The following is a 112456-nucleotide window of genomic DNA, read 5'->3' on the forward strand; positions in this document are numbered from 1 at the left end:
CCGGGGTGAGCGCTCGCTCACCTGTGAACATCTCACCTTGAACTGTGGAGCGGCTGCGTGTCGTGGTCACGAGCATGTCGACCTTGGTGGATTTCGGCGAGCTATCTGCGACCGGGATAAGCACGTTCTTGAGATGGCCACCGCACCCGGCCGAAGTAAAAAGCAGGATGACGACAGTGATCCCCCTCAGGCATCGCGGGACGAGCGGATGAGCGCGGCCATCAAGGTGGTTTGCTGTGGTCACTACCGTTCCTCGTTGTCCCGTGGCGCTGGTGCACATTTCGGCCACGCACGTCTCAGCGCGGGCGGCGGGTCTGAGGAAAATCTATGCGAAGACGTAATCGCTTACCCGTATCATCGGGTATGTTACGGTCGGGGAAGTGGCATCAGCGCGGCGGTCGCTCCGAGGTGGCGGTCAACGCCAATTCATCTGGCACTGTCATTCCCGCCTTGCGAAGACCTTCAATTAAGCGGTTACGATCGGCGGGCTGTATATTGCGCATCTTCAGTTCCGCCACGACGTTCGGCAGGAATTCACGATGCATCTTGATGAAGGCCTGTCCTTCACGATGAGCATCGTCCATCATGCCTGACTCGGCATAGATGATGGCGGCGACAGCATGGAAAAGCGGGAATTTCTGCAAGTCCGCCCGTCTGATTTCCAGCACCGCGGTCGCATTGTCGCGAAGCATGAAGGCTGCGAGGGCTCGGCTGCCGTGGTAGAAACCGCTGCCACCCGGATTGAGGGCGATGGCCTGATCCAGAAGTGCCGCCCCACGCTGCCATTGGCCACCGAGCGCAAGCCGCGTTCCGAACTCGCCCATCAACTCGGTATCGTTCGGGTTGGTGGCAAGCGCCTGTTCTCCCACACGGAGTGATTCAGCAAGTTCTCTGTTGAAGAAGAGCGCCGTCATCAGTGCTTGCAGTGCCCGCGTATTGCTTGGATCAAGCTGCACTGCGCGCCTGGCAGCCTGCAGCGCGCGCTGGATGGGCGTAGCCGGGCTCTGTCTCAGATTGAAATTGTATCGGCTCTCGTCAAGGTAGATGATCGACAGCATCGCCCAAGCAGTCGCGTAGGTCGGGTAACGCGCAACGGCACTCTCAAGACAATCCCGGACGCCTGCATGAGCCTCGGGACTCAGCTCCGAGCGATAGGCATAGAAGCGCAGAGTGCATTTATACGCGCCCATGTCATTCGGATGTGGACTGGCAGCGTCGACCTGCGCCATGATTCCGTAGGGCTGAGCGATCGCGGTGGCGACCTTTTTTGCGACGTCCGACTGGATTGCGAACAGATCGCTCGACCCAAGATCGTTGTCGTAGTCTTCCGACCACAGGATCTCGCCGTCAGACGTATCAAGTAGTCTGGCGGTCACTCGCAGCCGCTTGCCCGAAGTGCGGACGCCGCCAGCAAGCAGGTACCGTGCGCCAAGCCCATTCCTGATTTCTGCCGCTCCTACGTCGGTAGCTAAGGACTTGGATGTCTCACGGCCGAAGACCTTGATTTCCTTGAAGCGAGGCAGGACGGTCAGCAGTTCTTCGGTTAGCCCTGCCGTGTAGAGCTGTGCCTCCGGACCTTCGCCAAGGTTAGCGAAGGGTGCCACAACAAGGGCGGGGCGGTCTGGGAGCAGGCTTCCCCCAGTTCGTTGCGATGTCGGTGAGGGAGGCCGTCCGGCAATCAAAAAAGCCGATATCACTATCGCCGAGACTGCAATGATGGTCACTATCATCGCCGGTTTTGCCCGCCACAACGGCTTGGGCGGAACGGGATGAGGTCCTGAAAATGCGCTGGGTTCTGTTTCGGTCGCTTCGAGATGAGCCAGGTTGTTCCAGGTGAAGGTTGGAACATACCCGCCCTTCGGGATGTCTATCCTGACCGGATCACCCTGCCCGGCGACGAGATAGTAGCGTTCGAGCGCGCGCCGCAGCCGTCCGGCTTCGATCCTGACGACGGGATCGTCCTGGGTGAAGTCCGTGTCCCGGCCGAACACTTCGATCGCGATCGAATAGCCTTTGATCCGGTTGCCGCGCCCCTCGACGGTTTCCTTAACAACATAACGGAGAAACGTTGCGGCTCTACCCACACCAGGAAACTCGGAGCTCGAGACAATGCGTTCGAGCTGAGCGCAGACATCCCCCGATTCCGGCGGATGTCGAGCTGAAATGGACACGACAGACCCCTCCCTAGTATCGTCGTCCGCATGGCTGTCCCCCGGTCCCCGTGGAGTCACATCCCTGCCAAGCCGTATATTACTGTAACATACTCCACTAATTAATCGCGGTCCACGAAGATTGAGGTCCAGCACACGTTGTAGCGGCGCCGTTTCAAGTGCCGTGAAATGGGGTGAACCATGGATGAAGGCGTGGCCGCAGTCAGGCGGCAGTTTCCAGCCAAAGCCCGAGCGATCGACGATCTCGCCACCCGCGATGACGAGTTCCGTGAGATATGCAGGGACTTCGCCGAGGCCCAATCCGAGTTGGCGAAGTGGGAAGGTTCGACGGGGCCGAAGCGTGAAGAGCGTCGTCGCGAATACGGCGAACTGGTCGCCGGTCTATTGAACGAAATCGAAGCCGCTCTCGAACAGGCGGCGGCGCTTCCTCGCAATCCTCACCGTCCACCGCCTCTCCGATAAAGTCGGCGGCTACCTGTATGTTACGGTTGCGTACTTGCGCTCGTGCTCTTCACGATCACCATCGCCGGCGAAAGTGCCGTTGACGAGATGAAGCACGTTTGAAGGATGACAATGTGGCTTCCGAGACCTTAAACGAGCCTGCGATTTCCCCGGCGGCGCGGAACCCTTTGCGCAGGATTGCGCTCATCGTCGTTCTTTTGGCGCTGGTCCTCTTTATACTCTCCATCTTCATGGAGCGGCGTACGCCGTCGACATCGCAGGCCCAGGTTCAGGCCTATATCGTCGGCATCGCGCCCGAAGTGACAGGCCGGGTCGTGGAGGTGGGTGTTGCCGATAACTCGCGCGTTGACGCAGATCAGGTTCTCTTCCGTATCGATCCTGAGCGTTATGAACTCGCAGTCGCCGAAGCCGAGGCAAGCCTTGCCAGTGTGGGCCAGTCGATCGGCGCGTCGACGGCGACGGTCGACGCCGCCCAAGCCAAGCTCGTGCAGATCCAGGCCGACCGGGATAATCTCCGCGACCAGTATGCGCGCGCCTCCGAACTGGTGAAGCGTGGCGTCTTTTCCAAGGCTCGGTTCGATACGGCTAAATCCGCCTATGACCAGGCGGAAGCTTCCGTTTCGGGGGCTCAGGCGGACCTTGCTAAGGCGAAAGAGCAGCTCGGGCCGTCCGGAAATGACAATCCGCAGCTCCGGGCGGCTCTTGCCGGGCTGGAGAAAGCTCGGCTCGATCTCGTGCGAACGACCGTCCGGGCGCCTTCGTCCGGAGTTGTCACCAATCTTCAGCTCACCATCGGTAAGGTCGTGTCGGCCGGCCAGCCTGCCATGACTTTCATCGATGTCGGCACCATCTGGATCAACGCGGCGTTCAAGGAGAACAGCCTGGAGAAGGTCGCCGTCGGTAACAAAGCCGACATCCTCTTTGATGCGCTCCCCGGAAAACTCTTTCCAGCCAAAGTCGAAAGCGTAGGGTTCGGCGTCTCCCAGGGTAGCACGGACCCGAGCACCGGATTGCCGACGATCAGAAACGACAGTGGTTGGGTCAAGGAAGCGCAGCGGTTCCCCGTCCGTCTCATCATGGAGGAGGCGGACCGCCCCAAGGGTGGAGTGCGCTATGGCTCGCAGGCCACGGTCGTCATCTACACGGGTGACAATCCGGTCACCAATGCGTGGGGATCGCTTTGGATACGCATCATGTCGGTGCTGACCTATGTCAATTGATAGGAACCCCGCAATCGAGCAACAGAAACGCAAGGGGCTGCGTGTCGCACTTGCAGTCTCCGTCGGCTTTACGCTCGCGGTTTATGCGGGGGCCGTCGTGCCCTTCCTGGGCCCGCTCTTTGCAGCCCAATTCCTATTGGGGAGTTCGCGACCCATGCCGTTTGGAAAGACCGTCGGCGCGGCGATCGTGATCCTGATCACCGGGATCGCGATGATGGTGTTGACCAGCCTCCTCGGCGACCGGCCTGTGCCGTTCCTCATGATTTTGGGACTGACCTATTTTGCGTGCTTCGTCGCGCAGTCGGCCGGGAAGGGAGGGCCAGCCGTCTTTCTCGTACTCGTCGTCACAATCATCGTGCCGCTGCTCGGCATTCTAAACAAGGAGCTAGCCAATTCCATCCTGTCCATCTTGGTCAGCGGAGTGTTGTCCGGCACGGTTCTGATGTGGCTAGCCTATGCGGTCTTTCCCGAACCGTTCTCCCTGAATGCCGAAGCCATCTCGTCCAATGAGCGGCCCCCGGCCTTACTTCGTGCGCTGGCCAATACCGGGATTCTTCTTGCATCTATCGTGATCTGCCTGACGAGCGAAAATTTGACCGCTGCCGCTGTTATTCCCATCACCGTGGCCTCGCTCCTCGGGCAGCTCGACGCGGTGGCGAGCGCGCGGGCGGCAATCGGGCTTGTGCTCGTCAATCTCTTCGGCGGAGTACTTGCATCCGTCGCTTATGCAGCCTTGACCCTGCGGCCCAGTCTTCTCTCGATCTTTATCATCGTCCTCGTGATCGCCCTTGTCCTGGGAGGGCGCGCAGCCGCTCGATCGACAGACGCCCCGGTATTTGCCGGCGCTCTGACAATTTTCCTCATTCTGTTCGGCCTTGGGGTGTCGCCTTTGCCGGGAAGCGCCGCCGAGTCCTTTGCCACCCGCATCGTCTATGTCGGGGCCGCTTTGATCTACACCCTACTGCTATCCACACTTCTCTGGCCGCGGATCACGAGCACGAAAAGGCTATCCGCATGACAAACCGATCGCTTACTCATGGCGCTTTGCTCAATAAGCATAACACCTAGCAAATGTTCTTCCTACGAATGGTACTCGCGAATTTTTTGGCTTAGCTTGTCGGACTCCGCTCATCCGGTTCGTCATTCATAGAGGATCATTCATTGGGAGCGAAATCCATGGACGAATTACCGGTGATCAAAATCCGCCGCAAGGGCAATGCTCTCACGCAGCGCATGCTGATTCCAAGTGAGACCATGGTTGCTCGCCAACTCCGTGCCGCACCGCCTGGTCGTTTGTCCGATCTTGCGGCACTTCGGCGGAGGCTCGCCGCCAAATGCGGTGCAGATGCTTGTTGTCCAGTCACCGTGCAACGACATTTGGTACACATCAGTCGCAACGGCAATGCACCCTTTTGGCGGGTTGTAGATCCGGATCGGCCATTCGCCCGACGCCTTGCCGGCGGGCCGGAATACATCCGGGAAAAAATGGCGGCGGAACGCGTTGAGAGCACCTAGGCGCGCGAAATCGAGATTCTGGCCTCGCTGAAATGCAAGCGCGAGTCCGCAGTTCGATTTCCTTCAAGGCGGCCGTTCCTCATTCTGACCATTGGCGGTCTACGCGAACGGCCTCCTGAATGCCGCTATCCCCGTCACGCCCCGCGCCAGGGGCCAGTCGACTGGCGCGCGATGAGAGCCGCCTGCAGAATGGTCTCCTTCGGAACCGCGTCGCCGTTGATCGCCTGCCTGAGATACTCGACGCCCAGTGCGCCCATCTCGGTCGCCGGCATGCTCATCGATGTGAGGGAGGGTCTCAGAAAGCCGCTGGTGATGTAGTTGTCAAAGCCCATCACCGCCTTGTCCTCCGGGACGAGGATGCGGGCGTCTGCCAGCGCGGCGAGCGCGCCCAACGCGTGCCGGTCGGTGGAAGCGAGAATCGCCGTGGCATCGAATCCATTCCGGCAAGCGTCCGCAATGCGGCGGTACGAGTCCGTCTCACCGCGAACCCCGTCAAACAGTTCAACAGAGAAAGGCTCGCCGGCGGATTCCAGGAAGCCCATCATGCCGACGCGGCGGTCCCGGAAATCATACCAGGCGTCGTCTGGCGTGAGGTACGCGAACCGGCGGTGCCCCAGCGACCAGAGGTGACGCGCGGCGGTGTGGCCGGCCGCCACGTTGTCCGTCCGGATGATCGGATGGCCGGCGTCCGGCTGCCGTCCGATTAGCACCGCAGGCACAGGCATTTCCTCCGGCCCCCGGCCAAGCCGCTGATCGTGGGCCGCCGCGCAGATAAGGATGCCGTCCACGCGCCGCTCGAGGAACGCGGCGACGAGGGCCTCGCGGCGGCCCTCGTCGCCATTGGTCAATCCCAGCAGCATGGTGAGGCCATGCGCGCGGGCGGCAGCTTCGATCCCCGACATCATGGCGGCGTAGTAGGCGTTGGTCCAGGGCATGACGACGCCGACGCTGTCCGATCGGGACCGGGCTAGACCTCGCGCCATCGCATTGGGGACGAAGCCGAGGGTGGCCGCGGCATCGAGCACCCGCTGGCGCGTGTCCGCGGCCACCGGGTATTCGGCTTTGGACAGAACGCGCGACGCAGTCGCCACGGAGACCCCCGCCGTGCGGGCTACGTCGCGGATACTGATCTCTTTGGTGCTGCGTGGCGGCATGATTCGTGAGTAAACTATCGTAACGCCGTTGACGAGGGCGAGGCGGCGGGATATTCGAAGCATAGTAACCGGTTACTATGCGCCATGCGCCGAGGATTCAGGTGCACTCGCATCCAGCCTAAGGAGACGCCGATGCGTAAAGCCCCATTCCAGCCCGAGGGACCGAGCACCTCGCCGCGCGGCCGGACACGAGCCGTGCGATCCCGAACGCCCCGCAGCCCACTCGACCACAGCCAAGATTGGGTGGAAGCAAGCACTTAATCGCGGTTGCCAATCCAGCCGTCGCCTTCGAAGTGTGATAACGCGCCGACAACCCGTCTTCACCGCCCAGGAGAGTAGTATCGTGGATGCCAGTGCAATCGCCCGGTCGGGGCACACTCACGCGCTCAGCCGCGTCCTTGCTTCGCCGCTGTACCGCGGCGCCACCATCGCCATGTTCTTGTCGGGAGTGGGGACCTCGGCGGCCGCGCCGCAGATCGTTTTGTTCCTTGTGCGGGAGCTGGGCGCGCCGCTGCCGCTCGCAGGCCTCTTTTACCTGACGAGCTTGGCGGCTCCCGTGGCAGGGTATCTCGTCGGCAGCTTCTCTGACCGCAGTGGCATCCGTCTCGGCTTGTTCCGCCTCTGCGCAGTCGCCGGATTTCTCGGCTGGGCCGGCATCGCCCTTTCAACCCGGGTCTGGATGCCGTTCGCAGTCAGCGCGATGGTGCTGGCTTTCTCCGGAGCCGCGGCCTCGCAGATTTTCGCAGCGGTTCACGACGACCTCAGCAGGGCGCCCGCACGAACGAACGAGAGCGTCGTCGCCATCGTCCGAATGGCACTGACTGCGGGGTGGGTGGTAGGCCCCGTGGCTGGGGCCTGGCTGGCGGCGGGGGTGGGCCTCCGCACCATGTTTTGGGGGACTGCGCTCTGCTTCCTCCTGCAAATCGTGCCCCTGGGGACGTTGAGCGTGGCTGCGCCGATAACAAAGACCGACGCCGAAGAACCAAACGGCAAAGCCAATCCCACGCGTTTGCGGGCGATGCTCCCGCTTCTGGCGTTTACGGGCCTGTTCATTCTCGTCTACGCGGGCGAATCGGTAAAGTACGGCTTTCTCCCGCTCTACATGGATGAGTACCTCAGGCTCGATGCCACGGTCCGCGGGGCCGTCATCGGCATCCAACCGCTCGTGGAGTTGATGATCATGCCGTTCAGCGTCATTCTCGGTCGGAGAATCGGGATGCTGCGGCTCATGTGCGTCGCGGCGGGGCTCGGCGTCGCTGCCAACGTATGCTTCGCGGCCTGGCCGAGCGCTGCCGGCATGTTCGCCGGCCAGATATTGATGGGCGGGGTATGGGGCGTGTTCGCCGCCCTCGGCATCATCGTCGCGCAGCGGCTCCTGCCCACCGCCGTGGCGACAGCCTCTGCCGTATTCATGAGTTCGTCAGCAGTCAGCTCCGCACTCGGCGGCGTGACGGGCGGGTTGGGTGTTGCCGTGGCCGGCCTGCCGCACGTCTTCTGGTTCCCGGCGGTGTTCTCGGCGCTGGCGGTGCTGGGTCTTGCTGCTATGGCGCGGTCTGGCCGCGTCCTGTCGTAGGCTGAAATTCGTCGCCACGTCGTAAATCCCGCACCCCGTCCGCCTGAACTACCGATTCCGGCGACAGCTAACCACGCCCCTCAGTTATGAAGCCGCCTGTTTAGACCGGCCGGCTCCCCGCGTAGTTCGTTGAGTTTCACAACACCAGCCTTCTTCGGACGGAGGCTCCGAAATCTCAGCCCCTCCTTGTCTCAGCGAGTAATCGATTGCGCGAACATATGAACGCCTCAGCGTTGTGATCGCAACGCGGCCGATCAGAACCAATCGGTTAAGGCGATGCTACCCGCCAGATTGCTGCGCGAATCTCCGCTTCCAGATGGCGTGTCGACATCAAAATAGCGCTTTACAACTATATAACATAGTTGCTACGTTACTATCAATGCACGGGGAGCGAGGCCGCTGACTGGTTGTTTGGGCTGCCCTTGAGGAAGAAAGCTGCGAAAATGTCTGGGACTTATGCTACTTTTTCCGATGATAGTTTTGCCGGCCGAACCGTCCTTATCACGGGCGCAGCGAGCGGAATGGGTCTTGAAACTGCAAGGGCCTTCGCCAGCAAGGGCGCGGAAGTTGTCATGGCCGATCGTGATGAGGCGAGGCTGAAGCGCTACGGTGCGGAGTTGCGCAATGACGGCGCGGCAATCCACACGGTTACGGTGGATGTCAGCGACCAGGAAAGCATCGACAAGGCCTTCGATTATTGTGACGCCAATCTCGCGCGTCTTGATATCGTCGTGACCTGTGCGGCGATCATCACAGCCAAGCGTATATTCGAGCAGGATCGGGCGCATTGGCACCGCGTGCTGGATGTCAATCTGCTTGGCACCTTTTTCACGGTGCAGGCGGCAGTCAAACGCATGCTCGACAACCCTGATGGCGGCAATATTGTCTGTACCGCTTCCGATGCTGGTGTGCACGGCGGCGGCGGGCTGATTGCGGATACGGCCTATGCGGCATCGAAGGCCGGGACCCTGTCGCTGGTCAAGTCGGTGGCGCGGGAGCTTGCGGGCAAGAAGATCCGCATCAACGCGCTGAACCCCGGGCCGACGGATTCCCCGATGCACTCCCATATCGATCAGTCGATGAAAGACCGCATCGCCGGCAATCTGCCGATGCGGCGGATGGGGCGGCCGGAGGACATGGCGGCGGCAATCATGTTCCTGTGCTCGGATGCAGCCAGCTTCATCTACGGCGCCGCCCTTGATGTCGATGGCGGATCGATGTTCCGCTAGATCAGGGAGGGGATATGGGTATGCAGCAGACAGTGCGCCGTTATGCCTATTCGGCGGATATTCCCGAACTCGACGATGTCGATGTGCTCGTCATCGGGGGCGGACCATCGGGATTGTCGGCCGCGGTCGCTGCGGCACGTCTTGGCGTGCGGGTGCGCCTTGTGGAACGCTACGGCTTCCTCGGTGGCAACCTCACGGCGGGCCTCGTCGGCCCCTGCATGACATCCTATTCGCTCGATGGCAGCGAGCAGCTGATCCGCGGCATCTACGAAGAATTCGTTCAGCGGATGATGGCCCTGGGTGGCGCGCTGCATCCGAGTACGATCTCGGCGGGCTCGGCCTATTGCGGCTTTATCGTCTACGGCCACGATAAGGTGACCCCTTTCGAGCCTGAGGTGGCGAAGGTCGTAGCCCAGCGCATGTGTGTCGAGGCGGGGGTAGAATTGTTGCTGCATACCATGGTTGTCGATGCAATCGTCGATGATCGTGATGCGGACAATCCCCGGGTGCTCGGGGTTGTTTGCGCCGGTAAGGGCGGGCTGAGGAGCGTTCGTGCCAAGGTGGTCGTCGATTGCTCGGCCGACGGCGATGTCGCCCATTATGCCGGAGTCCATACCCGCCAGGGGCGGGAAAGCGACGGCCTTTCCCAGCCACAAACGCTGTTTTTCCGCGTGCAGCACGTCGATGACCAGGTGGTGGAGGATTACGGCCGCGCTCATCCGCAGGATTTTCGGCCTTTCGCCTCGATCGTCGCCAAGGCGACGGCAGAGGGTCGTTTTCCCGCGCCTCGCCGCGGCATTGGCCTGTACAAGACCATGGAACCCGGCGTCTGGCGCATCAATACCGGCCGCGTGTTGCGCCGCAATGGGGCTGACGCCCTTGAGCTCTCGCTTGCAGAGGTCGAAGGCCGGGAGCAGACCGTGGCGCTGCTCGATTTCTTCCGTAACAATCTGCCCGGCTTCGAACAGGTGGAACTACGGGACACAGCGACCCAGATCGGCGTGCGGGAAACCCGACGGATCGATGGCGCCTACGAACTGACGCTGCAAGATTTACATTCCGGCCGCGCCTTCGAAGATGTCGTGGCGCTGTGCGGCTATCCGCTCGATATTCACGATCCCACGGGCTCGGGCGGCGGTACCGGCGGGGAAGGGCCTGATGCAGCTAATATCTACCAAATACCATACCGCGTCATGCTGCCGCGCGTTCATGAGGGCCTATTGGTATCGGGCCGCGCAGTCTCGGCGACGCATGAGGCGCTCAGCGCCATTCGGGTCATGCCGCCCTGTTTTGCGCTCGGCCAGGCGGCCGGTGTTGCCGCAGCACTTTCGGTCGGCAACAGGGCCAGTCCCCGGCATATCGACTACGCGGATTTGCGCAGGGAACTTCTGGCCCAGGGCGCCTATCTCGGTTGACGGAAAGAAAAAGCGCGGAAGCCATGCCCGCGTTTTCTCAAGTCAAGCCTTCAGATGAAGGGTCACCAGCACGGTGCATTCGGCGCCATCGGCAAAGCGAGTTGCAACGCGCAGCCAGTTGCCGAAAGAGTTGAGCCGAGCCACGGCAATGTCGTCCTGTTCGGCCGGCATGGCGAACTCCGCCCCTTCCCGAACCCAGTGCATGCCGTCTGGCGAGATTTCCACCCAGCCCCTGGGTACTGTGCCGACGGGGGGCTTCAACGCCCGAATGAAGAAGACGGCTTCATGCGCCCAGCCGGCCTCATAGGGCTCGCTCGCCGCGTCACCGCTCCAGCGCTCATTGCGTGTTATCACCGCCGTGATGTTTTCTGGAAGCATCAAAAATCCCCTGAAATGCAGATGGAATCGACGTAGAGAAAGGCGCGCTTGGCTACATCCGTCTCGGCAAACAGGCAGAAGTTCAGCATGCACCAGAGGTTTTTCATCGCCGGAATCCGGATCGACTCGAAGCCGGAGACATCGAAATTCCGGTCATTGCACTGCAAGCCGGTCGCCTTCATGGAGGCGAGGTCGAAATCGAAGCGCATATAGCTCCAGTTCACCTTCGTCGGGATCTCGTTGTAGCAGAGCCGTTGTCCACCGTCCGGCAGATCTAGCCAGCCTTCGGGCGCCAGGTGATAGTGGCTTACGGTCTTGTCTTCCTTGCCGATGGCCGTGAAGGAGGTGGTCTCACGTTTGTACTGCCATTTCTGGAGGTGCTTGCCGTCGAGTGCATTGAGAAAGCGCAGATGTGGCATGACCCGCTCGCCGTCGCCGTCCCGATCGCCGCATTGCAGGTCGAACAGGAAGCCGATCGAGCGCACATCGGTTTCCGATAGTTTCAGCTCTGTTGCCTCCGGCTTGAATGTGAAGAAAATCTCGAAGCGGATCGGCCCGCGCTTGCGGAAGGTATGGCGCTTGATGGCAACGTTCTGCGCACCGGGTTTCGCCTTTGTCGCGATCTTGAGCGCATAGGACGAATCCATACCGCCATGGGAACCGGCATCCCAATGCCCGAGCGTGGAGAGCATGGCACTCGAGTGCTGTGCATAGCCGGGCAGCATGACGTCGAGCGTGTCCTCGTAATTGCCGACCAATTGTGACCAGCCGCAATGCCCGCGAGAAAAATCATCGAAGGACAGGATGCGCGGCAGAGGATCGAAACGGCTGAGCGCCGGATCCGCGCGGAGCATGGCGAGCCTCATAGCTTCCGTCATATCCGCTATGGGAGAAGGGGCTGATGTCGTCATTAGGGCGTTGACCTCACTGTATGCGGAGCCGGCTGACGGCGTCCCAATCGATTTCGATGCCAAGACCTGGCCGTGTCGGCACGTCGAGCTTGCCATTCTTCTGGCGCAAGCAGCCGGGCGCCAGATCGGCCAGTTCGCGCTTGAAGGGGCTAAGATCGCATTCGCATTCCATCACCCGGAAATTGGGAAGGGCGGCTGCCAGATGCGTGCTGGCCGTCTCGCAGATGATGCCGGACATGCCGATATGCGGGGCGTAACCCACATCGTGCAGGGCGGCATAGTCGGCCATGCGCCGGGTTTCGGATATTCCGCCGGCGCGCGCGACGTCTGGCTGCAGGATTGAGAGGGTGCGGTTGGCGACGAGACGCTGTGCCTGATCGGCGGTGAAATTGCTCTCTCCGGCAGCGAGCGGCACGTCGCAGCGCTTGCGCAGTTCCTCGTAGCCTTGCTCGTTCTCCGGCGCCAGCGGCTCCTCGAACCAGAAATAGCCGTTGGCCGAAAGTGCCCTGCCTACCTCGACCGCTTGGTCGAGATCATACGCCCAGTTGGCGTCGACGCAGAGTTCGATATCATCGCCTGCGCGCTTGCGCAGGCGTTCGATGCGACGGCAGGCTTCCTTGACGGGATTGGCCATCTTTACTTTGATGCGCGGGAATCCCTCGCCGATATAACGCTCCAGTTCCCGATCCGCCTCGGCATCGTCGACCCAATTTACGGCTGCGGCATAGACGTCGATCGTCTCGCGGCCGATGCCGCCGAGCAGCTTGGCGATCGGCATGCCCGCGGCCTTGCCCATGATGTCCCATAGCGCAATGTCGATGCCAGCGATCGCCTCGATCAACATGCCGCCGGCGCGGCCCGACAGCGAGCGCCGCATGGATTGCCAGAGCGCGCCGATGTTGCGTGCATCCTGTCCGATCAACCGTGGTTTTAACGAGGTTTCGATCAACTCCGAATAGGCCCTGGGCGAAAACCGGGCCAGCACCTCGCCAATGCCGACGATCCCGGCATCGGTGCGCACCTCGACGAGAACCATTGAGACCTGGCGATAGGTGCCCCATGACGTGACCGTCGGTTTGGGCAGCGTCTGGCTGAGCGGATGGGCGATGACATCCGAAATGAGGATCGGCTGTCCGGTCGAATGTTGCACGGAATCCATCGGCTCTCTCGTTCCCAATGTTTTGCTCGCTGCTCCGGGGCGTGTCTGTTATTCCTAGCTAGATGTTGGCGACTTGGCAACTGATAAACCTAGTTGCTAAGTTAGAAACTGCGTGTTAGCTTTGTGGATATGAGGACCGAGATGAGCGAAACTCCCGAAAGGAAACCCGTTTTCACCGCCAAGCCGCCCAACCCTTCGCGGTTGGCGGACGGGGTTTCCGATGCGATTGCCGCGGCCCTCTTTGATGGGCGCATCTCGCCCGGCGAACCCTTGCCGCCGGAAGGGGAGATCGCCAGGGAGTTCGGCGTTTCGAAACCGATCGCCCGTGAGGCGCTGCGCCAGCTGACTGCAGCCGGTCTGATCTTCACCCAACAAGGCAAGGTTGCCCGTGCCAAGGCACTGAGCGGCGAATCGATGGACAAAATCTACGGCTACGCGGTGCGCTCCAGTCTCAAGCGGCTGCGCGAAGCCAATGAAATGCGGCGCGTCATCGAGACGGGAATTGCCCGGCTCGCTGCCGAACGTCGCGATCCGGAAGGTCTGGATGTCATGCGGCGGGGCTTGGCGGACATGCGGGCTTCCATGCAGGAGCCCTCCGACTTTACCGCGGCTGACATCCTGTTTCACCTTGGCCTTGCCATAGCAACGGGCAATTACATGATCCGCGTGCACATGGAGAGCATGCGTTCCGTGCAGCGCCAGGTGTCGGAATTGTTTTCACGTCGTGCCAATCGCAGCGACGCTGACTGGCGGGCAACGATTGAACGCCATCAGGCAATCTACGACGCAATTTTAGCCGGGGATGCCGATCTCGCCGAGCAAAAAATCCGGATGCATTTCGAAGCTGCCGACATTGCCTCGCTCGAAGTGGTCGACAAGCTGGGAGAAGCCGAGTGATGAGTGCCGCGCGCTTCTCACTGAAAGGCCGCCGTGCGCTGGTAACCGGTGCCAGTTCCGGCATTGGCCGGGCTGTCGCGCTTGGCCTTGCGGAGCACGGAGCGGAACTGATCCTGCATCATTTCGGTAATGAGAAAGGCGCGAGCGAGGTGGCCCGGGCGACCGGCGGCACAACGCCGGTGCTGGAGGCAGACTTCACCAACGGGCGTGCGACGCAGGCTTTTGCCGATGAAGTGCTGGGAACATACGGCCCGATCGATATCCTCATTGCCAACGCCGCCATCGAACATCGGCGGCCTTGGCAGGAGTTGGATGAGGCCCATGTCAGCGCCCATGTGGCATCGAATTTCTCGGCGCTGCTGACGCTGACGGCAAAGCTCGTTCCTCCGATGGCCGAGCGTGGGTGGGGCAGGGTAGTCGCCACAGGTAGTATCATGGCGGTACGCCCGCGCGCGGAAACGCTTGTTTATGCGTCGCTGAAGGCGGCGCAGTTGACTGCGATCAGGTCGATCGCGCGCGAGACCGGCCATTGCGGCGTCACGCTGAATGTGGTTTCGCCGGGTGCGATCGAGATCGAAGCCAATGCCGCGCGCTACGGCGACACGGCGTTCCGCAAAGCAGTCGCTGCCAAGATCCCTGTAGGTAGGCCGGGCCAGCCGCAGGATTTGGTTGGGGCGTTTGTTTTTCTGTGCAGCGATGCTGCCGGCTACATTACGGGTGCAAATATCCCGGTCGACGGAGGATGGTCGATCGGAGACGCGCCCGGGGGCCTTCCGCACACTGCCGAGTGAGCGTGTCTGCGGCAAGGTATTCAAGATCATGTGGCGGAACCATCCGCCGCAGCTTACCGCCAAACTCCGGACGAATGCCGCTTGCATTCGTTCGGCAAAGGCTGATTGCCCGTGACCAAAAAGGGAGGAAACCATGAAGGCCGCGCTAGCCGGTATCGCAATATCCGCGTTGACATTGTGCATGTCGACATCAGCCGTCTTTGCGACGGATCTCCGCGTGACGGTGTGGACCGGGAGCGAGGCTCATCTGAAGATGCTGAATGGTATCGCGGAGAGCTTCAAGGCCACGCATCCCGACGTGAACGTGAAGTTCGAAACCGTGCCGGTCAACGACTACACGCAGAAGCTGACCTTCCAGATCGCCGGCGGCAATCCTCCCGACATAGCCTGGATGATGGAGGATGCCGCTCCGGCTTTCGAAAACGCCAATCTTCTGATGGATCTCGGCCCGACGCTCAAGGCGACGGAAGGCTATGATTTCGATGATTTCTCGAAGCCGGCCATGGGCCTCTGGCAGAAGGGCGAAACGGTCTACGGCATTCCGTTCTCCACCTCGCCGTTCATGATCTACTACAACAAGGACATGTTCGACAAAGCCGGACTTGAAGACCCGCTGGCGCTTGCCGCCAAGGGCGAATGGAATATGGACAAATTCCAGGAAGTCTCCAAGCAGCTCGCTAAAGCCAATCCCGGCAAATGGGGCTTCGAGTTCAAGGATGGCGAAGGCTATGCCTCTCGCATGACCCATGCCCTTCTGCCGCCAATCCGCGCCTATGGCGGCGACATCTGGTCGAACAAGGAATGCGGCTTCGACAAGCCCGAGGCGATCAAGGCTATCAAGCAACTGCATGATATGGTTTTCAAGGACAAGTCCATCGTTCCGCCGGGCGAACAGGGTGATTACTTCTCCGGCAATTCGGCGATGACGATCAACCAGATTTCCCGTGCCTCGAAGATGGCGGAAACCGGCTTCAAGTGGGGCATTGCCCCGTTGCCCTCCGGCCCGGGCGGTGAGTCACCCGTTATCGGCCAAGCCGGCCTTGTCGTCTTTGCCCAGGGCAAGAACAAGGAGATCGCCGCCGAGTTCGTTGCTCACATGACGAATAAGGAAAACGTCGCCATCATGGCGCAATTCTTCCCGCCGGCCCGCAAGAGCGTTCTTGCATCCGATGTTTTCATCAACGGCAACAAGCTTGTTCCACCCGAGATGATGAAGAATGTCGCGGCCGCGATCGCCAACGGCCGGGTCATCCCGGGTAACGAAAAAGCGCCCCAGCTCCTTGCCGCCATGGCCCCCCGCGTCGATGCCCTGTGGAAGCCGAATGCCGATGTCGATGCCGCCATCAAGGGCATCTGCGCGGCAATCCAGCCGCTGCTTTGAGCAGAGAGAAGATGGCCGATACCGTTCATAACGCTGCTCGAACCGGCCAAAAGACCTGGCTGACGTTGAAGGTGAGAGAGATGATGGAGGCGTGGCTGTTCGTCAGCCCCACCTTCATCGGTTTCCTCATCTTCTTCCTCGGCCCGCTCTGCGCCGTGGCCTATTATTCAATGACAGAGTGGAACCTGCTCAGCCAGCAGGCCACCTTCGTTGGCGTTGCCAATTTTCAAAATGCGCTCTTCGAAAACCCTGACTTTTGGCTTGTGGTACGCAATTCGATCATCTTTGCGATCGGTCTCGTGCCGCTCAACATGGCGCTCGCGCTCGCCTTGGCGCTTGCCCTTTCCCGGCCGTTCTTCGGGGTTGTGTTCTTTCGCACGGTGTTCTTCGCCCCCGTGATCACCTCGGCCATCGCCTGGGCCATCGTCTGGAAATTTCTGCTGCAGGGAGAAGGCGGTTTCATCAACCAGGTCCTGGCGCTGGTCGGGATCACCGGCCCAAACTGGCTGCGTGAACCGAACTGGGCCATGGCGGCGGTCATCGTCACCCGCGTCATCAAGATGGTCGGCCTCAACATGATCCTCTACATTGCGGCACTGCAGGCGATCCCGCGGGACTATGAGGAGGCAGCGCGCCTGGAAGGCGCCTCGCGCCGGCAGATCTTCAGCATGATCACCTGGCCGTTGCTGGCGCCGACCACGCTCGTCATCATGGTCATCACGACGATCGGCTCCTTCAAGGTCTTCGATCACATATACCAGATGACCGGTGGCGGACCGGAAAACGGCACATTGGTGCTTGCCTTCTACATCTACCAGCAGGGGTTCAAATTCTTCAATGTCGGCTATGCCTCGGCGCTCGCCATGATCATGTTCGTGATGATCATGGCGCTGACGCTGGCGCAGGTGATGCTGCGGAGAAAGGGTTCGGAATGACCCAGCGGCAAATCCAGATTCTCTACCGTACGTGCTGGACGATCGCACTCCTGATCGCCGCCATACCTTTTGTTTTTCCATTCATTTGGATGGTGTCGGCCGGCTTCAAGAGCGTCACCGAGATATTCGGTGCACCGACGCTTATTCCGCGCGTCTGGCGCTGGCAGAATTTCGTCGAAGTATTCACGTACCAGCCTTTCGCTCGGCAGTATTTCAATTCGCTTTACATCGCGATCGTGGTGACGGTGCTCACCCTCGTCATATCGTCCTTGGCCGGCTATGCGCTGGCGCGCATGCGGTTCGCCGGTTCCGGGCTGCTGATGCTTTTTCTGATCTCAGCGCTCATGGTCCCGGAAGAGGTAACGATCATTCCGAACTTCTTCCTGATGCGTTGGCTTGGTTTGGTGGATACTCACTGGCCGCTGATCCTGCTGCCCACCTTCGGCCCTCATGGGGTGATGGCGACGTTCCTGATGCGCCAGTATTTTCTGGCCCTGCCCAAGGAACTGGAAGAAGCCGGCAAGATGGACGGCCTCTCACGCTTCGGCGTTTGGTGGAAGATAGCGCTGCCGATGGCGCGTCCGGCCCTGGCCGCGGTTTCCATCATCACTTTTCTGTTCTCGTGGAACCTGTTCCTGGAGCCGCTGATCTTTCTGAGTTCGCTCGACATGTTCACGCTGCCTTTGGCCTTGTCCAACTTCAACGACAGCTACGGCTTACCGCTGTGGAACCTGCAGCTTGCCGCTACCAGCCTTGCCGTGGTGCCGATCCTGATCGTCTATCTGATCGCCCAGCGGCAGATCATCGAAAGTTTCGCGCTATCGGGCGTGAAAGGATGAGGAATTTACATTCATGAGCAATGTATCACTTAAAGGCATCGAAAAACGCTTTGGCGCTGTCGAGGTCATCCGCGGCATCGATCTCACGATCGATCCCGGTGAATTCGTCGTATTCGTCGGCCCCTCGGGTTGCGGCAAGTCCACGTTACTGCGTCTCATTTCCGGATTGGACTATCTTAGCGGTGGTGAACTTGCGATTGGCGGCCGGGTGGTCAATGAAGTGCCGGCTTCGAAGCGCGGCGTAGCCATGGTCTTCCAATCCTATGCCCTCTATCCGCATCTGACCGTCCGGGAGAACATGGGCTTCGGGCTGAAAGTCCGCAAAGTTCCTGCACAGGAACGTCAGAAGCGTGTCGATGAAGCAAGTGCCACACTGAAACTGGAAGCATTGCTCGATCGCTACCCCCGAGAGCTCTCTGGGGGGCAGCGGCAACGCGTTGCGATCGGCCGGGCCATCGTGGGAAATCCCGATGTCTTCCTGTTCGACGAACCGCTGTCCAACCTCGATGCAGAGTTGCGGGTGCATATGCGCACCGAAATCGCCGCGCTCCACAAGCGGCTCTCCACGACGATGATCTACGTGACCCATGACCAGATCGAGGCTATGACGCTTGCCGACAAGATCGTGGTTCTGCGCGATGGCCGTATCGAGCAAGTCGGCTCCCCCCGGGAACTATACGAGCGACCGGCAAATACCTTCGTAGCGCAGTTCATCGGAAGCCCAAAAATGAATCTGCTCCCAGCCGCCATCTCGCCTTTGCTGATAGGTGCAACGGCAACGGATGCAGCTGCCGAGACCATCGGTATAAGGCCGGAGCATCTGACGGCTGTGGAACCTCGAGACGGGACGCTGCGCGGAACCATCGGCCTTTGTGAATATACCGGGGCGGTAACACTGCTTCACGTCAAGCTGCCGGGCGGGCACGATTGCCTCGTTCTGCACGACGGCCGCGATATGAAGGCGGGAATCCAAATAGGACTCGCCGCCGATGTTTCGAACGTGCACTTTTTTGATGGCAAAGGGCAGACAACAAAGCAGAGTGAATGTTGAGCGTCTGACGGAGGCGCTGCGTTCGCTTATCGACGAAACCGTCCTCGCTCTCGCTGAGAAGCGTGGCGAAGTTCACGCCGCCCTATGCGGCGAGTTGTTCGGCATTCTCGACAACATCCCCACACCGATATTGATAGGCTTCGCCCAAGATAGCTTCTCGTTCCCAGCGCCACCACCAGACCATCACCCTCCCGCCGAACGGAAAGGCCGTCGGCCTGCGCGCGAGTGAGCTACGGACGCTTTGTCGACGGAACCCGGCCGCTCCCGCATCCCGGCAACGCAGGCAAAGGTCGCGCGAACGGCCTGATGTGAGCCACGCGGGAATCGGGTGGCCGACGATCGGATTCGGGAGCAAGGATCGGGGTGCGTCCGGCGAATTTCGGCGGCACGGTCGGACAGGAGCAATTCGAGATGACGATCATGACTATATCCGCACGTATGACTCAACCCACCTCGACGCTATCGGTAGCCGAGGATCCTCGCTGGGCGTGCATCGTTGCCCGCGACAAGGCGGCGGACGGTCATCTTTGGTATTCGGTCACGACGACAAGGGTCTATTGCCGCCCATCGTGCCCGTCGCGCATTGCCAATCCCCAGAATGTCGCCTTCCACGACACGCTGGAGAGTGCGCGGGCGACCGGTTTCCGGCCCTGCAAGCGCTGCAATCCGGAGGGTCTCTCACTTGAATGCGAGAATGCGGCCCTTGTCGCCAAGGCATGCCGGATCATCGAGGAAAGCGAGGAGGAGCCCTCGCTGGAAGAGCTGGCAGACGCCGTCGGCCGGAGCTCCAGCTATTTCCATCGTGTGTTCAAGGCCACGACCGGATTGACCCCGAAGAACTATGCCGCCGCCGACCGCTCGAAGAAGGTGCGCAAGGGCCTGGCAACCGGCAACAGCGTCACAGAGGCCATTTATGACGCAGGGTTCAACTCCAGCGGCCGCTTCTACGAAAAATCGACCGGCATGCTCGGGATGACGCCTTCGCAATATCGTGCCGGCGGCGCCAACGAGGAGATCAAGTTCGCGGTCGGACAGACATCGCTCGGCGCGATCCTCGTCGCATCAAGCGCGAAGGGCGTTGCTTCGATCCTGCTCGGAGACGACCCTGACGAGTTGGTCCGCAATCTTCAGGATCGTTTCCCGAGAGCCCGTCTCATCGGCGCCGATCGCGACTATGAGGCCCTGATCGCGGGGGTTGTCGGCTTCGTCGAAGCGCCGGGCATCGGTCTGGGCCTGCCGCTCGATGTCCGCGGCACGGCGTTCCAGCGCCGCGTTTGGCAGGTACTTCAGGAGGTTCCTGTCGGCGAAACGGTGTCCTATGCCGAAATTGCCCGCCGCATCGGATCACCGAAATCGGTGCGGGCAGTCGCAGGCGCCTGTGCGGCGAACAATCTCGCTGTCGCCATTCCCTGCCACCGCGTGGTTCGCAATGACGGTGCGATCTCGGGCTATGCCTGGGGTATCGAGCGCAAGCGTGCCCTGCTCGATCGGGAGGTGTCCCGGTCTGCCTGACAGGCACGCAACGCTTGAAACAAGGAGTGTTTCACTGATGTTTTCGCGCGGCGGATTCGATGCAAAGACGGGTCGACGCCGGCCGCCCAAAATTGATGCGGTCTTCGTGGCCCTCGCTCAGGACAATCCCGACAAGATGCTCGTGATGGCCCATATCGGCCAGCTTGTTGCCGATGGCTTTGCGGTCTGGGATATGCTCGACAGTGGAGAGATCGAGGTCCGCTTCAACTCGGGCGAGATATTTTTGCTCGCTGAAACCACCATCCTGCGTCTGGTCTGATCGATCGCCAGGAAGAAGGTCCATGCCGGGTGCACGCGCCCGGCTTCTTTCTTTGCGCCATGTGCCAGGCAGATAGTTTCTTGATTTGAAAGCAAGGACCGGAGTTTGGGCGGCCCAAGTCCGGAGTAACTTTGATGCTGATAACAGAGCAAGGAGTTACGACGATGAACCTCATGATCTCCAAACATGCGTTGCGGACCACGCCCCCGACGAAAGCCACGGCTATATCAGCCGATATCCTTTTCTACGCCGTCGCCGGATGCGCGCTGGGCAAGGTCCTGGTCGCACGCAGCGCCAGGGGTGTCTGCGCGATCCTGCTCGGCGACAGCGCCGAAGAACTGACTGCGGATCTCGTCAATCGCTTCCCGCAGGCCACGTTTGTTTCGAATGAAGCCGCGGTCAAGGACGATCTGGCGCAGGTGTTCCGCTACCTCGATACTCCGGCCGAGGGCCTTCATCTCACCCTCGACATGCGCGGGACATCGTTTCAGCGCCGCGTGTGGGAAAAGCTGAAGGCGATCCCCGTCGGCAGGACGGTGAGCTACATGGAGCTGGCCCGCTGGGTCAGCCCTCTGGCCAACCCCCGCGCCGTTGCCAGCGCCTGCGCGGCCAACCCGATTGCACTGGCCATTCCCTGCCACCGCGTCGTCCGTGGCAATGGCGACCTGGCCGGCTATCGCTGGGGCATCGAACGCAAGCGCGAGCTCATCCAGAAGGAAGCCAAGGCATGAACTCTCATGTATCTACCGTCTCTCCGGCCTCTGCGGTTGCGTCCGCAGAGGCCTGGGTTGCCGCCTACGACTGGAAGGCGCTTGCCGGAGAGCTCGACAGCTTCGGCTGCGCCGTGCTGACGAAGCTGCTTGCGCCGGAGGAGTGCCGCGCGATCGCGGGATTGTATCCCGACGAAAGCCACTTTCGCAGTCATGTCATCATGGCGCGGCATGGTTTCGGCAAAGGGGAGTATCGTTACTTCAAGTATCCGCTTCCCGATCTGCTCGGCGGCTTGCGTACCGCTCTCTATCCGCGCCTTGCTGATGTCGCCAATGAATGGAATGCGCGCATGGGGATCGATGAGCGCTATCCCGACGAGCATGCTTCGTTCCTGAAGCAGTGCCACGCCGCCGGCCAGGTGCGCCCGACGCCGCTGTTGCTGCAATATGTCCCGGGCGACTTCAATTGCCTGCATCAGGATCTCTATGGCGATCTCGCTTTTCCGATCCAGGTGGCGATCCTGCTTTCGGAACCTGGCCGGGACTTCACGGGCGGCGAATTCGCCCTGACCGAGCAGCGGCCACGCATGCAGAGCCGCGTCGAGGTCGTACCGCTTCGCCAGGGCGATGCCGTTGCCTTCGCGGTTCACAATCGCCCTGTGCGGGGTTCGAAGGGGAACTATCGCGTGAACCTGCGCCATGGCGTGAGCCGTGTCCGTTCCGGCATGCGGCACACGGTCGGGATCATCTTCCACGACGCCAGATGACAGCATCGCGAAGGCCGGCGTCGCGTTTTTGCGGCGTCGCCCTGCGATCACGCCGTCAGCCTTGAGCCCGCCTTGAAACGTCTGCCCAAGCTTCCCAGGTCGCAAGCCGCTCGGCATACTGCTTCTGAGCGACGCCGAGAGGGATCTCGCCAAGGAACAGCCTGAGCGGGGGCGCCGGCGAGTCGACGACTTGCAGGATGGCCTCGGCGGTTGCCGCCGGGTTGCCTAGTTTGCGTGATGCGCCCGCGGCCTTCAGGCGATCGCGAAGCCCTGCATATTCCGCCATCGTCGGCACGTGGGTCGAAGAACTTCCACGCCAATCGGTGTCGTAGCCGCCGGGTTCTATCAGCGTGACCTTGATGCCGAATTCCGCAACCTCCGACGCCAAGGTTTCTCCAAGACCTTCCACCGCCCACTTTGTTGCGTTGTAGATGCCGGCGGTCGGGAAGGTGATGATACCAGCGATACTGGAGGTTATCAGGATATTCCCTCCGCCCTGTTTGCGAAGGTAAGGCAGCGCGGCCTGGACAACCCATAGGGTGCCGAAGAAGTTCGTTTCGAACTGCGCCCGGGGTATTCTCCTCGTCGGTTTCCTCAATCGCGCCGAAGACGGCGTAGCCGGCATTGCTGACAACAATGTCGAGCCGTCCGAACGTGGCGACGGCAGCGCTCACGGCTTCCCTGACCTTCTCCTCGCTGCGTACGTCGAGGTCGATTACTAGCAGGGCGGAACCGTAGATCTCAGCGAGATCCGCGAGCGTTTTCGGGTTTCTGACGCAGGCCGCGACCTTGTCTCCGCGGGCGAGAACAGCTTCTGTCCAGACGCGTCCGAGCCCTCGCGAGGCTCCGGTAATGAACCAGATCTTTTCGTTCATGGCCAAATCATCCTTATTTTTGAGTGAGCGTTCCCACTCGCCAAATTCGGCGGGTGAGAAGGCAACACGAACTCCACTCGGTTGTCCCATGAGAAGCTAATGGTGGATGATGCCCGGTCGCTAACCGGCATAAGCCAGATAATGCGGCGATCCGGCCAAAGACCGAGACGCCACCTTTTGGATTTGAAGGAGGCGCGCCAATGTCAGGCCATCCGGCCCGGCGCCGATTATTCCGATCTTAGCTTTTACGATTGTGGTCTTGTGTGCCGCTGGGCGGCCGTTTCGAAATCGACGATTTCCGCCTTGGAGCGGCTTTCGACATCCGGCGAGCTGCCGGGTTGCGGCTGTTTCCGGCTTCCTCGTTCAAGGTCACTTGCCGCAGCCTCGGTGAAGTACCGAGCCGGTGTCGTTCCCAGCATGCGCCTGAACATGGCTATGAAAGCGCTCGGGCTTTCATAGCCGAGGTCGAATGCGACGTTCGTAACGGAGTGTCCGGTTGCGAGACGCTGCAATGCCAGGCCGATGTGCAGCTGCTGCCGCCACCGAACGAACGACATGCCCGTCTCGCGCTGGAATAGCCGCGTCAGTGTGCGGTTGCTTGCGCCGACCCGCGCGCCCCATTCCTCGATCGTGAAACGCAGCGAGGGGTCATCGATCAGCGTCTCGATAAGACGCCGAAGGCGGCGATCCGTCGGCATCGGCAAATGCAGGGGTTCGAGCGGGGCTGCCTGCAGTTCATCCAGCAACACGGAGACAAGCCGCTCCTCGCGCGTATCGCCTTCCGGATAGAGCGACGGGCCGGAAGCAAAGCGAAGCAGGAGTTCGCGAAGCAGCGGTTGGACGAACAAAATTCCGCACCCGTCGCGCAAAGAGCTCGCAAGCGTCGGCTCTATATAGAGATTGCCGACCGTGACCCGGCCAACCGAGCGGGCAACATGAGCGACGCCGCTCGGTATCCAGATCGCGCAATGGGGCGGCACAGTCCAAATGCCGCCGGAGGCTTCCACGGTGATGACGCCGCTGACGACATAAAGCAGCTGTGCCTTACGGTGGCGGTGGGGGTCGGTCTCATGGAGGGATGCGAGCTCGATCGTAAGCCCGACGACAGAGCGTGGGACTTCGTCGGGATCCTCCAGGTCCGGGGTACTCGTAATGCTCATCGAGCCGCCTCCTGCTTACGCGGAATACAAAATACGCTTGAAATCGGCGCTCGAACGGCAGACCTGAATAAATCGAAGGTCCGATGAAGCGAGCTGTTGCGGACGGCTTCAGCGTTCATTTGCCGGTGCCCTGAGAGTGACCCCGGACCCATCGCAAGCAACGAAGAACCGATGCCGAATTTGGGGATGAGCCTAGCACAGTAGCCGAAGGTCGGCTCGTGCTGACGTGCCACAAAGTATCGCGACCCGGCCATTTCCCATGCATGGGTGGATCAGGACGGAGTTGCCGCGCGGGCGAGCGGAAGAGCGTGGCAAAAGAAAACCGCCTGCCTGGATGCCAGGCGGGCGGTTGTTCAATCCAGCTTCTCCGCAGCGACGTGGTGATCAGCTGCGCGGCTTAAGGTTCTCTGCATCGTAGAGCGGCTTATAGCCGACGCTGGCGACTTCCACCGGGTAGGTCTCGCCGAAATATTCGACCTTCAGCTTGCGGCCTTCCTGGGCGTAGGACCAAGGCAGGTAGGCGAGCGCGATGTTCTTGCCGATGGTCGGGCCATAGGCGATCGACGTCGTGAAGGAACGGCGGCCGAGTTCGTCGACAAGCGTTTCGCCGGTTTCGGGGTCCATGACCGGCAGGATGCCGACCGGATAGCGCGCCACACGCTTTGAGTCGGTATTGTCGGTCACGACGAGCGTGCAGAGCATGGCCGGCTGATGATCGCGGGCGCGATATTCGAGATGCTTGGCCTTGCCGCGGAAATCGGCGTCCTTGACCTTCGGGCGGGCGAGGTCGGCTTCGAGAAGATTATACTCCGTCAGCAGGTCGGCATTCTGCAGGCGCAAGCTCTTTTCCATGCGGCGGCTGTTGGCATAGGTTTCGACGCCGACGGCGATGGCGCCCGTCGAGCGCAGCGCGTCCCATACAGCCAAGGCGTCGTCATAGGCCATGTGCAATTCCCAGCCCTGTTCGCCGACATAGGAAATGCGGAACGCGGTGACGTTCTTGCCGGCGATGCGGATCTGCTTGATCGCGGCGAAGGGGAAATTTTCCTGCGACAGGATTTCCGGCTCCTCGACGACCTTCTGCAGGTTCGTGCGGGCGTTCGGTCCCCAGATGCCGATCGTGACATAGCGTTCGGTGACATCGGTGATGGTGAGGTCGAAACCCTTGTCTTCAGCGACACGGCGCATGTAGTGGAAATCACGCGGGCCGGCATCGGCGCCGTCGATGAGGCGGCAGCGGTCGGCCATGCGGATCACGGTGAAGTCGGCCCGCACCATGCCCTCGTCGTCGAGGAAGTGGGTGTAGATGCCCTTGCCGATATTGGCATCGCCGCCGATTCGGGCGGCGCAGAGCCATTCCAGCAGCTCGACATGATCGGGGCCTTCGATATCGTACATGGCGAAGTGCGAGAGGTTGATGATGCCGCAGTCTTCGCTCAGCGCCAGGTGCTCGGCGTTTGAGACGCGCCAGAAATGGCGGTTGTCCCATTCGTTTGCACGCACAGGGATACGATCGCCGTATTTTTCGAGCAGGTGCTCGTTGGCGGCATAGCCATGGGCGCGCTCCCAGCCGCCAAGCTCCATGAAATAGCCGCCGAGTTCCTTCTCGCGCTCCCAGAAGGGCGAGCGGCGGACACTTCGGCCAGTCGCATAGGGCTCGCGGGGATGGACGGCCGGATTGTAGATCTTCTGTGCCGCCTCGGTGCAGCGGCCTTCGATGAATTTTTCTTCCAGCATGTGCGGGTAGAAGCGGGAATAGTCGATCTTGTTATGGTCGATCGGCGTGCGGCCGTCGGTCATCCAGTCGGCGACGAGCTTGCCGAAGCCGGGACCGTCCTTCACCCAGATGGCGACGCAATACCACAAGCCTCTGACCTTCTGGCTTTCGCCCACGGAAGGGCCGCCATCGGTCGTCACCTGCAGCAGGCCGTTGAAGGAATGACCTTCGTTGTAGCCAAGCTCGCCGAGGATCGGCGTCAGCTCCATGGCGCGTTCCAGCGGCTCGATGATCTGTTCCATGTCGAGATCGCGCTGCGAGGGCGAAAGACGGGCTTCATGCTTCTCGAGGAGATCGCGCGGATGGCAGAGGCGCGGGTTCTTCTCTTCGTAATAGCCCCATTCGATCTGGCCGCCTTCGGCAGTCTTCGGGTCGCCGGTGTCGCGCATATAGGCGGAGTTGCCCTGGTCGCGCATCAGCGGAAAGCCGATTTCCTTGCCCGTGTTGGCAAATTCATTGTACGGGCCGAAGAAGGTCAGCGGATGGTCGACGGGCATGACCGGCAGGTCCTCGCCGACCATTTCGGCGATCAGTCGGCCCCAGAGGCCGGCGCAGACGATCACGTATTCCGCCTCGATCGTGCCGCGATGGGTGACGACGCCGGTGATGCGGCCGTCCTTGACGATGAGCGACTGGGCAGGCGTATTGGCGAAGGAGAGGAGCTTGCCGCTCTTTTCGCCCTGATCGATCAGCTTGCCGGCAACCGTCTGCGAGCGCGGGATGACGAGGCCGGCATCCGGATCCCACAGGCCGCCCTGCACCATGCTTTCCTCGATCAGCGGGAACTTCTCCTTGATCTCGGCGGGCTCGATCAGACGGGCGCGTGTGCCGAAGGCCTTGCCCGAGGTGACCTTGCGCTCGATTTCCGCCATGCGGTCGTCATCGCCGACGCGTGCGACTTCCAAGCCGCCGACGCGCGCATAATGGCCGAGCTTATCGTAGAAATCGATGGAATAGAGGGTCGTCCAGCAGGAGAGGAAGTCGTGGCTGGTCGTGTAGCAGAAGTCGGAGGCGTGTGCCGTCGAGCCGATATCTGTGGGTATACCTGATTTGTCGATGCCGACAATATCGTCCCAGCCGCGCTCGATCAGATGATGAGCGATCGATGCGCCGACGATACCGCCGAGCCCGATGATGACGACCTTCGCCTTTTGAGGAAATACTGCCATTGCGTGCGACCCTGATTGATACTGAAAACGGATTTTATGATGTGCGCGGCGGCGACCAGAGCCTGTCTACGACATATTCAAGATGCTTGCACGACGACCACGATGCCGTTCGGCTTGGGAAGCGGGGGATTTCGTTGTCATGACCATGGCCGATCATGTCGCAAAGGCGACGGCATGCTTCCACTGCACTATTGCGGGATGGATTGCATCATGATCTCACGGCGCAAAATCGGGCCTTCGTCGCCGAAATAGGTCGTCAGCAGCTTTGGGAAATCATCCGATTGGTAGACGTCCGTCAGGGTCTGATCCACGAGCAGGCGAAAGGCTGAGTCATCCTGCTTGAGTGCGATTCCGTAGGGTTCGTGCGTGAACAGGCGATTGCCGATTGCGAGCGCCGAAGGATTGCGGGCATGCGATGCAAGATCGAAGAGCAGCGCGCGATCGGCGAAATAGGCATCGATCTTGTGGCCTTCGAGAGCGGCGAGGCCATCCTGATGCGTGGCAAAATCGGCAATCCGCGTTTTTGGCACGTCGGAGCCCAGCGCTTCGCGCAGCGTCGCGCCCGTCGTCGTGTCGGAACGGACGCCGATCGTGCTTGTCGCCGGCGCTTGCTTGCTGGAGGCGAGCGTCGGACGCTTGTCGAGGAAGAGCATCATCAGATAGTCGGGCGAATCCTTGCGCAATAGGGCGCTCGCCCCCGTCAGGAAGATCGGCTGCGAGAAATCGACATTTTGACGCCTGCCGAGATTGATGGTGAGGGCGCCGCAGAGAAGGTCGACCCGGCCGTCCTTCACCGCATTGAAGCCATCGGCCAGGGTGGTTTCGACGTAATCGCGCTTCAGGTTGGCGACCTTGCGCCCGACCGCGTCGGCGATTTTGCCGCAGAGGTCAACGGCGTATCCCGTGGGACTGCCATCCTTTTTCTTGGAGGAAAAAGGCGCCTCGTCATTGATGTAGCCGATGCGAAGCGTGCCTTTTTGCGCGACAAGATCGAGTGTTTGCGCGGCTGCTGCCGCATAGGCAGAGATGCCGAGGGCAACGCCTGCGACAATCCATCGTCTCATGCAATTCGCCGGCATGGTCCTGATCTCCGAAAGAATGGTGGCGATCGCAAAGGCTTACCTCAGATTATGGTCTGACGGACGTTTGTCAACGATGGATTGTCTCCGGCACTTTTCCGGTCGAATAAGGGTGGTGGACGCACCCTTGTTTGCAAAGCCCGGCCTCTATCGAGACAAGTCGTGACGGTCGGCCCAACCGGAAATGGCAGCGGCAATCGCCTCTGGCTGGTCTTCGGGTGCGATGTGCCTGGCCGGACCGCAATTTTCGACCTCCAGATTGGCCACATTCGCACGACACCAGGCTGTCATTGCCTCGCCGATCAGCAGGGTTTCCGCCGGGCCGTCGAAGGTCAGCAGCAGCTTCGGGATATCTGTGCTTTCCGCTAGCCAGACATCATAGGCTTCGATCCGTGCGACGACATCGGCCGGCTTGCCTTCGATCGGCATCGCGCGCGGCCAGGCAAGCAAAGGCCGTCGGCTTTCGCGCGTCGGGTAGGGTGCACGGTAGACGGCGTGGTCTTCCGCGCTCAGACCGTTGAGAACGGTGGCCTTCAGCGCCTGCTCGATGAAGAAATTCTCGTCCAGAACCTTCGTTTCGCCCGTACCCGGCGAGCGCAGCGCTTCATAGCGGGGGCGTGCGTTCGGGAGATCGTCCCAGGTCATTGGCCTCATGATTGTTTCCATGAAGGCGATGCCGCGCACGCGTTCCGAATGGCGGGCAGCCCAATCGAAGGCGAGGGCGCCGCCCCAGTCATGGCCGACCAGCACGACGCCGTCGAGCGCCAGCGCCTCGAACCAGGCGTCGAGATAGCGGGCATGATCGTCAAAACTGTAAGCAATGTCAGGCTTGCCGGAGCGGCCCATGCCGATGAGATCGGGCGCAAGGCGGCGGGTGGGTGTGGCAACGCGGGGTGAGATATGCCGCCAGAGATGGGATGAGGTGGGATTGCCATGCAGAAATACGAAAGGCGTTCCCGTTGCTGCATCCTCGTAGAAGATCGTCGAGTCCAGCACGTTGAGCACGGGCATGTGGGGTATCCTCTCTCGAAAGGAAATGGTAAGGTACCTGTCTATCTATCATAATAGTCAGGTACCTGTCTATATCCATGGAAAATCGTGTTCCTACCCGTCTGTCCTTGGGTCTGCTGCTGCGGCTCGTGCACCAGCATTGGACACAGGATGTCGAAGCCGCACTTGAAGAAGCCGGCTTCGGCGATATCCGCCCGCCGCATGCCAATGTCTTCACTTTCGCCCGTCCGGAGGGAATTCAGGTGAGCGAACTCACAAGGCTCGCCCATGTCCGCAAGCAGACGATGACGCAGGCGGTGGAAGAGCTCGAGCGACTGGGTTATGTCGAGCGCCGGCCGGACCCCAACGACCGGCGTGCGCGGCTGGTTTTCCTCACCGAGCGCGGCAAGGGCGTACGGCCGGTCGCGATGGCAACCGGCCGGCTGGTGGACCAGCGTTGGTCAGATATGGCCGGTTCGCAAGAGATCGAGGGGATCAAGCAAGCTTTGCAGGCCTTGCTTGAAAAGCTGCGCAGCGGCGACGGAAATGCCGCCGAGCCGATCGACGGGGCCGGCACCTAAGCCGCTGCTGCCATCGTGCATGGTCGATTCGATATCACGAAGAGTTTCGTTACCCCGCTGCGAATTCTGGCCTATCTGTTTTGCACGGTCGTCAACCCATAGGAACGCTGATGCAGGAGAGAAATTTGATACGACAGGCAAGTGGCGCGATGCGCAAAGCGGGCTTTGCTTTCGGCGCCGGTTTTGCAGTGCTTTGCGCGGTCGTCAGCCCCGTGATTACCTCGCCGGCGGCGGCGCAGACGATCATCGACGACTGGAACAAGGTGAAGGTGCCGGCACCGCCGCAATTGAAGCCGGTCACGGTCGATCTGAAGACGACCGCATTGCTGATCCTCGATTTCAACGGCGCGCAGGACCCGACCAAGGGGCCGTGCAACAAGAACACCAAGCCGCGCTGCCTGGCCTCCGTGCCGAAAGTCAAAACCCTGCTTGACCAGGCACGCGCGAAGGAGATGCTTGTCGTCTTCAGCCTGGCTGGCGCCGGCGAGCCGCAGGATATCGCCACGGCTCTGGCGCCGCTGGCAAGCGAGCCGATCGTCAAGTCCGGTGCCGACAAGTTCATCGGTACCAATCTCCGCAGCATCCTGGCCGACAAGGGCATCAAGACCGTCATCGTGACCGGCACGGCCTCGGAAGGCGCGGTGCTCGATACCGCGACGGATGCCGCGCTGAACGGCATGAACATCATCCTGCCCGTCGACGGCATGTCGTCCACCGAGCTCTATGGCGAGCAGTATGTGGCCTGGCATATGGTCAACGCACCGGGTGTCTCCCAGAAGACGACGCTGACCCGCATTGACATGATCAAGTTCTGATCCGGTAGCGGCTCGATGGAAACATCCCGCTTCCATTGCGATAGCGGGATGTCAGTGCGGCTTTAGCTAAGCCAGCGCTTCGTCGAACAGGTTCAGAAGGCGCTTCCAGTGCCTTTTGGCGCCGGTCTCGTCGTAAACGCCATGGTGGTCGGGCACGGTCCATCCATGCGCCATGCCGACATAGTTTTCGATGATGTGGTCGACGCCGCCGGTGCGCAGCGCCTCGGCAAGGCGGGCGGATTGCTCGGGCGGAAAGCTGTTGTCGACGCCGGCAACGCCGACATAGACTCGCGCCTTGATATCGGCTGCAAGGCGGTGCGGGCTGTCTTCCGCGTCGCTGGCGAGATTGCCGCCGTGGAAGCTGGCTGCCGCCGCGATGCGGTCGGGATAGGTCGCAGCAGCGGTCAGCGCGCGGCCCCCGCCCATGCAGTATCCGACCGTGCCGACCGGGCCGACGGCTCCGGCAGCTGACAGGGCATCGAGGAAGGCGGCGCTGTCGTGCTTGGTCATTTCCTGCGTCGTTCCGCGCAGCATGGTCATAATCGTTTCACGAGATGCCGGGTTGCCGAAGGCACTGCCGTCGAAGGGGCCATAAGCGCCGAAGCGGTAGAAGAGATCGGGAAGCAGCACCATGTGGCCAGCATCGGCGAGCCGCTGTGCCATGCCGTCAAGGGAATCGCGCGGACCCATGGCATCCATGTAGAAGATCACGCCGTGTTCGGCCGGAGCGCCATTGTCGGGGCGGAAGAGAGCGGCTTTGGCGACCCCGTCGGCCGTCTTGATGTCGATGTCTTGTTTCATCGTCGTATCCCTTGCGATCCTTGTTGTCTGTTTATCTTCCCCGCGCGGCGGGCACTTTGGCAAATGGCCGACAGGTGCTCAATAGCATCCCTTGCCGAAAGTGATGCGACTGGCCGATCGCCGATCAACATCTCTTGAGTTTCCGTGTTCGGCCGCCGTGACATAGTATCGCCGGCAACCGCGGCTATATGCCGGACCTTTGGAGGATAAGTTTTGATGTCTTTTCGCCAGATGGTTCCGGGCCTGATACTGGCCTTCTCGTTGATATCAACGCCTGCCTTTGCCGCGCCGCCGGAGCAGGCTCGCGCTGAACCGGGCGGAGGCGGCGTCCTTTCGCTCCTGCCGCCCGATGCGGTGAGCGACCACGTGTTGAATGCCGACGGCAAGAGCATGGCCTATACGGCGACGGCCGGAACGCTCGATCTCTTCAGTCAGGACGGCCAGCGCAGTGCGGCGATTTTCTACACCGCCTATGTCGCGAAAAACCGTGATGCCGGCCGGCCTGTCACCTTCGTGTTCAACGGCGGGCCGGGTGCTGCGTCGGCATTCCTCAATCTCGGTCTGGTAGGCCCACGCATTCTCGATTTCGGCCCCGATGGCCGCGATGGCGCCAATGCCAAGCTGGTCGACAATCCGCAGAGCTGGCTCAATTTCACCGATCTTGTGCTGATCGATCCGATCGGCACTGGCTGGAGCCGAACGGTGAAGCCGGATGACCAGAACGAGTTCTACGGCGTGGAGAGCGATGCCGAAAGCCTTGCCAAGGCGATCGCCCTTTACGTCGCCCATAACGGTCGCGCCGCGTCGCCGAAGTATATTCTCGGGGAAAGCTATGGCGGGTTTCGTTCCGTCAAGGTCGCCAACAGCCTGCGCGAGGATCAGGGCATCCTGATCTCCGGCATCGTCATGCTTTCGCCCTTGCTCGAGGGCCGGCTGGTCTTTGGCGGTAGCGACGATGCGCTCGGTGCTGCCCTGGAGCTGCCCTCGCTGGCAGCCGCCCAGCTCGAGCGGCAAAATGCTTTCAGCGACAAGGCGGTTCAAGATGCCCAGGCTTTCGCTCTGAACGAATATCTGCCAGCTCTTGCCGGGCCGCCGCCCTCCGGCGATGCCGGCCGCGCCTTCTACGGCCGGGTGGCAAAACTAACCGGCATTCCCGAGGATATCGTTGCCAAGAACCAAGGTTTTCTCGGTAGCGTCTATCGGAAACATTCCGATGGTAGTGGCGGCGAGGTGGCGAGTGCCTACGATGCATCCTTCCTGGCGCCCGATCCTTATCCCCAATCGGAATCCGAACATGGCGGCGACCCGATCCTCGACGGTTTCGTGCGAGCCTATGGCGGCGCGTTTTCCAGCTATGCGCGCGATGAGTTGGGCTTCCATACCGATATGACCTACACGCTGCTGTCGACATCGGTGAACAGGCAGTGGAAATGGGGCGGGCGAAACGACGGCGGCTCGCGCCTCAGCGCCGGCGTCACCGACGATCTCACGGAACTGCTGTCGCTGTCACCGTCCTTCCGCCTCATGGTGGGACAGGGCTACAGCGACCTCGTCATTCCCTTCGGCGTCAACAAATATGTGCTCGATCACATGCCACCGGCCTTTGCCGATCGCGTGGCGCTGAAACTCTACCGCGGCGGCCACATGTTCTACACCCGGCCGACATCGCGCGAGCAGTTCACCACGGATGCCAAGGCGTTCTTTACTACGCAGCCTCCGGCCGCGCCGGCGGTGAAGTCGAACTAAAACAATTCCAGGAAAAGTGTGCAGTGGTTCCGTGAACGCGTCACCAGTCTAGTCGTGTTGCTGCAGCTGAAAGAGATGCTTGATGCGTGAGCTCAGCGAACTGACGGGAGTGCCGTGGACCAGCATATCGGCGTTGGCGAACAGATGGTGTTCGGCGTCGATGCGCTTCGCCATGATGGCACCCAACTCCTCGGCGAGGGCAGGTCTGTCATGCAAGAGCGGCGCCAGGCATTCCTCGCCGATTTCATAGGTGACGACAAAGGTCAGGGCGCGGACCGTCCCGACTTCGCCTGTTCCCATCAACAGGCCGTTTTCGCCGAAATAATCGCCAGGCGCGAGCCGTGTCAGTTCGATCTGCCGATGCCCCTCGCGGCGGGTGATGCTGACGACGCCCGAGCGCACGATCGTCAGCGCGCGAAGCTGTGCGTCCTGTTCGGCGATGACCGCGTCCTTGCGATAGGTGCGGCGCTGCATGCGCGACGCCAGATGCTCCTTTTCGTCTTCGGTCAGCGAGGAGAATAGCGGGATGTTGCTGACCAGCCGCCATGGCGTTCCGGGAGCGTGCTGTTGCTCCCCGGGGCTTTCCGCCTTGTGTTCCATCGGAAACGCGATCGTACCGGGAGGGCCGGCGAGTTTCAGGCCTGCGGCTTTCGAATGGCGATAGAGGAGATCATAGATCTCATTCTTTGCGCCCATCGTCTGCGAGATGTCGCGCACACGGAATGTGAGTTGTAGCTCTATCGCCTGGCCGTCGATCGAATTGATGGCAACGCTGGGTTCGGGTGTCTTCTGGATCGAGTTGCAACTGATCAACACGCTTTGCATCACATCGGCGACGATGCTTGGCAGGGTGGTCGGCTGAACGCGTACGGTGACGGTGGCGCCGTGGCTCTCGTCGGGCGAGGAGAGGTTGGTCAGCCGTGTCTTGGCAAGGACGCTGTTCGGGATGACCACCAGATCGTTGGTGCCGTTCAGCAGCTGCGTAGCCCGCCAGTTGGTTTCCACGACACGGCCTTGAATATCGTTTTCGAGGACGATCCAGTCGCCGACGGAATAGGGCCGCCCGAGATTGAGGGCGATGCCGGAGAAGACATCGCTCAACGTGCTCTGCAATGCCAGGCCGAGAATGATGGCGAAGACGCCGGAGGTGGCGATCAGCGTGCCCACCGGAACGCTGAAGACGTCGGCGACAATGGAGAGAATGGCGCCGAGATAGATGACGCCAACGATCAGATCCTGCAGCAGCCGGCCCTCGCGCGGCTTGCGCTCGAAGATGAGGAACAGGCGCACGCAGGCGATCAGCACCCAGGCCCCGTTGATCCACCAGATTATCTTGGCGAAGCCGGTGAAGGTGCGCAGCGTCACCGACACCTGCGGCGGGCTTGGCTCATAGGGTATTATGCCGTGATAGAGCAGAAGCAGGGTCAGGCAGACGAAAAAGATAGCCTGCCCTATCAGCCGCCCGGCGCGCTGATGCCGTAGCATGACACGGCTGACGAATGTGCCGATGACCACCAGGATGCAGAACTGGACGATCGGATCATCGAGAAGTGCAAGGGACATGGGGATTCGGCCGCACTCAATCTATCGGATGGGCGCTAAATTGGCATGAAAGGGTTAGCAATGCCATATGGTGATGAACAGGAACGTCTTCGTCCTCGACCGAAGCCTTGATAATTAGATGACGATTATCATCTTACATCTGTCATCCCGTCCTGCTATCAGCCTTCGACGGCGCACCTCCCGGCGCTTCGACATCATCAAGGAATACCCATGACACAGTCATTTGTGATTAGCGGCGATTTGCTGATCGGCGCAGAGTCGACCGGCGACAACAGAACCGCGCGCGCCATCAACCCGGCGACCGGCGCGAAGCTGGAGCCGGCTTTCGCGATCGCGAGCGAGGCTGATGTGGCAAGGGCCTGCGAACTGGCCTCTCAGGCTTTCGACGTCTACCGCGCGACCAGCCCCGAGGAGCGGGCGGCATTTCTCGAAAAGATCGCTGACAATATCATTGATATCGGCGACGCGCTGATCGAGCGGGCGGCGGAGGAGACCGGTCTGCCGCTGGCACGTCTGCAGGGCGAGCGCGGCCGCACCGTCGGCCAGCTTCGGCTGTTCGCGCAGGTGGTTCGCTCCGGCGAATGGCTCGATCTCCGCGTCGACCCGGCATTGCCGGAGCGCAAGCCGCTGCCGCGGCCCGATCTTCGCCTGCGTCAGATTCCGCTCGGCCCGGTCGCCGTCTTCGGCGCCAGCAATTTCCCGCTCGCCTTCTCGGTCGCCGGCGGTGATACCGCGTCCGCGCTTGCCGCTGGGTGCCCGGTTGTCGTCAAGGGACATCTCGCCCATCCGGGCACGGGCGAGCTGGTGGGACGCGCCATCCGCACCGCTGTGGCGGCCTGCGGCTTGCCCGAAGGCACGTTTTCGCTGCTGACCGGCGCCAATGAGACCGGCGCGGCGCTGGTGCGCGATCCGCGCATCAAGGCTGTCGGCTTCACCGGCTCGCGTGGCGGCGGCCTGGCGCTTGGCGCTATCGCCGCGGCGCGGCCGGAGCCGATCCCCGTTTATGCCGAGATGAGCAGCGTCAATCCCGTTTTCCTGTTTCCGGCCGCACTTGCGGCACGGGCCGAGGCGATCGGCACGGGCTTCATCGAATCCCTGACGCTCGGTGCCGGCCAGTTCTGCACCAATCCCGGCCTGCTCTTCGCCATCGATGGTCCGGATCTCGATCGTTTCGTCGCAGCTGCCAGCGCGGCGCTCACCGGCCGCGCGCCGGCGCCGATGCTGACGCCAGGCATCCATGCTGCCTTCGACAAGGGCGTGGCTGCCCTGGCGGATCACGAGGCGGTCAAGACCGTCGCTCATGGCGCGCCGGCCGAGGGCGTTAACCGCAGCCCCGGCATCTTCTTCGAAACCGATGTCGAGCCCTTCCTTGCCGACGAGCGGCTCGGGCATGAGGTCTTCGGCGCGGCGGGCCTGCTGGTGCGCTGCAAGGACATCGACCAGATGATTGCGGTTGCCGAAAAGCTTGAGGGCCAGTTGACCGCCACGTTGCAGATCGAGGCTGGCGATCACGCCGTTGCCGCAAAGCTGCTGCCGGTGCTGGAGCGCAAGGCCGGGCGCATTCTCGCCAATGGCTGGCCGACCGGCGTGGAAGTCTCCCACGCCATGGTGCATGGCGGGCCGTTCCCGGCGACATCGGACAGCCGCACGACGTCGGTCGGCACGCTCGCCATCCGTCGCTTCCTGCGCCCGGTATCCTATCAGGACCTGCCGGAAGGGCTGCTGCCGGTGGAGCTGCGGGATGAAGGCATCAAGGGCCTGCCGCATCTGCTGGATGGCGTTCGCAAGGCACATTGAACGCTGGAGAGCCCCTCATCCGGCCTGTCGGCCACCTTCTCCCCGCTCGCGGGGAGAAGGGGATAGTCGCCCCCGCAGCCTTCCATTCAGCTACCTGTTGGACGAGGGTACAGAGGTCGTTCCCTCTCCCGTCAGAACGGGGGGAGGGCTAGGGTGAGGGGCAACCCCGCGACCTGAAGCCGGTTGGAGACCTCAAACCACCGCGTAGACAATCCCGGTGAACGAACCCGCATGGTGAAGCAGCTCGCGTTCGCCCGAGCCGTCAAGGCTCGCTGAATAGAGATTGCCGCCGATATCGGTGAAGAACATGCGGTTACCAGGCAGGTCGAGCGACAGGCCGATACCTTCGTCGAGGCCCTCCAGGACGACTTCGGATGTTGCCGCGACATCGTCCATGCTGGCGCGGTTGACGGTATTCCCACGCGGAAGATTGCCGCGGTCGGTCCAGTAGATGGTGCGGGTGGCGAGATCGAGCTCGAGGTCGATCGGTTCCGGCAGCTTGTCGAGCAGGGTCTCAATATCGCTGCGTCTCGTTGCCGTCTCGTCTTCGGGAATGTCGATGCTGGCGCGGAGGATGCGTCCGAGACCGGCGTCCGGCGGTCCCTTCTGCGTCCAGTAGATCTGCCCGAGCGGCAGGTCGAGGGCGATGCCCACGCACCAGCGCTCGATATCGGCACTGTCCTGCGGACTGTCGCCGTTCTGCACCAGGGTTTCGATGTCGGAGCCGTCGATGTTGGCGCGCATGACACGCATGCCCTCGCGGTCGCACCAGTATAGCGTGCCGTTGTCGCGGTCGATCTGGATCTGCTTCGGCGTGACCAGCGTGCTGCCCGGCGGGATCAGCGTGACATGGTTGCTGCCGTCGAGATTAATGCGCTCGATCGAGCCGTCATGGGCATTGTAGTCGGTGCCCATTTCCGTCCAGTAGAGCCAGCCGTTCTCGCTGTCGACGAGAATGCCGTCCGGGCTGCGGCCCGGGCGCTGGATGATCAGCTTGAGGTCGGTTCCGTCGATGGCGGAGGACAGAATTCGTCCGTCGTTGATATCGAGGAAGAACAGTCGTTCGGTCTTTTCTCTGGGGGCGGCAGGCGTCCGTGCTTCTGCTTCAGACATGAGAGCATCCTTTCAAAGGGTCGGATCTGCGGATCACAGCGGCAATCATGGCATCGGTTGATGACAGCATCATTCGCGCTGTGATCCGTTGAAGATCTGTTGCGTCGCAGCAAAGATCAAGGGCGCAGATGTCACGGCTGGATCGGACTAGCGTCAAATAACTGTAATCGATTTGATATAAATCCCCGCCATTCCCCATGGGCGATGTCAGCCTTGATGCTGAAATCCGAAGCCGGAGGTGCTTGATATCTTGTCGACGCTCCAGCAGGTCGCTTTTCGTGCAGGTTGTTCGGTTGCGACCGCCAGCCGGGTGCTGAACCGCAACGGTCCCGTCAGCGATGAGATGGTGCGCCGGGTGCGTCGGGCGGCGGCGGAGCTCGGCTATCGCGCCGGCGGCCGCGCCGGCAATCGACGGCCGGCGATCGGCGTGCTCATTCCCAGCATCACCAATCCGGTGTTTGCGGCGTCGTTGTCCAGCATTCAGAACAGGGCTCTTCACGCGGGTCACAGCGTGCTGATCGCGCAATCGAATTACGATCCGGCCCAGGAGGCGGATGCTGTCGCGTCATTGCTCCAGCAGCAGCCGACCGGCCTCATCCTCACCGTCTGCGATCCCGAACGCAGCCCGGCTCTGTCTTCCGCCCTGCCGCCGACCGTGCTGCTCGGCAACCTGCCGACCGCCCGCTTCACCGCAGCCGTCGCGACCGACAACTTCGGCGCCGGCCGGGATCTGACCGATCATCTCCTGCACAAGGGACATCGTCGTATCCTGTTCATCGCCGGTCATTTCTCCGCCTCGGATCGGGCCAGGCAGCGCTATCTCGGCTACATCAAGGCGATGCAGGAGGCAGATCAACCGCCGCTCGACGCCCTGGAGATTTCCTTCATCCATAATGTAGAGCAGCTCGATCTCTCGGATGTTGTATCGCGCCTGAAGCCGACTGCGATCATAGCCTCGAATGATCTGCTGGCCTTCGGTGTCATGGGCGCGCTACGGCGTCAGGGACTGTCGATCCCGCGCGATATCTCAGTGGCCGGTTTCGACGGAATCTCTCTCGGCCTGCTGATGGAGGTGTCGCTGACGACGGTGGAGATACCGGATGGGACCATGGGGGCGGCGGCGGCCTCGCTGCTGCTCGATATGGCAGAGAATGCCGCGCCGCCGCGCCATCTGACGGTGCCCTATCGGTTGCGGCCGGGCGGAACCGTGCGCGATCTCACCATTCAATCCTAACCGATTTGCGCGCACGAAAACGCCGCCTCCCGAAGAGAGGCGGCGCCAAGGCTTGAGATCCGATCCGAAGATCAGCTGCGCGGCAGCATGCCTTCGACGTCGGAAGCGGCGTCGTCAAGCGCTTCCTTCGGCGTGGCCGAGCCGTCGACGATGCGCGACAGGTTGTCGACGATGGTCTGCGTGACCTTGACACCATTGGCACCGGGGAAGGCGTACCAGGGGATCATGACCGACATCTGGCTGAGGCTGGCCTGGAACAGCGGGTTCTTCTTGTAGAAATCGCCGAGATAGTCGGCCGACTTGGCGGCAAGTTCGTTGTTCGGAACGTAGCCGGTACCGGGAACGACGACGGATGCGCCATAGGGGCCGGCGGCGAACTTGGCGAACTTCCAGGCGGCGTCTTCCTTGACCGGATCATGGGTCAGGATGACGACAGCGTTGCCGCCTGTGGGAAGGCGGCCGTTGACCGGATCGATCAGCGGAATCTTGGCGGTGCGCAGGTCGAACTTGGTGCCGACATTCTTGATCGTATTGACCAGCGCACCGGTGGTCTGGAATTCGAAGCCGACCTTGCCGGCAGCGAAGGCCTGTTCGCCGGCAGCCTTGGTGAAGACCGGCATGCCGCCTTCCTTGACGAAGCGCTCGATCATCTCGACGGCCTTCTGTCCCTCAGGACCGTTGAAGGCGACCTTGCTTTCGTCGTCGCTGAGCATCTTGCCGCCGGCGCCGAAGAGCAGGGCGGAGAACATCCAGTCGTCGCCCTGCCAACGGAAGTCCATGCCGTCGACGCCGTTGCCGAGCGCCTTGATCTTGGCCGACAGAGCAATGACTTCGTCCCAGGTCTTCGGCGGGTTGTCCGGGTTGCCGCCAGCGGCTTTCACCAGGTCGGCATTGTAGTACATGATCGGGTTGGACGTCGCGAAGGCGAGGCCGACCTGCTTGCCCTTGACCTGGGCGAGCTTCAGGATCGTGTCGGAGAAGCCCTGCTCGGCCATGTTGCCGTCTTTCTTGACGAGCGGTCCGAGATCGACGGCGACATTGCGCTCGTCCATCATGCGCAGGCGGTTAAGGCCGATGAAAGTGACATCGGGCATCTCGCTCGTGCCGGCCTGGCGCAGAATGGTCTGGATGCCTTCCTCATAGGTCGCCGAGGGAGCGGCAAACTGGATCTTGATGTCGGGATTTTCTTCCATGAACTTCTTGGAGATCGTGTCCATCACGTTCTTGAAGAAGCCGGGCATGGGATAGTGAACCGTCAAGGTCGTCTCGGCGTAGGCCGGGACCGACACGACCATCGAAATGGCCGCGGCGGCGAGAATCTGGGTGATATGCTTCATCGCTCGTTCTCCTGTTTCGAACCGGTCAGCCTTTGAGACCGGTCATGGTGATGCCCTCGACGAAACGCTTCTGTGCAAGCAGGAATGCGACGACGAGAGGAAGGGTGATGATCAGGGTTGCCGCCATGAGTGCGCCGTAGTCGTCGCCGGCTTCGGCGGCGCGGAAATACATGAGGCCCAGCGGCGGCGTGGCGTAGTCCGGCTTGCTGATGACGATCAGCGGCCAGTAGAGGTCGTTCCAGTGCGCGACGACCGAGAAGATCGCAAAGGCTGTCACCGCCGGCCAGGCATTCGGCACGATGACGCGGGCGACGATGCCAAGCTCGGACATGCCGTCGAGGCGGGCGGCGTGGATGAGATCATCAGGCATGGCGCGGAAGAACTGCAGGAACATGAAGATCGCAAAGACCGAGATCGAGAAGGGCGCGACCAGGGCTGTATAGCTGTTCAGCAGCGACAGGCTGTTGAAGCCGACATAGAGCGGCAGCGCGGTGGCGTGGATCGGGATCAGCAGGCCGAGCATGACCAGCACCATCATCGTGCGTGCCGCCGGGAATTTCAGCTTGGCCATCGCATAGGCGCAGGGAATGGCGATCAGCACCTGGAAGAAGAAGATCAGGCCGCAGACGAGGACGCCGTTGAACAGCAGCCTGCCCATATCAACCTTGCTCAGCGCCTTGGTGATGTTCTCGACATAGAAGAAATGCGTCGGGATCAGCCTCAGTGCCGAGGTGAAGATGTCGTCCTGCGCCTTGCCCGCGGTCGAGATCATGAAGATATAGGGCGCGAGGAAGACGAGGGAGCCGAGGATCAGCACCGAGAGGCGCAGGATGCGGCCGGGAGTGAAGCCTGTGGAGGTCATGTGTAATGCACCTGCCGGTCCTGGACGCGATATTGCAGGAAGGTCAGCACGACGAGAATGGCGAGAAAGACCGTCGTCATCGCCGAGGCATAGCCGACCCTGAGGTAGACGAAGCCTTCCTGGTAGATGGTGAAGAGCAGCACCTCCGAGGCATGGTTCGGGCCGCCCTCGGTCAGCGCCTTGACGGTATCGAAAACCTTGACCGCGTTGATGATGCTGATGGTCGTGACGAACAGCGTCGTCGGTCCGAGCATCGGCCATGTGACGAGCCAGAAACGGTCGAACCCGGATTTCGCGCCGTCAACCTCGGCTGCGGCATAGAGCTCGCGCGGGATGGCGGTGAGGCCGGCGAGAAACAGCACCATGTTGAAGCCGACCGATTGCCAGACGCCGATGATCGACAGGCTGTAGAGCGCCGTCGCCGAGGAGCCGAGCCAGTTTGGCCCCGGCAGGCCGATTTCGGCGAGCATGGCATTGATCGGGCCGATTGTGGGATGGAAGAGGTACTGCCATACGGTCGCCATCGCGACGATCAGCGAGGCCACGGGCAGGAAATAGGCCGTGCGGAAGAAGCTGCGGCCGATGCCTTCGCTCTCGATCAGCAGCGCAACACCGAGGCCGAGCACGATCGAGACAGGTGCGACGATCGCCGTATAGACCGTCGTGTTCCAGAGCGATTTCATAAAGGCGCGATCTTTCAGCAGATGCGCATAGTTCTCGAAGGCGGCGAAGCGCAAGCTCTTGTCGCCGAGCTGGAAATCCGTGAAGCCGAGAACGACGACGGCGACGATCGGCACCAGGATGAACAGCACGATCAGGATGATGGCGGGCAGCGCGAAGAGGAGTGCGGTGCGGGCTTCGCTGCGTTCGCGCGCCGCTGCCGTCCGCATCGGCAAGGAGGTAGCGGCAATGCTAGCCATGCGCCTTCTCCCTGGCGGCATCGACGGTCGCCGGGACGGTGCGCAGGCGGCGGCCGTCCTCGGCGAAGACCATGGCCTGCTCTGGGGCGAGCGTTAGCGCGACAGGCATGCCGGCGGAGAGACCGGTGGCCTCGGCGGGTGTAAGCTTGACGATCATGGTTTCGCCGATGGCGTCGAGCTTGGCATAGAGAATGACTTCGGATCCGAGGAATTCCATCCGCTCGATATGGGCGGCCAGCGCATCCTGCCGGCTCTGCGTGAGCCGCACGAATTCCGGCCGGATGCCGAGCGTGACGTTGTTGCCGGCACAGGCGCTGTCTTCCAAAGCAAGCCTGATGCCGCCGAAGGCGACGAAGCCGTTTTCGGCGAGCGCCGGCAGCAGGTTGATACGCGGCTGGCCGACGAAGCGGGCGACCTCGACATGGGTCGGATCGTCATAGATCACCTGCGGCGAGGCCAGCTGCAGCAACTGCCCGCCGATCATCACGGCGACGCGGTCGGCCATGGAAAGCGCTTCGGCCTGATCATGCGTGACATAGACTGTGGGAACGCCGGCGCGGCGATGCAGATCGACGATCTCGCCGCGGGCGTGGACGCGCAGGTTGGCATCGAGATTGGAGAGCGGCTCGTCCATCAGGAAGACGCTGGGGCGGCGCACCATGGCGCGGGCGAGCGCCACGCGTTGACGCTGGCCGCCGGACATCTGGCCGGGCTTCCGGTCAAGCAGATGGTCGATCTTCAGTGAGGTCGCCATTTCGCGGACATCGCGGATGATGCCGCTGCGGGTGCTGCGCTGGCCCGGGATCAGCGAGCCGATGAACGGCAGGCGCTGGATGCGCGTCAGGCGGCGCATGGCGAGCGGCACGGCGATGTTTTCCGAGGCCGTCAGATGCGGATAGAGCGCGTAGGACTGGAAGACCATGGCGATGTTGCGGTCTGCCGCCGCGACGCCGGAGACGTCGTTGCCGCCCAAGATGATCTCGCCGTTGTCGGCATGATCGAGGCCCGCCAGGATGCGCAGCAGCGTGCTCTTGCCGCAACCGGATGGGCCGACGAGGGCGATGAATTCGCCGGGTTCGACGTCGAGATCGACGCCTTTGAGGATGGCGTTGCCGCCGAATGATTTGGCGATGCCGCGAAGCGAAAGCGCGCTCATTCCGTCGGTTCCTTCTGGGTCTTGGGAGCGGCCTGCGGATAGACTTCCATGACGACGTCATCGAGGAAGTAGGCGGTCATGCCTGATACTGCGACGATCTCGGTCGATATGGTCTCGCCAAGCTCATGCACGGCTGCGCCGATCAGCCGTTCGCCGGGCATCTCACGTTCCATCTTGTCGAGGATGAAGGCAGCGGGTGGCGCCCAGACGAGCGCCGTATCGTTGAAGCGGCCTTCCCAGGTCCAGTGCAGGTGGCCGCTGCCGAGCAGGGCGACGTCGTGGGCTGCTATCAGATCGTAAAGACGGCGGCGCTGCGCCGGGCGCACACTCCAGTAACCCGTGTCGCCCTCTTCGGGTGCATCGACGAACAGCGGCTTGTGGGCGAAGAGAGCGACGCGGCGATCGCCACGGCTTTCCAGCATCTCCTGCAGCCATTCGAACTGCTTCTGCTCTTCGGCGTCTTCGAAGCCCATCAGCAGGCTGTTGAGGCCGATCAGCCGCCAGTTGTCCACGTCCTTTGCCCAATAATCCGGGCCGACGAGGCGGCGCCAGCGCTCCAGCCGTTCTGGGTTGACGGGCTGATAGGACCCCGGCAGATGGCCGACATCGTGATTGCCGGGCACGATCAGCATCGGCGCGGAGACCTGACGCATCAGGTCCATGGAGAAGGCAAGGTCTTCGTCCTTGTCGGCACCGTCGACGCTGAGATCGCCGGTGTGGACGATAAGATCGGCGCCACTCGCCTCGATCCATTTCGCCAGCGGCTCCCAATTGCCGTTGAAATGCGGCTTGTTCGGGCTCAAATGCGTGTCGGTGATCTGGATGATCTTCAAGGCGCGTCTCCGGAGTCTTCAGAAGCAATGCGCCAGCAAGGGATTCCCTTCAAAACAGGCGCGTCTCTGCGCTCTCTTTAGAAGGCCCCCATGTCAGTTGAGTAACGGGTCTTTTCAGCTGTTTTTCAGTTTTGTCACATCACCGTCAAACGGCGTCATCGTTTGCCTCATGGTGAATTGAGGCCTATACGCGTCTGGTTCGGTGATATAGATCGCTGCCGAAGGGGATTGGACATGTCAGACGAACAGAGCCGCATCACGACACTCGAGGAGACCGTTGCCTACCAGGCGAAGACCATCGAGGAGCTGTCCGACCAGATTGCGGAGCAATGGAAGGTGGTCGAGCAGACCAGGCAGAAGCTCGATCGGCTGGCGGAGCGGTTTCTGACACTTGAGGAGCAATCGCTCGACGCGCCTGGTATCACCAAACCGCCGCACTACTGACCGGCTCGGCCGGATCATTCACGTTTCGGTGTTTCACGCGGGCGTGTGTAACAAAAGGTCCTGTCTTCCCGTATCTCCTTGTGACCGGAGCGTTTACAATCGCGGTCGAGAGGAGATCGTCATGAAGACTTTATCGACGGACATGATCCGCATTCGCTCAGCGCGTGTCGCCCGTTTCGCCGGCCTCACGGTCGCGGCGGTGCTGGTCGGCGGTATCGCGCTGCAATTTGTAGGCCGCGCTTCGGCCGAGGACGCGCGCGTCATTCCCGCGCCGAGCATGGATGAAAAGCCGGGTTCCACCGGCACGGAGACGGTCGTGCTTGCCGGCGGCTGCTTCTGGGGCGTGCAGGGCGTGTTCCAGCATGTCAGCGGCGTGATCAGCGCCACGTCAGGCTATGCCGGCGGCGGCAAGGATGGGGCGCATTATGAAATGGTGAGCACCGGCGATACGGGCCATGCCGAATCCGTGCGCATCGTCTTCGATCCGCACAAGGTCAGCTACGGCCATCTGCTGCAGATCTATTTTTCGGTCGCGCATGATCCGACGGAGCTGAACTATCAGGGCCCGGACAGCGGCACGCAGTATCGTTCGGCGATCTTCCCGACCAGCCAGGAGCAGGCCGACGTTGCCAAGGCCTATATCGATCAGCTCAATAAAGCCAAGACCTTTGACGCTGATATCGTCACCCGCATTGAGCCGGCTAGGCAATTCTACGCCGCCGAGGATTATCATCAGGATTTCCTGACAACGCATCCCACCTATCCCTATATCGTCATCAACGACCTGCCGAAGATCAAGAATCTGCAGCATCTCTTTCCCAAGGATTATCGCGCCGACCCGGTCCTGGTGACGGCAAGCGCCAGCGCGAACTGACCAGCACTTGGTCGCGTGACCGGCGAGCGATGACCGCCGGTCACGGCCGCCTTGCAAGAAATGCTCGTTACTCCCGGCTCGTCTGGTGTATTGCTGCCTGACACCAGATACAGATCGAGAGTGCGTTTCGTCATGATCGTCCGCGACCGGCCGAATCTCTTCCAGCTTTTCTTCATCGTTCGCGGTTCGATCGTCTTGCGGATCCTGCCGCAGATCGTCGCCATCTTCCTCATGTCGGCATTGATCGTCTGGGGACATGAGGAGCGGCCGAACCTGGTCGTGTCCTTCAACGGCTCGTCGCTTTCCCTGCTCGGCATCGCACTTTCGATCTTCCTCGGCTTTCGCAACAATGCCGCCTACGACCGCTGGTGGGAGGGACGGCGCGACTGGGGCCAGCTCGTCTATGTTGCCCGCGGCTTTGGCCGTCAGACATTGATGCTCGAAGCGCAGGGTGAGGCGGGCATGGAGGCGCGGAAGAACCTGCTTCGTCTGACCATGGCTTTCGCGCAGGCGCTGGTCTGTCTTCTGCGTGAGGGTAGCGACGACAGCAAGGTGTTGCGCCTTCTGACATCGAGCGAGGCCGAATTCTATCGCACCGCGCAGAACCGGCCGGATCTCATCCTGCGCCTGATGTCGGCGGATCTCGCGCGCCTGAAGGCCGGGGGTGCGATTTCGGATATCCAACATCAGATGCTGGATATCAGCGTCGGACAGATGGGCGCGGTGCAGGCTGCCTGCGAGCGCATCCGCAATACGCCGCTGCCGTTCGGCTATACGCTGCTCTTGCATCGCACCGCCTATCTCTTCTGTTTCCTGCTGCCGTTCGGTTTCGTCGATACGCTCGGCTGGGGTTCGCCCTTCGTCACGGCTCTGATCGCCTATACTTTCTTCGGTCTCGATGCGCTTGGTGATGAGCTGGAGGATCCTTTCGGCCATCGTCCCAATGCGCTCGCGATCGGCGCCCTTGCCGATACAATCGAGATCAATCTGCGCGAAGCGCTCGGCGAAACCGACCTGCCGCCGCTGCCGCAGCCCCAGGATTTCGTGCTGATGTAGGCCATCGGCAAAAAATTTTCGCCGAGCGATGGAATAGAATCCGGAGTGCTTCCGTATATAGGTGTATGGATCGCAAAGGACGCACATTCGATGTTTTGGGGCAGCTCGGTTCGCTGAGACGCTATGCCCGCTCGCTCGTGCGCAACGCGGACGAGGCCGAAGATCTGGTGCATGACGCGCTGGTCAAGGCATACGAGCGCAAGGCATCCTTCCGGCGCGGCGGCAACCTGCGGACCTGGCTGCTGTCGATCCTGCACAATGTGCATATCGACCGCCTGCGCCAGAAGAAATCGCTGAACCGTCGCCACGAAGAGGCGGCCGCCGAGCTTGAGGTGGCGCTACCGGCCTCGCAGGACCATACGGTCCGCCTGAGCCAGGTGCGCGAGGCCTTTTTCAGTCTGCCTGAGGAACAGCGCGAGGCGCTGCATCTCGTGGCGATCGAAGACCTTTCCTATCAGGAAGCGGCGTCCGCGCTTGGCATTCCTGTCGGCACGCTGATGTCCCGCATCTCAAGGGCCCGGGCGAGCCTGCGTAATTTCGAGGAGGCTACCTCCAAGGTTTCACATCTCAGGCTTATCGAGGGAGGCGGCAATGAAAACGGTTGATCCGATCATCGATACCGATCTCGACGCCTATGTCGATGGCGAGCTGTCGGTTGCGCGCCGTGTCGAGGTCGAATCCTATCTCTCTGAGCGTCCGGAGATCGCCGCCAAGGTCATGGCGGATATGAGCATCCGTGGCGAGCTGCGCATGGCGCTGGCCGGCGAGAGCCATGTGCTGAGGGCCGAGACCCGCGAGGCCGCTCGGCGGCTGGAGCGTGGACTGGTCTATGGGCGCATGCTTGGTTCTTTCCAGCGCGTGGCCGCCGTTGCCGTATTGGTGGCGATCGGCTGGGTCGCGCATACGTCCTTCGGCGCGTTCACCGCGAGCGAGGTCAGCGCATCCGTGCCGGCGCCGTCTTTCGTCGACGATGCGGTGCGCGCCTACCAGACGACTGCCGTGCGTGAGGAAATCAAGCCGCAGTCCGAAGCTGCAAATTACAATCCGGAAGAAATCCGCGCATCGACGGCAATCGTATTGCCGGAGTTGCCGGGTGACTGGCGCGTCACCGATGCCCAGATCTATCCGTCCGAGTTCGGTCCGAGCGTCGAAATGATGGTTGATGCCGGCAAGGACGGGCATTTGTCACTTTTCGCCGTTCGTCCTGGGAATTTCGCCGTCAAGGAGGTCAGTCACATCAAGCGTGACGACGTCCAGGCTGCCTATTGGCAGATCGGTGAAGTTGCCTATGCGCTGATCGGCAACGGCCAAGCGGGTCAACTCGACGGTGATGCCGAAAAGCTTGCCCGCAGCCTGTACTAGTTTGAATTAAAGGAGAACGACCATGGACCCGACCAATCCGCGATATGGCTACGTAGCCGCCGCCGGCTCGCAGGCGCTCTTCGACGAAGGTCTGCGCAAGCACATGCTGCGCGTCTACAACTACATGGGTATCGGCCTTGTGCTGACGGGTATCGTCGCGCTGGTCGTCGGCACGACGCCGGCGCTTTACGTGCCGATCTTCCAGACGCCGCTGAAGTGGGTCGTCATGCTGGCGCCGCTCGCCTTCGTGTTCTTCTTCTCCTTCCGCATCCAGTCCATGTCGGCAAGCACGGCGCAGATGATGTTCTGGGCCTTCTGCGCGGTCATGGGCCTGTCGCTGGCCTCGGTCTTCCTGGTCTTTACCGGCACGAGCATCGCGCGCACCTTCTTCATCGCCGCGACCATGTTCGGTGCGACCAGCCTCTACGGCTATACGACCAAGCGTGATCTTGCCAACATCGGCTCGTTCCTGATGATGGGCCTGTTCGGCGTGATCATCGCCAGCGTCGTCAATATCTTCCTGGGTTCAAGCGCGCTGCAGTTCGCCATCTCGGTGATTGGTATCGTCGTCTTCGTCGGCCTGACCGCCTGGGATACGCAGAACATCAAGGAACAGTTTGCCGAGAACCACGATCAGGAATCGCAGCAGAAGCTCGCCGTCTTCGGTGCCCTGTCGCTCTACCTGAACTTCGTCAACATCTTCCAGCTGCTGCTGAATCTCACCGGCGAACGGGAATAGGTTTGAAATCACCAGCTTGGGCATGGTCGGACCCGAAAGGCACTCCACGCTTTTGGTGATCATGCTCGGGTTATGCGTCTCCCTGGGGGCTTGTTGAGACGCATGAAGCGCCTGCAGTATCTGCGCCGATACTGCAGGCGCAACTTTTTTGGGAATGAGAAACTGGGCAGAAGGGCCTGATAGCGGCAGATCTGCTGCTATCAGGCCTTCGATCATTGGGGATGTCAGGCCCTTCCGCTGTCAGAAGAGGGCCGCAATCTTACCTACCACTCGGCAACGCTGCCGTCCTCGTGACGCCAGACGGGATTGCGCCAGCGATGGCCTTCCTTGGCGCGCTCGATGACATAGGCCTCGTCCACCTCGATGCCGAGGCCAGGCCCCTGCGGGATCGAGACGAAGCCGTCGGCATAGTGGAACACCTCCTTATTGGAGATGTAGTCGAGGATGTCGTTGCCCTTGTTGTAGTGGATACCGAGGCTCTGTTCCTGGATGAAGGCATTGTAGCTGACGGCATCGACCTGCAGGCAGGCGGCAAGCGCGATCGGACCGAGCGGGCAATGTGGCGCCAGCGCCACGTCATAGGCTTCCGCCATGGCCGCGATCTTACGGCATTCGGTGATGCCGCCGGCATGAGAGAGGTCGGGCTGGAGAATGTCGACATAGCCGTCCGACAGCACTGATTTGAAGTCCCAGCGTGAAAAGAGCCGCTCGCCCAAGGCAATCGGCGTCGAGCAATGATTGGCGATTTCCTTGAGGGCTTCGCGATTTTCAGAGAGAACGGGCTCCTCGATGAACAGCAGCTTGTAGGGTTCCAGCTCCTTGGCGAGAACCTTGGCCATCGGCCGGTGGACGCGGCCGTGGAAGTCGACGCCGATGCCGATATAGGGGCCGATCGCCTCGCGGATAGTGGCGATGGTTTCAACAGCCTTTTCCACCTTGTCGTAGGTGTCGACGATCTGCATCTCCTCGCAGCCGTTGAGTTTGATCGCCTTGAAGCCGCGGGCGACGACCTCCTTGGCATTGTTGGCGACGTCGGAGGGGCGGTCGCCGCCGATCCAGGAATAGACCTTGATCTTGTCGCGCACCTGGCCGCCGAGCAGCGAATGGATCGGCTGTCCCAGCGCCTTGCCCTTGATGTCCCACAGCGCCTGGTCGATGCCGGCAATCGCGCTCATGTGGACGGCGCCGCCGCGATAGAAGCCGGCGCGGTACATGACGTTCCAGTGGTCCTCGATCAGGAAGGGATCCTTGCCGATCAGATAGTCTTCCAGCTCATGCACGGCCGCCTGCACGGTCAGTGCCCGGCCTTCCACCACAGGCTCGCCCCAGCCGACAATGCCCTCGTCGGTCTCGATTTTCAGGAACATCCAGCGCGGCGGCACAATATACGTCGTCAGTTTCGTGATCTTCATGGCTATGCTTCCATTTCGGCTTTGGATGATATCAGCGGTCTGCAGCCGCGGATTTCGGGGTTTCTGGTTTCATTCTCCGGCCATCGTCCAGCCGTCGTTCGACGGCGAGATCGCGGGCGGCGAGATCGAGCATGCGATGGGCGCAATTTCGGGCGGCGGCGCCGTTTCGCAGGCGCAGCGCCTCCACCAGTTCGCCATGGACCGTGATCGCCTCGTCGCGGCTGTGGGCAGCGACATTCGAGGCATGAAGCGCGTATTTGAGGCCGGCATGCATGGCGCTTGACAGGCGGCGGAACACCTGGTTGTGGCTAGCACTCAGCAGCACCTTGTGAAACGCCACGTCGGCCTCGGTGAAGCTTTCCGGATCATTGCTGCTATCGCGCATCTGCCGCCACGCATGGTCGAGGTCGGCAATCTCCTGGGCGGTGGCCCGCTCTGCGGCATATTCGGCGGCGGCGGGCTCGATGGTGCGGCGCGCCTCCAAGATGGAGCCGAGAATATCGAATTCGGCAATATGGGGGCCCATCCACTCCAGCACGTCCTGATCGAGGATGTTCCAGTCATCCTTGTCGCAGACGGTGGTGCCGACGCGTGGCTTGCCGCGCACGAGGCCTTTCGATTCCAGCACTTTCAAGGATTCGCGGATGACCGTACGGCTCACACCGTACATCCCGCATAGATCGTTTTCGCGCGGCAGGGTCGAGCCCGAGGGATAGCGTTCGGAGCAAATGTCTTCGGCGATAGATGCAGTCACGTTCCTGCGGACGCGCGGGCGGCGCTCGGGCTGGGCTGACGCGCCATGCTCCTGTCCTTCAAGTGAATCCACCCTATCTCCTCCACACCATGTCGCATGTTCACCCCGTAAACTGCTCGCGACGAGGGACATGCGCGGGGCTTTCATGCGGCCGGTGTCCGGCCTGCGTTTCGTGCACCCTTCGCGTCGAGGCCAAGATACGCTAATCATCATACATTGGCAACAATATTGTATGATGATTAGAAGCCTTGCTCGATTGTCGGTGGGGAACAATCCGCCGTGCTGCGCTTTGTCAAAGACGACGCCACTCCTGTTATGGCGGCGTCGTCTTCGACGGATAGAAGGATTATGGTGTCCGGGCGGATGGCGTGAATGCCGTTTGCCGTCGGTCATCGCGGGGAGGCGACGATTCTGCTCCCGAGCTCATTTCAACGACAAGGAGGACGACATGCAGATCAATCGTACAGGTTCGGCTCAATGGGCCGGCGGTCTGAAGGATGGCAAAGGCCAGATCTCGACGCAGAGCGGCGCGCTCAATCACTATCCTTACGGTTTCGCCAGCCGTTTCGAAGGCGTTGCCGGCACCAATCCGGAAGAGCTGATCGGCGCTGCGCATGCCGGTTGCTTCACCATGGCCCTGTCGCTGATCCTCAACGAGGCCGGGTTTACCGCCGAGAGCATGGAAACGACGGCCAAGGTCACGCTCGAAAGCGTCGAAGGCGGTTTTGCCATCACCGCGATCCATCTGACGCTGACCGGCAAGATTCCAGGCGCCGATGAAGCCACCTTCACCGAGCTTGCCAACAAGGCCAAGGCCGGTTGCCCGGTCTCCAAGGCACTTGCTTCGGTTCCGATTTCGCTGGAAGTTCACGCCGCCTAAAACGGCCATTTCACGGCTTTAGCGCCGCGCTGGTTCGCGCGGCGCGTTTCATATATATTCCGCATTCGGGCATTGGGCTGTCATTTTCACGAAATGCAATGCTCAACGGAGGGGCGAATGTCTGGAATTCTCTTAATTCACGTTGTCATAAGCTTGATTGCCATCGTCAGCGGCATTGTCGTTGCATCTGGTTTCCTTACGGCCAATCGTCATGAGCGATCGACGCTGGTCTATATGGTCACGACCATTCTCACGAGTTTGACGGGTTTTCTGTTTCCATTTCACACTGTCACGCCGGCAATCATCGTTGGCAGTCTCTGCGTTCTTATCTTCATACCGACGGCGCTGGCGCGCTATAGCTTTCATCTTGCCGGCATCTGGCGTCCCGTCTTCATCATCGGGGCCATGGTGCTCCTCTTTTTCAACTGTCTCGTGCTGATCGTCCAATCGTTCCAGAAGATACCCGTGCTCAATGCACTGGCGCCCAATGGCAACGAGCCGCCAGTACTTGCGGCGCAGGCGGCGCTCTTGGTGGTGTGCGTGCTTGTCGGCTATTTCAGCATCCGCCGCTTTCGCCCGACGCTTTTGGGCGCCTGATTACGGGTTGACCGTATCTGCGACAAAATGTCGGACACTTCCGACTCCGCTCCGACAGGCGCGTTGTCGATGATTTAACTCTTGTTTCAAGTTGTTCGCCGCATTCTCGGTTTATTCAATAGCATCTGAAAACCGCCTACAGTTGTGGGCGGTTTTCTTGACATCGACACTCTGATGGTTTACGAGTGACGAAATTTGAAAATCGTCACTCGTAAACCATCAGGCCTTACTCATGCTCGATCTTCCCGATATCAGCGCCGATCCTGCGCGTCAGGACAACATCGCGCGGATTCTCGATGCCGCCGAAAGGCTGTTTCGCCACTACGGCTACAGCAAGACGACCGTGGCCGATATTGCCCGCGACCTCGGCATGTCGACCGCAAATATCTATCGGTTCTTCAGCTCCAAGACCGAAATTCACCAGGCCCTCTGCGGGCGCATGCTTACGCACAGCTATCAACTGGCCTTGGGTATCCGTAACCAGCCGATCAGCGCATCCGATCGGCTGCGGACCTATATCCTTGCCCAGTACAAACTGACGCTGGAGACCATGCTCGACGAGCAGAAGGTGCATGAGATGGTCGTCATCGCCATCGAGCGTGATTGGCACGTCATCGAAAAGCACATCGATAGTATCCACGACCTGTTTGCCGAGATCATTGCGGAGGGCATCGCCGCCGGCGAGTTCTTCGAACAGGACCCCCATGTCGCATCCAAGTGTTTTGGCGCGGCGACCGTCAATCTCTGCCATCCGCAGATGGTGGCGCAGTGTCTCGCCAAGACAAACCGGGCCGAGCCCGAGGATCTCATCGAATTCGCCATCAGGGCCCTGAAGAAATAGCAGTTTGCGCACCGGATGGCCGGTGCGCTCCAGCCTTTCATTTGACTTAGGAGAGCGACATGGTTTCGCTGACAACCACCACCCTACGGACCGTTGCCGGCGCGGCTCTCTTGGCCGCCTTGGGGCTTGGGCTTTCGGGCTGCAACGAGAAGAAGGAAGAGACGGCGGAAGTGATCCGGCCGGTGAAAGTGGTCGAGATCGCCCAGGCGGACACGACGCGTAAGCTCGACTATTCGGGCTCCGTCAAGGCCCGGACGGATATGAATCTCGGCTTCCGCATCAACGGCAAGATCGTCGAACGCAAGGTTGACATCGGCGAGAAGGTCAAGCCCGGCGATGTGCTGGCCCGCATCGACCCCACAGACTACGTTCTGGCGGTGCGCCGCTCGCAGGCAGATCTCGACTCAGCTGAAAGGCAGGTGCAGACGACCGAGCTTGCCCGCAACCGCGCCCAGCAGCTCTTCGACAAGAGCGTCGGCTCGAAATCGCAGCTCGAACAGGCCGAGCTTTCCTATGATCAGGCCGTCTCGACGCGGGATTCCGCCGTATCGGCGCTGGCCGAGGCGAAGAACCAGGTCGCCTATAGCGACCTGACGTCGGACATGAACGGCATCGTGACGACAATCAATGCCGATGTCGGTCAGGTGGTCAGCTCCGGCACGCCCGTCATCACCGTCGCCGTCGACGGCGAGAAGGAAGTGCTGATCGCTGTGCCGGAAATGGATATCGCGCAGTTCCAGGTCGGCAAGAATGTCAAGGCGCGCTTCTGGTCCGACGATGCGTTGGTGCTTGACGGCAAGGTGCGCGAGGTGGCGGGCAGTGCCGATACACAATCGCGCACCTTTGCCGTACGTGTCAGCCTGCCGAACGATCCGCGCGTGCTCCTCGGCATGACCGCGACGATCGAGGCCCAGGCCGACAACACCCAGCCCTATGTTTCCATTCCGCTGAGCGCCCTTGCCGAGAAGAATGGCCAGCAGATTGTCTGGCTCGTCGACCGTAGTGCCGGCATCGTGCATTCCCGTGCCGTTAAGGTTGCGGATTTCGCCGATGACGGCGTCCGCGTTGCCGATGGTCTCAAGGCAGGCGATGTCGTGGTCGCCGCCGGCACGCAGTTCATGACCGAGAATATGAAGGTTAAGCTTTCGGCTGCTTCAGCTCAGCAGGCCGCCGCCGATACCCATGCCGCTTCGGCGGCGGATATTGTGCGCTAAAGGGATCGGGGGCGAAACCATGTCCATCAACAACACTTCCGGCACGAAGCAGCGTTTCAACCTGTCGCGCTGGGCGATCGGCCATCCGAGCATCGCGCGGTTCCTGTTCGGTCTCATCATCATCGCCGGTGCGCTGGGCCTCACCCATATGGGCCAGAAGGAAGATCCGGATTTCACCTTCCGTGTCATGGTCGTCCAGACCGTCTGGCCCGGTGCCTCCCTGCAGGACATGGAAGACCAGGTGGTCAACAAGATCGAGCGCAAGCTGCAGGAAACGCCGCATCTCGATTGGGTCAAATCCTATACCCGCGCCGGTTTTGCCATCACCACAGTCCAGATCAAGGGCGACACAAACACCGCACAGGTGAAGGACGCCTTCTACCAGATCCGCAAGAAGGTCGGCGATATCGGCAATGAGCTGCCTTCCGGCTTGCTCGGCCCCTATTTCAACGATGAATTCGGCGACACCTTCATCACGTTGCACTCGATCAGCGGCGACGGCTATACCTATCCGGAGCTGAAGAAGTTTGCCATCCAGGCGCGCGACATGCTGCTCTCCACGCCGGGTGTCGAGAAGGCCACGATCATCGGTGATCAGGCGGAGCAGATCTATATCGATGTTTCCTCCAAGGTGCTGGCCGAGCGCGGACTGTCGCTCACCGACCTGAAGAACGCCGTCGTCGGCCAGAACAACGTCGATCCGGCCGGCAACGTCGATACCAGCACGCGCTCCGTGCGCATCTCGGTCGAGGGCGATGTCAAGAAGATCGAGGACATCAAGAACCTGCGGCTGACCGCTGGCGGCCAGGTGACCCGCCTCGGCGATATCGCCACCGTCACCGCCGGGCTGCAGGATCCCTACACCGCCAAATTCCTCTACAATGGCCACGCCAGCGTGCAGCTCGGCGTCGTCATGGCCAGCGGCTACAAGGTGACCGATGTCGGCGCCTCCGTGGAGGAAACCTACAAGCGTTTCGAAGCCTCGTTGCCGGTCGGCGTTCAGGTCGACCAGATCGCCAACCAGCCTGACGTCGTCACCGACGCCATCAGCGAGTTCATGCATGCGCTCGGCGAGGCGCTTGTCATCGTGTTGATCGTCTCGTTCGTGTCGATCGGCTGGCGCTCCGGCCTCGTGATCGCCATCGCCATTCCGCTGGTGCTGGCCGCGACCTTCGCCATCATGTACGAGTTCGGCATCGACCTGCAGCGCATCTCGCTCGGCGCGCTCATCATCGCGCTCGGCCTGCTCGTCGACGACGCCATGATCGTGGTCGAGCTCATGGAGCGCAAGCTGGAGGAGGGACTGGTGAAGCTCGATGCCGCCAGCTTCGCCTATTCCTCGACTGCCTTCCCGATGCTAACAGGCACCTTGATCACGACTGCCGGCTTCATCCCCGTGGGCTTTGCGGCATCGACGGCGGGCGAATATGTCCGCACGCTCTTCTATGTCGTCGGCATTGCGCTTGTGGTGTCCTGGTTCGTCGCCGTCTATTTCACGCCATGGCTCGGCTACATGATCCTCAAGCAGCGCCATCATGCCGGCGAGCATCACGATGTCTTCGACACGCGCTTCTATCGCCGCTTGCGATCGTCAGTCACCTGGGCGGTGCGTCACCGTGTCATCGTGCTGTTTCTGACGCTCGCCACCTTCGTCGGCAGCCTGTGGTCCTTCCAGTTCATTCCGCAGAACTTCTTCCCGCAATCGTCTCGTCCGGAGATCCTGGTCGATCTTTGGCTGCCTGAGGGAACCAGCATCAAGGAAGTGGAACGGCAGGCGCAGGCTCTGGGATCGCGGATGGCCGATGATCCGGACAAGCGCTTCATCGCCACCTATATCGGCCAGGGCGCGCCGCGCTTCTTCCTGCCGCTCGACCAGCAGCTGACCAATCCGAACTATGCCCAGATGCTTGTTATGGCGAAGGACGAGCCGGCGCGCGAGCGGCTCATCACCAAGATGCGTGGCATCCTGGCGGCGGATTTCCCCTCCGTCCGGGCCAAGGTCGACCGCCTGTTCCTCGGCCCGCCAACCGGCTGGCCCGTGCAGCTGCGCGTCATGGGTCCGGATCGGCAGCAGGTTCGCCACATTGCCGACGAGGTGAAGCAGCGCTTCGCCCAGAATCCGCTGCTCGGCGCCATCCACGACGATTGGCTCGAGCCGGTGCCGGCCATGAAGCTGGTGATCGATCAGGACCGCGCCCGTGCGCTGGGTGTCACCTCGCAACGCATCCGCCAGATGCTGCAGGCCTCGATGTCCGGCTTCACGCTCGACAATTATCGCGAGGGCGAGGAGACTGTCGGGATCGTCGCTCGCGAGCCGAACGCGAGCCGTCATCTGCTGACCTCGGTCAACTCGGTCTACATTCCAACTGACAATGGCGGGTTCGTGCCGCTGTCACAGGTGGCGAAGATCGTGCCCGTGATGGAGCAGAGCATCGAATGGCGCCGCGACCGTCTGCCGACCATCAGCGTGCGGGCGACCTTGCCCGACAATGTGCAGTCGAACGATGTGACGGCCAAGCTCTATAACGACATGGCGGATCTCAGAAACAGCCTGCCGGCCGGCTACAAGATCGAGATCCAGGGCGGTGCCGAAGACAGCGCCGAAAGCCAGGCCTCGATCGCCGCCAAGGCGCCGATCATGCTTGTCATCATCGTCGTGTTGCTGATGGCGCAGCTGCAGCATTTCGGCAAGGCGATGCTGGTTCTCGCCACCGGCCCGCTCGGCATCATCGGTGCGGCGGGAGCCCTTTTGATCAGCGGCGCACCCTTCGGCTTCGTGGCGATCCTCGGCGTCATCGCGCTGCTCGGCATCATCATCCGCAACTCGATCATCCTTGTCGACCAGATCGACCAGGATATCGCGGCGGGCATGGACCGGAAGGAAGCGATCATCGGCTCCGCCGTGCGTCGTTTCCGGCCGATCATGCTGACGGCACTGACGGCGGTGCTTGCGCTGATCCCGATCTCGCGCGGCGTCTTCTGGGGTCCGCTTGCTTACGCCATGATGGGCGGCATCCTGGTTGCAACCGTGTTGACCATCTTCGTGCTGCCCGCCGGCTATGCCCTGTTCTTCGGCCGCGAGCCGAAGAGCAAGTCGGCGGAGCCGCCGGCCAAGCAGGAAGAAAGCAACGACGCCGTCGATCATCTGCCGCCGGCCATGGCAGCGGAATAACAGGCGCGGATAAAATCAAAGAGGCCTCGGTCTATGCCGGGGCCTCTTTATCTTTTGGCGGGAACTCGCTCAGAAGGCGGGCGTCAGGATCGTCTGCCTGTTGTCGGCGATCTTGAGGACGGTGAGGACTCCGCCCATGGCGACGGCCGTGTCGATGCCGATGCGGCCGATGCCGAAAACCGGGCGCGGACCCGGCGTATGGCCATGGACGACCAGCACCGGCAATCGCGGACCTTCGAAGAGGAAAGGCTCGCGGATCCAGATCAGCTCTTCGTCGCTCTGTTCGGCGAGCGGTATGCCGGGTCGGATGCCGGCATGGACGAAGATGATGGAACCCACCGTCACGGCAACAGGCAGCGAGCGCAGCAACTCGATATGGGCTTGCGGGATGGCCTGCCGGACGATTTTGCCGAACTCTTCGATGCTCTTGCCTTCCTTCCGCAGCAGGGAGTTCGCGTCGACGCCATAGGAGGCGAGCGTCGGGCCGGCGCCGAATTCCAGCCAGTCACTGTTGTTGCCCGGATCATCCAGGAATTTCAGGAAGACGTCGTCATGATTGCCGAGGAGAGCGTAGCGGTCGAAGCCCACCGGCGGCGGCTCGCAGAGATGCTGCAGCACATCGCTCGATCGCGGGCCGCGATCGACGTAGTCGCCGAGGAACATCAGGAGCTTCCGGCCGGGAATGGCACTTGCATCCTCGACGATGCGCTTTTCGGCTTCGATCAATGCGTCATGGCATCCATGAACGTCGCTCAGCGCATAGATGGCTGCATAGTCCTTGGCGGGAAGGCTGATGCGCGCACGCTGGGACTGCTTCATGACCTTCGCCGTTCTCCCGCCGAAAAGTCGATAAAATAGCCCGATCGTCGACATCCGCAAGCGCTGGCGTGACGGCATGATCTCTTTGAGAATATGTCAATAATTCCGCCTACTTAGGCGATGGCACGACCGTATTCCAGCCGATGGCCCTGTGCAAGCTGCGCCAGCGGATGAGGCTTGCGCTACGGTTACTACGGTTAAGAGACGGAAGACGATAAGCGCGGCTACGTGTCAATCTGACCGGTGCGGCTGTTGGCGGCTGGCGTGTTGGAGCGTTTTGCGACGGGATGCGTGACGAACAAGGGTTCCTCCCGGTCGCTGCCTGCGCTGCTGTTCGTGCAGACGGCGACCGGGAGCTTCAGGTTCGAGACTTTTTCGCGCTACCCATGATATGCCGCTTGCAGCTCGGCAACGTCGAGCTTGACCATCTGCATCAGCGCCTGCATGACGCGCGCGGCCTTGGCCGGGTCAGGATCGGCCAGGAGCTTGCCGAGCACGGTCGGCACGATCTGCCAGGAGACGCCATAGCGATCCCTGAGCCAGCCGCATTGCTCGATTGCGCCGCCATCAGTGAGCCCGTCCCAGAGCCGGTCGACTTCGGCCTGATCGGTGCAATCCACTTCCAGCGAGATCGCATGGGTGAATTCGAAGCGGCTGCCGCCGTTCAACGCCATGAAGCGCTGGCCGGCAAGCGTAAAGCTGACGACCAGAACCTGATCGGCCTTGCCGGCCGGGGTGTCGACGAGGTTTTTCTGCACATGATCGATCCGGGAATCCGGAAATAGCGAAACGTAGAATTTTGCAGCCTCCTCGGCTTCGTGTGCGAACCACAGGCATGGGGCAATTTTGGACATAGGTGATCTCCTCTCCTGGATAGCTCTCATTCTAGCTAGGCAGCCAGAGGACGTTTGAAAGAGTGGGACGCCGACAGGGGGATTTGAAAAAATACTTTTCAAGGCGATGCGGGCAGGTGGGGTTGTTGTTGCCGATATCGACTGTGGAATTTGCGGAGGGCGCATTACTCCCCTTCTCCCCTCGGGGAGAAGGTGCCGACAGGCGGATGAGGGGGTGCCAGAAGCACAAAAGCCGATGAATTCGAAGCGTTTGGCCCCCTCATCCGACCCTTCGGGCCACCTTCTCCCCGAGGGGAGAAGGAGCTTACGGCACCGGCATGCCCCATATGCAATCGCCCTGCCCACATGGGGGAGATGTCCCGAAAGGGATAGAGGGGGTATCAGACGCGCGGCACACGAGAGAAGCATTGGCCGATGCAATAAAGCTCAACCGACCGTCGCCAGCCTCTCGGCAAACTCGATCGCCTCGATCAGGCTGCGCTCGTTGGCGATGCCCTTACCGGCGATGTCGAAGGCGGTGCCGTGGTCGACGGAGGTGCGGACGATCGGCAGGCCGAGGGTGATGTTGACGCCGGAGAGATCAAGCCATTTTCCGGTTGCCGGATCGATCTCGAAGCCCAGCAGCTTGACGGGGATATGCCCTTGATCGTGATACATGGCGATGACGGCGTCATACTGGCCGGCGCGCAGCTTGACGAAGACGGTGTCGCCGGGAACGGGGCCGACGATATCGAGGCCATCGGCAACGGCCTTGGCGATGGTCGGCGCGGAAATATCGATATCCTGCCGGCCGAAGAGGCCACCTTCGCCGGCATGCGGATTGAGCGCGGCAACCGCAATCTTCGGCTTGGCGATGCCGAGATGCTTGAGCGCCTTGTCGGTGAGATCGATGACGAGGCGCAGCCGCTCAGGCGTCAGGCGCTTCGGCACATCCTCCAGTGCGACATGGGTGGTGACGTGGCTGACGCGCATGTTGCCGTGGGCGAGCATCATCACCGAGCCGCGCGCGCCGGTGAGCTCGGCCAAAAGCTCGGTATGGCCGGCATAATGGAAGCCGGCCTTGTTCAATGCTTCCTTGTTGAGCGGCGCGGTGACGATGCCGCCGACCTTGCCGGCCATGGCGAGCCCAACGCCCTTCTCGATCGCCTTGAAGGCCATGCGGCCGCCATCGGCGGAAAGCCGACCGGGCAGGATCGGCTCGCCCTCGACATCGGCCTGAATGAAGCAGAGGTTCGGCCAGTTGCCGCCCATCTCTGTTTCGGGAATTGCTCGATCGAGGCCAAGCTGCTGCTCGGCCAGCCGGAGGGCGGGGCCGCTGCCTATGATGGTAAGTTTCAGGTTACCTTCTTCAATCCTATCTTTCAGCCGTGCCGCAGCCTTGACGATGATTTCCGGACCGATGCCGGCGGGATCGCCCATGGTGATTGCTAAGTGCCGCGTCATGTCCCGTCTCCTTCGACCATCAGTCTGTTTTCCGTAAGTAGATCGCGCCAGAGACCCGGGCCGCCGAAGGCGCCGGATTTCGAGATCACTTCTACCTTGTGCCAATGACCACCTGTCATGACCGAGCGGGGCAGGCCGGGCGATACCTGGCCGGTTACCGTTAGCGCTTCCGTACCCAGCGAAAGACAGAGCCCGCGCAGCGTCTCGCCGCCGGCGACAATCAGAGTGCCAGGGTCGGGGAGCGCCCTTGCGATGCGGCCGAAGCATCTTTCGATCCGTACCGCCGCTTCGCCGCGATCAAGCCCCGGCGGCAGATCGACGCTGACGAGGGCCGCGCCGTCTCGCTCCAGACGCTCTCTGACGATCTCGGGATCCGCCTCCTCGCCGATATGGAGCCAGCGGCTGCCGCAGGCTTCGAGCTGGGCGCGCGTGGTGGGCTGATCCGAGCCGAAAAGACCGAGAACCGGTGCCTTGAGCTCACGCGATATGATTGTCGGCCCCAGTCGGTCCGGCGGTGGCCCCAGCGATTTCGGTGGCCACAATCCTGTCAAAAAGGTCATCGGTTTGGCCTGACCGAGTACGAAAGCGCGTGCGCCGGGATCAAACAGACTTACGGAAGCTCCCGCTTCCAATTTGCTCCCGCGCGCCATGGCGGCCGCCAGGCCGCCGGTGCCGCACCACAGGATTGGTCCGCGCGCATTCTGGACCAGAGCGACAATTTCATCGAGATCAGAATCGGTATCAGCGTCAAAAACGCTGATACCGTCTGCGAGGTGGTGTTCGTATTTTGAACTATCGAGACTTATGGGGCTTCGTGCAGGATTCCGTTTGGCAACCCTGGTGACCGGGGATCCCTCCGGGCCCAGGGCTTCCACCAAATCACCGCTCACATCCCGCCACGTGCCATCCGCCACGCGCAGTATCTGCCGCCCATTGCGGGTCACTCGGCCATGATGCGGAAAGGCCGGCGCGAGGATGCAATGCCGCCAGTATCCGAGCCGGAAGACGGCGGCGAGTTCCGCCGCCCAGGGGCCGCGAAACAGGCTGTCGACCTTCTTGAAGGCGATATCGGCCCCCTTCAGCAGCGGCGCCAGCCGCTCGACGATGGCGACGGCCTCGGCTGCCGAGCGCTCCCGCGTGCCGCTATCTATGGCAAGGCTCGGCTTACCCTCGGCATTCAGCTCGTTTCCGAGCGCGATCTCGATCGGTCCGCACAGCCCGACGAATTCGACTGCCGTATCGAGCGCGCCGGTGAGATCGTCAGCAAGGAGGCGGAGGGTGGGCATGATGGGGGGAGCCTTTAGCGGGCCTTGCGGGTATCGGAGATGAACATGGAAGCGCGGTCTCGCGGTGCTCGGACACCATGCAGTCTTCAGCCTTCACTGGTGCTTGTCAACGGGATTGCGTTGTCCTCCGTCCCTAGTGCCGCAGATCCCGGCTGCGGCGTCAGCCACGTTTACTCTGAAGCCGATATGCGGCTATGGTCGTGCCTTGGCGATAGGGTTATAGGTTCCTGTCGCTTCAAGGAGAGCATAGTGAGCTACGATTTCCATGTGGGCCAGAAGGTCGTCTGTATCGATGACAAGTTCAAGCATGTCAGCATCGACCAATTGATCCGCAAGGGCACGATCTACACGATCCGCTGGGTCGGCGAATATACGCATTATGTCGACGGCACCTTCATCGGCGTGAAGTTGGAGGAGATCCATCGCGGCAATGACGATGGCCCCGAGGGTTATGGCGCCGACGACATGCCCTATCGCGCCAGCCGCTTCCGTCCGCTGGTGAAGGACAAGATCGCCTCGCTCAGAAAGCTGCTGGCCCCGACGCCCGATGCGCCGGTCGAGCCGAAGGTCAAGGTCAAGAAGACGGAAAAGGTCTGACGGGCAGGGGATGAAACGGGCGGCAGCGAAATGCCCGCCGCCCTTGCTGGCTGTTTTGACGCAATTCCGGACGGAAAACCGCAGCGCACTTTTCCTGGAATTGCGCTAGGCTTGCCTTGCCCTTGCAAGCCCATGCTCGATCAGCCGGCCGACGAGCTCCGGATAGGAAATGCCCGAGGCGCCCATGGCCTTGGGATACATGCTGATATTGGTGAAGCCCGGCATGGTGTTGATTTCGTTGATGACGGTGCTGAAATCCGGCCGCACGAAGAAATCGACGCGCGCCAGCCCTTCGCACCCCAACGCCCGGAAGCCGTCTGCCGCCATGCGCCTCAGCGTCTCGGCCGTTTCAGTGGGGATATCCGCCGGAATGGTGATCACGGCGCCGTCCTGATCGATGTATTTCGCATCATAGGAATAGAAGCCATGCGTCTCTCCGGTGGCGATCTCGCCCGGCACGGAGACGAACAGCGTGCCATCGGGCTGCTCCAGCACGGCGCATTCGATTTCGCGGGCGCGAACGAATTCCTCGACGAGAACCTTGCGGTCATGCCGGAAGGCCTCGGCAAGCGCGCTTTCGAATTCCCCGGCATCATGCGCCTTGCTGACCCCGACCGACGACCCCTGGCGGGTGGGCTTGACGAAGACGGGCGAGCCGAGCGCGCTCACGATCGCATCGAAGCTCGGCGTCTCGCCGCGCACAACAGTGACGGAGCGCGCAACTGGCAGGCCCGCCTCGCGCAGCAGCCGCTTGGCGATATCCTTGTCGATCGCCGTTGCCGAACCCAATATGCCGCAGCCGACAAGGGGCACGCCGACGATCTGGGCAAGGCCCTGGATGGAGCCATCCTCGCCATAAAGCCCATGCAGCACCGGAAACAGCGCATCGATAGCAGGTATCTCCCGGCTGCCTGCGCCTTCCAGCGCCAGCAGCCGACCCTTCGCTCCCGGCAGCAGGCAGACCTCCGTGCCTTCATAGACAACCGCCTCGGCCAGCACGCCGCCCTCCGCCTCGACCAGCAGCCAGCGCCCGGCGCGATCGATCAGGATTGGCACGACCTCATATTTCCCGGCATCGATCGCCCTGATGACATTGCGGGCCGACATGATGGAAACATCATGCTCGCTGGATTGGCCACCAAACAGAACGGCGACGCGGAGTTTCGACATGAGGGCTGCTCTCCCGGGCAAGAAGGGTGTGACGGATGGGAGGGTTTAAACGGGGGATTGCAGCTAAATTGGGGAGGATGACCGCGAGCGGGAGGAATGGAATGCAGGGTGTGCCTGCGAAGTCTTTTCCTGGACCGGCGGTTATGTCGGTGTACACGGCGGCGGAAGCTGGCTCAAGGGTGATTTCAGCGTTCCCGGCGCCCGTGCGTCGGATAATTTCAACGGTGGCTTCGTCGGGGGCTTTGCTGGCTACAACTATCAGTTCAACAACAATGTCGTATTCGGTATCGACTGACATCGGCCGCAACTGGAACTCCAACAGCTACGACGTGCTTGGCACGAAGGTAAAGGTCGGCACGGATATCACCGGCGCGGTCCGCGGCCGCCTCGGCTATGCCTTCGACCGCACGCTCATCTATGCAACCGGCGGCTGGACAGCGACGCGCGGCTTCATCAAGATTCCAGGCGACAAGGAAAGCAAGACCTTCAACGGCTGGACCATCGGCGCCGGCGTTGACTACGCCTTCACCAACAACATCTTTGCCCGCCGAATACCGCTTCAACAGCTACTGCGACAAGGACGTGCTCGGCATCAAGGCCGACTTCGACCAGCACGTCGTCGGCGTCGGCATCGGCGTGAAGTTCTAAGGTTTAGTTTTTTAGCCGTCTGAAAGGCCTCGCTGGTGTTGTGCTGGCGGGGCTTTTCGTTTTGGGACAAGGGGTGGACTGGGGGGAGAGCATGTCGCCATAGAGGAACTGACGGAGCCCTCACACAGAACATGATGTCTCCGCGCGATCAGTATCAAGACCGCTTTCTGTTTCGAGCAAGTCTCGCACAATCAGTGGGGGATAAACTTGGGATCAACCCAAAGATTGTGCTTCAGGAACACGACGGATCATGGAAACTGACGGCAAGCGTGGCCCTATCGAGCCAAACCTTTTAGCGGTTGTAAGGCCCTCCGCGTCGAGAAATCTAATTGTCACTTTTAACGGCTACGGCTACGGCACAGCGCCGTTTACCCGACCTGACCTTCCTTTTGAGACGGCCCTGGCAGCTTATAAAAAGCTCCCTAGATACGACGCCCATTTGATTTGGTTCGCGGAAATTCAGAGAACTTGGTACCTTGGAGATCAAGAGGATATTGTTCGAAAAATTACAAACTACATACTGGATCACCAGATTGAACAGGTAAAACTGCTTGGTGGAAGCGCAGGTGGTTATGCCGCGTTTCGGACGGGGCTATTGGTCGATGAAGCCCTAAAAAAATCCCAGTGCAATACTGCCTTGCTTAGCTTCTCGTTCAATCCCCAGACGGGTTTCCGTCCTGAATTAATAGAACGGGTTAGAACTGCCGTATCTGGAACGCGGTTTTCTTCCGATTTTGGAACAAATCCAATCTTATTGAGCAACTCTAACTACGAACGCTACAAACATCAAAAGATAGATTTCTCAGAGTTTGTGTCGGAATATAAACCGAGAAATTTTGCGGCAGTAATACTTAGCGATTTACTCAATCCGATTGAAAAATCCTTCTGCGATGATGTTCCGAGCGTAGACTATATTATGTTGTTTCCCCATTATCTCGGTCTAGGGCATGCCGAGGGTGGCGAGAAAATATACCACGAGGGAAGATTATTTAGCTTCTTCGACGAAGCAATGCCGTTCCCGCGGCTGGAGAAAGAAAACGCTACAGAACTAAGGCTTCTCACTGAATGTGAAACTTCAAGGGTCTAATCTCGGCCCTTTTCCCCAAGTAGAGATATAAACTCGCGCTGAAGCCGGTTCCCAGTGTCACTCGAATCAATCAAGAGTTTTTGGAAGGGGTCAGGGAGTGCCTTGGTCCGCTCCGGGTCTGCGCCAGCGATGGATACGGCTGATCGCCAGCCAGCAACGTCAACGTTACGCTTGCTTTTTCAGGGTGGTCTTCGTGCGCTTTAGCAAAGTCGCGGTAATCTCTCCCGCGATACCCATGCCTGCTTTGATGTGAGCGACATGCGGCCACGCCGCAAATTAGACCACTGTACTTCGATCTCTGCCGCAGCCTTGGCGAACAGGATTCGCGCCTCGGCAGGGTCGCGGGTTCTCAGGCTGAATTTCTCCTCGGTCTTGCCGATAATGGATCATAGATGGTCAGGAACCTTCTTTCAGCCACCAGAAAGAGCCGTTCAAACAGAGCTGTTCCATTCCCAAAGCCATGGGTCAGTATACCGCTCAGGTGTGCCAAAAAGGTGGTCACAAAGCCCAGAGCTCAATAAATCAAAGATTTCCGGGGGAAAAGCTGGTGCTGCTAGAGAGATTTGAACTCTCGGCCTCTCCCTTACCAAGGGAGTGCTCTACCCCTGAGCTATAGCAGCATACCGTGGCGCGGTGGGTGCGCCGTATTGGGCGAGGCGGCTATTGCCATAGGTCGGGGCCGAGTGCAAGCCGCAATTTTCAACTTCGGTGAAAGATCGTGGGAAAAAATGTGTCGGTCTTTTGACGGGCGGGGTTTTCCGCTATGACGAAGAGATGGGTGCGGACAAGACGAAAATCGATGACGGCAAGGCTTTGCAGGCTGGTTTGACCGCCAGTGAGGCGGGCGAGCCTGTGGGCGGCAAGCAGATGACCGAGGCGGACAGGCGGCGTGAGCGTGCGGCGCTGAAGCTGCGCGAGAATCTGTCGCGCCGCAAACAGCAGGTGCGCGCCCGCCGTGCCGGGCAGGCTGACGAGACGGATGGGCTGCCGGCGGCAAAAGCTGGGGATGAGCCGGGCGCTGCCGCAAAAATGGACGAATCGCAATGATTGATGTCGCTCATCATCAAACGAATTGAAGCCTTAATCTATTTCGTCTAAAGAGCGCCTTTTCCCAGGCGGATGGAACTTCAGGAAAGGCGGGCCTCGCCCGTATTGCACATATGGATCGTATCAGGATTGTCGGCGGCAACGAGCTCAACGGTATCATTCCGATCTCCGGCGCCAAGAATGCCGCCCTGCCGCTGATGATCGCCTCGCTTTTGACCAGCGATACGCTGACGCTGGAGAACGTGCCGCATCTGGCCGATGTCGAGCTTCTGATGCGCATCCTCGGCAATCACGGCGTTGACGTTGCCGTCAACGGCCGGCGTGAGCGCCAGGAAGACGGTTATTCCCGCACCATCCATTTCACCTGCCGCACCATCGTCGATACGACAGCACCCTATGAGCTGGTCGCCAAGATGCGCGCCAGCTTCTGGGTCATCGGGCCGCTGCTTGCCCGCGAGGGACAGGCGCGCGTGTCGCTGCCGGGCGGCTGCGCCATCGGCACGCGTCCGGTCGATCTGTTCATCGAGGGCCTTCAGGCGCTGGGCGCCACCATGGAAATCGACGCCGGCTATATCAACGCCACGGCGCCCAAGGGCGGCCTCATCGGCGCGCGCTACGTCTTCCCGAAGGTTTCGGTCGGCGCGACGCATGTGATGATGATGGCGGCGACGCTTGCTCGCGGCACGACCGTCATCGGCAATGCCGCCCGCGAGCCCGAGATCGTCGATCTCGCCAACTGCCTGATCGCCATGGGCGCCAAGATTTCCGGCGCCGGCACCAGCACGATCACCATCGAGGGCGTCACCTCGCTTTCCGGCGCGCGCCACCGCGTCCTGCCTGATCGCATCGAGACCGGCACCTATGCCATGGCCGTCGCCATGGCCGGCGGCGATGTCCGCCTGGAAAATACCGATATGGCGCTGCTCGACACGGCGCTAGAAAGCCTGCGCCGCGCCGGCGCCGATATTTCGGCGACCAACAACGGCATCCGCGTCAAGCGCAATGGCGGCGGCATCCAGCCGGTCGATATCGTCACCGATCCCTTCCCCGGCTTCCCGACCGACCTGCAGGCGCAGTTCATGGCGCTGATGACGCGCTCGTCCGGTACCGCGCATATCACCGAAACCATCTTCGAAAACCGCTTCATGCATGTGCAGGAGCTCGCCCGCCTCGGCGCCAAGATCTCGCTTTCCGGCCAGACGGCCCGCATCGAGGGTGTCGAGCGTCTGAAGGGGGCGCCGGTCATGGCAACCGATCTTCGCGCCTCCGTATCGCTCGTCATCGCCGGCCTTGCCGCCGAGGGCGAAACGGTGGTGTCGCGCATCTATCATCTCGACCGCGGCTTCGAGCGGCTGGAAGACAAGCTGACGCGCTGCGGCGCGGTGGTCGAGCGCATCAGCGACTAAAATTATCTCTTGTCGTGCAGAGAGCGGGCGAGCCCCGCTTTCTTCGGTTGCGTCTTTTGCGCTCGCATCCTATGTCCACAGAAGGGAAACGTCTGTTACGGCGTTTCGATTGTGCGATCGGGGATAAAGGGCGAATGGGCGATCTGAAGCTAATGGCACTCGACAACGAAGATCTGGGCGTCATATCCGCGCATATGCAGGATAGCGTCTTCAAGGTCGGCGACATGTCCTTTGCGCCGACGCTCGGGCAGTTCTCGCTTGCGGCCAATCGTTTCGCCTGGGAACAATCGGGTGAGCGCAGGAAGCCCTATGAGCGCCATCGCGCCGCGCTGGTGTTCAAGCGGGTGCAGGCGGTGCGCTCCAATGGCGTTGACCGGCGTAATCGCGACGAGGTGCTGTCGCTGCTCGCCATCCGCTTCGAGCAGAAGGGCGAGGGGCCTGACGGCACGATCGAGCTGACGCTTGCTGGCAAGGCGACTATTGCGCTCGATGTCGAATGCATCGAGGTTCAGCTTGCCGATATCGGCGGCGCATGGGAAACCGCGCATAAGCCTCGCCATCCGGATGCGGGCGAATAGGCAGGCGATCGATGAATGCCGGCCGCTTAGGGCGGCCTCGATGAAAGAGGAATATCAGCGTTGGCTATCTGGCTGGATCAGGCATCGGAAGGGTTCGAGCAGCAGTTTGCCGCCTTTCTGACGACCAAAAGAGAAGTATCCGAGGATGTGAATGCCATCGTGCGAGGCATCATCGACGATGTGCGGACGCGCGGCGATACAGCCGTTGCTCACTATTCCAAAAAATTCGAAGGCATCGATTTCGCCACGACGCCCATGCGCGTCGCCGAAGCGGAGATCGATGCGGCGATCGCAGCCGTTCCGTCCGAGGTGCTGGGCGCGCTCAAGGTTGCCGCCACCCGCATCGAATCGCATCATCGCAGGCAATTGCCGAAGGACGATCTCTATGAGGACGATCTCGGCGTCGGCCTCGGCTCGCGCTGGACGGCGATCGAGGCCGTCGGCCTCTATGTGCCTGGTGGTACGGCGAGCTATCCGAGCTCCGTGCTGATGAATGCCGTGCCGGCCAAGGTCGCCGGCGTCGAGCGCGTCGTCATCACGGTGCCGACCATGGGCGGTACGATCAATCCGGCGGTACTCGCGGCCGCCCGCATGGCCGGCGTCGAGGAGATCTATCGCATCGGCGGCGCGCAGGCGATTGCAGCCCTTGCCTATGGCACGGAGACGATTGCGCCGGTCTACAAGATCACCGGCCCCGGCAATGCCTATGTGGCCGCCGCCAAGCGCCATGTTTTCGGCACCGTCGGCATCGACATGATCGCCGGCCCTTCGGAAGTGCTCGTCATCGCCGACAAGAACAACGATCCGGATTGGCTCGCCGCCGACCTCTTGGCGCAAGCCGAGCATGATGAGGGCGCGCAGTCGATCCTGATCACTGACGACGCCGAATTCGGCAAAGCCGTGGAGGGCGCCGTCGAGCGCCAGCTGAAGCGGCTGAGCCGGGCGCAGACGGCTGCTGCCAGCTGGCGTGATTTCGGCGCCATCATCCTTGTGCCCGATCTGAAGCAGGCCGTTCCGCTCGCCAACCGCATCGCCGCAGAGCATGTGGAACTCGCATTCGACGATCCCGACGCGCTGCTGGCCGGTATCCGCAATGCCGGCGCAATCTTCGTCGGCCGCCATACGCCCGAGGTGATCGGCGATTATGTCGGCGGCTCCAATCATGTGCTGCCGACGGCCCGTTCCGCCCGCTTCTCGTCCGGTCTTTCCGTGCTCGATTTCGTCAAGCGCACGTCGATCCTGCGGCTCGGGCCTGAGCAGCTACGCGCGCTCGGGCCGGCGGCGATCGCGCTTGCCAATTCCGAGGGGTTGGATGCACACGCGCGGTCCGTCGCGATCCGCCTCAATCTCGAGGGGTGAGACATGGCTGAAGGCGTCTTCCGGCTGAGCGACGTTGTCCTGGACGACACGATCGGCCGCTCGACGCCGGATGTCGAGCATGAGCGCGCCGTCGCCATCTTCGACCTGATCGAGGAAAACAGCTTCGAGCCTGTGGGACACAAGGGCGGCCCCTATCTGCTCAATCTGTCGTTGGTCGACCAGAAGCTGGTCTTCGATATCCGCACGGAAGATGGCGTCGTCGTTGCCACGCACATCCTGTCGCTGACACCATTCCGCCGCATCGTGAAGGATTACTTCATGATCTGCGAGAGCTATTACGAGGCGATACGGTCCTCCACGCCCAGTCGCATCGAGGCGATCGACATGGGCCGGCGCGGCATTCACAACGAAGGCTCCCGGACGCTGATGGACCGGCTGAACGGCAAGATCATCGTGGATTTCGACACAGCCCGCCGGCTCTTCACGCTCGTCTGCGTGCTCTATTGGCGCGGGTGATTGTCATGGAGCAGATGCAGGAGCAGAGGCAGGGGGGCGAGCACAGCGGCAAGGCGCCCGGCGCCATCCTCTTCATGTGCGGGCTCAATACCATCCGCTCGCCGATGGCCGAGGCGATGGCGCGCAATATGCTGCCGCAGGGCACCTATATCGCCTCGGCGGGCGTGCGTGCCGGCGAGCGCAATCCCTTCGTCGATGTGGTGCTTGATGAGATCGGCCTTTCGCTCGGGCGCCGGCAGCCGCAGACCCTGGAGGAGCTGGAGGATGATTTCTTCGATATCATCATCACGCTCTCGCCGGAGGCGCATCACGCCGCCCTGGAGTTGACCAGGGCCAATGCCGTGGACGTCATTTATTGGCCGACCATGGATCCCTCCGCGACGGACGGAACGCGCGAGCAGGTTCTCACTGCCTATCGTGAGGTTCGGGACTATCTTCTCGGGTTGATCGAAAGCCGACTTGTGGAACATCGCGGCTCGCTTTAGAGCTGCAGATGAAACAAATGCAGAAACCCTTATCAACGAGGTTCACAAAACCGCGGCGATTGTGTAGTTTCCGCGCAATTTCCGGCGACCCCCGGCTTTTTGCCATGGGCGCCGGCCTCAACCGACAGGAAAAGAAGCTTTAATGCCGAAAGAAGAAGTCCTCGAATTTCCCGGTGTCGTCACCGAACTCCTGCCGAACGCGACATTCCGCGTGAAGCTGGAAAACGAGCATGAGATCATCGCCCACACGGCAGGCCGCATGCGCAAGAACCGCATCCGCGTTCTCGCCGGCGACAAGGTGCTGGTGGAAATGACCCCCTATGACCTGACGAAGGGCCGCATCACCTACCGTTTCAAGTAGTCCGCCGCTCTAGATTCAAAGAAGTAGAGCATGATGTCGTCCGAAATCCCCTAACACTTTTCGGCATCATGCTCTGGAGCCGGTTCTCATCCCCGCATGACAGGTCGAGGTCTGATGGCGTTGAAACACAAGCTGATACTGGCTTCCGGATCGCCGCGCCGCGTTGAGCTCCTGCACCAGTCAGGCATCGAGCCTTCGCGTCTCATGCCCATGGACATCGACGAGACGCCAAAGAAGTCGGAGCATCCGCGCTCGCTGGCGCGGCGGCTTTCGGCTGAGAAGGGCGAGGCGGCGTTCGCGGCTGTGAAGGGCGACGTCGCCTGGCAGAGCAGCTATATTCTCTCTGCCGACACGGTCGTCGCCGTCGGCCGGCGCATCCTGCCGAAGGCGGAGTTCGTCGACGAAGCCTCTTCGGCCCTGCATCTTCTCTCCGGACGAGGCCATGTCGTCTATACCGGGATCTGCCTGATCACCCCGGACCGCAAGCTGCGTCAGAAAGTTGTGGAAACCAAGGTGCGCTTCAAGCGGCTTTCCAGCCGCGATATCGAAATGTATCTGGCGTCCGGCCAGTGGCGGGGCAAGGCCGGAGCCTATGGTATCCAGGGGCTTGCAGGCTCCTTTGTGCAGAAGCTGATCGGCTCCTACAGCAATGTCGTCGGATTGCCGCTTTATGAGACCATGCTTTTGCTGGCGGGTGAGGGATTCGACGTTCACGCCGGATGGCAGGAAGGATAGGAATCATGACGAAGGTTGGTGAGATCAAGGTGGGCTCGAAGATCGAGCCGCTGCGCAAGACACGCGCTTGCGCGGAATGCGGCCGTCCTTCGGTACGCGAACACTATCCCTTCTGTTCGGATCGCTGCCGTTCGCTCGATCTTTCGCGATGGCTCAATGGCTCCTACGCCATTCCCGTTACCGAGGAAGAGGAGAAAGCCGACGGCTCCGAGGGCGAGTAACTACCGCTTCCCGGCGTTGTTCGGCATTGCGAACCCCTTCATTTTGCTCGTGAATTGCCGAAACTCCATTTCCTGTCAAAAAAGAGTCATTTGCGGCTGGACATGGACGAACAAGATGCTATAACCCCGCTCGCTTCCGGGGTGAACCAACCGCCCAGGGCCTTTCGGGGCTCTTATCCATACGCGAAGCTCGGATGCCCAGATAGCTCAGTTGGTAGAGCAGCGGATTGAAAATCCGCGTGTCGCTGGTTCGATTCCGGCTCTGGGCACCATCTTTTCTCCAAAATTATGCTGATATTGTCGGGTTGACGCTGGTCTCGCTCGATTCCTCAAGGCCGGGCTTCCCGCATGGGAAAGCTGGTCAAGTTGTCTTTTCGAGGGTGTACATCCCTTGATGGGGTATCGTTGATTGCAACAACTTAAGGGCGTTCTTCATTAATTCGGTGCATGGTCCCTTCAACATGTTGATGACATTTGCAATCAAGCGTACGAATTATTGTACGGATCACCTATTGATTCGAAGCGACTCTTACCGCACCTTAGATAATAGCGGGATAAGTGATCTCGTTAGGTCCGGCGTTTATTGCAATAGCAAGCTATCGAGGCGCCATGTCAAATAACGATGTGCTATTCAACACGTTCGCCCGTTCTTTCGAAGCACGGCGCGAAGTCGAGATGTCATTCTCCGAATACCTGGATGCGTGCCGGGATGATCCGCTCATGTACGCAAATGCGTCGGAGCGCCTGCTGGCCGCGATGGGAGAACCACTGCTGATCGATACGGCCAAGGACACCAGACTTGGGCGTATTTTCATGAACCGGACAATCCGGACCTATCCCGCCTTTGCCGGCTTTTTCGGCATGGAGGAGACGATCGAACGCATCGTCGCCTTCTTCCGTCATGCGGCGCAGGGGCTGGAAGAGCGTAAACAGATCGTCTATCTGCTCGGGCCTGTCGGCGGAGGCAAATCCTCACTTGCCGAGCGGCTGAAGTCGCTGATGGAAGTGCATCCGATTTATGTGCTCAAGGCTGGCAACGAGCTGAGCCCGGTCTTCGAAAGCCCGCTCAGCCTCTTCGACCCCGTCACCATGGGGCCGATGATCGAGGAGCGCTACGGCATTCCGCGCCGCCGCCTGACCGGCCTCATGAGTCCATGGTGCCTGAAGCGGCTGGAAGAGTTCGAAGGCGATATTTCCCGCTTCCGCGTCGTCCGGATGCAGCCCTCCAGGCTGCGACAAATTGCCGTCGCCAAGACCGAACCGGGCGACGAGAACAACCAGGATATCTCCTCGCTGGTCGGCAAGGTGGATATCCGCAAGCTCGAAAGCCTGGCGCAGAACGATCCCGACGCCTACAGCTATTCGGGTGCGCTGAACCGCGCCAACCAGGGCATTCTCGAATTCGTCGAAATGTTCAAGGCGCCGATCAAGATGCTGCATCCGCTGCTGACGGCGACCCAGGAAGGCAATTACATCGGCACCGAGAATATCGGCGCCATTCCCTTCTCCGGTATCATTCTTGCGCATTCGAACGAGTCGGAATGGCAGACCTTCAAGGCCAACAAGAACAATGAGGCGTTCATCGACCGCATCTGCGTGGTCAAGGTGCCTTATTGCCTGCGGGTCACCGAAGAACAGAAGATCTACGAGAAGCTGATCGAGGAATCCGAGCTCAGCGACGCGCCCTGCGCGCCGTCGACTTTGGAGACGCTCGCCCGCTTCACGGTTCTGACGCGGCTTTCCAAGCACGAGAATTCGACTGCCTTCTCCAAGCTTCGGGTTTATGACGGCGAGAGCCTGAAGGAGACCGATCCGAGAGCGCGCAGCGTGCAGGAATATCGCGATTCGGCCGGAGTCGACGAAGGCATGGACGGGGCTTCGACCCGCTTCGCCTTCAAGGTGCTGGCGGCGACCTTCAACTACGACACCACCGAGATCGGCGCCGATCCGGTGCACCTGATGTATATGCTGGAGCAGTCGATCCGCAGGGAGCAGCTGCCGCTTGAAACCGAGAAGCTCTATATCGAGTTCATCAAGAGCGAACTCGGGCCGCGGTACGCGGAATTCATCGGGCATGAGATCCAGAAGGCCTATTTGGAGTCCTATTCGGATTACGGACAGAACCTCTTTGATCGCTACGTCGACTACGCCGACGCCTGGATCGAGGATGTCGACTTCAAGGATCCCGATACAGGTCAGCTTCTGGACCGCGAGCTTCTCAATCAGGAACTCACCAAGATCGAGAAACCGGCCGGTATCGCCAACCCGAAGGATTTCCGCAACGAGATCGTCAAGTTCTGCCTGAGGGCACGGGCGAGCCACGGAGGCAAGAATCCGTCCTGGACGAGCTACGAGAAAATCCGTGAAGTCATCGAAAAGCGGATGTTCTCCCAGGTCGAGGATCTTTTGCCTGTTATCTCGTTCGGGTCCAAGAAGGACGGCGACTCCGAAAAGAAACATGCCGAATTCGTCGATCGCATGATGGCCCGGGGCTATACCGAGCGCCAGGTTCGACGGCTTGTGGAATGGTACATGCGTGTGAAACAGGCGGGATGAGCCACCAAGGAAGAAGGAATGCACATTGTTGACCGACGCCTGAACCCAGGCGGCAAAAGTTTAGAAAATCGTCAACGATTTTTGCGAAGAGCAAAAGCGCTGGTGCAGAGAGCGGTCTACGAGACCTCTCAAAATCGCGACATTCAGGACATTCTGAAAGGTGGCGAAATCAGCATTCCCCTAGATGGAACCGAGGAACCTCGGTTCCATCGCGGCCCGGAAGGGCTGCGGGAGCATATTCTTCCCGGCAACAAGGACTTCCTAGAAGGCGACATCATCCCTCGTCCGGAAAGCGGCGGCGGCAAGCCGCGCGCCGGCGGCGACGGTACCGGCGAAGACGCCTTCCGCTTCATCCTGACGCGCGATGAGTTCCTCGATCTCTTCCTCGACGATCTCGAGCTGCCGGATCTTGCCAAGCGGAGGCTGATATCGACAGACCAGATCAATCCAGTACGATCAGGCTATTCGGTGACGGGATCGCCCGCCAATCTGGCGATCAACCGCACCATGCGGCTGGCGATGATGCGGCGTGTCGCCCTGCATCGTCCGAAGCCGGAAACGGTCGCCAAGCTCGTCGAAGAGGCAGAAGAGTGCAAGGACGAGAAGCGTCGGGCCCAGCTCGAGGCTGAGATCAAGCTGCTGGAATCCAAGGTTCGGCGCATTCCCTATATCGATCCGATCGACATCCGCTATCGCCGTTTCGAGAACGAGCCGAAGCCGGTGGCGCAGGCCGTCATGTTCTGCCTGATGGACGTATCCGGCTCGATGTCCGAGCACATGAAGGATCTCGCCAAGCGCTTCTACATGCTGCTCTATATCTTCCTGACCCGGCAGTATCGCCGTGTCGAGATCGTCTTCATCCGCCATACCGACGTGGCCGAGGAGGTCGATGAGGAGACGTTCTTCCGCAGTCCGGCGACGGGTGGTACACAGGTTTCGAGTGCGCTCGAAGCGATGCGGCGGATCGTGCATGATCGCTTCCCTGCATCGGACTGGAATATCTATGCCGCGCAGGCATCGGACGGCGACAACGCCTATTCCGACAATGCGACGACCGCTGCGCTCCTGACTGGCGAAATCCTGCCGGTTTGCCAGTATTTCGCCTATCTGGAAGTGGGCGAATCACGCAGCGCCGCGATCTCGTCGGGCTCGGCGATCTGGTCGCTCTACGAGCGGCTGCAGGCGGCCTGGCCGGTGCTCTCGATGCGGCGGGTGAACGATCGTAGCCAGATCTATCCGGTCTTCCACGATCTCTTCCAGCGTCGGACGGCAGAAACAAGGAGCGGATGATGGCGAAAGCATCGATGGAACGGCTTTTTGAAGGTGCGGACTGGGATTTCGCCACCATTCAGCGAATCCACGATGCCTGCGAGAAGATTGCCGTCAAAGAACTTGGTCTCGATGTCTACCCCAATCAGATCGAGATCATCACTGCCGAGCAGATGCTCGATGTCTATTCCTCGATCGGCATGCCGCTGTTCTACAAGCACTGGTCCTTCGGCAAGCATTTCGCCCATCACGAGGCCTTCTATCGCAAGGGTCTTCGCGGGCTCGCCTACGAGATTGTCATCAACAGCTCGCCCTGCATTTCCTACCTGATGGAGGAGAATACGGCGACGATGCAGGCGCTGGTCATTGCGCATGCCGCCTTCGGCCACAACCACTTCTTCAAGAACAACTACCTGTTCAAGCTTTGGACGGATGCCGAGGGCATTCTCGACTACCTCAATTTCGCCAAGAGCTATGTCGCTCGTTGCGAGGAGCGTTACGGCCATGCCACCGTCGAGCGGACGCTGGATTCCGCGCATGCGCTGATGTCGCATGGCGTGCATCGCTATGCCGGCAGGAAGACGCCTGACCTGCGCGACGAGGAAAAGCGCGAGCGCGAGCGGCGCGAATATGATGAGCGGATCTTCAATGATCTCTGGCGCACGATTCCGGTTGGGCCAGGCAAGAAGGTGCCCGACCTCGATCTGGAGCGCCGGCGTGCGCTCGCGGGCCTGCCGCAGGAGAACATCCTTTACTTCCTGGAGAAGATGGCGCCGCGGCTGAAGCCCTGGCAGCGCGAGATCATCCGCATCGTTCGGCACGTCGCCCAGTATTTCTACCCGCAGAGCCAGACCAAGGTGATGAACGAGGGCACGGCGACCTACGTGCACTATCGCATCATGACCCGGCTGCATGAGCTTGGCGGTATCAGCGACGGCGATTTCCTGGAATTCCTGAAATCCCATACCAACGTGGTTTTCCAACCGACCTTCAACGATCAGCGCTATTCCGGCCTCAACCCCTATGCGATCGGTTTTGCCATGATGCAGGACCTCGAGCGCATCGTGACGAAGCCGAAGGAGGAGGACCGGCAGTGGTTCCCGGAAATCGCCGGCACCGGCGATGCCATGGCGGTGCTGCGCGACCTCTGGGCCAATTATCGTGACGAGAGCTTCGTATCTCAATTCCTCAGTCCGCATCTGATGCGGAAGATGCGGATGTTCCACCTGACCGACGATCCCGAAGAGGAAGAGGGTTTGCGCGTGTCGGCGATCCATGACGAGCGTGGCTACCGGCGCATCCGCCGCGAACTGGCGCGGCAATATGACGTCGGCTGGATCGATCCGCATATCGAGATCGTCGATGTCGATCTCGCCGGCGACAGGCGGCTGATCGTCCGGCACACGGTGCTGAACGGCGCCCTCCTGGAGGATATGGATGCCAAGCGGGTGCTGCAGCATCTTGCCGACCTCTGGAGTTATGATGTGGTGATGCAGGAAGTCGATGGCGCCGGGACGGTGCTTCGCGACCACCTGGTGCATCCGCGCTCTTCCGTGCTCGCGGCGTGAGAGCTCAGACCTTCTATGAGGACTTTTCAGGTCGACGGTGATGGCCGCTTACCTGCACACCATCTTCCGGCTGCAGCTTGAGGAAGCCGGGTATGCCGAGCAGCGGGATCACGGCCATCAGCAGGAAAACCAGATGGAATTTCTCCGGCGTCAGCGGCGACCCATCCAGCGTGACCAGACCGAGCAGCATGGCGGCAACGGAAATGCCGAAGCTGACGCTCAATTGCTGCAATACGCCGCCAAGGCTGGTCGCGCGGCTAAGCTGGGCTGCCGGCGTATCGGAGTATGACAGCGTGTTGGAGGTCATGAATTGTGCCGCACGCGCCAGCCCGAAGACGAAGACATAGACAATGATGAACCAGTGCGGCGTCTCGGGCGTGATCAGGGCGAAACCGGCAACGACGGCTGCGCCAAAAACGGCACTCCATGTCAGGATGCGGTCGAAGCCATAAAGCTTCAGTAGTTTCACCGAAACGGGCCGCACGACGAGCGCACTAAGCGCACTGACGAAGGTCAGCGTGCCCGATACGATCGGGCTCAGGCCGAAGCCGACCTGCAGCATCAGCGGCAGCAGGAAGGGAACGCCATTCAGCCCGACGCGACAGATGCCGCCGGCAAGCGTACCGACGCGGAATGTGCGCAGCTTGAACAGGGTGAGATCCACAGCCGGCGATTCGGCCGTCCTCGCATAGCGGATGAAACCGACGAGCAGGAGACCGGCGGCGGCTAGAACAAGGAAGATGGCCCAGAGCGGAATTGTGGGACGGCCGATATTTTCGATACCGTATTGCAGCAGCACGCAGCCGACACCGACCATGACGAAGCCGGGAAAGTCGAACTTGATCGACTTGTCGCGTGTGGTGTCCTCGACATAGCGCAGCGCCATAAATATGCCGATCAGGCCGAAGGGCAGGTTCACCCAGAATATCCAGCGCCAGGAAAGATAGGTCGTCAGGAAGCCGCCGAGCACCGGACCGATCACCGGGCCGATGACGGCCGGTAGGGTCATGTAGGTCATCGCGGTTACAAGCTGGCTGCGCGGAAAGCTGCGGATGAGGATGAGCCGCCCGACCGGCGTCATCATCGCGCCGCCGAAGCCCTGCAACGCGCGCATGGCGATCAGCATGGGCAAGCTCGTCGCCAGGCCGCACAGGATCGAGCCGAGCGTGAAGATGAAGAGGGACAGGGCGAAGATACGACGGGCGCCGAAGCGATCCGCGAACCAGCCGCTCACCGGGATGAACATGGCAAGCGTCAGGATATAGGTCGTCACCGCCAGGTTCATGCGCACCGGAGTGGTGCCGAGGCTTTTGGCGATATCCGGAACGGCGGTGATGAGAATGGTCGAATCGAGCTGTTCCATCAGGAAGGCGACAGCGACCACGGCGGGTATGATGTAGCGGAGGCGAGGGCTGCGTTCGACCGCGAAAGTCTGGCCCTGCGGATGGGGATCTGTCGAATCCATGGGATGTAGTAGCTTTCCACCGCCGAAGGGGGATCCGGCGTGTTCATGATAGGCATGAATCCCTACGGAAACCGCTTTGTGCTTTCGGGAATCATGTTGCTAGCGGCCGGTGATCCGCCGACCTTCGGAATCGTCCGCATATGACCACCATCCATGGCGCAGCGCAACAAAAACCGGACAGACCGAACGCTCGATCGTCATCCGGTATTCGTCCGGTCGCCTAGAGCGGTTACGCGTTTCACGGAATCGCCTAACCGCTCTAGGTTATTGTTTTGCGCAATTCCGGACGGAAAACCGCTATGCACTTTTCCCGGAATTGCTCTAGTTGATCGATAAGGGGGAGGGCAGCGTCCAGCGCGCCTTGTCGAAGACGATGGCCGTTCGGATCTGCTCCGGCGCGGTTCTTCGCAATTCCAGCTGAAGATTGAAGCTGTTGTTGCTCTGGAACTCCTTGAAGAAGCTGAGTTTGGCGCCGAAGGCTTGCAGCGTCACGTCCTGCAGTTTGCCGATCGCATCCAGCGCCGTCTGAAAATCCAGCCAGTGCGTCTCGTTCAGCAGCAGCACGACGGCATCAACGAAGGTGCCGCCGATGGCCTTGCCATCGGGATTGTCGGGCATGATCACCTTGATGCGGATGGTGTCGAGCTCGCCGGTCGGCTTGCCGCGGGCAATGATGAAGAAAGATGCCGCGTTCGCATTGCCGTAGGCGCCTTTCTGAATGGCATAGCTGCATTCGGATGTGCCGGTGGCCAATTCGCTTTGCCGCCATTCGCCCACGGGCAGGCCGAATTTCACCAGATCGGCGCAAAGCGTCTGGCCCGATATCCGCCAGCTTCGCACGAAGGCGCTCAGCAACGTGTCGACGGGAGCGTCGAACAGGTGGGAGGTTCTTGTGGGGCGTGGTTTGGTCGCCGCCACCTTGGCCGGCGTCGCGGGGGCATGCGCAGGCGCGCCAGCTGCTACAGCCGCGGCATTTCCAGCCGTATTGGCTGGGACAGCTCCGACAGTCGGCGAACTCTTGGTCCTGGCGGCTTTCGCCGACGACGTTGCAGCCTGTTGTTCCGGCCGGGGAAACAGGTTCAGGTGATAACGTCTGTCCAGCGCTCTCAGGTTACGCATGTCGTTGGCAAGCAACGCCGTCGCCAAGATGATCGAGCCGATGACAACAGCCGCAATCCAGAAGACAGCCCTGCTTTTCTTGCTAGGTGGCGCCACCGACATGATTCAGATCTACAGCTACTCCCGAGGAAACCTGCCTTGCTGCAATAACTGTCTGTTGCGCAGCCCGTCCATCGCTACAGCATATGCGTTTATGAACGATTGATCATTCTAATGTTTCTTTGTCAATTCATGACGTTGCTCAGGCGAAGTAGGCCTTGAGCGCCCTGACGGTTTCTGCATCGGTGTGGCGTGCCGATGGCGTCGAGAATCCGAGCGCGAGCAGGCGCTCGTCCGTCTCTGTTGTGGTGACGGCACAGGAGGAATGAACTTCGCTGATCGGCAATCGTGGCCACAATTGACCGATCGTCGCGATGTTGACGCCCGAGCCGGGCATGATGGAGATGCGGCCGGCGGCAATGGTGATCGCCTGCTCGAGCGCGGCGACCCCATCAGCGGCAGTCTTTGCGCCACCCGATGTGAGGATGCGTTCGAAGCCGAGGGAAACGGCCACTTCCACGGCATCGCCTATATCGGGGACGAGATCGAAGGCACGATGCAGCGTCGTGCCAAGACCTTCGGCATGGGCGGCGAGCGCCGCCAGCGCATCGAAATCGAGCCGTCCGTCCGGCAGCGATGCGCCGAGCACGACGCCGGCCAGGCCCGCATGCCGGGCCGCATCGATGTCGCGCTTCATGATGGCGAGTTCGTCGGCCGAATAGACGAAGCTGCCGGCGCGCGGGCGGATGATGGCATAGGCGGGAACGGGCGTGCTGGCCGCGGCTGCCATGAGGCCGGCGCTCGGTGTCAAGCCGCCGACGGCGAGTGCGCTGCAAAGCTCGATGCGATCGCCGCCACCCTCGACGGCGGCCATGAGGCCGGCAACATCCTCGACGCAGACCTCAAGCAGCATGGTCGCGCTCTCCGGCATATTGCAGCCCCAGCAGGGCAGCACCGATGAGCCCAGGTTCGAGCTTGCATTGGCTGGGCACCACCAGCGGCCGACCGAATTTGCGCAGGATGCGGTCGCGCACCGCCTCGTCCAGCCGCGCCAGCAGCAGTTCGACATTGGAAAGGCCGCCGCCGACCGGGACGATGGTTGCGCCTGTTATGTTGACCGTCAGCGCGAGCGGCGAGGCGACCAGGTCGATCATGACGTCGATCGTGCGCCGTGCCTGTGCGTCGTCCTTCAGCCAATGGTCGATGATCTCTTCGCTGGACAATTCCAGCCCGTGCAGCGTCTTGTGCAGGCGTTCGATGCCGCGGGCGCCGCCGACGGTATCGACGCAGCCCTTCTGGCCGCAGCCACAGGGATAGGCCGGGATGGCGACCGGCGGATCGCCGGCATGGGACGCGATGATAGGCCCGTGACCCCATTCGCCGGCAAAGCCACCGGCAGCGTTGACGAGACGGCCGTCCGCCACAAGGCCGCCGCCGACGCCGGTGCCGAGAATGGCGCCGAACACGATGCGATGGCCACGGCCGGCACCGGACATGGCTTCCGCCATGGCGAAGCAATCGGCATCGTTGGCGATCAGGACGGGATGGCCGAGTTCGGCCTCCAGGTCTGCGGCCAGGCGTCGACCATGGATGCAGGGAATGTTGGCGCAGGTGAGCGCCTGCGTATCGGGATCCACCACGCCGGCAATGGAAAAGGAGAGGCAATCCGGCCTTTCGCCTGCTTCGGCGATGACGACGCGCAGCGCTTCGACGAATTCAGCGAAGTCATGCTTGGGGGTGGGGCGCCGCGCAAGCGGCATAATATCCGTCATGGAGCGGGCTATGCCGCCTTTGATGGCGCTACCGCCGATGTCGAAGGAAACGATCATGAATACCGACCTGCAGGAAACATGCGGCACTTGCTCGCACCCTTTGCCGGTCTTTGCAAGATCAATCCGTGCCGGGCTGCGAAGCCGTCAGCCGGCAGGCAGCGTGATCTTGGCCTCGAAGCCATCGGCTCTGCCCGTGGCGGGCGACAGCAGATCGATGCGTCCGCCGATCTGATCGACGATGCGTTCGACAATGGAAAGCCCGAGGCCCGAACCGGCGGCCGTGGTCTTGCCGCGCCAGAAGCGTTTCTTCAGGCCGGCCAGCTCTTCCTGCGAAAGCACAGTGCCAGCGTTGACGACGCGGACTATGCCGTCGTCGATGCTGATGGTCACTTCGTCGTCGACCGGGCCGTGGATCAACGCGTTTTCGATCAGATTGCGCATGACGATGGCGAAGGCATCGATATCGACGTTGCGGATCAGTTTTTCCTTGGCGTCGTTCGCCAGCAGGACGCGGCCGGCGGTGCCGGTGTCGCGGTCGTAGTCTCCGATGACGGTTTCGATGACCGCGATCAGATCGGCGGGCTTGTCGCCGGCGCCGATGCCGGCCTGGGCGCGGGAGAGCTGCAGCAGCTTTTCTGCCAGCCGGGCGAGATTGGACAGCGAGGTCTCGATGCGGCCGGCGCGTTCCGTCAGCTGGCCCTGCGGCAGTTCGGCGAGCAGGCGCTGGGTCTGCGCGAGAGCGCCCGCGATCGGCGTGCGCAGTTCGTGGGCGCTGTTGGCGGTGAATTCGCGCTCGGCCTCGAGGGCGAGCCGCAGACGATCGAGCAGCAGGTTGACGGAGCGGGCGATCGGCTGGAGTTCGCGCGGCAGCACGTCGCTATCCAACGGCGCCATATTGCCGCTGTCCTTGGTGGCGATCTGCGATCTCAAACGGTCGATCGGTCGCAGAGAGCGGCCGACAACGAAGCCGATGGCAATGATGCTGGCGGGGATAAGGGCCAGCAAAGGCCAGAGCAGCGCGACGCCGCTTTCCCGCGAGGCTTCCCGGCGATTCTTGAAGGCATCGGCGACATGCAGGAAGACTGAGCCGTTCTGGGATGATTCCGTGTAGATGCGATATCGCGGCGTGTTGTGGAAGCCGACCTTCAACGGCACGTCGTAGGCCGTCGCGGGCGCGTCGTGCGAATGGAGGATGACCTTGCCGTTTCCGTCGAGTACCTGATAGGTCAGATATTCGCGGTTCAGCCCCTTGTTGAGTTCCTCGAGGCTTTGCGGGTCGCTCGAGGGGTCGCGATTGGCAAGGTCGTCGAGCACCAGCGGCATCAGCCGCTCGGCGGTTTCCTGCAGCGCGCCGTCAAAGGTCTCCGAGAGTTCCTTGTTGACCACGTAGACGCCGATGCCGACGGCGATCAGCCAGAAGACCACGACCGTGCCCGTGAGCGCGGCGATGAGACGCCCCGTGAGGCTGGCGCGGCTAGGCCCCGTGCGCTCAGTCATCGTTCACCCAGGCAATAGCCGACGCCGCGGGCCGTCCGAATGCGGTCCCTGCCGATCTTCTTGCGCAGACGGCTGACATAGACTTCCACCGTATTGCTCTCGATCTCGGAGCCGAAGGCGTAAAGCGCTTCCTCTATCTTGTCTTTCGACACGATGGCGCCCGGTCGTGCCACAAGCAGATCGAGCACGGCCCATTCGCGTCCGGTGAGAACGATGTCCTTGCCGTCAAGCCGGACGCGCCGCTGCGGCTGATCGATTTCGAGATCGGCGAACCGAATGGTCGGTTGTGGACTGCCGGTATAACGGCGGGCGACCGCCAGGATGCGGGCGGTGAGTTCGCCGAGATTGAAGGGCTTGACGAGATAGTCGTCGGCGCCGCTGTTCAGGCCTTCGATGCGATCGGAGATCTGGTCGCGGGCGGTGAGGATCATGACCGGGGTTTCATCCGGTCTGCGGCGCAGTCTTTTCAGAAAATCGACGCCGCTGCCATCCGGAAGTTGCAGGTCGAGCAGGATGAGTCCGTATTGAACGGCGTTGGTGACCTCGTCGGCATCGGCCAGATTTTTAACCCAGTCGACGGCATGGGGACCTGCCGCGATATGATCGCGAACCGCGCTGCCGATCGTATCATCGTCTTCCACCAGAAGAATTCGCACCTGTGCCTCTCAACTACTGACCGCACCTCAGTTAATGCCGGCGAACCTATCGGGTCAATAACGGCCGAAATAAGCCGTACCGAGATGAGCGCTTTCATAGCCTGATTTCCTTCCGAAAACGTTCCCGGTGCCTATGGACAGATAGGAACGCCGTAGTTACTTCTTTGCCCCGGAGAACGAAGCGGCCGCGGGATAGCCGCCACAGGCAATCAAAGGATGCTCGGTCATGCTGAAGGGAATTTCGCCGCTGTTGAATGCGGACGTGCTGTACGCGTTGAAGTCGATGGGGCACGGCGACATGCTTGTCGTCGTCGACACCAACTTTCCCGCCGAAGCCATCGCTCAGCAGACGGTTTTGGGCCATCTGCTGCGCATCGACAACGTCCCGGCCGCCGACGCGGTTGCGGCGCTGCTGTCCTTGATGCCGCTCGATACGTTCATCGACGATGCAGCGACGCGCATGGAAGTGGTCGGCGCGCCTGACGAGGTGCCGCAGGTCCAGCGCGAGGTGCAGGCGGCGATCGACAAGGCCGAAGGCAAGCATTGGCCACTGTCGCCTGTCGAGCGCTTCGCTTTCTACGAGCGTGCAAAGAATGCCTATTGCGTTGTTCAGACCGGCGAACGCCGCTTCTACGGTTGTTTCACCTTGACCAAGGGCGTCATCCCGCCGGAAACTGAGTGATCCGATACTCGGACAAGAGCGCTGTTTCGGTAAAGGAATGCGATGGCGAAGAAGCTGGATTCCCAAGGGCGGCTTGACGACGCGGCGCGAGCCGGGTGGCTCTACTATGTCGCCGGGCGGACACAGGACGAGATTGCCGTCGCCATGGGGATCTCCCGACAATCGGCGCAGAGGCTGGTATCCCTCGCTGTCGCGGAACGGCTGATCAAGGTGCGGCTGGATCATCCGATCGCCGCCTGCCTGGAATATGCCGCTGCATTGCGCGAGAAATTCAATCTCCGGCATGTCGACGTGGTGCCGAGCGATCCCGACGGCACGTCCTCCACGATCGGCATCGCCCAGGCGGGCGCCGCCGAAATCGAGCGCTGGCTGAGGCGCAGCGATCCGATCGTGCTGGCGATCGGTACCGGTCGCACGCTGAAGGCCGCGGTTGATCAACTGCCTGCCATCGAATGTCTGCAGCATCGCGTGGTGTCGCTAACAGGCAATATCGGCCCGGACGGCTCGGCCGCCTATTACAACGTCATCTTCAGCATGGCCGACGTCGTCAAGGCGCGGCACTTTCCGATGCCGCTGCCGGTGCTCGTATCGTCGGCCGGGGAGCGCGAGCTGCTGCATGCGCAGGCGCTGGTGCGCTCGACGCTCGATATCAGCGCGCAGGCCGACGTGACCTTCGTCGGTATCGGCGAGATGGGCATCGATGCGCCCCTTTGCCTCGACGGTTTTCTCGAGAAGGATGAGATGCTGGTGCTGATGAGGCGCGGCGCTGCCGGCGAGATCTGCGGCTGGGTTTTCGACGGCGAGGGGAAGCTGATGCCTGATGACGTCAACGATCGCGTCGCAAGCGCCCCCCTGCCGTCGCGCGATACCTCTTCCGTCATTGGAATCGCCAAGGGAAGACGCAAGTTCGAGGCGATCAAAGCGGCCGTCGTCGGCCGCCAAATCAACGGTTTGATTACCGATGAGGCGGTTGCTGAATTTTTGCTCAGGGTGTGAGCAAAAAATATACTCCATGAAAACAAACAGATAGGTTGCTTGCTCGGCAATGCAGCAACGAATTCGCATTGACATTTTGTCGCAACCGGTGAGTAATTGCCCACGAGCAAAGCGAATGCTCATTTTTAATCTTCTGGGAGGAAGATATGAAATTGAAAACTTTATTGCTGAGCGCCTGCTCGGCCCTGATGTTTGCCGGCTTGGCGTCTGCTGAAACCCTTACAATTGCGACAGTCAACAATGGCGACATGGTCCGTATGCAGAAGCTTACGGACGATTTCAAAGCCAAGAACCCCGATATCGACCTTCAATGGGTCACTCTTGAAGAAAACGTATTGCGCCAGAAGGTTACGACCGACATCGCCACCAAGGCGGGCCAATACGACGTTCTGACGATCGGCACCTATGAAGTGCCGATCTGGAGCAAGCTCGGCTGGCTCGCGCCGCTCGACACGCTCTCCGGCGACAAGAACTATGATGTGGATGACCTGCTCCCGGCCATTCGCAGCGGCCTGACCTCGGACGGCAAGCTTTACGCGGCACCGTTCTACGGCGAAAGCTCGATGGTGATGTACCGCAAGGACCTGTTCGACAAGGCCGGCCTGAAGATGCCGGATGCGCCGACCTGGGATTTCATCGCCGATGCCGCCCGCAAGATCACCGACAAGGATCATGAACTCTACGGCATCTGCCTTCGTGGCAAGGCCGGCTGGGGCGAGAACATGGCGTTCCTGACGGCGATGTCGAATTCGTTCGGCGCGCGCTGGTTCGACGAGAAGTGGAAGCCACAGTTCGATCAGCCGGAGTGGAAGGACACGCTCGACTTCTACGTCAAGCTGATGAAGGACGCCGGCCCTCCGGGCGCATCGTCGAACGGCTTCAACGAAAACCTGTCGCTCTTCCAGACCGGCAAGTGCGGCATGTGGATCGACGCGACGGTTGCCGCTTCGTTCGTTTCCGACCCGAAGCAGTCGAAGGTGGCAGACAAGGTCGGCTTCGCACTGGCTCCGGACAAGGGCCTCGGCAAGCGTGGCAACTGGCTCTGGGCATGGAACCTCGCCATCCCGGCCTCTTCGAAGAAGACCGATGCCGCCGAGAAGTTCATCGCCTGGGCAACCAGCAAGGATTACACCAACCTTGTCGCCCAGAAGGAAGGTTGGCTGAACGCACCTCCCGGCACCCGTACGTCGCTCTATGCGAGTGCGGATTACCAGAAGGCAGCTCCTTTCGCGAAGATGACGCTCGACTCGATCAACTCTGCTGATCCGACGCATCCGACCGTCAAGCCGGTTCCCTATGTCGGCGTCCAGTTCGTAGCCATTCCCGAATTCCAGGGCATCGGCACGGCTGTCGGCCAGCAGTTCTCTGCAGCCCTTGCCGGTCAGATCTCCGTGGATCAGGCTCTCAAGGCTGCACAGCAGCTGACCAGCCGCGAAATGACGAAGGCCGGATATCCTAAATAAAGTCCTTTGAAGGTATGGAAAGCAGTGCTCCTCTCGGGTATTGCTTTCCACCAGGCCGCCGAGCGCCCGAATTGCCCTTGGCGGCCCTTTTTGTTTCAGCCGGTCCACGGCCACCTCTCCCTGCTTAAAAGATAGGTCGGTACTTGCCATGGCAACGTTGCACACCCGTTCCGCCGCGCGCGTCATGATGGCGCCATCGGTTCTCCTCCTCTTCGCGTGGATGATCGTCCCGCTCGTCATGACGATCTATTTCTCGACGCTGAACTACAATCTCCTGTCGCCTGGCGCGCACGACTTCGTCGGTTGGCTTAACTACGAATATTTCGTCAGCGACCCGGCCTTCTGGAGTTCGTTGATCGTGACGCTGCTGCTCGTCGGCGGTGCGTTGTTGATTACCGTTGTTGGCGGCATTGCGCTGGCACTCCTTCTTGATCAGCCGATCTTCGGCCAGGGTATCGTGCGCATGCTGGTGCTTGCGCCCTTCTTCGTGATGCCGACGGTCGCAGCCCTCATCTGGAAGCATATGTTCATGAACCCGGTGAACGGGCTCCTGGCGCATCTGTTCCGATTGTTCGGGCTCGATCCGCTGACCTGGCTGGAAACCGTTCCGTTGCTGTCGGTCATCATCATCGTCGCCTGGCAATGGCTGCCCTTCGCCACGCTCATCCTGCTGACGGCCTTGCAGTCGCTGGACGAAGAGCAGAAGGAAGCCGCCGAAATGGACGGCGCAGGCGCGATCTCGAAATTCATCTACCTCACCCTGCCGCATCTGGCCCGCGCCATTACGGTCGTGATCCTGATCGAGACGATTTTCCTTCTGTCCGCCTTTGCCGAAATCCTCGTCACCACCAATGGCGGCCCGGGCACGGCGACGACCAATCTCACCTATCTGGTCTATTCGCAGATCGTCCTGTCACAGGATGTCGGCGGCGCATCGGCAGGCGGCATCATCGCAGTCATCCTCGCCAATATCGTCGCGATCTTCCTGATGCGCGCGGTCGGCAAGAATCTGGAGGCTTAAGATGGCACGCAAAGTCACTACGCAACGCAAGGTGTTCGTGTCGGTGGTCGCCTGGATCGTCGCCCTGCTCATCTTCTTCCCGATCCTGTGGACGATCCTGACGAGCTTCAAAACGGAAGGGGATGCGATCGCCTCGCCGCCGCAGTTCCTCTTCTTCCACTGGACGCTGGAGAATTATTTCGAGGTGCAGTCGCGCTCGGATTATTTCCTCCACTTCGGCAACTCGGTCATCATCGCCTTCGGTTCGACGATCCTCGGCCTGATCGTCGCCGTTCCCGCCGCCTGGGCCATGGCATTTTCGCCGACCAAGCGGACCAAGGACGTGTTGATGTGGATGCTGTCCACGAAGATGATGCCGCCGGTCGGCGCCTTCATTCCGATCTATCTGCTGTTCCAGGGCTTCGGACTGCTCAACAACCAGTTCGCCAGCCGGGTCGGCATGGTGGTCGTGCTGATGCTGATCAACCTGCCGATCATCGTCTGGATGCTCTATACCTACTTCAAGGAAATCCCCGGCGAGATCCTAGAAGCGGCCCGCATGGATGGCGCGACGCTGGTAAAGGAGATCATCTACGTGCTGACGCCGATGGCGATCCCCGGCCTTGCCTCGACGATGTTGCTCAATATCATCCTCGCATGGAACGAGGCGTTCTGGACGCTCAACCTGTCTGCCGTCGACGCGGCACCGCTGAGCACCTTCATCGCCTCCTATTCCAGCCCGGAGGGCCTGTTCTATGCCAAGCTTTCGGCGGCATCGACCATGGCGATCGCTCCGATCCTGATCCTCGGCTGGTTCAGCCAAAAACAACTCGTTCGCGGCCTCACCTTCGGCGCGGTTAAGTAAGGGAGAGAAACATGGGTAGCATTGTCCTTAAGAAGGTTTCTAAGGTCTTTGGCGAAGCCAAGGTCATCCCTTCCATCGACCTCGAAATCAACAATGGTGAGTTCGTGGTGTTCGTCGGCCCGTCGGGTTGCGGCAAATCCACGCTGCTGCGTCTGATCGCCGGTCTCGAAGACGTCTCCGGCGGCCAGATCCTGATCGACGGCAAGGATGGCACCAATCTGAAGCCATCCGACCGAGGGTTGGCCATGGTGTTCCAGTCCTATGCGCTCTATCCGCATATGAGTGTACGCAAGAACATCGCCTTTCCGCTGAAGATGGCGAATATGCCGCAGGCGGAAATCGACAAGAAGGTGGCGGACGCAGCGCGCGTCCTCAATCTGACAGACTATCTGGAGCGCAAGCCGCGCCAGCTTTCCGGCGGCCAGCGCCAGCGCGTTGCCATCGGCCGCGCCATCGTGCGCCAGCCGGCGGCCTTCCTGTTCGACGAGCCTTTGTCGAACCTGGACGCGGCGCTACGCGTCAACATGCGCCTCGAGATCAGCGAGCTGCATCAGCAGCTTAAGACGACGATGGTCTACGTGACGCACGATCAGGTCGAAGCCATGACCATGGCCGACAAGATCGTCGTGCTTAACCGCGGCAACATCGAGCAGGTGGGCTCGCCGCTGGAGCTCTACAAGAGCCCGCGCAATATCTTCGTCGCCGGCTTCATCGGCTCGCCGAAGATGAACCTTGTGAAGGGCGCCTATGCGCAGAGCCTTGGCGGCGACACGATCGGCGTGCGGCCGGAACATATCCTGCTCTCGACCACCTCGGGTGACTGGCAGGGCAAGGTGACCGTCGCCGAGCATCTTGGCTCCGACACGTTCCTGCACATCGACGTCGACGGGATCGGCACGGTGACCGCGCGCGGTTCCGGCGATTTCCCTGCCCGCGCCGGAGATACCGTCTACCTGACCCCAGACAAGGCGCATATCCACCGGTTCAACGCCGAAGGATTGTCGATCTGAGCCACAAGCCGAGGCCGTGCGCGCCGCACACGCTCGGCAAATGCATCTGTCCCGGTCCGCATCCATCGATATCTGCGGGCCGGGAAGCATACCAGCCGGGACGGTCCACCCAAGCCGTCCGGAGCCAGAGACCTTTCCAGAAGGACTAGAGACATGACGTGCAAATTATCGCTCGCAACTCTCCAGGAGGCGGCCGCAACGGCCGCCATTCCCGCATATGATCCGAAGTCGCTGTCGGCGGGCATCGTGCATTTCGGTGTCGGTAATTTCCATCGCGCGCATCAGGCAATCTATCTCGACGACCTGTTCAACGCCGGCCACGACCATGACTGGGCGATCATTGGCGCGGGCGTGCTACCGTCCGATGCCGCCATGCGGGAAAAGCTCGCCGCCCAGGACTTTCTGACGACCGTCGTCGAGCAGGACAACAACCGCACGGCTGCCCGCGTCACCGCGCCCATGGTTGGCATCCTGCCGGTCGGCGATGCCAAGACGATCATCGCCAAGCTTGCCGATCCCACCATTCGCATCGTCTCGATGACGATTACCGAAGGCGGCTATTTCATCGATGCCTCCGGCAAGTTCAATCCGGCCCATCCGGCGATCGTCGCCGACGGACAGAACCCTGACGCGCCGAAGACGGTGTTCGGCCTTGTTGTCGCCGGCCTCAAGGTGCGCCGCGCTGCCGGCCTGCAGCCGTTCACCGTCATGTCCTGCGACAATATCCCCCATAACGGTGGCGTCACCAAAGCCGCGGTCATTGGTACGGCACGGCTTTCCGATCCGGCCTTTGCCGACTGGATCGCCGAAAATGTCGCCTTCCCGAACGGCATGGTCGACCGTATCACGCCGGCGACCGGCACGCGCGAGATCGATCTGCTCAAGGATGTTTTCGATATCGAGGACAATTGGCCCGTCTATTGCGAGGAATTCAAGCAATGGGTGCTGGAAGACAATTTTCCGGCAGGCCGCCCGGCGCTTGAGAAGGTCGGCGTTACCTTCGTGCCGGACGTTACGCCCTATGAGCACATGAAGATCCGCATCCTCAACGGCGGCCATGCGGCCATCGCCTATCCGGCGGCGCTGATGGACGTGCATTTCGTGCATGAGGCGATGGAGGAACCGTTGATCCGCGCCTATCTCGCCAAGCTCGAGAATGACGAGATCATTCCGGTCATTCCGCCGGTGCCGAACACGGTGCTCGCGGATTACTTCAAGCAGATCGAGCGGCGCTTCTCCAATCCGAAGATCGCCGACACCATTCCGCGTCTGGCGCAGGACGGCTCCAACCGCCAGCCGAAGTTCATCCTGCCGTCCACAGCCGATCGCTTGAGCCGCGGCGAGGATGTCGTCGGTCTCGCGCTGGTCTCCGCGCTGTGGTGCCGATATTTCGCCGGCAAAACCGACAGCGGCCAGGATATCGTTTTCAACGATGCCAGCGCCGAGCGGCTGCATGAAGCCGCTTTAAAGGCAAAGGACGATCCGGATGCCTTCCTGGTGTTCGACGATATCTTCGGCACCGTCGCCAAATCCGATCTCTTCCGCAAGCGCTTCGCGCATGCCCTAAAAACGCTGTGGGAAAAGGGTACCCGCGTCACCCTGCAGCTATACCTGGACAACAAACTCGCGGAATAACTTCTGAACGGTCGGAGTTCTCCTGCTCCGGCCGTTTTTCATTGTCATGCCGGTATTAGGGTCGGCGGGACAGCAACAGAATTCGGGTTGGATCTACGATGACCGATGCGGAGAAGGGGCTCGTAATCTTCGATTGCGATGGCGTGCTTGTCGATAGCGAGCCGCTATCGGTCAGCGTGCTCATCCAGGCGATGCACGATGTCGGCGTGGATATGAGCGAGGAGGATGTCTACAGCCGCTTCCTCGGCAAGAGCCTCGCGACGCTCGTTGACACGCTGCAGACGGAATTCGATGTCTTCATCGACCAGGTTTTTCTCGATCGCATCCGCAACGACCTTTACGAGCGCTTCAAGCACGAGCTGAAGCCGATCGACGGTATTGCGGCGACGCTGGATGCGCTTTCGCTCCCGCGTTGTGTTGCATCTTCGAGCCAGCTGGAACGTATCCGGCTCTCGCTCGGGGTGACCGGCCTTCTGCAGCGTCTGGAGCCGAATATCTTCAGCGCCAGCATGGTCAAGCGAGGCAAGCCCGCACCGGATCTCTTCCTCTTTGCCGCCGAACGGATGGGGGTCGCTCCAGGAGACTGTATCGTCGTCGAAGACAGTCCGGCGGGGATCACGGCGGCGCGGGCGGCGGGCATGACGGTTTTCGCCTTTACCGGTGGTTCGCACGCTCATTCACCCAGTTATCGCGCGGAACTGGAGCAGCTTTCTCCTGAAGTCGTGTTTGACGCGATGCCGGATTTGATACAACTTGTCCGCAACAAGAGATAAGTGGTCGGGACCTCTTTTGCATGCGTGATCACGTGGTTGCGGTCGATATCGGCACAGGCAGCGCACGCGCCGGTGTCTTCACGGCGAACGGCTCACTGCTGGGAAAAAGCGAATATCCGATCTTGATGAATCGCCCGCGTGAAAACCACGCCGAGCATGATTCCGAAGATATTTGGGCCGCCGTCTGCGCGGCCGTTCGTGGCGCGGTGAAGGTCTCCGGCGTCGATGCATCCGCTATCGGCGCGATCGGGTTCGATGCTACCTGTTCGCTGGTCGTGCGCGACAGGCAGGGCAGGCAGTTGACGGTTTCCACTGATGGCGAGAACCGTTTCGATACCCTCGTCTGGCTCGATCATCGGGCGCTTGCCGAGGCGGATTACTGCACGGCGACGGGGCACGAGGTTCTCGACTATTCCGGCGAGTTCATGTCGCCGGAAATGGAAATGCCGAAGCTGATGTGGCTGAAAGAGAACCTGCCCGAAAGCTGGGCGCAGGCAGGCTATTTCTTCGATCTCGCGGATTTCATGACCTGGAAGGCGACGGGTTCGTCGGCGCGCTCGCGCTGCACGCTCGTGGCGAAATGGAACTATCTCGCCCATCGCCAACCGGCTTGGCAGGCGGATTTCCTCAACGTGATCGGCCTCGGCGATCTGCGGGAGCGTGGCGGCCTGCCCGAGGAGAGCGTTCCCGTCGGAAAGAGCATGGGAACGCTGACGGCGGAGGCTGCCGAGGCGTTGGGGCTCGATCGCGCCTGTCATGTCGGCGCCGGCATGATCGACGCCTATGCAGGCGCGCTCGGTGCTCTCGGCGGGCATGCCGGCGATCTCGGCACCCTGGAACACCAGCTGGCACTCATCGCGGGAACGTCAAGCTGCATCGTCTCCTTCGCGCGCGAACGCAAGCGCAGCACCGGCATGTGGGGGCCTTATTACGAGGCTGTCTTTCCGGGCATGTGGCTTGCCGAAGCCGGGCAATCGGCAACGGGCGCGCTGCTCGACCATATCGTCAGCATGCATGCGGCCGGCGGCCAGCCGACGGCGGCATTGCACGACCGTATCGTCAAGAGGATCGCGGAGCTTCGGCTTGCCGAGGGCGAATCCCTCGGCGGACGCATCCATGTGCTGCCCGATTTTCACGGCAATCGGTCACCACTGGCCGATCCGCATGCGATGGGGGTCATCAGCGGCATGACGCTTGACGCTTCCTTCGACGGCCTTTGCCGGCTCTATTGGCGTACCAGCATCGGCATAGCGCTCGGTATCCGCCATATCCTCGACAGGATGCGCGACTATGGCTACGTGCATGACACGCTGCATGTCGCCGGCGGCCATGTGAAGAACTCGGTGCTCATGGAGCTCTATTCCGACGTCACCGGCTGCAGGGTCGTCGTTCCGAAAATGAACGAAGCGGTGCTGCTCGGGACCGCAATCGCGGCTTCCGTTTCCTGCGGTCTTCATGAAAGCCTGGCCGTGGCTGGCGCCGCTATGTATCCGGGCGGTTACGAACGTCTGCCGGATACCGGCAAGAAGGCGCTCTACGATCGCGAATACAGGCGCTTCCTTGCCATGTACCGGCATCGGGCCGAACTGGACGCGATGGAATAGTCGGTCGACTCGCCACGAGGGCGTCCGCTACCGCAGCGGCGCATAGGCAAACATGCCTTGCAGCTCTTCGATCCGGCGAATTCTGGTTTCCGCGGTTTCGCCGGCGGCTTGAATGACGGCTATGGCCAGGAATTCCAGCAGCGACATCATGGCCGAGAGGTTCTCGCGGCTATTGGCTCGCTGAGGCGGCAGCGACAGCGTGATGTTTGCGAATTCATGCGCCCATTCCGTGAATTGGCCGGTTGCCAGCAACACCTTGTGTCCGGCGCGACGGGCGGAACGCGCTAGGAGTCGCGACGCGACGAAGCGCGGTGAATCGATGATGATGAGCAGGCCGTCTTCGGATTGCCCGCCCAGCAGCTCGACATAGCTGCCATTGGCCCCGTCGAGGAAGAGCACATGATCGCGGGCAAATGTCAGGCGGTCGCAGAGATGGCGCCCGAGCCCTGCAAGGCGGGGGTGGGCGGTGATGAAGACATTCTTGGATGAAAGGATCGTTGTCACCGCTTCCAGCCATTGCGGCTGGTTGGCCAGATTGTAGATATGCTGCAGCATCTCGACCTGTTCAGCGATCTGGGTTGCGAGCGGGCGGCCCTCGCTGGCGTCCTTCTGAAGCTGCTCCATAATGTTAGGCAATTGTAACGTAACTGGGGTCAGGTTGTCCTTCAGATGGACCTTTATTCCGTCCAGTCCATGATAGCCGAGGGATCGCAGGAAACGCCCTACTGTCATCGGGCTCAGTTCCAGTCTATCGGCCACGGAGGAGGCCGTTTCGAAGGGCAGTTCATTCAGGTGTTCAGAGAAATACTTGGCAATACGTCGCTCGGCTGGTGTGCCAACCTTTATATATTCCCTAAGTTTCTGGCTAAGGTCTTCCAAATTTTGCGCCTCGCTGACGGTCTTTCCGATGTCTGGTCGCACCAACTGCTGGAACAATCGGGCGTGCAGATTTCACAAAGCCGCCGATCTTGTTTTGGTTGTTGTTCTTAATATGGCCTCCAGAATATATTAGCTTAAACTTTATTACAACAATGCAAATTTTTAATTGAGCGTATTCGTATACCGGCGGAGATATTGATATCGGCGCCGGCGCTACCTAGGTGTCTGATCACCAACCAGGAGATGTCGACCGAATGATTGTTCTTGCTGCGCGCCTTTCCTTGGCAAACCTCTTCGCACCGGAAACGCGCAAGGTCTTCTGGAAGGTTCTAGGTCTGACATTGCTGGCGCTCGCCGCGTTCTGGTTCCTGCTGCGCGGCGTGTTCAATTCCTTCGCTCTGCCCTGGCTGCAAGGTCTTATGCCGTCCGCTTCGGATTGGACGAGTTGGCTTACATTCTTCCTCGCCATTCTGGCCGGCATCGTGCTGGCGCTGGCGATGGCGCTGCTGATCTCGCCGGTGACAGCATTGATCGCCGGCCTCTTTCTGGACGATGTCGCCGAGGTCGTGGAAAGGCGCGACTATCCTTCCGATTCACCGGGAAAGGCCATGCCGATCGCGGCCGCAATGAAAAGCTCGGTGCGGTTTCTCGGCGTGGTCATCGTCGGCAATATCGTCGCCCTGTTCCTGCTGTTCATTCCGGGCGTCAATCTGATCGCCTTCTTTCTGGTGAACGGCTATCTGCTCGGTCGGGAATTCTTCGAGTTCGCCGCGATGCGTTTTCGCTCGCCGGAAGAGGCGCGGCAGTTCCGCGTCAAGCATGCCTTCACCGTGTTCCTCGCCGGCCTCGCGATCGCCGCCTTTCTTGCCATCCCGCTTCTCAATCTGCTGACGCCGCTATTTGCGGCTGGCATGATGGTGCATCTGCACAAGCTGATCTCGCGCCAGGAGATGGGCCTGCGTGCATGACAGAGCCTAGCCGGCGGCTTCCGCACCGATGATCTGAGCGGGCAGCTCGATCAACGGGGCAGGGATGTCCCAGGTTTTTTCGGGCGAGCGACAGAGATCCGCGATGACGCAACGCTCGCATTCCGGCTTGCGCGCCTTGCAGCAATAGCGCCCATGCAGGATCAGCCAATGGTGGGCGTGGTAGAGATATTGGTCAGGGATCACCTTCATCAGCCGTTGTTCGACTTCGTCAGGCGTCTTGCCGGGGGCCAGCAGCAGCCGGTTGGCAATACGGAAGATGTGCGTGTCGACAGCCATCGTCGCCTGACCGAAGGCCATCGACAGTACGACATTGGCGGTCTTGCGGCCGACACCCGGCAAGGTCATCAGCTCCTCGCGCGTCCGTGGCACCTCGCCGCCGAAATCCGTGATCAGCTTTTCCGACAGCGCGACGACGTTCTTCGCCTTGTTGCGGTAAAGGCCGATCGTCTTGATATAGTCGCGGATGCGCTCCTCGCCGAGATCGAGCATCTTCTGCGGCGTATCGGCAATGGCGAAGAGGGCGCGGGTCGCCTTGTTGACGCCGACATCGGTCGCCTGTGCCGACAGCGCCACGGCAACGACGAGGGTGAAGGGATTGACATGCTCCAGCTCGCCCTTCGGCTCCGGCCGCTGGATGGAGAAGCGGCGGAAGATCTCTTCCAGATCCGCCTTCGAATAAAGGCTCTTCGACGCCGGCTTGCGGCCTGCGGTCGCATTTGACTTTTTCGCGGTTTGGGTGCTGGATTTGATCTTAAGATTTGCCATGAACGACCTATACTCAAGTCCTATGACGGAACGCAACGCCGATACTGCGGCAGACGGCAACAGACCGGTTTTCGCCGCCGAATTGTTCCCCCATCGCTCGCTGGGACGAAAGGGGTTCAGGATCATGCTGGCCCTGGCAGGTGCCTTCTGCCTCTTCTACAGCGTTCTGTTTGTCGCGGAGGGCGCATGGCCGATCGGCCTCTTCTTCGGCGCCGATTTCTTCCTGCTCTACGGGGCTTTCTGGCTGAATTACCGCTCCGGGCGCGTGCGCGAGGAGGTCACGGTGTCGCGTACCAATGTGTCCATCCGCAAATTCTCGCCCACCGGGCGAATGGTGGAGCATCGCTTCAATCCGTTCTGGACGCGTTTCCTCGTTCGCCGCCACCGTGAGATCGGCGTCGTATCCATGCATGTTCGCGACAGAAACCACGATACCGATGTCGGCTCCTTCCTCAATCCGGAAGATCGGGAGAGCTTTGCCAAGGCCTTCAAGCGCGCCCTGGCGACAGTGACGCAGAAGATATGAGCGGGCCTGTCAAAACCGACGGCATCACATTTTCGCAGACGGGCCGCCTGCGCAAGAAACGGGTGGTTTTGCCTCCCTTGCCGTGGTTTTCTCCTTTCCAAGGAGAAAGATCATGAATGCGATTGCACAGTTGAAGAACGACATCACGCCGCAGGGTCAGGACTACGAGACCGTTCGGCGGGTCATCGAGCTCATCACCGAGGAATATCGCGACCAGCCATCGCTTGAAATGCTTGCCGATCGGCTCAGCCAGTCGCCGACCCAGTTGCAGAAGACGTTCACCCGCTGGGCCGGGCTGTCGCCTAAGGCCTTTCTGCAGGCAGTCACCCTCGACCATGCCAAGCGCCTGCTGCGCCGGGAAGATCTGCCGCTTCTCGAGACCTCGTTCGAAGTCGGTCTTTCCGGCCCGAGCCGGCTGCACGATCTCTTCGTCACGCATGAGGCGATGTCGCCGGGCGAATGGAAGGCCAGGGGCAGCGGTTTGGTGATGCGCTATAGTTTCCACATCTCGCCCTTCGGTCTTGCCCTGATCATGGTCACGGATCGCGGTCTTGCCGGTCTTGCCTTCAGCGATTCCGGGAATGAGCGAGCTTGCCTGGAGGACATGACCTGCCGTTGGCCGAATGCGCAATTCATCGAGGATCCGCAGGCGACGGCACCTTACGCGGCGCGTATTTTCGAGCGGTCGAACTGGTCGAGCGACCAGCCGCTGCGGGTGGTGCTGATCGGCTCGGATTTCCAGCTGCGCGTCTGGGAAAGCCTGCTGAAGATCCCGATGGGCCGGGCGGTGACCTATTCCGACATCGCCAGTGATATCGGCCAGCCGACGGCGATGCGGGCGGTGGGGGCAGCCGTCGGCCGCAACCCGATCTCCTTCGTCGTGCCGTGCCATCGGGCGCTCGGCAAGAACGGCCAGCTCACCGGCTACCATTGGGGGCTGACGCGCAAGCGCGCGATGCTGGGATGGGAAGCGGGTGACGCTTGAGGGGTGTGCATTCTTGAAGGTTTTGAGTTTGCCGAGCCTGCGTAACCCCCCTCTGTCACTGTCGTGACATCTCCCCCACAAGGGGGGGAGATTGGTAACCCGCAGTGATCTCTCGCTTCAAGCGAACATAGAATCTGCTGAAACCGCAATTTAGTGTTTCGGAGAGGACGGGCGGCAAGCTCCCAATGATCTCCCCCCATGTGGGGGAGATGTCGCGAAGCGACAGAGGGGGGGTTGCACCCTCCGTGAATTCGGAATCAATTGATCAAGCCGCCTTCGCCATAGCCATTTGCAGCAGTGCCTTGGCAGCACTTTCATCGGTGATCAAAGTATTGCAGCCGATGCGCTTGATGGTGGCGCTGATCGCCTGGGCGCGATGCGCGCCGCCGGAGGAAATGACGATATGCTTGGCTTTCTTCAGCGTGTCGAGATCGACGGACATGACGCGCTTGTTGATGGGGTGATCGACGGAGTTACCCTCGGCGTCGAGAAAGTTGAACATGGTGTCGCAGACGCAGCCGGCCTCGATCAGCTGCTGCAGCTCGCCCTTTGAAATGAAACCCTCCGACAGTGACGTTGATTGCGGGCCGATATCGCCGCAGCTGACGATGGCGAGGTCGAGGTTCTCCGCCAGCCGGTAGATGGCTTCCAGGCCACATTTTTCGATGAGATTGCGCTTGGTCTCGATGGAATCGACCAATAGCGGCGCCAGGAACATGTAGCATTCCGCGCCGAGCTGGCTTGCGAGGCGCCACGTATAGTCGATCGGGTTGGTCTGATGGACGGCGACGATGCCGCCGAGCAGGGAGACCACCTTGCAATTGTTACGACGGGGAGGGCGGAAGCTCGCCAGCGAGGCCGTCATCGTCCGGCCCCAGCCGACGCCGATCGTGTAATTGTCGGGAATAGCTTCCGTCAGGAACTGGCCGAGCGCGAGGCCGACGCTTTTTGCCTGGGCGTTGACGTCACCACCGGCTGGCTCGGGAACCACGATCGCCTCATCCAGCCCATAGATGCGCTCCAGCTTGATCGCCAGCTCGACGCAATCGTCGATGCCTTCCGTGATCCAGATCTGCACTTCTGCGCGGCGCATCGCCTCATCCAGCAGGCGGATGACCGTGGTGCGGCTGATGCCCAGTTGCTCGGCGACATCTTTCTGCGTCAGGCTCTGATTATAATAGAGCCATGCGGCGCGAAGCCTCAGGGATGAGGTCTCCGAATAGGCGGTATGCGTCCCGCGTCTCAGTTTGGCCACAGGTCCTCCGGCATGATTGTCGCATGTGCCTTTTAGCGTCATGATCGCCCAGAACAGGAATTGTGGCGATGGCGGATGACAGGAGCAGGCGAGATCGGCTCTTCTGCTGCCGATATTCTATGACATGAAACTTATGTCAATTGAATTGCACAAATGTCCTTGACTTTTCATTGCCAGATTGCTGATAGTCGGTGGTGAGGAATTCGGTCTTGTCCAATCGAGGAGGACAATGTGCGAGTGTTGCTCCGAGCAAGTGTCAGACCGGACAGGCAACCACATAGGGCGCCCGGTGCCGGTGAAAAGCTTGTCGTCGGAAGGTTGTTTCTTCACCGCTCGGCCGTTCACCGGAAATGGAACTTTCGCGCTTTTTATCCCGTTATCGACACATAGGAGAAGGAAGGGCGCGCTCCGCCTGACGCCTTCAAGCCGTCCATCGACCGGACGGAACTTGCAACCCGGCATCTCCCCATTCAAATGGGCCTCATTCAACAAGGATACCTGTTATGACTTCCAAGCTTGACCAACTCCGCGCCATGACCACGGTCGTGGCCGATACCGGCGATATCGAGGCCGTCGCACGCCTGAAGCCGGTGGATTGCACCACCAATCCGACCATCGTGCTCAAGGCGCTCGGCACGCCGATGTTCGCCGATGCGATCAAGGAAGCCGTTGCCTGGGGCAAGAAGCAGGGCGGTGCCTCGGAAGCCGTCGTCCATGCCGTTGCCGACCGTCTAGCTATCTCGGTCGGCGCTGCTCTCTCCGGCCTTGTCCCGGGCCGTGTTTCGACCGAAGTCGACGCCGACCTGTCCTTCGATACCGAAGCGTCGATCGCGAAGGCTCATGCCATCATCGCAGCCTACAAAGAACGCGGCATCGGCCACGACCGCATCCTGATCAAACTTGCTTCCACCTGGGAAGGCATCCGCGCCGCCGAAGTGCTGCAGAAGGAAGGCATCGACTGCAATCTGACGCTGCTCTTCAGCAAGGCCCAGGCCATTGCCTGCGCCGACGCCAAGGCATTCCTGATCTCGCCCTTCGTCGGCCGTATCCTCGACTGGTACAAGAAGTCGACCGGCAAGGACTATACCCCGGAAGAAGATCCGGGCGTCATCTCCGTTCGCGAGATCTACAATTACTACAAGGCCAACGACATCAAGACGATCGTCATGGGGGCCTCTTTCCGCAGCGCCGCTGAAGTCGAAGCTCTGGCCGGCTGCGATCGCCTGACGATCAGCCCGAACCTGCTCGACGAACTCGCCAAGGACGAAGGCAAGCTGGAGCGCAAGCTCTCGCCGGAAAACAAGACTTCCGTCGCCAAGATCGCCGTCGACGAGAAGACGTTCCGCTGGATGATGAATGAAGATGCGATGGCCACCGAGAAGCTTTCCGAAGGCATCCGCGCCTTCGCCAAGGATCTCGGCACGCTGCGCGCCATGGTCAGCAAGGAACTGCAGCTCGCTGCTGCCTGAGGCGGTTTCGCTTCTCTCCTGGGAGAGGAGCATTCCAGTTGAAAAGGGGTGCCGCAGCGATGCGGTGCCCCTTTTGCGTTTCACAGGGCAAGCCGAAATTTCGAGTCTGCCGAGCCTCTGATAACCCCCCTCTGTCACTTCGTGACATCTCCCCCACAAGGGGGGAGATCGTTGGGGCATGTTATGCTGCTCCAAAAAGACCGATGGCTCAGCAGATACAGTTTTGAGTGTTTGGCGCTGGCAGCGCCGCAAGTTACCAATCTCCCCCTTGTGGGGGAGATGTCACGAAGTGACAGGGGTCCCACAGGCTCGGCGAATGAGAAGTATGAGGAGATCTACTGATCTACCCAATAAACTCCGTCCGGATTCTGTCCGATTGGCTACCGATCGTCGGCGCGGCCAATCCGCTCTTGTGACGTGCGCCATTCACCCGGATCGGGCTTGCCGTCGTTTGCACCGAAACGCCGTCGCCGCGTGTCACTGTCTGCAGCATGTCGAGCTGGCGGAAGGCTGATGTCTGCAGCAGTTTCGGCCAGTCGAGTACTTCCGCCGCCCAGATATCGGCCGGCTCCAATATATCAAGCCATTCCTGAACCGTCTTCTGCTGCAGGCGGCTGGCGATCAGGCTCTTGATCTCGTCGCGGCGCAGGAAGGCCTCATCCGGCGTGTAATCGGCGAGGGCGGGCAGGTCGAGCAGCGGCGCCAGCTTCGATAGCGGCATCATCGCCAGCGCCAGCCAGCCATCGGCGCAGCGATAGACGCCGTAGGGGGCAGCGAGATAGGCGTGGGCATTGCGCACGGCGGATTTCTGCGGCAGGCGGCCGCCATCGTTCAGATGCGTGGTCAGCACTTCGAACTGGAAATCGACCATTGCTTCCAGCAGGCTCGTTTCGACATGGACGCCGCGGCCGGTCACGCCGCGCCGCACCAGTCCAGCGAGGATCGCCTGGACGAGGAGATTGCCGGCCAGCATATCGGCGACGGCAAGCCCGAACGGCACCGGGCCGTCATCGGCTTCGCCATTCAGCCACATGACGCCGGAGCGCGCCTGGGCAAGCAGATCCTGCCCGGGAAAATGTCGCCACTCGTTGTCGGGGCCGTAGCCGGTAATGCTGCCATAAACGATGCGCGGATTGATGGCGGCGACGGAGGCGTAGTCAAGGCCGAGCCTTTCAATGACGCCGGGACGGAAGTTCTGGATGATAACATCGGCCTTGGCGATCAGCGTCCGCAATTCCTGCAGATCGGCCTCATCCTTCATGTTAACGGCAAAGCTTTCCTTGCCGCGATTGATGGCGTGAAAGAGCGTGGAATCGCCGCCAATCTCGGTGTCGCTGAGATAGAGCCGGCGGCAGAGGTCGCCGCCATCGGGCCGTTCGACCTTGATGACGCGCGCGCCGAGATCACCCAGCCGCAGGGCTGCCATCGGCCCGGCGAGAAATTGGCTCATATCCAGCACGATGATGCCGGCTAGCAGGCCTTCTTCGTTTTCGTCGCTCATGTCAGGCTTTCAACGGCGGCGCGTCTGCCGGCCGGCCGTTCTTGTAGCGCACGGTCTGGATATGCTCGCAATAGAGCACCAATTCGCCTTCGCCCTTGAAGACTTCGTAAGAAGAGCGGATCAGGCCGAGTTCGGCATATTTCGGCTGCTTATCCAGATTGGTGCGAATGGTATAGATCGTATCGTCGATGAAGGTGGGCTTGATGAAGCGGAGCTTGTCATAGCCATAGGAAAAGGCGTTGACGCAGTTCGTGGCCACAAGCCCGAGGCCGGCGGAAAAGACGAAGGCGCCGGCGACGAGCCGCTTGCCGAACAAGCCTTCGGTTTCGGCAAAGATCTGGTCGCTGACATAGGGGTGCATATCGAGCACCAGCGCGTTGAACTGCTGGGATTCCCCTTCAGAGATCGTCCGGCGTAGCGAGCGGATCTTGTGACCGATCTCGAAATCCTCATAGAACCAGTTTTCCGCATTCCAGACGGGGATTTCGGCATGATCGGCCGGCATGGTCTTGGGGTATGTGCTGGATACGCCGACAGTGGCGGTCATGGCATTCACTTTCAATAGAAATCCGTCCGGCCTCAGAGAGACCAGAGACGTTTGGCGTTGAGATGATAAAGACTGTTACGTTCGTCAGCGCTTACGCCTTGCATCAGCGCATGGGTGGCGGCGACCCAGGTGGAGAGATTGCCGCCCAGGGTGCAGACCGGCCAGTCGCTGCCCCAGATGACGCGATCCCAGCCGAAACTTGCGATGCAATGTTCGACGAAGGGACGCAGCGTTTCGGGCGTCCAATTGTTGGGATCGGCATAGGCGACGACGCCGGAAATCTTGACGACGACGTTCGGCCGTCTCGCAATTTCTTTGATCCCTGACGACCAGCTCTCACTGAGCCCATCCTTGACCGCCGGCACGCCGCAGTGATCGAGGATGAAGCTGATATCGGGGTTAAGGTCGACGAGCGCGATCGCCTTGGAAATCTGGTGCGGCAGAACGCAGAGGTCGAAGGTGAGGCGAGTGCCGGCGAGCCTCTTCAGGTTCTCGCGAAACAATGTGCCTTCGGAAACGTCGTCGGGCACGACATGCAGCACGCGGCGGAAGCCTTTGACGAAGGGATCGGCGAGCACGCGTTCGAGATAGACGGGAAAGCCCGCGCTCTCGGGGCGGCAGGCGGCGATGGCGCCGCGCAGCAGGCTGCCCGGTTCGCGGCTCAGGCCTTTGACATAGTCGGTTTCCCGCTCGATGTCGGTCTCAGCGACATCGACCTCCATGTGAAGCGTATCGGTTATACCGAGGCGCTTGGCCTCCCGGGCATAGTCCTCGTAGAGGCTGTCGCGATTGAGCGCGCCGGCATCAGCCAGCCAAGGATAGGCGAGCCGTTTCCGGTCGACGATGTGCAAGTGGCTGTCGAAAAGCATGGCGTTCCTCCCATACCTGCTTGTCCAACATATACTCACAGAAGAATAGTTTATTCAAATAAAAATTATAGCTCGGCCTTATCAACCGTGCCGGCCACGGTTTCGGAGATCTGTTTTGCGGCATCCCGCACGTACTGGATGACTTGATCGTAAGTGGGCGCCTTGGGATTGACGGGCTCGATATAAGGGCAAGTGAGAGCGGCAAGCCCATTGCCGTCCATGGCCAGAACCGGCGCGGATATGTTGCGCACGCCGCTGGTCTGCAGGCTGTCCATGGTTTCGAAGCCCTTCTCGCGGATCGCCCGCAATTTCTCGCCGAGATCCGCAGGCGGCTCTTCGCCTTCCTGGTCCTGCTGGCGCCGCTGCTCGTTGATCATCATCTGGCGCTGCTTGTCATCCCGGAACGCCAGGAGGATGTGACCCGATCCAGTGTTGTAGAGATTGATCTGGGCACCGACGCGGATCGAGATGCCCCAATAGGTCGGCGAATCCTGCTGGGCGATGACGGCGACCGAGCCGCGGTCGTAGATCGCCAGATGGCAGGCCTGCTCGGCCCTGTTGGAGAATTCGCGCATCAGCGGCGTAGCGAAGGACACGAGCCGGCGCACCGGCGCATGATAATGCGCCAGGCCGAAGAGCTTGAGCGTCAGATAGAAGCGGTCGCCATCCTGCCTCTGCACGTAGCCGCGCCGAACGAGGCGATCGAGCATTCGATAGAATTCGTTAGGGCTCTTATTGAGCGCCTTGGCGATTTCCGCCTGCGTCAGGCCGCCATCAATCGTTGCGAGCAGCTCCAATATGTCGAGCCCCTTGTCCAGTGCCGGCGCGCGATAGCGATCACTGTCGTCTTCTACATTCATCAACAGATCCCCTGAACGAAGAAACATAAATCATCATTCATATATGAATGAATGCATTTGACAAGCGTGCGATCTCGGCTTGACGGCCAATGAATAAGATGTTTACTTATAAATTATTGATCCATATTTGGGTCGAGAGGGCAATCGGACAAGGTGTCCGGTTTTTTGGGAGGAATTTCGATGAGGAATTGGAGGGCCGGTCTTGCTGCCGGCATGATGGCATTGCTTGCGGGTACTTCGGTCTTCGCCGCCGATCTGCCTGGCAAGTTTCAGGGCGTGACGATCGACGCCAAGCTTATCGGCGGCCAGCAATATGAGCCGCTTTACGCGCGCATTTCCGAATGGGAGAAGGAAACGGGCGCCAAGGTCAACATCCTGTCCAAGAAGAACCATTTCGAGCTCGACAAGGAAATCAAGTCGGACATGGCCTCGGGCAGCATCTCCTGGTGCGTCGGCTCGAACCATTCGTCCTTCGCGCCTCAATATCCCGACCTCTATACCGACCTCGCTAAGCTGTTGCCGAAGGAAGAGATCGCCCAGTTCGTCGATTCGACGATCGCGGCATCGACCATCGACGGCCGCCTGATCATGCTGCCGCGCGCCCAGTTCGACGTTTCGGCGCTCTATTATCAGAAGAGCCTCTACAACGACGAAGCCAAGAAGACGGCGTTCAAGGCGAAGTACGGTTACGATCTGGCGCCGCCGAAGACCTGGAAGGAAGTGTCCGACCAGGCGATCTTCTTCTCCAATCCGCCGAACTTCTTCGGCACGCAGTTCCCCGGCAAGGAAGAGGCCATCAACGGCCGCTTCTATGAAATGCTGGTCGCCGAAGGCGGCGAATATCTCGACAAGGACGGCAAGCCCGCCTTCAATTCCGAAGCCGGCGTGCGTGCGCTCGACTGGTTCGTGAACATGTACAAGGCCAAGGCCGTTCCCGCCGGTACGACCAACTATCTGTGGGACGATCTCGGCGCGGGCTTTGCTTCCGGCTCGATCGCGCTCGATCTCGACTGGCCGGGCTGGGCGACCTATTTCAACGATCCGAAGTCCTCGAAGGTCGCCGGCAATGTCGGCGTCGTCGTGCAGCCCGTCGGTTCGTCCGGCAAGCACACCGGCTGGTCCGGTCACCACGGCTTCTCGGTGACCGAGGCTTGCGCCCACAAGGATGCGGCTGCTTCGCTCGTCTGGTTCCTGACCAACGACGACTCGCAGAAGCTCGAAGCTGCCAACGGCACGCTGCCGACCCGCAAGGCGGTGTGGGATTGGGACATCCAGCAGGCTGCTTCCGATCCTTATAAGAAGGAAGTGCTGAGCACCTTCCAGGAATCGATGAAATACGCCTTCCCGGTTCCGCGCACGCCGCAATGGATCGAGATTTCCAACGTCGTCTATCCGGAGCTTCAGGCCGCCATCCTCGGTGACAAGACCTCCAAGGAAGCGCTCGACACAGCTGCCCAGAAGGCAACGGATGTCCTGAAGGACGCCGGCTCCCTCTAAGCGAGGCAATCGAAATCCCGCGCTCAAAAGCGCGGGATTTCCGCAATCTGACTTCGAGAATGGCTTTCGACCTGCCCGTAAGGGGCCGGTCTGTCCAGCCGGTTTCGCGCCGGCTTCTCGTCCTCACGCAATCCATTCCACGCAGTCCGGGCCACGCTGCCGAGGAATGCCGACAGGTCCAAGCCATGTTCAAAAAGATATCCCCACCGGTCCTGCTTCTTCTCCCGGCGATCATCGTCCTTGTCGCCGTGGTGCTGTTTCCGCTGCTTCTGTCCTTCTATTCCAGCTTCACGCCGTTTCGTCTGACGCGGCCGGCCACGCTCTTTACCTTCATCGGTCTGCGCAACTATATCCGCATCCTGACCGACCCGGTGTTTCTGGCTGCTTTCGTGCGCACCGTCGTGCTGCTGACGATCGCACTCAATCTGGAAATGCTGCTCGGCCTGGGATTGGCCCTGTTGGTCAACAAGGCGACCCACGGCAAGCGCATCCTGCGCACGCTGATGATGTTCCCGATGATGTTTTCGCCCGTGCTCGTCGGCTTCCAGTTCAAGTTCATGTTCAACGACAATGTCGGCATCATCAACAATGCCCTGCAGTCGCTCGGTATTACCAATGATGCCATCCCCTGGCTGATCGACGGCAATCTGGCGCTGTTTTCAATCATCGTCGCGGAAGTCTGGTCGTCGACCTCGGTCTTCGCCATCCTCATTCTCGCCGGCCTGTTCGCCATGCCTCAGGAGCCGGTGGAGGCTGCCAAGGTCGACGGCTGTACCGGCTGGCAGACCTTCCGCTACGTGACCTGGCCGTTCCTGATGCCCTTTGCCTTCATCGCCATGACGATCCGTTCGCTCGACGTCGCCCGCGCCTATGACATCGTCAAGATCATGACCGATGGCGGGCCGGCGCGGCGCACGGAGCTGATCTGGACGCTGGTCGGGCGCACCGCCTATGCCGACGCGCAGATGGGGCTCGCCAACGCCATGGCCTATGTCTCGATCATCCTTTCGATCGCCTTCACAGTCTATTTCTTCCGTAAGCTGGCTCTTGCCCGCACCCAGATCGGAGCGGAGTGGTAATCATGGATCGCAACGCTCAACAACGCCTGCAGCGCCGTCTGCGCAAAGCCGCCTATCTCGTCGGCCTCTTCATCGCGATGCTCATCATCTGCCTGCCGGGCCTCTGGATCATCATCAGCTCGCTGCGCCCGACGGTGGAGATCATGGCGAAGCCGCCGGTCTGGATCCCGCAGGAGCTTTCGCTGGAAGCCTATCGCTCGATGTTCAGCGGCGTGGGGCAGGGCGGCATTCCCGTCTGGGATTATTTCCGCAATTCGCTGATCATCTCCATCACATCGACGGCCATCGCGCTCGTGATCGGCATGTCCGGTGGCTATGCCTTCGCCCGCTTCCGGTTCCCCGGCAAGTCGGCGGTGTTCTTAGGCCTGATGCTGACACGCTCCGTGCCGGGCGTCGCCCTGTCGCTGCCGCTGTTCATGGTCTATGCCCGGCTTGGCATCATCGACACGCATTTCGGCCTGATCCTCACCTATGTCGCGCTGAACGTGCCCTTCACCATCTGGCTGATCGACGGCTTCTTCCGGCAAGTGCCGAAGGATCTCGCCGAGGCGGCGCAGATCGACGGATGCACGCGCTGGCAGGCTTTCTGGCAGGTGGAATTTCCGCTTGCCGGCCCCGGTATCGCTTCCGCCGGCATCTTCGCCTTCCTCACCTGCTGGAACGAATATGCCTTGGCCTCGCAGCTGACGCGCTCGGTCGATTCGAAGACGCTGCCTGTGGGCTTGCTCGACTATACGTCCGAGTTCACCATCGACTGGCGGGGCATGTGTGCGCTCGCGGTCGTGATGATCATTCCGGCGCTCGCACTCACTTTCATCATTCAGAAGCATCTGGTGTCGGGTCTGACATTCGGTGCGGTCAAAGGTTGATCCTCATGGCTCAGGTTTCTCTCAAAAAACTCGTCAAGCGCTACGGTGCGCTGGAAATCGTCCACGGGATCGATCTCGACATCGCCGATAAGGAATTCATCGCGCTCGTCGGCCCCTCCGGTTGCGGCAAGTCGACGACGCTGCGGATGATCGCCGGCCTCGAGGAAGTCTCCGGCGGCACGATCGAGATCGGTAACACCGTCGTCAATGACCTGCCGCCGCGCGACCGCAACATCTCCATGGTGTTCCAGTCTTATGCGCTCTATCCGCATATGACGGTGCGCGAGAACATGGGCTTCTCTCTGAAGATCGCCAAGCAGCCGCAGACCGAGATCGACCGGCGCGTCAACGAGGCGGCCGCCATTCTCGGCCTGGATGTCCTGATGGACCGCCGCCCGGCGCAGCTTTCCGGCGGCCAGCGCCAGCGCGTCGCGATGGGCCGCGCCATCGTGCGCCAGCCGGAAGTCTTCCTCTTCGACGAGCCGCTGTCGAACCTCGATGCCAAGCTGCGCACGCAGATGCGCACCGAGATCAAGAAGCTGCACGCCAAGGTGCAGTCGACGGTGGTCTATGTCACGCACGACCAGGTCGAGGCGATGACGCTCGCCGACCGTATCGTCATCATGCGCGACGGCTATATCGAGCAGGTCGGCACGCCGGATCAGGTGTTCAAGAAGCCTGCTACGCGCTTCGTTGCCGGCTTCATCGGCTCGCCGCCGATGAACATCGAGGAAGCGACGCTGAAAGCCGGCGAGCTGGTGTTCAAGAATGGCGACCGGCTGCCGTTGCCCGGCCAGTTTGCCGGCAAGGTCAAGGACGGCGAAAAGGTCGCCTTCGGCCTGCGGCCCGATGACATCTTCCCGACCGGCCACGGTCTGCATTCCGGTGCTGAATCGGCGGTACACGAGCTGACGCTGCCTGTCGCCATCACCGAGCCGCTCGGCAATGAAACGCTTGTTTTCGTCGAATTCGCCGGACGCGACTGGGTGTCGCGCATGCTCAATCCGCATGCCCTGAAGAGCGGCGAGCAATTGAAGATGAGCTTCGATTTCAGCCAGGCGCATCTCTTTTCTGTCGAAACCGGCAAGAGCCTGGCAATCTGAGGAGCCGACCCATGGCACGTATCGAGAAAATAGAACTGCGCATGGTCGACCTGCCGCCGAAGGTGAAGCGGACGGATGCGATCCAGAGCTTCGTCAGCCAGGAGACGCCGATCGTCACCATCACGGATTCCGACGGCGCTGTCGGCACCGGCTACAGCTATACGATCGGCACCGGCGGCTCGTCCGTCATGCGGCTGCTATCAGATCATCTGGTGCCGCTACTGCTCGGTGAGGATGCCGATTGCATCGAGGCGATCTGGCACAAACTGGAATTCGCCACCCACGCGACGACCATCGGGCCTATCACCGCACTGGCGCTTGCCGCTGTCGATACGGCGCTGTGGGATCTGCGGGCCAAAAAGCAGGGCCTGCCGCTCTGGAAGCTGGCCGGCGGCGCTAGGGATCGCTGCTCGCTCTATACGACAGAGGGCGGCTGGCTGCATATCGAGAAGGAAGCATTGGTCGAGGATGCCTTGCGGGCGAAGGCCAAGGGTTTTTCCGGTTCGAAAGTGAAGATCGGCAAGCCGCATGGCTCGGAGGATTATGATCGGCTCGCGGCGATGCGCCTGGCGCTCGGCTCCGGCTTCGAGATCATGACCGACTGCAATCAGGGCTTTACCGTCGACGAGGCGATCCGCCGGGCCGCGCGCCTCAAGGAGCTGGATCTCGCCTGGATCGAGGAGCCGCTGCCGGCCGACGATCTCGACGGCCATATTCGGCTGACGCGATCGACGCCGACGCCGATCGCGGTCGGTGAGTCCATGTATTCGATCCGACATTTCCGCGAATATATGCAGAAGGGCGCCTGCTCGATTGTTCAGGTCGATGTTGCCCGCATTGGCGGTATCACGCCCTGGCTCAAGGTGGCGCATGCGGCCGAGGCCTTCGACATTCCCGTTTGCCCGCATTTCCTGATGGAGCTGCATGTCAGCCTCGCCTGCGCGGTGCCGAACGGCAAATATGTCGAATATATCCCGCAGCTCGATGACCTCACCACCAAGGGCATGGAGATCGTCGACGGCATGGCGCTTGCGCCCTCCGAGCCCGGTATCGGCATTGCCTGGGATTGGGAAGCGGTGAAGGCTCGCTCGATCGGCGAATTCACGCGGGAAATACATCGCTGAGGAGGAACTGGCCATGCAACGGATGGGTATGGTGATCGGCCTGGAGCCGGCCAAGGTCGCGGAATACAAGGCGCTACACGCGGCCGTCTGGCCCGAGATCCTGGCGCTGATCTCCGAATGCAACATCACCAACTATTCGATCTTCCTGAAGGAGCCGGAAAACCTGCTCTTCGGCTACTGGGAATATGTCGGCACGGATTTCGAGGCCGACATGCGCAAGATGGCCGCCAGCCCGAAAAACCAGGAATGGTGGTCGGTCTGCATGCCCTGTCAGAAGCCGTTGGAGACCCGCAAGGAGGGTGAGTGGTGGGCCATGATGGAGGAGGTGTTTCATCATGATTAGAGATTGGAATGAAAGGCGCCGCGAAGCGACCACCTCCCCCTTGAGGGGGGAGGTCGCGCGGTACGCGCGGGTGGGGGTGACGCTCGGGATGCACATGTCTACCTTCTTTGCACGAGGAGGGGTCACCCCGCCCCGGACCTTCGGTCCGACCCTCCCCCTCAAGGGGAGGGTGTAATGACCTTCGATCCCAAATCTCTCCGCCAATGGTGGCCCAAACCCGGCAAGCCGCGCCCGATCGTGATCTTCGGTGCCGGCAGTATCGTCGGCGATGCGCATCTGCCGGCTTACAAAAAGGGCGGCTTCCCGGTGGCGGGTCTTTACGACCCGAATGCCGAGAAGGCGGCGGAGCTGGCGGCTCAATGGGGTATCCGCGCCTTTGCCACTGAGGCGGAGGCGTTGGCCGTCGAAGGCGCGATCTTCGATCTCGCGACGCCGCCGGCGGCGCACGCTACGATCCTCTCGAAATTGCCGCGGGGCTCCTTTGCGTTGATCCAGAAGCCGATGGGCAGCGATCTGGCCGGTGCAACCGAGATTCTGCGGGTTTGCCGCGAGCGCGATATCAAGGCGGCCGTCAATTTCCAGCTGCGCTTCGCGCCGATGATGCTGGCGCTTTATGACGCGGTGGAGAAGGGCTATCTCGGCGAGGTCGTCGATTTCGACGCATGGCTCGCGCTTGCGACGCCCTGGGGGCTCTGGCCCTTCCTGAAGGGTCTGCCGCGGATCGAGATCGCCATGCACTCGATACACTACCTCGATTTCATTCGCGGGCTGCTCGGCAATCCGCAGGGCGTGCATGCCAAGACCATTGGCCATCCCAACCACGATGTCGCCCAGACGCGGACGGCAGCGATCCTGGACTATGGCGACAAGGTGCGCTGCATACTCTCGGTCAATCACGACCATGATTTCGGCCGTAAGTACCAGGCCTGCGAGTTCCGTATCGCCGGCACCAAGGGTGCTGCCTATATCAAGCTCGGCGTCAATCTCGACTATCCGCGCGGCGAGCCGGATGAGCTGTGGATCCGTCCCGCCGGTGGCAATGATTGGGTGGAGGTGAAGCTCGAGGGCGCCTGGTTCCCGGATGCCTTCGTCAACCGTATGGCCAACCTGCAGCGCTTCGCCTCAGGCGAGGACAAGGTGCTGATCGGCTCGGTCGAGGATGCCTGGCAGACCATGGCGCTGGTCGAAGCTGCCTATCAGTCGAGCGCCGCTCCGGCGACGCCGATTGCCGAACTTCCGAAGGCTTGAGGAATGTCTGAACAAACCATCTACTTCGAAGACTATGAACTCGGTCATGTCAGGGTGACCACAGGACGGACGATCACCGAGACCGACTTCGTCGTTCATGCCGGCCATACCGGTGATTTCTTTCCGCATCACATGGATGCCGAATTCGCCAAGACCTTGCCTGGTGGCCAGCGTATCGCGCATGGCACGATGATCTTCTCGATCGGCGTCGGCCTCACGGCGTCGCTCATCAACCCCGTTGCCTTTTCCTATGGCTATGACCGGCTCCGCTTCGTCCGTCCCGTGCATATCGGCGATACGATCCGCACGCGTGTCACCATATCGGCGAAGGAGGATGATCCGAAGCGGCCGGCGGCCGGCCGTGTCGTCGAGCGCTGCGAAGTGTTGAACCAGCGCGACGAAGTCGTGCTCGCCGCCGATCATATCCTGATCGTCGAGCGCAAATCGGCTACGGAGAAGGCATGATGGTGAAGCTCACATGATTAAGCTTAGGGGAATGACCT

General features: G+C 60.9%; 110 protein-coding genes, 2 tRNA genes and 3 pseudogenes (1 of these 115 cut by a window edge). 72 read left to right on the plus strand and 43 right to left on the minus strand.

The annotated features are described in order from the left end of the window. Nucleotides 1-190, minus strand: a pseudogene (locus JTP94_RS25475) (esterase); the annotation flags it as partial. A gap of 196 nt (nucleotides 191-386) precedes the next feature. After that, the gene (locus JTP94_RS25480; protein WP_271025603.1) at nucleotides 387-2171 is read right to left on the minus strand and encodes an adenylate cyclase; all 1785 of its coding nucleotides are present in this window, start codon (nucleotides 2169-2171) and stop codon (nucleotides 387-389) included. 180 nt (nucleotides 2172-2351) lie between these two features. Between JTP94_RS25480 and JTP94_RS35960 the strand changes: the two genes are divergently transcribed. From JTP94_RS35960 to JTP94_RS25495, 4 genes are all read left to right on the plus strand, one after another. After that, on the plus strand, nucleotides 2352-2633 hold the full coding sequence (locus JTP94_RS35960; protein ID WP_312038191.1) for a hypothetical protein: 282 nt from the start codon (nucleotides 2352-2354) through the stop codon (nucleotides 2631-2633). 113 nt (nucleotides 2634-2746) lie between these two features. Beyond that, nucleotides 2747-3853, plus strand: a complete 1107-nt coding sequence (locus JTP94_RS25485) for an HlyD family secretion protein (RefSeq protein ID WP_204853216.1) — start codon at nucleotides 2747-2749, stop codon at nucleotides 3851-3853. Beyond that, a complete protein-coding gene (locus tag JTP94_RS25490) occupies nucleotides 3843-4871 on the plus strand; it encodes a DUF2955 domain-containing protein (protein WP_204853217.1) in 1029 nt (342 codons plus the stop codon). The genes JTP94_RS25485 and JTP94_RS25490 overlap by 11 nt, the downstream gene beginning before the upstream one ends. A 158-nt stretch (nucleotides 4872-5029) precedes the next feature. Beyond that, complete coding sequence (locus tag JTP94_RS25495; protein WP_204853218.1) at nucleotides 5030-5368, plus strand: hypothetical protein; 339 nt, start codon at nucleotides 5030-5032, stop codon at nucleotides 5366-5368. A gap of 134 nt (nucleotides 5369-5502) precedes the next feature. Here JTP94_RS25495 and JTP94_RS25500 read toward each other — a convergent pair whose 3' ends face one another. Further along, complete coding sequence (locus tag JTP94_RS25500) at nucleotides 5503-6585, minus strand: LacI family DNA-binding transcriptional regulator (RefSeq protein ID WP_312038192.1); 1083 nt, start codon at nucleotides 6583-6585, stop codon at nucleotides 5503-5505. A 280-nt stretch (nucleotides 6586-6865) separates the two neighbouring features. On the opposite strand from JTP94_RS25500, the gene JTP94_RS25505 reads away from it, so the two are divergent. From JTP94_RS25505 to JTP94_RS25515, 3 genes are all read left to right on the plus strand, one after another. Beyond that, on the plus strand, nucleotides 6866-8095 hold the full coding sequence (locus JTP94_RS25505; RefSeq protein WP_271025333.1) for an MFS transporter: 1230 nt from the start codon (nucleotides 6866-6868) through the stop codon (nucleotides 8093-8095). 443 nt (nucleotides 8096-8538) lie between these two features. Next, nucleotides 8539-9324: an SDR family NAD(P)-dependent oxidoreductase gene (locus tag JTP94_RS25510; RefSeq protein WP_204853220.1), complete on the plus strand. Its 786-nt coding sequence runs from the start codon at nucleotides 8539-8541 to the stop codon at nucleotides 9322-9324. A 20-nt stretch (nucleotides 9325-9344) separates the two neighbouring features. Then, nucleotides 9345-10739, plus strand: coding sequence for an FAD-dependent oxidoreductase (locus tag JTP94_RS25515; protein ID WP_204853221.1), 1395 nt, complete (start codon nucleotides 9345-9347; stop codon nucleotides 10737-10739). Between the two features lie 42 nt (nucleotides 10740-10781). Here the strand turns inward: JTP94_RS25515 and JTP94_RS25520 are convergent, their stop codons facing one another. From JTP94_RS25520 to JTP94_RS25530, 3 genes are read right to left on the minus strand one after another with little or no spacing between them, the layout of a single operon-like run. Next, nucleotides 10782-11117 (minus strand): hypothetical protein, encoded by a 336-nt coding sequence (locus JTP94_RS25520; RefSeq protein WP_204853222.1) that lies wholly within the window; start codon nucleotides 11115-11117, stop codon nucleotides 10782-10784. Beyond that, nucleotides 11117-11983, minus strand: coding sequence for a DUF6772 family protein (locus JTP94_RS25525; protein ID WP_034502930.1), 867 nt, complete (start codon nucleotides 11981-11983; stop codon nucleotides 11117-11119). Before JTP94_RS25525 ends, JTP94_RS25520 begins: the two co-directional genes overlap by 1 nt. A gap of 58 nt (nucleotides 11984-12041) precedes the next feature. Further along, nucleotides 12042-13187 carry a mandelate racemase/muconate lactonizing enzyme family protein gene (locus JTP94_RS25530; protein WP_204853223.1) on the minus strand — a complete coding sequence of 382 codons (1146 nt, stop codon included), beginning with the start codon at nucleotides 13185-13187 and terminating at the stop codon, nucleotides 12042-12044. A 141-nt stretch (nucleotides 13188-13328) separates the two neighbouring features. Here JTP94_RS25530 and JTP94_RS25535 point away from each other — a divergent pair, with 141 nt between their 5' ends. From JTP94_RS25535 to JTP94_RS25560, 6 genes are all read left to right on the plus strand, one after another. Further along, nucleotides 13329-14084 carry a FadR/GntR family transcriptional regulator gene (locus tag JTP94_RS25535; RefSeq protein WP_204853224.1) on the plus strand — a complete coding sequence of 252 codons (756 nt, stop codon included), beginning with the start codon at nucleotides 13329-13331 and terminating at the stop codon, nucleotides 14082-14084. Next, nucleotides 14084-14875 (plus strand): SDR family NAD(P)-dependent oxidoreductase, encoded by a 792-nt coding sequence (locus tag JTP94_RS25540; RefSeq protein ID WP_204853225.1) that lies wholly within the window; start codon nucleotides 14084-14086, stop codon nucleotides 14873-14875. Before JTP94_RS25535 ends, JTP94_RS25540 begins: the two co-directional genes overlap by 1 nt. A 133-nt stretch (nucleotides 14876-15008) precedes the next feature. Then, nucleotides 15009-16256: a sugar ABC transporter substrate-binding protein gene (locus JTP94_RS25545; protein WP_204853226.1), complete on the plus strand. Its 1248-nt coding sequence runs from the start codon at nucleotides 15009-15011 to the stop codon at nucleotides 16254-16256. 11 nt (nucleotides 16257-16267) lie between these two features. Further along, on the plus strand, nucleotides 16268-17191 hold the full coding sequence (locus JTP94_RS25550; protein WP_204853227.1) for a carbohydrate ABC transporter permease: 924 nt from the start codon (nucleotides 16268-16270) through the stop codon (nucleotides 17189-17191). Then, a complete protein-coding gene (locus JTP94_RS25555; RefSeq protein WP_204853228.1) occupies nucleotides 17188-18030 on the plus strand; it encodes a carbohydrate ABC transporter permease in 843 nt (280 codons plus the stop codon). Before JTP94_RS25550 ends, JTP94_RS25555 begins: the two co-directional genes overlap by 4 nt. A 13-nt stretch (nucleotides 18031-18043) precedes the next feature. After that, on the plus strand, nucleotides 18044-19081 hold the full coding sequence (locus JTP94_RS25560; RefSeq protein ID WP_204853229.1) for an ABC transporter ATP-binding protein: 1038 nt from the start codon (nucleotides 18044-18046) through the stop codon (nucleotides 19079-19081). Nucleotides 19082-19163: 82 nt separating this feature from the next. On the opposite strand, the pseudogene JTP94_RS36080 reads toward JTP94_RS25560, so the two are convergent. Continuing rightward, a pseudogene (locus JTP94_RS36080) lies at nucleotides 19164-19299 on the minus strand (ABC transporter ATP-binding protein); the annotation flags it as partial. 202 nt (nucleotides 19300-19501) lie between these two features. Here JTP94_RS36080 and ada point away from each other — a divergent pair. The 4 genes from ada (at nucleotide 19502) to JTP94_RS25580 (ending at nucleotide 22350) form a co-directional block, all read left to right on the plus strand. Beyond that, nucleotides 19502-20593, plus strand: a complete 1092-nt coding sequence (ada, locus tag JTP94_RS25565; RefSeq protein ID WP_409456633.1) for a bifunctional DNA-binding transcriptional regulator/O6-methylguanine-DNA methyltransferase Ada — start codon at nucleotides 19502-19504, stop codon at nucleotides 20591-20593. Nucleotides 20594-20630: 37 nt separating this feature from the next. Beyond that, nucleotides 20631-20873, plus strand: a complete 243-nt coding sequence (locus tag JTP94_RS25570) for a hypothetical protein (RefSeq protein WP_204853231.1) — start codon at nucleotides 20631-20633, stop codon at nucleotides 20871-20873. Between the two features lie 164 nt (nucleotides 20874-21037). Further along, entirely contained in the window at nucleotides 21038-21604 is a 567-nt protein-coding gene (locus JTP94_RS25575) for a methylated-DNA--[protein]-cysteine S-methyltransferase (protein ID WP_204853232.1), read from the plus strand. Beyond that, nucleotides 21601-22350, plus strand: a complete 750-nt coding sequence (locus JTP94_RS25580; protein WP_204853233.1) for a 2OG-Fe(II) oxygenase — start codon at nucleotides 21601-21603, stop codon at nucleotides 22348-22350. Before JTP94_RS25575 ends, JTP94_RS25580 begins: the two co-directional genes overlap by 4 nt. A 55-nt stretch (nucleotides 22351-22405) precedes the next feature. Here JTP94_RS25580 and JTP94_RS25585 read toward each other — a convergent pair whose 3' ends face one another. After that, complete coding sequence (locus tag JTP94_RS25585; RefSeq protein WP_281434838.1) at nucleotides 22406-22975, minus strand: SDR family NAD(P)-dependent oxidoreductase; 570 nt, start codon at nucleotides 22973-22975, stop codon at nucleotides 22406-22408. Here JTP94_RS25585 and JTP94_RS35835 point away from each other — a divergent pair. Then, entirely contained in the window at nucleotides 22890-23072 is a 183-nt protein-coding gene (locus JTP94_RS35835; RefSeq protein ID WP_281434839.1) for a hypothetical protein, read from the plus strand. The two genes, JTP94_RS25585 and JTP94_RS35835, sit on opposite strands and share 86 nt — an antisense overlap. On the opposite strand, the pseudogene JTP94_RS35840 reads toward JTP94_RS35835, so the two are convergent. From JTP94_RS35840 to JTP94_RS25605, 5 genes and pseudogenes are all read right to left on the minus strand, one after another. Further along, nucleotides 22983-23315, minus strand: a pseudogene (locus JTP94_RS35840) (SDR family NAD(P)-dependent oxidoreductase); the annotation flags it as partial. The gene JTP94_RS35835 and the pseudogene JTP94_RS35840 overlap by 90 nt on opposite strands. Nucleotides 23316-23470: 155 nt before the next feature. After that, complete coding sequence (locus JTP94_RS25590; RefSeq protein ID WP_204853234.1) at nucleotides 23471-24385, minus strand: helix-turn-helix domain-containing protein; 915 nt, start codon at nucleotides 24383-24385, stop codon at nucleotides 23471-23473. A 384-nt stretch (nucleotides 24386-24769) separates the two neighbouring features. Next, on the minus strand, nucleotides 24770-27331 hold the full coding sequence (locus JTP94_RS25595) for an FAD-dependent oxidoreductase (protein ID WP_204853235.1): 2562 nt from the start codon (nucleotides 27329-27331) through the stop codon (nucleotides 24770-24772). A gap of 188 nt (nucleotides 27332-27519) precedes the next feature. Continuing rightward, nucleotides 27520-28410: an amino acid ABC transporter substrate-binding protein gene (locus JTP94_RS25600; protein WP_204853236.1), complete on the minus strand. Its 891-nt coding sequence runs from the start codon at nucleotides 28408-28410 to the stop codon at nucleotides 27520-27522. 147 nt (nucleotides 28411-28557) lie between these two features. Further along, nucleotides 28558-29421 carry a haloalkane dehalogenase gene (locus JTP94_RS25605; RefSeq protein WP_204853237.1) on the minus strand — a complete coding sequence of 288 codons (864 nt, stop codon included), beginning with the start codon at nucleotides 29419-29421 and terminating at the stop codon, nucleotides 28558-28560. A 77-nt stretch (nucleotides 29422-29498) separates the two neighbouring features. On the opposite strand from JTP94_RS25605, the gene JTP94_RS25610 reads away from it, so the two are divergent. Next, nucleotides 29499-29981, plus strand: a complete 483-nt coding sequence (locus tag JTP94_RS25610) for a MarR family winged helix-turn-helix transcriptional regulator (protein WP_204853238.1) — start codon at nucleotides 29499-29501, stop codon at nucleotides 29979-29981. A gap of 110 nt (nucleotides 29982-30091) precedes the next feature. Next, nucleotides 30092-30796, plus strand: coding sequence for an isochorismatase family protein (locus JTP94_RS25615; RefSeq protein WP_204853239.1), 705 nt, complete (start codon nucleotides 30092-30094; stop codon nucleotides 30794-30796). A 66-nt stretch (nucleotides 30797-30862) separates the two neighbouring features. Here the strand turns inward: JTP94_RS25615 and JTP94_RS25620 are convergent, their stop codons facing one another. Then, nucleotides 30863-31597 (minus strand): dienelactone hydrolase family protein, encoded by a 735-nt coding sequence (locus JTP94_RS25620; protein WP_204853240.1) that lies wholly within the window; start codon nucleotides 31595-31597, stop codon nucleotides 30863-30865. A gap of 216 nt (nucleotides 31598-31813) precedes the next feature. On the opposite strand from JTP94_RS25620, the gene JTP94_RS25625 reads away from it, so the two are divergent. Further along, a complete protein-coding gene (locus tag JTP94_RS25625; RefSeq protein WP_204853241.1) occupies nucleotides 31814-33343 on the plus strand; it encodes a S10 family peptidase in 1530 nt (509 codons plus the stop codon). 48 nt (nucleotides 33344-33391) lie between these two features. Here the strand turns inward: JTP94_RS25625 and JTP94_RS25630 are convergent, their stop codons facing one another. Continuing rightward, a complete protein-coding gene (locus tag JTP94_RS25630) occupies nucleotides 33392-34906 on the minus strand; it encodes a mechanosensitive ion channel family protein (RefSeq protein ID WP_204853242.1) in 1515 nt (504 codons plus the stop codon). 210 nt (nucleotides 34907-35116) lie between these two features. On the opposite strand from JTP94_RS25630, the gene JTP94_RS25635 reads away from it, so the two are divergent. Next, nucleotides 35117-36703: an aldehyde dehydrogenase (NADP(+)) gene (locus JTP94_RS25635; protein ID WP_204853243.1), complete on the plus strand. Its 1587-nt coding sequence runs from the start codon at nucleotides 35117-35119 to the stop codon at nucleotides 36701-36703. Nucleotides 36704-36895: 192 nt separating this feature from the next. Here the strand turns inward: JTP94_RS25635 and JTP94_RS25640 are convergent, their stop codons facing one another. Beyond that, nucleotides 36896-37816 (minus strand): YncE family protein, encoded by a 921-nt coding sequence (locus JTP94_RS25640; RefSeq protein ID WP_204853244.1) that lies wholly within the window; start codon nucleotides 37814-37816, stop codon nucleotides 36896-36898. A 250-nt stretch (nucleotides 37817-38066) separates the two neighbouring features. On the opposite strand from JTP94_RS25640, the gene JTP94_RS25645 reads away from it, so the two are divergent. Continuing rightward, nucleotides 38067-39050, plus strand: a complete 984-nt coding sequence (locus tag JTP94_RS25645; protein WP_204853387.1) for a substrate-binding domain-containing protein — start codon at nucleotides 38067-38069, stop codon at nucleotides 39048-39050. 71 nt (nucleotides 39051-39121) lie between these two features. Here JTP94_RS25645 and JTP94_RS25650 read toward each other — a convergent pair whose 3' ends face one another. From JTP94_RS25650 to JTP94_RS25670, 5 genes are read right to left on the minus strand one after another with little or no spacing between them, the layout of a single operon-like run. Next, a complete protein-coding gene (locus tag JTP94_RS25650) occupies nucleotides 39122-40387 on the minus strand; it encodes an ABC transporter substrate-binding protein (RefSeq protein WP_204853245.1) in 1266 nt (421 codons plus the stop codon). 25 nt (nucleotides 40388-40412) lie between these two features. Continuing rightward, a complete protein-coding gene (locus JTP94_RS25655; RefSeq protein WP_204853246.1) occupies nucleotides 40413-41249 on the minus strand; it encodes a carbohydrate ABC transporter permease in 837 nt (278 codons plus the stop codon). Beyond that, entirely contained in the window at nucleotides 41246-42169 is a 924-nt protein-coding gene (locus tag JTP94_RS25660) for a carbohydrate ABC transporter permease (protein WP_204853247.1), read from the minus strand. The genes JTP94_RS25655 and JTP94_RS25660 overlap by 4 nt, the downstream gene beginning before the upstream one ends. Beyond that, entirely contained in the window at nucleotides 42162-43325 is a 1164-nt protein-coding gene (locus JTP94_RS25665; protein WP_204853248.1) for an ABC transporter ATP-binding protein, read from the minus strand. Before JTP94_RS25665 ends, JTP94_RS25660 begins: the two co-directional genes overlap by 8 nt. Continuing rightward, complete coding sequence (locus tag JTP94_RS25670; RefSeq protein WP_204853249.1) at nucleotides 43322-44158, minus strand: metallophosphoesterase; 837 nt, start codon at nucleotides 44156-44158, stop codon at nucleotides 43322-43324. The genes JTP94_RS25665 and JTP94_RS25670 overlap by 4 nt, the downstream gene beginning before the upstream one ends. 234 nt (nucleotides 44159-44392) lie before the next feature. Here JTP94_RS25670 and JTP94_RS25675 point away from each other — a divergent pair, with 234 nt between their 5' ends. From JTP94_RS25675 to JTP94_RS25700, 6 genes are all read left to right on the plus strand, one after another. Further along, a complete protein-coding gene (locus tag JTP94_RS25675) occupies nucleotides 44393-44602 on the plus strand; it encodes a SlyX family protein (protein ID WP_204853250.1) in 210 nt (69 codons plus the stop codon). Between the two features lie 121 nt (nucleotides 44603-44723). Further along, the gene (gene msrA / locus JTP94_RS25680; RefSeq protein WP_204853251.1) at nucleotides 44724-45476 is read left to right on the plus strand and encodes a peptide-methionine (S)-S-oxide reductase MsrA; all 753 of its coding nucleotides are present in this window, start codon (nucleotides 44724-44726) and stop codon (nucleotides 45474-45476) included. 132 nt (nucleotides 45477-45608) lie between these two features. Continuing rightward, the gene (locus JTP94_RS25685; protein WP_204853388.1) at nucleotides 45609-46532 is read left to right on the plus strand and encodes a bestrophin family protein; all 924 of its coding nucleotides are present in this window, start codon (nucleotides 45609-45611) and stop codon (nucleotides 46530-46532) included. A gap of 65 nt (nucleotides 46533-46597) precedes the next feature. Continuing rightward, nucleotides 46598-47137, plus strand: coding sequence for a sigma-70 family RNA polymerase sigma factor (locus tag JTP94_RS25690; RefSeq protein ID WP_037200026.1), 540 nt, complete (start codon nucleotides 46598-46600; stop codon nucleotides 47135-47137). Next, entirely contained in the window at nucleotides 47124-47894 is a 771-nt protein-coding gene (locus tag JTP94_RS25695) for an anti-sigma factor (RefSeq protein ID WP_204853252.1), read from the plus strand. The genes JTP94_RS25690 and JTP94_RS25695 overlap by 14 nt, the downstream gene beginning before the upstream one ends. Before the next feature lie 22 nt (nucleotides 47895-47916). Beyond that, nucleotides 47917-48633, plus strand: coding sequence for a Bax inhibitor-1/YccA family protein (locus JTP94_RS25700; RefSeq protein ID WP_204853253.1), 717 nt, complete (start codon nucleotides 47917-47919; stop codon nucleotides 48631-48633). Between the two features lie 263 nt (nucleotides 48634-48896). Here JTP94_RS25700 and dgoD read toward each other — a convergent pair whose 3' ends face one another. Both dgoD and JTP94_RS25710 read right to left on the minus strand, forming a co-directional pair. Beyond that, entirely contained in the window at nucleotides 48897-50045 is a 1149-nt protein-coding gene (dgoD, locus tag JTP94_RS25705) for a galactonate dehydratase (RefSeq protein WP_037200032.1), read from the minus strand. A gap of 31 nt (nucleotides 50046-50076) precedes the next feature. After that, nucleotides 50077-50871 (minus strand): FadR/GntR family transcriptional regulator, encoded by a 795-nt coding sequence (locus JTP94_RS25710; protein WP_034503005.1) that lies wholly within the window; start codon nucleotides 50869-50871, stop codon nucleotides 50077-50079. Between the two features lie 376 nt (nucleotides 50872-51247). Here JTP94_RS25710 and JTP94_RS25715 point away from each other — a divergent pair, with 376 nt between their 5' ends. The 5 genes from JTP94_RS25715 (at nucleotide 51248) to JTP94_RS25735 (ending at nucleotide 57503) form a co-directional block, all read left to right on the plus strand. Then, nucleotides 51248-51679, plus strand: a complete 432-nt coding sequence (locus JTP94_RS25715) for an OsmC family protein (RefSeq protein WP_034483104.1) — start codon at nucleotides 51248-51250, stop codon at nucleotides 51677-51679. A 117-nt stretch (nucleotides 51680-51796) separates the two neighbouring features. Further along, nucleotides 51797-52276, plus strand: coding sequence for a hypothetical protein (locus JTP94_RS25720; RefSeq protein ID WP_204853254.1), 480 nt, complete (start codon nucleotides 51797-51799; stop codon nucleotides 52274-52276). A gap of 232 nt (nucleotides 52277-52508) precedes the next feature. Next, entirely contained in the window at nucleotides 52509-53117 is a 609-nt protein-coding gene (locus JTP94_RS25725; RefSeq protein ID WP_204853255.1) for a TetR family transcriptional regulator, read from the plus strand. A gap of 59 nt (nucleotides 53118-53176) precedes the next feature. Beyond that, entirely contained in the window at nucleotides 53177-54331 is a 1155-nt protein-coding gene (locus tag JTP94_RS25730) for an efflux RND transporter periplasmic adaptor subunit (protein ID WP_204853256.1), read from the plus strand. A gap of 19 nt (nucleotides 54332-54350) precedes the next feature. Beyond that, entirely contained in the window at nucleotides 54351-57503 is a 3153-nt protein-coding gene (locus JTP94_RS25735) for an efflux RND transporter permease subunit (protein WP_204853257.1), read from the plus strand. Between the two features lie 69 nt (nucleotides 57504-57572). Here JTP94_RS25735 and JTP94_RS25740 read toward each other — a convergent pair whose 3' ends face one another. The 4 genes from JTP94_RS25740 to JTP94_RS25755 form a co-directional block, all read right to left on the minus strand. Further along, on the minus strand, nucleotides 57573-58322 hold the full coding sequence (locus JTP94_RS25740) for a metallophosphoesterase family protein (protein ID WP_204853258.1): 750 nt from the start codon (nucleotides 58320-58322) through the stop codon (nucleotides 57573-57575). Nucleotides 58323-58702: 380 nt separating this feature from the next. Next, a complete protein-coding gene (locus JTP94_RS25745) occupies nucleotides 58703-59176 on the minus strand; it encodes a VOC family protein (protein WP_204853259.1) in 474 nt (157 codons plus the stop codon). Nucleotides 59177-59602: 426 nt separating this feature from the next. Then, complete coding sequence (gene pdxA, locus JTP94_RS25750; RefSeq protein ID WP_204853260.1) at nucleotides 59603-60619, minus strand: 4-hydroxythreonine-4-phosphate dehydrogenase PdxA; 1017 nt, start codon at nucleotides 60617-60619, stop codon at nucleotides 59603-59605. Next, on the minus strand, nucleotides 60616-61905 hold the full coding sequence (locus JTP94_RS25755; protein WP_204853261.1) for a four-carbon acid sugar kinase family protein: 1290 nt from the start codon (nucleotides 61903-61905) through the stop codon (nucleotides 60616-60618). The genes pdxA and JTP94_RS25755 overlap by 4 nt, the downstream gene beginning before the upstream one ends. A 249-nt stretch (nucleotides 61906-62154) precedes the next feature. On the opposite strand from JTP94_RS25755, the gene JTP94_RS25760 reads away from it, so the two are divergent. Beyond that, nucleotides 62155-62502: a CAP-Gly domain protein gene (locus JTP94_RS25760; protein WP_204853262.1), complete on the plus strand. Its 348-nt coding sequence runs from the start codon at nucleotides 62155-62157 to the stop codon at nucleotides 62500-62502. Nucleotides 62503-62607: 105 nt separating this feature from the next. Here the strand turns inward: JTP94_RS25760 and JTP94_RS25765 are convergent, their stop codons facing one another. Further along, complete coding sequence (locus JTP94_RS25765; protein WP_204853263.1) at nucleotides 62608-63672, minus strand: D-alanine--D-alanine ligase family protein; 1065 nt, start codon at nucleotides 63670-63672, stop codon at nucleotides 62608-62610. Between the two features lie 101 nt (nucleotides 63673-63773). On the opposite strand from JTP94_RS25765, the gene JTP94_RS25770 reads away from it, so the two are divergent. After that, the gene (locus JTP94_RS25770; RefSeq protein ID WP_246755344.1) at nucleotides 63774-64343 is read left to right on the plus strand and encodes an outer membrane protein; all 570 of its coding nucleotides are present in this window, start codon (nucleotides 63774-63776) and stop codon (nucleotides 64341-64343) included. A gap of 227 nt (nucleotides 64344-64570) precedes the next feature. Beyond that, nucleotides 64571-65407, plus strand: coding sequence for a hypothetical protein (locus tag JTP94_RS25775; RefSeq protein WP_204853264.1), 837 nt, complete (start codon nucleotides 64571-64573; stop codon nucleotides 65405-65407). Between the two features lie 200 nt (nucleotides 65408-65607). On the opposite strand, the gene JTP94_RS36085 is transcribed toward JTP94_RS25775, so the two are convergent. Next, entirely contained in the window at nucleotides 65608-65790 is a 183-nt protein-coding gene (locus JTP94_RS36085; protein WP_409456634.1) for a DUF6538 domain-containing protein, read from the minus strand. 162 nt (nucleotides 65791-65952) lie between these two features. Then, nucleotides 65953-66027 (minus strand) — tRNA-Thr (locus JTP94_RS25780). A 154-nt stretch (nucleotides 66028-66181) separates the two neighbouring features. Here JTP94_RS25780 and JTP94_RS25785 point away from each other — a divergent pair. From JTP94_RS25785 to JTP94_RS25845, 13 genes are all read left to right on the plus strand, one after another. After that, nucleotides 66182-66454, plus strand: coding sequence for a hypothetical protein (locus JTP94_RS25785; protein WP_246755353.1), 273 nt, complete (start codon nucleotides 66182-66184; stop codon nucleotides 66452-66454). 113 nt (nucleotides 66455-66567) lie between these two features. Further along, nucleotides 66568-67860: a UDP-N-acetylglucosamine 1-carboxyvinyltransferase gene (gene murA / locus JTP94_RS25790; protein ID WP_204853265.1), complete on the plus strand. Its 1293-nt coding sequence runs from the start codon at nucleotides 66568-66570 to the stop codon at nucleotides 67858-67860. A gap of 134 nt (nucleotides 67861-67994) precedes the next feature. Beyond that, nucleotides 67995-68438 (plus strand): DUF2948 family protein, encoded by a 444-nt coding sequence (locus JTP94_RS25795; RefSeq protein ID WP_204853266.1) that lies wholly within the window; start codon nucleotides 67995-67997, stop codon nucleotides 68436-68438. Between the two features lie 60 nt (nucleotides 68439-68498). Then, nucleotides 68499-69797: a histidinol dehydrogenase gene (hisD, locus tag JTP94_RS25800; RefSeq protein WP_204853267.1), complete on the plus strand. Its 1299-nt coding sequence runs from the start codon at nucleotides 68499-68501 to the stop codon at nucleotides 69795-69797. A 3-nt stretch (nucleotides 69798-69800) separates the two neighbouring features. Next, nucleotides 69801-70274 (plus strand): UPF0262 family protein, encoded by a 474-nt coding sequence (locus JTP94_RS25805; RefSeq protein WP_204853268.1) that lies wholly within the window; start codon nucleotides 69801-69803, stop codon nucleotides 70272-70274. A 14-nt stretch (nucleotides 70275-70288) separates the two neighbouring features. Further along, nucleotides 70289-70759, plus strand: a complete 471-nt coding sequence (locus JTP94_RS25810) for a low molecular weight phosphatase family protein (protein WP_204853391.1) — start codon at nucleotides 70289-70291, stop codon at nucleotides 70757-70759. A gap of 142 nt (nucleotides 70760-70901) precedes the next feature. Further along, nucleotides 70902-71120: a translation initiation factor IF-1 gene (gene infA / locus JTP94_RS25815; RefSeq protein ID WP_004117876.1), complete on the plus strand. Its 219-nt coding sequence runs from the start codon at nucleotides 70902-70904 to the stop codon at nucleotides 71118-71120. Between the two features lie 114 nt (nucleotides 71121-71234). Next, nucleotides 71235-71855 (plus strand): Maf-like protein, encoded by a 621-nt coding sequence (locus tag JTP94_RS25820; protein WP_204853269.1) that lies wholly within the window; start codon nucleotides 71235-71237, stop codon nucleotides 71853-71855. A gap of 5 nt (nucleotides 71856-71860) precedes the next feature. After that, nucleotides 71861-72076, plus strand: a complete 216-nt coding sequence (gene yacG / locus JTP94_RS25825; protein ID WP_204853270.1) for a DNA gyrase inhibitor YacG — start codon at nucleotides 71861-71863, stop codon at nucleotides 72074-72076. Nucleotides 72077-72272: 196 nt separating this feature from the next. Continuing rightward, nucleotides 72273-72348 (plus strand) — tRNA-Phe (locus tag JTP94_RS25830). A gap of 337 nt (nucleotides 72349-72685) precedes the next feature. Continuing rightward, on the plus strand, nucleotides 72686-74632 hold the full coding sequence (locus JTP94_RS25835) for a PrkA family serine protein kinase (RefSeq protein WP_204853271.1): 1947 nt from the start codon (nucleotides 72686-72688) through the stop codon (nucleotides 74630-74632). A gap of 18 nt (nucleotides 74633-74650) precedes the next feature. Continuing rightward, the gene (locus tag JTP94_RS25840; protein WP_204853272.1) at nucleotides 74651-75922 is read left to right on the plus strand and encodes a YeaH/YhbH family protein; all 1272 of its coding nucleotides are present in this window, start codon (nucleotides 74651-74653) and stop codon (nucleotides 75920-75922) included. Continuing rightward, nucleotides 75919-77469, plus strand: coding sequence for a SpoVR family protein (locus JTP94_RS25845; protein ID WP_204853273.1), 1551 nt, complete (start codon nucleotides 75919-75921; stop codon nucleotides 77467-77469). Before JTP94_RS25840 ends, JTP94_RS25845 begins: the two co-directional genes overlap by 4 nt. Nucleotides 77470-77482: 13 nt before the next feature. Here JTP94_RS25845 and JTP94_RS25850 read toward each other — a convergent pair whose 3' ends face one another. From JTP94_RS25850 to JTP94_RS25875, 6 genes are all read right to left on the minus strand, one after another. Then, on the minus strand, nucleotides 77483-78934 hold the full coding sequence (locus JTP94_RS25850) for a DHA2 family efflux MFS transporter permease subunit (RefSeq protein ID WP_204853274.1): 1452 nt from the start codon (nucleotides 78932-78934) through the stop codon (nucleotides 77483-77485). 321 nt (nucleotides 78935-79255) lie between these two features. Next, the gene (locus tag JTP94_RS25855; protein ID WP_204853275.1) at nucleotides 79256-80155 is read right to left on the minus strand and encodes a DUF6030 family protein; all 900 of its coding nucleotides are present in this window, start codon (nucleotides 80153-80155) and stop codon (nucleotides 79256-79258) included. A 139-nt stretch (nucleotides 80156-80294) separates the two neighbouring features. Continuing rightward, nucleotides 80295-81005: a copper homeostasis protein CutC gene (locus tag JTP94_RS25860; RefSeq protein ID WP_204853276.1), complete on the minus strand. Its 711-nt coding sequence runs from the start codon at nucleotides 81003-81005 to the stop codon at nucleotides 80295-80297. After that, nucleotides 80995-81921: an ROK family protein gene (locus JTP94_RS25865; RefSeq protein WP_204853277.1), complete on the minus strand. Its 927-nt coding sequence runs from the start codon at nucleotides 81919-81921 to the stop codon at nucleotides 80995-80997. Before JTP94_RS25865 ends, JTP94_RS25860 begins: the two co-directional genes overlap by 11 nt. Nucleotides 81922-82008: 87 nt before the next feature. Then, nucleotides 82009-83361, minus strand: coding sequence for an ATP-binding protein (locus JTP94_RS25870; RefSeq protein ID WP_204853278.1), 1353 nt, complete (start codon nucleotides 83359-83361; stop codon nucleotides 82009-82011). Then, the gene (locus JTP94_RS25875; protein WP_034503178.1) at nucleotides 83358-84017 is read right to left on the minus strand and encodes a response regulator transcription factor; all 660 of its coding nucleotides are present in this window, start codon (nucleotides 84015-84017) and stop codon (nucleotides 83358-83360) included. Before JTP94_RS25875 ends, JTP94_RS25870 begins: the two co-directional genes overlap by 4 nt. Nucleotides 84018-84243: 226 nt before the next feature. Here JTP94_RS25875 and JTP94_RS25880 point away from each other — a divergent pair, with 226 nt between their 5' ends. The 9 genes from JTP94_RS25880 to JTP94_RS25920 all read left to right on the plus strand — a co-directional run bounded on the left by JTP94_RS25880 (nucleotide 84244) and on the right by JTP94_RS25920 (nucleotide 94045). Continuing rightward, nucleotides 84244-84699: an RbsD/FucU family protein gene (locus JTP94_RS25880; protein WP_204853279.1), complete on the plus strand. Its 456-nt coding sequence runs from the start codon at nucleotides 84244-84246 to the stop codon at nucleotides 84697-84699. A gap of 42 nt (nucleotides 84700-84741) precedes the next feature. Further along, nucleotides 84742-85695 carry a sugar-binding transcriptional regulator gene (locus JTP94_RS25885; protein WP_204853280.1) on the plus strand — a complete coding sequence of 318 codons (954 nt, stop codon included), beginning with the start codon at nucleotides 84742-84744 and terminating at the stop codon, nucleotides 85693-85695. A gap of 146 nt (nucleotides 85696-85841) precedes the next feature. Then, complete coding sequence (locus JTP94_RS25890) at nucleotides 85842-87158, plus strand: sugar ABC transporter substrate-binding protein (RefSeq protein ID WP_204853281.1); 1317 nt, start codon at nucleotides 85842-85844, stop codon at nucleotides 87156-87158. 148 nt (nucleotides 87159-87306) lie between these two features. After that, a complete protein-coding gene (locus JTP94_RS25895) occupies nucleotides 87307-88179 on the plus strand; it encodes a carbohydrate ABC transporter permease (RefSeq protein WP_204853282.1) in 873 nt (290 codons plus the stop codon). 1 nt (nucleotide 88180) lies between these two features. Beyond that, the gene (locus tag JTP94_RS25900) at nucleotides 88181-89023 is read left to right on the plus strand and encodes a carbohydrate ABC transporter permease (protein WP_204853283.1); all 843 of its coding nucleotides are present in this window, start codon (nucleotides 88181-88183) and stop codon (nucleotides 89021-89023) included. Between the two features lie 11 nt (nucleotides 89024-89034). Then, nucleotides 89035-90033, plus strand: coding sequence for an ABC transporter ATP-binding protein (locus JTP94_RS25905; RefSeq protein WP_204853284.1), 999 nt, complete (start codon nucleotides 89035-89037; stop codon nucleotides 90031-90033). Between the two features lie 153 nt (nucleotides 90034-90186). Next, a complete protein-coding gene (locus tag JTP94_RS25910; protein ID WP_204853285.1) occupies nucleotides 90187-91668 on the plus strand; it encodes a mannitol dehydrogenase family protein in 1482 nt (493 codons plus the stop codon). A 98-nt stretch (nucleotides 91669-91766) separates the two neighbouring features. Then, nucleotides 91767-92441, plus strand: a complete 675-nt coding sequence (locus JTP94_RS25915) for an HAD family phosphatase (protein WP_204853286.1) — start codon at nucleotides 91767-91769, stop codon at nucleotides 92439-92441. 20 nt (nucleotides 92442-92461) lie between these two features. Further along, nucleotides 92462-94045: an FGGY-family carbohydrate kinase gene (locus JTP94_RS25920; RefSeq protein WP_204853287.1), complete on the plus strand. Its 1584-nt coding sequence runs from the start codon at nucleotides 92462-92464 to the stop codon at nucleotides 94043-94045. A gap of 27 nt (nucleotides 94046-94072) precedes the next feature. Here the strand turns inward: JTP94_RS25920 and JTP94_RS25925 are convergent, their stop codons facing one another. Next, nucleotides 94073-94924, minus strand: a complete 852-nt coding sequence (locus JTP94_RS25925) for a MurR/RpiR family transcriptional regulator (protein WP_204853288.1) — start codon at nucleotides 94922-94924, stop codon at nucleotides 94073-94075. Nucleotides 94925-95178: 254 nt separating this feature from the next. Between JTP94_RS25925 and JTP94_RS25930 the strand changes: the two genes are divergently transcribed. Further along, nucleotides 95179-95892, plus strand: a complete 714-nt coding sequence (locus JTP94_RS25930) for a sulfate transporter family protein (protein ID WP_204853289.1) — start codon at nucleotides 95179-95181, stop codon at nucleotides 95890-95892. Between the two features lie 6 nt (nucleotides 95893-95898). On the opposite strand, the gene nth is transcribed toward JTP94_RS25930, so the two are convergent. Further along, nucleotides 95899-96678 carry an endonuclease III gene (gene nth / locus JTP94_RS25935; protein ID WP_204853290.1) on the minus strand — a complete coding sequence of 260 codons (780 nt, stop codon included), beginning with the start codon at nucleotides 96676-96678 and terminating at the stop codon, nucleotides 95899-95901. A gap of 22 nt (nucleotides 96679-96700) precedes the next feature. Here nth and JTP94_RS25940 point away from each other — a divergent pair, with 22 nt between their 5' ends. Together JTP94_RS25940 and JTP94_RS25945 are read left to right on the plus strand one after the other, a co-directional pair. Beyond that, nucleotides 96701-97204 (plus strand): DUF2244 domain-containing protein, encoded by a 504-nt coding sequence (locus JTP94_RS25940; RefSeq protein WP_204853392.1) that lies wholly within the window; start codon nucleotides 96701-96703, stop codon nucleotides 97202-97204. 112 nt (nucleotides 97205-97316) lie between these two features. Further along, a complete protein-coding gene (locus tag JTP94_RS25945; protein ID WP_204853291.1) occupies nucleotides 97317-98189 on the plus strand; it encodes a bifunctional helix-turn-helix domain-containing protein/methylated-DNA--[protein]-cysteine S-methyltransferase in 873 nt (290 codons plus the stop codon). Between the two features lie 265 nt (nucleotides 98190-98454). On the opposite strand, the gene JTP94_RS25950 is transcribed toward JTP94_RS25945, so the two are convergent. Further along, nucleotides 98455-99444, minus strand: coding sequence for a sugar-binding transcriptional regulator (locus JTP94_RS25950; RefSeq protein ID WP_204853292.1), 990 nt, complete (start codon nucleotides 99442-99444; stop codon nucleotides 98455-98457). Between the two features lie 503 nt (nucleotides 99445-99947). On the opposite strand from JTP94_RS25950, the gene tal reads away from it, so the two are divergent. Continuing rightward, nucleotides 99948-100913 (plus strand): transaldolase, encoded by a 966-nt coding sequence (gene tal / locus JTP94_RS25955; protein WP_204853293.1) that lies wholly within the window; start codon nucleotides 99948-99950, stop codon nucleotides 100911-100913. Nucleotides 100914-101256: 343 nt separating this feature from the next. Here tal and JTP94_RS25960 read toward each other — a convergent pair whose 3' ends face one another. From JTP94_RS25960 to JTP94_RS25975, 4 genes are all read right to left on the minus strand, one after another. After that, nucleotides 101257-102414, minus strand: coding sequence for a CaiB/BaiF CoA-transferase family protein (locus tag JTP94_RS25960; RefSeq protein WP_204853294.1), 1158 nt, complete (start codon nucleotides 102412-102414; stop codon nucleotides 101257-101259). A 1-nt stretch (nucleotide 102415) separates the two neighbouring features. Continuing rightward, nucleotides 102416-102961 (minus strand): MaoC family dehydratase, encoded by a 546-nt coding sequence (locus tag JTP94_RS25965; protein ID WP_204853295.1) that lies wholly within the window; start codon nucleotides 102959-102961, stop codon nucleotides 102416-102418. 32 nt (nucleotides 102962-102993) lie between these two features. Continuing rightward, complete coding sequence (locus JTP94_RS25970; protein WP_204853296.1) at nucleotides 102994-103830, minus strand: amidohydrolase; 837 nt, start codon at nucleotides 103828-103830, stop codon at nucleotides 102994-102996. Between the two features lie 65 nt (nucleotides 103831-103895). Further along, nucleotides 103896-104690: an IclR family transcriptional regulator gene (locus tag JTP94_RS25975; RefSeq protein WP_204853297.1), complete on the minus strand. Its 795-nt coding sequence runs from the start codon at nucleotides 104688-104690 to the stop codon at nucleotides 103896-103898. 213 nt (nucleotides 104691-104903) lie between these two features. On the opposite strand from JTP94_RS25975, the gene JTP94_RS25980 reads away from it, so the two are divergent. The 9 genes from JTP94_RS25980 to JTP94_RS26020 form a co-directional block, all read left to right on the plus strand. Beyond that, a complete protein-coding gene (locus tag JTP94_RS25980; RefSeq protein WP_409456635.1) occupies nucleotides 104904-106187 on the plus strand; it encodes a sugar ABC transporter substrate-binding protein in 1284 nt (427 codons plus the stop codon). Nucleotides 106188-106372: 185 nt separating this feature from the next. Further along, nucleotides 106373-107266 carry a carbohydrate ABC transporter permease gene (locus JTP94_RS25985; RefSeq protein WP_037196258.1) on the plus strand — a complete coding sequence of 298 codons (894 nt, stop codon included), beginning with the start codon at nucleotides 106373-106375 and terminating at the stop codon, nucleotides 107264-107266. 2 nt (nucleotides 107267-107268) lie between these two features. Next, a complete protein-coding gene (locus JTP94_RS25990; protein WP_204853299.1) occupies nucleotides 107269-108135 on the plus strand; it encodes a carbohydrate ABC transporter permease in 867 nt (288 codons plus the stop codon). Between the two features lie 5 nt (nucleotides 108136-108140). Continuing rightward, nucleotides 108141-109238 (plus strand): ABC transporter ATP-binding protein, encoded by a 1098-nt coding sequence (locus JTP94_RS25995; protein WP_204853300.1) that lies wholly within the window; start codon nucleotides 108141-108143, stop codon nucleotides 109236-109238. Nucleotides 109239-109249: 11 nt separating this feature from the next. Beyond that, on the plus strand, nucleotides 109250-110362 hold the full coding sequence (locus JTP94_RS26000; protein WP_204853301.1) for a mandelate racemase/muconate lactonizing enzyme family protein: 1113 nt from the start codon (nucleotides 109250-109252) through the stop codon (nucleotides 110360-110362). Between the two features lie 13 nt (nucleotides 110363-110375). Then, entirely contained in the window at nucleotides 110376-110705 is a 330-nt protein-coding gene (locus tag JTP94_RS26005) for an L-rhamnose mutarotase (protein ID WP_204853302.1), read from the plus strand. A gap of 174 nt (nucleotides 110706-110879) precedes the next feature. Next, entirely contained in the window at nucleotides 110880-111953 is a 1074-nt protein-coding gene (locus tag JTP94_RS26010) for a Gfo/Idh/MocA family protein (RefSeq protein WP_204853303.1), read from the plus strand. 3 nt (nucleotides 111954-111956) lie between these two features. Beyond that, nucleotides 111957-112418, plus strand: a complete 462-nt coding sequence (locus tag JTP94_RS26015; protein WP_204853304.1) for a MaoC/PaaZ C-terminal domain-containing protein — start codon at nucleotides 111957-111959, stop codon at nucleotides 112416-112418. A 13-nt stretch (nucleotides 112419-112431) separates the two neighbouring features. Next, nucleotides 112432-112456, plus strand: the start of a protein-coding gene (locus JTP94_RS26020; protein ID WP_204853305.1) for an extracellular solute-binding protein. The gene runs 1106 nt beyond the window's last position; only the first 25 of its 1131 coding nucleotides appear in the window; it begins with the start codon at nucleotides 112432-112434; its stop codon lies off the right edge, out of view.

It is taken from the genome of Martinezella lusitana (assembly GCF_016901135.1).
Lineage (GTDB): Bacteria > Pseudomonadota > Alphaproteobacteria > Rhizobiales > Rhizobiaceae > Rhizobium > Rhizobium lusitanum_D.

Bases quoted from the DNA above. Each gene is read 5' to 3' on its own strand.
- JTP94_RS25585 (WP_281434838.1), bottom strand. From the start codon at position 22,975: ATGCCGGCTACGCCGTCTTCGGCGCGATTGAGGAAACCGACGAGGAGA.
- JTP94_RS25650 (WP_204853245.1), bottom strand. From the start codon at position 40,387: ATGAAGCATATCACCCAGATTCTCGCCGCCGCGGCCATTTCGATGGTC.
- JTP94_RS25860 (WP_204853276.1), bottom strand. From the start codon at position 81,005: ATGCTGCTTGAGGTCTGCGTCGAGGATGTTGCCGGCCTCATGGCCGCC.
- JTP94_RS25880 (WP_204853279.1), top strand. From the start codon at position 84,244: ATGCTGAAGGGAATTTCGCCGCTGTTGAATGCGGACGTGCTGTACGCG.
- JTP94_RS25510 (WP_204853220.1), top strand. From the start codon at position 8,539: ATGTCTGGGACTTATGCTACTTTTTCCGATGATAGTTTTGCCGGCCGA.
- JTP94_RS25545 (WP_204853226.1), top strand. From the start codon at position 15,009: ATGAAGGCCGCGCTAGCCGGTATCGCAATATCCGCGTTGACATTGTGC.
- JTP94_RS25850 (WP_204853274.1), bottom strand. From the start codon at position 78,934: ATGGATTCGACAGATCCCCATCCGCAGGGCCAGACTTTCGCGGTCGAA.
- JTP94_RS25730 (WP_204853256.1), top strand. From the start codon at position 53,177: ATGGTTTCGCTGACAACCACCACCCTACGGACCGTTGCCGGCGCGGCT.
- nth (WP_204853290.1), bottom strand. From the start codon at position 96,678: ATGGCAAATCTTAAGATCAAATCCAGCACCCAAACCGCGAAAAAGTCA.
- JTP94_RS25960 (WP_204853294.1), bottom strand. From the start codon at position 102,414: ATGAGCGACGAAAACGAAGAAGGCCTGCTAGCCGGCATCATCGTGCTG.
- JTP94_RS25615 (WP_204853239.1), top strand. From the start codon at position 30,092: ATGCAGGAGAGAAATTTGATACGACAGGCAAGTGGCGCGATGCGCAAA.
- JTP94_RS25915 (WP_204853286.1), top strand. From the start codon at position 91,767: ATGACCGATGCGGAGAAGGGGCTCGTAATCTTCGATTGCGATGGCGTG.
- JTP94_RS25890 (WP_204853281.1), top strand. From the start codon at position 85,842: ATGAAATTGAAAACTTTATTGCTGAGCGCCTGCTCGGCCCTGATGTTT.
- JTP94_RS25555 (WP_204853228.1), top strand. From the start codon at position 17,188: ATGACCCAGCGGCAAATCCAGATTCTCTACCGTACGTGCTGGACGATC.
- JTP94_RS25550 (WP_204853227.1), top strand. From the start codon at position 16,268: ATGGCCGATACCGTTCATAACGCTGCTCGAACCGGCCAAAAGACCTGG.
- JTP94_RS26010 (WP_204853303.1), top strand. From the start codon at position 110,880: ATGACCTTCGATCCCAAATCTCTCCGCCAATGGTGGCCCAAACCCGGC.
- dgoD (WP_037200032.1), bottom strand. From the start codon at position 50,045: ATGAAGATCACGAAACTGACGACGTATATTGTGCCGCCGCGCTGGATG.
- JTP94_RS25990 (WP_204853299.1), top strand. From the start codon at position 107,269: ATGGATCGCAACGCTCAACAACGCCTGCAGCGCCGTCTGCGCAAAGCC.
- JTP94_RS25855 (WP_204853275.1), bottom strand. From the start codon at position 80,155: ATGTCGGTGGCGCCACCTAGCAAGAAAAGCAGGGCTGTCTTCTGGATT.
- JTP94_RS26000 (WP_204853301.1), top strand. From the start codon at position 109,250: ATGGCACGTATCGAGAAAATAGAACTGCGCATGGTCGACCTGCCGCCG.
- tal (WP_204853293.1), top strand. From the start codon at position 99,948: ATGACTTCCAAGCTTGACCAACTCCGCGCCATGACCACGGTCGTGGCC.
- JTP94_RS25735 (WP_204853257.1), top strand. From the start codon at position 54,351: ATGTCCATCAACAACACTTCCGGCACGAAGCAGCGTTTCAACCTGTCG.
- pdxA (WP_204853260.1), bottom strand. From the start codon at position 60,619: ATGACGCGGCACTTAGCAATCACCATGGGCGATCCCGCCGGCATCGGT.
- JTP94_RS25605 (WP_204853237.1), bottom strand. From the start codon at position 29,421: ATGCCCGTGCTCAACGTGCTGGACTCGACGATCTTCTACGAGGATGCA.
- JTP94_RS25665 (WP_204853248.1), bottom strand. From the start codon at position 43,325: ATGAGCGCGCTTTCGCTTCGCGGCATCGCCAAATCATTCGGCGGCAAC.
- JTP94_RS25685 (WP_204853388.1), top strand. From the start codon at position 45,609: ATGATCGTCCGCGACCGGCCGAATCTCTTCCAGCTTTTCTTCATCGTT.
- JTP94_RS25775 (WP_204853264.1), top strand. From the start codon at position 64,571: ATGGAAACTGACGGCAAGCGTGGCCCTATCGAGCCAAACCTTTTAGCG.
- yacG (WP_204853270.1), top strand. From the start codon at position 71,861: ATGACGAAGGTTGGTGAGATCAAGGTGGGCTCGAAGATCGAGCCGCTG.
- JTP94_RS25900 (WP_204853283.1), top strand. From the start codon at position 88,181: ATGGCACGCAAAGTCACTACGCAACGCAAGGTGTTCGTGTCGGTGGTC.
- JTP94_RS26005 (WP_204853302.1), top strand. From the start codon at position 110,376: ATGCAACGGATGGGTATGGTGATCGGCCTGGAGCCGGCCAAGGTCGCG.
- JTP94_RS25930 (WP_204853289.1), top strand. From the start codon at position 95,179: ATGATTGTTCTTGCTGCGCGCCTTTCCTTGGCAAACCTCTTCGCACCG.
- JTP94_RS25840 (WP_204853272.1), top strand. From the start codon at position 74,651: ATGCACATTGTTGACCGACGCCTGAACCCAGGCGGCAAAAGTTTAGAA.
- JTP94_RS25820 (WP_204853269.1), top strand. From the start codon at position 71,235: ATGGCGTTGAAACACAAGCTGATACTGGCTTCCGGATCGCCGCGCCGC.
- msrA (WP_204853251.1), top strand. From the start codon at position 44,724: ATGAAGACTTTATCGACGGACATGATCCGCATTCGCTCAGCGCGTGTC.
- JTP94_RS25610 (WP_204853238.1), top strand. From the start codon at position 29,499: ATGGAAAATCGTGTTCCTACCCGTCTGTCCTTGGGTCTGCTGCTGCGG.
- JTP94_RS25500 (WP_312038192.1), bottom strand. From the start codon at position 6,585: ATGCTTCGAATATCCCGCCGCCTCGCCCTCGTCAACGGCGTTACGATA.
- JTP94_RS25630 (WP_204853242.1), bottom strand. From the start codon at position 34,906: ATGTCCCTTGCACTTCTCGATGATCCGATCGTCCAGTTCTGCATCCTG.
- JTP94_RS25755 (WP_204853261.1), bottom strand. From the start codon at position 61,905: ATGCCCACCCTCCGCCTCCTTGCTGACGATCTCACCGGCGCGCTCGAT.
- JTP94_RS25720 (WP_204853254.1), top strand. From the start codon at position 51,797: ATGTCTGGAATTCTCTTAATTCACGTTGTCATAAGCTTGATTGCCATC.
- JTP94_RS25970 (WP_204853296.1), bottom strand. From the start codon at position 103,830: ATGCTTTTCGACAGCCACTTGCACATCGTCGACCGGAAACGGCTCGCC.
- JTP94_RS25885 (WP_204853280.1), top strand. From the start codon at position 84,742: ATGGCGAAGAAGCTGGATTCCCAAGGGCGGCTTGACGACGCGGCGCGA.
- JTP94_RS25535 (WP_204853224.1), top strand. From the start codon at position 13,329: ATGAGCGAAACTCCCGAAAGGAAACCCGTTTTCACCGCCAAGCCGCCC.
- JTP94_RS25590 (WP_204853234.1), bottom strand. From the start codon at position 24,385: ATGAGCATTACGAGTACCCCGGACCTGGAGGATCCCGACGAAGTCCCA.
- JTP94_RS25975 (WP_204853297.1), bottom strand. From the start codon at position 104,690: ATGAATGTAGAAGACGACAGTGATCGCTATCGCGCGCCGGCACTGGAC.
- ada (WP_409456633.1), top strand. From the start codon at position 19,502: ATGACTATATCCGCACGTATGACTCAACCCACCTCGACGCTATCGGTA.
- JTP94_RS25995 (WP_204853300.1), top strand. From the start codon at position 108,141: ATGGCTCAGGTTTCTCTCAAAAAACTCGTCAAGCGCTACGGTGCGCTG.
- JTP94_RS25940 (WP_204853392.1), top strand. From the start codon at position 96,701: ATGACGGAACGCAACGCCGATACTGCGGCAGACGGCAACAGACCGGTT.
- JTP94_RS25835 (WP_204853271.1), top strand. From the start codon at position 72,686: ATGTCAAATAACGATGTGCTATTCAACACGTTCGCCCGTTCTTTCGAA.
- JTP94_RS25635 (WP_204853243.1), top strand. From the start codon at position 35,117: ATGACACAGTCATTTGTGATTAGCGGCGATTTGCTGATCGGCGCAGAG.
- JTP94_RS25570 (WP_204853231.1), top strand. From the start codon at position 20,631: ATGTTTTCGCGCGGCGGATTCGATGCAAAGACGGGTCGACGCCGGCCG.
- JTP94_RS25625 (WP_204853241.1), top strand. From the start codon at position 31,814: ATGTCTTTTCGCCAGATGGTTCCGGGCCTGATACTGGCCTTCTCGTTG.
- JTP94_RS25905 (WP_204853284.1), top strand. From the start codon at position 89,035: ATGGGTAGCATTGTCCTTAAGAAGGTTTCTAAGGTCTTTGGCGAAGCC.
- JTP94_RS25640 (WP_204853244.1), bottom strand. From the start codon at position 37,816: ATGTCTGAAGCAGAAGCACGGACGCCTGCCGCCCCCAGAGAAAAGACC.
- JTP94_RS25675 (WP_204853250.1), top strand. From the start codon at position 44,393: ATGTCAGACGAACAGAGCCGCATCACGACACTCGAGGAGACCGTTGCC.
- JTP94_RS26015 (WP_204853304.1), top strand. From the start codon at position 111,957: ATGTCTGAACAAACCATCTACTTCGAAGACTATGAACTCGGTCATGTC.
- JTP94_RS25980 (WP_409456635.1), top strand. From the start codon at position 104,904: ATGATGGCATTGCTTGCGGGTACTTCGGTCTTCGCCGCCGATCTGCCT.
- JTP94_RS25655 (WP_204853246.1), bottom strand. From the start codon at position 41,249: ATGACCTCCACAGGCTTCACTCCCGGCCGCATCCTGCGCCTCTCGGTG.
- JTP94_RS25525 (WP_034502930.1), bottom strand. From the start codon at position 11,983: ATGAGGCTCGCCATGCTCCGCGCGGATCCGGCGCTCAGCCGTTTCGAT.
- JTP94_RS25595 (WP_204853235.1), bottom strand. From the start codon at position 27,331: ATGGCAGTATTTCCTCAAAAGGCGAAGGTCGTCATCATCGGGCTCGGC.
- JTP94_RS25765 (WP_204853263.1), bottom strand. From the start codon at position 63,672: ATGTCGAAACTCCGCGTCGCCGTTCTGTTTGGTGGCCAATCCAGCGAG.
- JTP94_RS25540 (WP_204853225.1), top strand. From the start codon at position 14,084: ATGAGTGCCGCGCGCTTCTCACTGAAAGGCCGCCGTGCGCTGGTAACC.
- JTP94_RS25865 (WP_204853277.1), bottom strand. From the start codon at position 81,921: ATGATCGTTTCCTTCGACATCGGCGGTAGCGCCATCAAAGGCGGCATA.
- JTP94_RS25745 (WP_204853259.1), bottom strand. From the start codon at position 59,176: ATGTCCAAAATTGCCCCATGCCTGTGGTTCGCACACGAAGCCGAGGAG.
- JTP94_RS25695 (WP_204853252.1), top strand. From the start codon at position 47,124: ATGAAAACGGTTGATCCGATCATCGATACCGATCTCGACGCCTATGTC.
- JTP94_RS25945 (WP_204853291.1), top strand. From the start codon at position 97,317: ATGAATGCGATTGCACAGTTGAAGAACGACATCACGCCGCAGGGTCAG.
- JTP94_RS25785 (WP_246755353.1), top strand. From the start codon at position 66,182: ATGGGTGCGGACAAGACGAAAATCGATGACGGCAAGGCTTTGCAGGCT.
- murA (WP_204853265.1), top strand. From the start codon at position 66,568: ATGGATCGTATCAGGATTGTCGGCGGCAACGAGCTCAACGGTATCATT.
- JTP94_RS25795 (WP_204853266.1), top strand. From the start codon at position 67,995: ATGGGCGATCTGAAGCTAATGGCACTCGACAACGAAGATCTGGGCGTC.
- JTP94_RS25810 (WP_204853391.1), top strand. From the start codon at position 70,289: ATGCAGGAGCAGAGGCAGGGGGGCGAGCACAGCGGCAAGGCGCCCGGC.
- JTP94_RS25515 (WP_204853221.1), top strand. From the start codon at position 9,345: ATGCAGCAGACAGTGCGCCGTTATGCCTATTCGGCGGATATTCCCGAA.
- JTP94_RS25770 (WP_246755344.1), top strand. From the start codon at position 63,774: ATGCAGGGTGTGCCTGCGAAGTCTTTTCCTGGACCGGCGGTTATGTCG.
- JTP94_RS25715 (WP_034483104.1), top strand. From the start codon at position 51,248: ATGCAGATCAATCGTACAGGTTCGGCTCAATGGGCCGGCGGTCTGAAG.
- JTP94_RS25870 (WP_204853278.1), bottom strand. From the start codon at position 83,361: ATGACTGAGCGCACGGGGCCTAGCCGCGCCAGCCTCACGGGGCGTCTC.
- JTP94_RS35960 (WP_312038191.1), top strand. From the start codon at position 2,352: ATGGATGAAGGCGTGGCCGCAGTCAGGCGGCAGTTTCCAGCCAAAGCC.
- JTP94_RS25845 (WP_204853273.1), top strand. From the start codon at position 75,919: ATGATGGCGAAAGCATCGATGGAACGGCTTTTTGAAGGTGCGGACTGG.
- infA (WP_004117876.1), top strand. From the start codon at position 70,902: ATGCCGAAAGAAGAAGTCCTCGAATTTCCCGGTGTCGTCACCGAACTC.
- JTP94_RS25530 (WP_204853223.1), bottom strand. From the start codon at position 13,187: ATGGATTCCGTGCAACATTCGACCGGACAGCCGATCCTCATTTCGGAT.
- JTP94_RS25660 (WP_204853247.1), bottom strand. From the start codon at position 42,169: ATGGCTAGCATTGCCGCTACCTCCTTGCCGATGCGGACGGCAGCGGCG.
- JTP94_RS25490 (WP_204853217.1), top strand. From the start codon at position 3,843: ATGTCAATTGATAGGAACCCCGCAATCGAGCAACAGAAACGCAAGGGG.
- JTP94_RS25700 (WP_204853253.1), top strand. From the start codon at position 47,917: ATGGACCCGACCAATCCGCGATATGGCTACGTAGCCGCCGCCGGCTCG.
- JTP94_RS25520 (WP_204853222.1), bottom strand. From the start codon at position 11,117: ATGCTTCCAGAAAACATCACGGCGGTGATAACACGCAATGAGCGCTGG.
- JTP94_RS25725 (WP_204853255.1), top strand. From the start codon at position 52,509: ATGCTCGATCTTCCCGATATCAGCGCCGATCCTGCGCGTCAGGACAAC.
- JTP94_RS25920 (WP_204853287.1), top strand. From the start codon at position 92,462: ATGCGTGATCACGTGGTTGCGGTCGATATCGGCACAGGCAGCGCACGC.
- JTP94_RS25740 (WP_204853258.1), bottom strand. From the start codon at position 58,322: ATGAAGCAGTCCCAGCGTGCGCGCATCAGCCTTCCCGCCAAGGACTAT.
- JTP94_RS25580 (WP_204853233.1), top strand. From the start codon at position 21,601: ATGAACTCTCATGTATCTACCGTCTCTCCGGCCTCTGCGGTTGCGTCC.
- JTP94_RS25985 (WP_037196258.1), top strand. From the start codon at position 106,373: ATGTTCAAAAAGATATCCCCACCGGTCCTGCTTCTTCTCCCGGCGATC.
- JTP94_RS25495 (WP_204853218.1), top strand. From the start codon at position 5,030: ATGGACGAATTACCGGTGATCAAAATCCGCCGCAAGGGCAATGCTCTC.
- JTP94_RS25910 (WP_204853285.1), top strand. From the start codon at position 90,187: ATGACGTGCAAATTATCGCTCGCAACTCTCCAGGAGGCGGCCGCAACG.
- JTP94_RS25560 (WP_204853229.1), top strand. From the start codon at position 18,044: ATGAGCAATGTATCACTTAAAGGCATCGAAAAACGCTTTGGCGCTGTC.
- JTP94_RS25690 (WP_037200026.1), top strand. From the start codon at position 46,598: ATGGATCGCAAAGGACGCACATTCGATGTTTTGGGGCAGCTCGGTTCG.
- JTP94_RS25805 (WP_204853268.1), top strand. From the start codon at position 69,801: ATGGCTGAAGGCGTCTTCCGGCTGAGCGACGTTGTCCTGGACGACACG.
- JTP94_RS25895 (WP_204853282.1), top strand. From the start codon at position 87,307: ATGGCAACGTTGCACACCCGTTCCGCCGCGCGCGTCATGATGGCGCCA.
- JTP94_RS25965 (WP_204853295.1), bottom strand. From the start codon at position 102,961: ATGACCGCCACTGTCGGCGTATCCAGCACATACCCCAAGACCATGCCG.
- JTP94_RS25600 (WP_204853236.1), bottom strand. From the start codon at position 28,410: ATGCCGGCGAATTGCATGAGACGATGGATTGTCGCAGGCGTTGCCCTC.
- JTP94_RS25620 (WP_204853240.1), bottom strand. From the start codon at position 31,597: ATGAAACAAGACATCGACATCAAGACGGCCGACGGGGTCGCCAAAGCC.
- JTP94_RS25575 (WP_204853232.1), top strand. From the start codon at position 21,038: ATGAACCTCATGATCTCCAAACATGCGTTGCGGACCACGCCCCCGACG.